At 65.5% G+C, this 83,877-nt stretch carries 77 protein-coding genes and 1 tRNA gene; 36 read left to right on the top strand and 42 right to left on the bottom strand.

The window, feature by feature from the left end:
* Positions 1 to 586: 586 nt before the first annotated feature.
* The 4 genes from ACGLHR_RS13715 to ACGLHR_RS13700 all read left to right on the top strand — a co-directional run bounded on the left by ACGLHR_RS13715 (position 587) and on the right by ACGLHR_RS13700 (position 4,202).
* A complete protein-coding gene (locus ACGLHR_RS13715; protein WP_400094457.1) occupies positions 587 to 1,888 on the top strand; it encodes an MFS transporter in 1,302 nt (433 codons plus the stop codon).
* A gap of 322 nt (positions 1,889 to 2,210) precedes the next feature.
* A complete protein-coding gene (locus tag ACGLHR_RS13710; RefSeq protein ID WP_267606313.1) occupies positions 2,211 to 2,759 on the top strand; it encodes a peroxiredoxin in 549 nt (182 codons plus the stop codon).
* A 107-nt stretch (positions 2,760 to 2,866) separates the two neighbouring features.
* Positions 2,867 to 3,388 (top strand): carboxymuconolactone decarboxylase family protein, encoded by a 522-nt coding sequence (locus tag ACGLHR_RS13705; protein ID WP_400094455.1) that lies wholly within the window; start codon positions 2,867 to 2,869, stop codon positions 3,386 to 3,388.
* A gap of 232 nt (positions 3,389 to 3,620) precedes the next feature.
* The gene (locus ACGLHR_RS13700) at positions 3,621 to 4,202 is read left to right on the top strand and encodes a GNAT family N-acetyltransferase (RefSeq protein WP_400094453.1); all 582 of its coding nucleotides are present in this window, start codon (positions 3,621 to 3,623) and stop codon (positions 4,200 to 4,202) included.
* Positions 4,203 to 4,259: 57 nt separating this feature from the next.
* Here ACGLHR_RS13700 and ispF read toward each other — a convergent pair whose 3' ends face one another.
* Positions 4,260 to 4,769 (bottom strand): 2-C-methyl-D-erythritol 2,4-cyclodiphosphate synthase, encoded by a 510-nt coding sequence (ispF, locus tag ACGLHR_RS13695; protein WP_267606311.1) that lies wholly within the window; start codon positions 4,767 to 4,769, stop codon positions 4,260 to 4,262.
* A gap of 62 nt (positions 4,770 to 4,831) precedes the next feature.
* Positions 4,832 to 5,635 (bottom strand): 2-C-methyl-D-erythritol 4-phosphate cytidylyltransferase, encoded by an 804-nt coding sequence (ispD, locus tag ACGLHR_RS13690; protein ID WP_400094451.1) that lies wholly within the window; start codon positions 5,633 to 5,635, stop codon positions 4,832 to 4,834.
* 264 nt (positions 5,636 to 5,899) lie between these two features.
* Between ispD and mfd the strand changes: the two genes are divergently transcribed.
* From mfd to ACGLHR_RS13670, 4 genes are all read left to right on the top strand, one after another.
* Entirely contained in the window at positions 5,900 to 9,361 is a 3,462-nt protein-coding gene (mfd, locus tag ACGLHR_RS13685; protein WP_400094449.1) for a transcription-repair coupling factor, read from the top strand.
* Between the two features lie 137 nt (positions 9,362 to 9,498).
* Complete coding sequence (gene argE, locus ACGLHR_RS13680; RefSeq protein WP_400094448.1) at positions 9,499 to 10,704, top strand: acetylornithine deacetylase; 1,206 nt, start codon at positions 9,499 to 9,501, stop codon at positions 10,702 to 10,704.
* A 78-nt stretch (positions 10,705 to 10,782) separates the two neighbouring features.
* On the top strand, positions 10,783 to 12,087 hold the full coding sequence (locus ACGLHR_RS13675; RefSeq protein ID WP_400094446.1) for an MFS transporter: 1,305 nt from the start codon (positions 10,783 to 10,785) through the stop codon (positions 12,085 to 12,087).
* 54 nt (positions 12,088 to 12,141) lie between these two features.
* Complete coding sequence (locus ACGLHR_RS13670) at positions 12,142 to 13,533, top strand: amidohydrolase (RefSeq protein WP_400094445.1); 1,392 nt, start codon at positions 12,142 to 12,144, stop codon at positions 13,531 to 13,533.
* Positions 13,534 to 13,711: 178 nt separating this feature from the next.
* On the opposite strand, the gene ACGLHR_RS13665 is transcribed toward ACGLHR_RS13670, so the two are convergent.
* Complete coding sequence (locus tag ACGLHR_RS13665) at positions 13,712 to 14,305, bottom strand: TetR/AcrR family transcriptional regulator (RefSeq protein WP_400094444.1); 594 nt, start codon at positions 14,303 to 14,305, stop codon at positions 13,712 to 13,714.
* A 103-nt stretch (positions 14,306 to 14,408) separates the two neighbouring features.
* Between ACGLHR_RS13665 and ACGLHR_RS13660 the strand changes: the two genes are divergently transcribed.
* From ACGLHR_RS13660 to ACGLHR_RS13645, 4 genes are all read left to right on the top strand, one after another.
* Complete coding sequence (locus tag ACGLHR_RS13660) at positions 14,409 to 15,380, top strand: zinc-binding alcohol dehydrogenase family protein (protein WP_400094442.1); 972 nt, start codon at positions 14,409 to 14,411, stop codon at positions 15,378 to 15,380.
* A gap of 29 nt (positions 15,381 to 15,409) precedes the next feature.
* On the top strand, positions 15,410 to 16,405 hold the full coding sequence (locus tag ACGLHR_RS13655; protein WP_400094463.1) for a D-2-hydroxyacid dehydrogenase family protein: 996 nt from the start codon (positions 15,410 to 15,412) through the stop codon (positions 16,403 to 16,405).
* Positions 16,406 to 16,656: 251 nt separating this feature from the next.
* Complete coding sequence (locus tag ACGLHR_RS13650; RefSeq protein ID WP_400094441.1) at positions 16,657 to 17,514, top strand: MBL fold metallo-hydrolase; 858 nt, start codon at positions 16,657 to 16,659, stop codon at positions 17,512 to 17,514.
* 165 nt (positions 17,515 to 17,679) lie between these two features.
* Positions 17,680 to 18,411, top strand: coding sequence for an SDR family NAD(P)-dependent oxidoreductase (locus ACGLHR_RS13645; RefSeq protein WP_400094440.1), 732 nt, complete (start codon positions 17,680 to 17,682; stop codon positions 18,409 to 18,411).
* 35 nt (positions 18,412 to 18,446) lie between these two features.
* Here the strand turns inward: ACGLHR_RS13645 and ACGLHR_RS13640 are convergent, their stop codons facing one another.
* On the bottom strand, positions 18,447 to 19,208 hold the full coding sequence (locus ACGLHR_RS13640) for an SDR family oxidoreductase (protein ID WP_400094438.1): 762 nt from the start codon (positions 19,206 to 19,208) through the stop codon (positions 18,447 to 18,449).
* On the opposite strand from ACGLHR_RS13640, the gene ACGLHR_RS13635 reads away from it, so the two are divergent.
* Entirely contained in the window at positions 19,201 to 19,485 is a 285-nt protein-coding gene (locus tag ACGLHR_RS13635) for a hypothetical protein (RefSeq protein ID WP_400094436.1), read from the top strand. The two genes, ACGLHR_RS13640 and ACGLHR_RS13635, sit on opposite strands and share 8 nt — an antisense overlap.
* Before the next feature lie 168 nt (positions 19,486 to 19,653).
* Here the strand turns inward: ACGLHR_RS13635 and ACGLHR_RS13630 are convergent, their stop codons facing one another.
* Together ACGLHR_RS13630 and ACGLHR_RS13625 are read right to left on the bottom strand one after the other, a co-directional pair.
* Positions 19,654 to 20,040 (bottom strand): type II toxin-antitoxin system VapC family toxin, encoded by a 387-nt coding sequence (locus ACGLHR_RS13630; protein WP_400094435.1) that lies wholly within the window; start codon positions 20,038 to 20,040, stop codon positions 19,654 to 19,656.
* On the bottom strand, positions 20,037 to 20,282 hold the full coding sequence (locus ACGLHR_RS13625; RefSeq protein WP_318238374.1) for a type II toxin-antitoxin system prevent-host-death family antitoxin: 246 nt from the start codon (positions 20,280 to 20,282) through the stop codon (positions 20,037 to 20,039). Before ACGLHR_RS13625 ends, ACGLHR_RS13630 begins: the two co-directional genes overlap by 4 nt.
* A 285-nt stretch (positions 20,283 to 20,567) precedes the next feature.
* Between ACGLHR_RS13625 and serB the strand changes: the two genes are divergently transcribed.
* The gene (gene serB / locus ACGLHR_RS13620) at positions 20,568 to 21,422 is read left to right on the top strand and encodes a phosphoserine phosphatase SerB (RefSeq protein WP_400094434.1); all 855 of its coding nucleotides are present in this window, start codon (positions 20,568 to 20,570) and stop codon (positions 21,420 to 21,422) included.
* 90 nt (positions 21,423 to 21,512) lie between these two features.
* Here serB and ACGLHR_RS13615 read toward each other — a convergent pair whose 3' ends face one another.
* The 11 genes from ACGLHR_RS13615 to phaC all read right to left on the bottom strand — a co-directional run bounded on the left by ACGLHR_RS13615 (position 21,513) and on the right by phaC (position 33,352).
* Complete coding sequence (locus ACGLHR_RS13615; RefSeq protein ID WP_400094432.1) at positions 21,513 to 22,739, bottom strand: cystathionine beta-lyase; 1,227 nt, start codon at positions 22,737 to 22,739, stop codon at positions 21,513 to 21,515.
* 97 nt (positions 22,740 to 22,836) lie between these two features.
* A complete protein-coding gene (locus ACGLHR_RS13610) occupies positions 22,837 to 23,478 on the bottom strand; it encodes a hypothetical protein (RefSeq protein ID WP_400094431.1) in 642 nt (213 codons plus the stop codon).
* 49 nt (positions 23,479 to 23,527) lie between these two features.
* Entirely contained in the window at positions 23,528 to 24,712 is a 1,185-nt protein-coding gene (gene bktB, locus ACGLHR_RS13605; protein WP_400094430.1) for a beta-ketothiolase BktB, read from the bottom strand.
* A 103-nt stretch (positions 24,713 to 24,815) separates the two neighbouring features.
* Entirely contained in the window at positions 24,816 to 26,195 is a 1,380-nt protein-coding gene (gene rimO, locus ACGLHR_RS13600) for a 30S ribosomal protein S12 methylthiotransferase RimO (protein WP_400094428.1), read from the bottom strand.
* 124 nt (positions 26,196 to 26,319) lie between these two features.
* Positions 26,320 to 27,300, bottom strand: coding sequence for a tRNA dihydrouridine synthase (locus tag ACGLHR_RS13595; RefSeq protein WP_400094426.1), 981 nt, complete (start codon positions 27,298 to 27,300; stop codon positions 26,320 to 26,322).
* Between the two features lie 249 nt (positions 27,301 to 27,549).
* Positions 27,550 to 27,906: a type II toxin-antitoxin system HigA family antitoxin gene (locus tag ACGLHR_RS13590; RefSeq protein ID WP_267606285.1), complete on the bottom strand. Its 357-nt coding sequence runs from the start codon at positions 27,904 to 27,906 to the stop codon at positions 27,550 to 27,552.
* A gap of 3 nt (positions 27,907 to 27,909) precedes the next feature.
* Entirely contained in the window at positions 27,910 to 28,212 is a 303-nt protein-coding gene (locus ACGLHR_RS13585) for a type II toxin-antitoxin system HigB family toxin (RefSeq protein ID WP_400094461.1), read from the bottom strand.
* Positions 28,213 to 28,479: 267 nt separating this feature from the next.
* Complete coding sequence (phaR, locus tag ACGLHR_RS13580) at positions 28,480 to 29,031, bottom strand: polyhydroxyalkanoate synthesis repressor PhaR (RefSeq protein WP_006155938.1); 552 nt, start codon at positions 29,029 to 29,031, stop codon at positions 28,480 to 28,482.
* Positions 29,032 to 29,429: 398 nt separating this feature from the next.
* Complete coding sequence (locus ACGLHR_RS13575) at positions 29,430 to 30,170, bottom strand: 3-ketoacyl-ACP reductase (protein ID WP_043345337.1); 741 nt, start codon at positions 30,168 to 30,170, stop codon at positions 29,430 to 29,432.
* Positions 30,171 to 30,287: 117 nt separating this feature from the next.
* Positions 30,288 to 31,469: an acetyl-CoA C-acetyltransferase gene (locus tag ACGLHR_RS13570; RefSeq protein WP_400094423.1), complete on the bottom strand. Its 1,182-nt coding sequence runs from the start codon at positions 31,467 to 31,469 to the stop codon at positions 30,288 to 30,290.
* A gap of 89 nt (positions 31,470 to 31,558) precedes the next feature.
* Positions 31,559 to 33,352, bottom strand: a complete 1,794-nt coding sequence (gene phaC / locus ACGLHR_RS13565; protein WP_318232617.1) for a class I poly(R)-hydroxyalkanoic acid synthase — start codon at positions 33,350 to 33,352, stop codon at positions 31,559 to 31,561.
* Between the two features lie 383 nt (positions 33,353 to 33,735).
* On the opposite strand from phaC, the gene ACGLHR_RS13560 reads away from it, so the two are divergent.
* Positions 33,736 to 34,005, top strand: a complete 270-nt coding sequence (locus tag ACGLHR_RS13560; protein ID WP_400094421.1) for a hypothetical protein — start codon at positions 33,736 to 33,738, stop codon at positions 34,003 to 34,005.
* A gap of 14 nt (positions 34,006 to 34,019) precedes the next feature.
* Here the strand turns inward: ACGLHR_RS13560 and pgeF are convergent, their stop codons facing one another.
* Together pgeF and ACGLHR_RS13550 are read right to left on the bottom strand one after the other, a co-directional pair.
* Positions 34,020 to 34,811: a peptidoglycan editing factor PgeF gene (gene pgeF, locus ACGLHR_RS13555; RefSeq protein ID WP_400094420.1), complete on the bottom strand. Its 792-nt coding sequence runs from the start codon at positions 34,809 to 34,811 to the stop codon at positions 34,020 to 34,022.
* Positions 34,801 to 36,018 carry an RluA family pseudouridine synthase gene (locus ACGLHR_RS13550; protein WP_400094419.1) on the bottom strand — a complete coding sequence of 406 codons (1,218 nt, stop codon included), beginning with the start codon at positions 36,016 to 36,018 and terminating at the stop codon, positions 34,801 to 34,803. The genes pgeF and ACGLHR_RS13550 overlap by 11 nt, the downstream gene beginning before the upstream one ends.
* A gap of 16 nt (positions 36,019 to 36,034) precedes the next feature.
* Here ACGLHR_RS13550 and ACGLHR_RS13545 point away from each other — a divergent pair, with 16 nt between their 5' ends.
* The gene (locus tag ACGLHR_RS13545; RefSeq protein ID WP_318232621.1) at positions 36,035 to 36,865 is read left to right on the top strand and encodes an outer membrane protein assembly factor BamD; all 831 of its coding nucleotides are present in this window, start codon (positions 36,035 to 36,037) and stop codon (positions 36,863 to 36,865) included.
* Positions 36,866 to 36,981: 116 nt separating this feature from the next.
* On the opposite strand, the gene ACGLHR_RS13540 is transcribed toward ACGLHR_RS13545, so the two are convergent.
* The 3 genes from ACGLHR_RS13540 to ACGLHR_RS13530 form a co-directional block, all read right to left on the bottom strand.
* Complete coding sequence (locus ACGLHR_RS13540) at positions 36,982 to 39,177, bottom strand: ATP-dependent DNA helicase (RefSeq protein WP_400094417.1); 2,196 nt, start codon at positions 39,175 to 39,177, stop codon at positions 36,982 to 36,984.
* 50 nt (positions 39,178 to 39,227) lie between these two features.
* A complete protein-coding gene (locus tag ACGLHR_RS13535; RefSeq protein ID WP_267606279.1) occupies positions 39,228 to 39,431 on the bottom strand; it encodes a DUF465 domain-containing protein in 204 nt (67 codons plus the stop codon).
* A 145-nt stretch (positions 39,432 to 39,576) separates the two neighbouring features.
* A complete protein-coding gene (locus tag ACGLHR_RS13530) occupies positions 39,577 to 40,398 on the bottom strand; it encodes a hypothetical protein (RefSeq protein ID WP_400094415.1) in 822 nt (273 codons plus the stop codon).
* 201 nt (positions 40,399 to 40,599) lie between these two features.
* On the opposite strand from ACGLHR_RS13530, the gene ACGLHR_RS13525 reads away from it, so the two are divergent.
* Positions 40,600 to 42,969 carry a Tex family protein gene (locus ACGLHR_RS13525; protein ID WP_318232624.1) on the top strand — a complete coding sequence of 790 codons (2,370 nt, stop codon included), beginning with the start codon at positions 40,600 to 40,602 and terminating at the stop codon, positions 42,967 to 42,969.
* 173 nt (positions 42,970 to 43,142) lie between these two features.
* Here ACGLHR_RS13525 and ACGLHR_RS13520 read toward each other — a convergent pair whose 3' ends face one another.
* The 8 genes from ACGLHR_RS13520 to ACGLHR_RS13485 form a co-directional block, all read right to left on the bottom strand.
* A complete protein-coding gene (locus ACGLHR_RS13520) occupies positions 43,143 to 45,041 on the bottom strand; it encodes a potassium transporter Kup (RefSeq protein WP_400094414.1) in 1,899 nt (632 codons plus the stop codon).
* Between the two features lie 329 nt (positions 45,042 to 45,370).
* The gene (locus ACGLHR_RS13515) at positions 45,371 to 46,090 is read right to left on the bottom strand and encodes an ABC transporter ATP-binding protein (protein ID WP_400094412.1); all 720 of its coding nucleotides are present in this window, start codon (positions 46,088 to 46,090) and stop codon (positions 45,371 to 45,373) included.
* Positions 46,087 to 46,908 (bottom strand): ABC transporter ATP-binding protein, encoded by an 822-nt coding sequence (locus tag ACGLHR_RS13510; protein ID WP_400094411.1) that lies wholly within the window; start codon positions 46,906 to 46,908, stop codon positions 46,087 to 46,089. The genes ACGLHR_RS13515 and ACGLHR_RS13510 overlap by 4 nt, the downstream gene beginning before the upstream one ends.
* A complete protein-coding gene (locus ACGLHR_RS13505; protein WP_318232677.1) occupies positions 46,905 to 47,876 on the bottom strand; it encodes a branched-chain amino acid ABC transporter permease in 972 nt (323 codons plus the stop codon). Before ACGLHR_RS13505 ends, ACGLHR_RS13510 begins: the two co-directional genes overlap by 4 nt.
* 58 nt (positions 47,877 to 47,934) lie before the next feature.
* Positions 47,935 to 48,801: a branched-chain amino acid ABC transporter permease gene (locus ACGLHR_RS13500; RefSeq protein ID WP_400094409.1), complete on the bottom strand. Its 867-nt coding sequence runs from the start codon at positions 48,799 to 48,801 to the stop codon at positions 47,935 to 47,937.
* A gap of 113 nt (positions 48,802 to 48,914) precedes the next feature.
* A complete protein-coding gene (locus ACGLHR_RS13495) occupies positions 48,915 to 50,096 on the bottom strand; it encodes an ABC transporter substrate-binding protein (RefSeq protein WP_318232628.1) in 1,182 nt (393 codons plus the stop codon).
* Between the two features lie 144 nt (positions 50,097 to 50,240).
* The gene (locus ACGLHR_RS13490) at positions 50,241 to 51,056 is read right to left on the bottom strand and encodes an alpha/beta fold hydrolase (protein WP_400094459.1); all 816 of its coding nucleotides are present in this window, start codon (positions 51,054 to 51,056) and stop codon (positions 50,241 to 50,243) included.
* A gap of 17 nt (positions 51,057 to 51,073) precedes the next feature.
* A complete protein-coding gene (locus tag ACGLHR_RS13485) occupies positions 51,074 to 52,747 on the bottom strand; it encodes a benzoate-CoA ligase family protein (RefSeq protein ID WP_400094407.1) in 1,674 nt (557 codons plus the stop codon).
* 233 nt (positions 52,748 to 52,980) lie between these two features.
* On the opposite strand from ACGLHR_RS13485, the gene ACGLHR_RS13480 reads away from it, so the two are divergent.
* From ACGLHR_RS13480 to ACGLHR_RS13410, 15 genes are all read left to right on the top strand, one after another.
* On the top strand, positions 52,981 to 53,919 hold the full coding sequence (locus tag ACGLHR_RS13480) for a helix-turn-helix transcriptional regulator (protein ID WP_267606270.1): 939 nt from the start codon (positions 52,981 to 52,983) through the stop codon (positions 53,917 to 53,919).
* Positions 53,920 to 54,041: 122 nt separating this feature from the next.
* Positions 54,042 to 55,733, top strand: a complete 1,692-nt coding sequence (boxC, locus tag ACGLHR_RS13475) for a 2,3-epoxybenzoyl-CoA dihydrolase (RefSeq protein ID WP_400094406.1) — start codon at positions 54,042 to 54,044, stop codon at positions 55,731 to 55,733.
* A 62-nt stretch (positions 55,734 to 55,795) separates the two neighbouring features.
* Positions 55,796 to 57,220, top strand: a complete 1,425-nt coding sequence (boxB, locus tag ACGLHR_RS13470) for a benzoyl-CoA 2,3-epoxidase subunit BoxB (RefSeq protein WP_400094405.1) — start codon at positions 55,796 to 55,798, stop codon at positions 57,218 to 57,220.
* A gap of 98 nt (positions 57,221 to 57,318) precedes the next feature.
* Positions 57,319 to 58,554: a benzoyl-CoA 2,3-epoxidase subunit BoxA gene (boxA, locus tag ACGLHR_RS13465; RefSeq protein ID WP_400094403.1), complete on the top strand. Its 1,236-nt coding sequence runs from the start codon at positions 57,319 to 57,321 to the stop codon at positions 58,552 to 58,554.
* Positions 58,555 to 58,746: 192 nt separating this feature from the next.
* Positions 58,747 to 59,136: an MbcA/ParS/Xre antitoxin family protein gene (locus ACGLHR_RS13460; RefSeq protein ID WP_035860093.1), complete on the top strand. Its 390-nt coding sequence runs from the start codon at positions 58,747 to 58,749 to the stop codon at positions 59,134 to 59,136.
* Positions 59,096 to 59,848, top strand: coding sequence for an RES family NAD+ phosphorylase (locus ACGLHR_RS13455; RefSeq protein ID WP_400094401.1), 753 nt, complete (start codon positions 59,096 to 59,098; stop codon positions 59,846 to 59,848). Before ACGLHR_RS13460 ends, ACGLHR_RS13455 begins: the two co-directional genes overlap by 41 nt.
* A gap of 123 nt (positions 59,849 to 59,971) precedes the next feature.
* A tRNA-Met gene (locus tag ACGLHR_RS13450) sits at positions 59,972 to 60,047 on the top strand.
* A 203-nt stretch (positions 60,048 to 60,250) separates the two neighbouring features.
* Positions 60,251 to 60,835 carry an NUDIX hydrolase gene (locus ACGLHR_RS13445; RefSeq protein WP_174422706.1) on the top strand — a complete coding sequence of 195 codons (585 nt, stop codon included), beginning with the start codon at positions 60,251 to 60,253 and terminating at the stop codon, positions 60,833 to 60,835.
* Positions 60,836 to 60,863: 28 nt separating this feature from the next.
* Positions 60,864 to 61,604 (top strand): leucyl/phenylalanyl-tRNA--protein transferase, encoded by a 741-nt coding sequence (gene aat, locus ACGLHR_RS13440; protein ID WP_318232636.1) that lies wholly within the window; start codon positions 60,864 to 60,866, stop codon positions 61,602 to 61,604.
* A 91-nt stretch (positions 61,605 to 61,695) separates the two neighbouring features.
* Positions 61,696 to 62,541 carry an arginyltransferase gene (locus ACGLHR_RS13435; RefSeq protein WP_318232637.1) on the top strand — a complete coding sequence of 282 codons (846 nt, stop codon included), beginning with the start codon at positions 61,696 to 61,698 and terminating at the stop codon, positions 62,539 to 62,541.
* 109 nt (positions 62,542 to 62,650) lie between these two features.
* Entirely contained in the window at positions 62,651 to 63,685 is a 1,035-nt protein-coding gene (locus ACGLHR_RS13430) for a quinone-dependent dihydroorotate dehydrogenase (protein ID WP_318232638.1), read from the top strand.
* Between the two features lie 57 nt (positions 63,686 to 63,742).
* Positions 63,743 to 64,801 (top strand): aldo/keto reductase, encoded by a 1,059-nt coding sequence (locus ACGLHR_RS13425; protein ID WP_318232639.1) that lies wholly within the window; start codon positions 63,743 to 63,745, stop codon positions 64,799 to 64,801.
* A gap of 322 nt (positions 64,802 to 65,123) precedes the next feature.
* Positions 65,124 to 66,095: an ABC transporter substrate-binding protein gene (locus ACGLHR_RS13420; RefSeq protein WP_400094400.1), complete on the top strand. Its 972-nt coding sequence runs from the start codon at positions 65,124 to 65,126 to the stop codon at positions 66,093 to 66,095.
* Positions 66,096 to 66,254: 159 nt separating this feature from the next.
* A complete protein-coding gene (locus ACGLHR_RS13415) occupies positions 66,255 to 67,151 on the top strand; it encodes an ABC transporter permease (RefSeq protein ID WP_267606259.1) in 897 nt (298 codons plus the stop codon).
* A 1-nt stretch (position 67,152) separates the two neighbouring features.
* Positions 67,153 to 67,947, top strand: coding sequence for an ABC transporter ATP-binding protein (locus tag ACGLHR_RS13410; protein WP_400094399.1), 795 nt, complete (start codon positions 67,153 to 67,155; stop codon positions 67,945 to 67,947).
* 88 nt (positions 67,948 to 68,035) lie between these two features.
* Here the strand turns inward: ACGLHR_RS13410 and ACGLHR_RS13405 are convergent, their stop codons facing one another.
* From ACGLHR_RS13405 to ACGLHR_RS13395, 3 genes are read right to left on the bottom strand one after another with little or no spacing between them, the layout of a single operon-like run.
* The gene (locus tag ACGLHR_RS13405; protein WP_400094397.1) at positions 68,036 to 68,311 is read right to left on the bottom strand and encodes a hypothetical protein; all 276 of its coding nucleotides are present in this window, start codon (positions 68,309 to 68,311) and stop codon (positions 68,036 to 68,038) included.
* Positions 68,311 to 69,720, bottom strand: coding sequence for a LutB/LldF family L-lactate oxidation iron-sulfur protein (locus ACGLHR_RS13400; protein WP_400094396.1), 1,410 nt, complete (start codon positions 69,718 to 69,720; stop codon positions 68,311 to 68,313). The genes ACGLHR_RS13405 and ACGLHR_RS13400 overlap by 1 nt, the downstream gene beginning before the upstream one ends.
* A gap of 41 nt (positions 69,721 to 69,761) precedes the next feature.
* Positions 69,762 to 70,487 (bottom strand): (Fe-S)-binding protein, encoded by a 726-nt coding sequence (locus tag ACGLHR_RS13395; protein WP_400094394.1) that lies wholly within the window; start codon positions 70,485 to 70,487, stop codon positions 69,762 to 69,764.
* 237 nt (positions 70,488 to 70,724) lie between these two features.
* Here ACGLHR_RS13395 and ACGLHR_RS13390 point away from each other — a divergent pair, with 237 nt between their 5' ends.
* The 3 genes from ACGLHR_RS13390 to ACGLHR_RS13380 all read left to right on the top strand — a co-directional run bounded on the left by ACGLHR_RS13390 (position 70,725) and on the right by ACGLHR_RS13380 (position 73,858).
* Complete coding sequence (locus ACGLHR_RS13390) at positions 70,725 to 71,510, top strand: IclR family transcriptional regulator (protein ID WP_267606254.1); 786 nt, start codon at positions 70,725 to 70,727, stop codon at positions 71,508 to 71,510.
* 159 nt (positions 71,511 to 71,669) lie between these two features.
* Entirely contained in the window at positions 71,670 to 72,416 is a 747-nt protein-coding gene (locus tag ACGLHR_RS13385) for a FadR/GntR family transcriptional regulator (protein ID WP_400094392.1), read from the top strand.
* A gap of 29 nt (positions 72,417 to 72,445) precedes the next feature.
* The gene (locus ACGLHR_RS13380) at positions 72,446 to 73,858 is read left to right on the top strand and encodes an FAD-binding oxidoreductase (protein ID WP_400094391.1); all 1,413 of its coding nucleotides are present in this window, start codon (positions 72,446 to 72,448) and stop codon (positions 73,856 to 73,858) included.
* Between the two features lie 91 nt (positions 73,859 to 73,949).
* Here ACGLHR_RS13380 and pbpG read toward each other — a convergent pair whose 3' ends face one another.
* From pbpG to ACGLHR_RS13355, 5 genes are all read right to left on the bottom strand, one after another.
* Complete coding sequence (pbpG, locus tag ACGLHR_RS13375) at positions 73,950 to 75,092, bottom strand: D-alanyl-D-alanine endopeptidase (RefSeq protein WP_400094389.1); 1,143 nt, start codon at positions 75,090 to 75,092, stop codon at positions 73,950 to 73,952.
* Positions 75,093 to 75,460: 368 nt separating this feature from the next.
* Positions 75,461 to 76,162 (bottom strand): nitroreductase, encoded by a 702-nt coding sequence (locus tag ACGLHR_RS13370; protein WP_318232646.1) that lies wholly within the window; start codon positions 76,160 to 76,162, stop codon positions 75,461 to 75,463.
* Between the two features lie 28 nt (positions 76,163 to 76,190).
* Positions 76,191 to 76,643, bottom strand: a complete 453-nt coding sequence (locus ACGLHR_RS13365) for an acyl-CoA thioesterase (protein ID WP_400094388.1) — start codon at positions 76,641 to 76,643, stop codon at positions 76,191 to 76,193.
* Positions 76,644 to 76,664: 21 nt separating this feature from the next.
* On the bottom strand, positions 76,665 to 77,570 hold the full coding sequence (locus tag ACGLHR_RS13360; protein WP_400094387.1) for a DMT family transporter: 906 nt from the start codon (positions 77,568 to 77,570) through the stop codon (positions 76,665 to 76,667).
* Positions 77,567 to 78,541, bottom strand: a complete 975-nt coding sequence (locus ACGLHR_RS13355; protein WP_400094385.1) for a histone deacetylase — start codon at positions 78,539 to 78,541, stop codon at positions 77,567 to 77,569. Before ACGLHR_RS13355 ends, ACGLHR_RS13360 begins: the two co-directional genes overlap by 4 nt.
* A 470-nt stretch (positions 78,542 to 79,011) precedes the next feature.
* Between ACGLHR_RS13355 and phaP1 the strand changes: the two genes are divergently transcribed.
* Complete coding sequence (gene phaP1, locus ACGLHR_RS13350; RefSeq protein ID WP_400094383.1) at positions 79,012 to 79,590, top strand: TIGR01841 family phasin PhaP1; 579 nt, start codon at positions 79,012 to 79,014, stop codon at positions 79,588 to 79,590.
* Here the strand turns inward: phaP1 and ACGLHR_RS13345 are convergent.
* The 4 genes from ACGLHR_RS13345 to aceF all read right to left on the bottom strand — a co-directional run.
* Positions 79,587 to 79,868: a hypothetical protein gene (locus ACGLHR_RS13345; protein WP_318232651.1), complete on the bottom strand. Its 282-nt coding sequence runs from the start codon at positions 79,866 to 79,868 to the stop codon at positions 79,587 to 79,589. The two genes, phaP1 and ACGLHR_RS13345, sit on opposite strands and share 4 nt — an antisense overlap.
* An 83-nt stretch (positions 79,869 to 79,951) precedes the next feature.
* Complete coding sequence (gene lpdA, locus ACGLHR_RS13340; protein ID WP_400094381.1) at positions 79,952 to 81,757, bottom strand: dihydrolipoyl dehydrogenase; 1,806 nt, start codon at positions 81,755 to 81,757, stop codon at positions 79,952 to 79,954.
* A 14-nt stretch (positions 81,758 to 81,771) separates the two neighbouring features.
* Positions 81,772 to 82,389, bottom strand: coding sequence for an MFS transporter (locus tag ACGLHR_RS13335; protein ID WP_400094380.1), 618 nt, complete (start codon positions 82,387 to 82,389; stop codon positions 81,772 to 81,774).
* A gap of 106 nt (positions 82,390 to 82,495) precedes the next feature.
* A partial coding sequence (gene aceF, locus ACGLHR_RS13330) for a dihydrolipoyllysine-residue acetyltransferase (protein WP_400094379.1) occupies positions 82,496 to 83,877 on the bottom strand: 1,382 nt, incomplete at its 5' end.

Genomic DNA, 83,877 nt, shown 5'->3' with positions numbered 1-83,877 from the left:
TGCGCATCGCGGGCAGGTGATTGCCGCCTGGGGGCGGAAATCACGGCTACACCGAATGGTGATTTGAGGACATCGCTGTCCCACTGGTTCGGCCGTGTTTCCCGCCAGTCAGGCGGGAAACACCCACGCGCGACGCGTAGCGAGCCGTCAAGGTTTACCTAGGCCGTATGGGGCGCCTTTTTTGCCTACTTTTTTGGCAAGCAAGACAAAAAAGTAGGTCGCCTCCCCGCAGGGGAGGTGAAACTGCCTTTGACTTTGACGTTAAGCAGTTGCAGTTGCAGTTGCCCCAAGTTACCGCAGCTGCCCCAAGTTACCGCAAAATCACACCCCTCCGTAGTAACCCTAGCCCCATCTCCTCCCTTCCTCCCACTGACAGGCTTTCGACAGCGTTTGATATCAAACTGAAAGCCATTTGACAGCGTAATGACAGCCCCTCCGGCGCAAACTTGCCGCCGTCATCAGCACACCCCCAAGCGCAAGCCCAGCCAAGGCCATCCCCCTCAAAAAAGGGGAAAACCGCCCCTCTGGCGCCCGATCAAAATCAAGCCACCGGAACCAACCGGCGGCGTCTGCGAGAGACAGCAACATGTCAAACTCCCCCTCCCAGCAACACGGGTTCCGCACCGTGTTCCGCGTTGTCAGCGGCAACTTCCTGGAAATGTACGACTTCATGGTGTACGGCTTCTACGCCGCCGCCATCGCCAAGACGTTTTTCCCCAGCGGCAACGAGTTCGCCTCGCTGATGCTCTCGCTCGCGACCTTCGGCGCAGGCTTCCTGATGCGTCCGCTCGGCGCCATCATCCTGGGCGCGTATATCGATCACCACGGGCGCCGCAAGGGCCTGATCATGACCCTGGTCCTCATGGCGCTCGGCACCCTGCTGATCGCCTGCGTGCCGGGCTATGCGTCGATCGGCGTGGCCGCGCCGTTGCTGGTGCTGGTAGGCCGGCTGCTGCAGGGCTTCTCCGCAGGCGTTGAGCTGGGCGGCGTGTCGGTCTACCTGGCGGAAATCGCCAAGCCTGGCAAGAAAGGCTTCTACGTGGCCTGGCAATCGGCCAGCCAGCAGGTAGCGGTGATCTTTGCCGGCCTGCTCGGCGTGGTGCTGCACTCCATGCTGTCGCCCGAGGAAATGGGCGAATGGGGCTGGCGCATTCCGTTCCTGATCGGCTGCCTGATCGTGCCATTCCTCTTCCTGATCCGCCGCTCGCTGGAAGAAACCGAAGAGTTCAAGACCCGCAAGCATCGCCCCAGCATCAACGAGATCTATCGCTCGATGCTGGAGAACTGGCGCATCATCGTGGCCGGTTGCATGATGGTTGTGATGACCACGGTTTCGTTCTACATGATCACCGCGTACACCCCGACCTTCGGCAAGACCGTGCTCAAGCTCGATGACGTGGACAACCTGATCGTCACCATGTGCGTGGGGCTGTCCAACTTCATCTGGCTGCCGCTGATGGGCGCCTTGTCCGACCGCGTGGGCCGCAAGCCGCTGCTGGTGATCTTCACCATCCTCACCCTGCTCACGGCCTATCCGGCGGTGTCCTGGCTGGTGGCGGAGCCGTCGTTCGGCCGCCTGCTGATGGTCGAGCTGTGGCTGTCCTTCCTGTACGGCAGCTACAACGGAGCGATGGTGGTGACCCTGACCGAAGTGATGCCCCCCGCGGTGCGCACGGCCGGCTTTTCGCTGGCCTATAGCCTGGCCACGGCCTTGTTCGGCGGCTTCACGCCGGCCATCTCGACCTACCTGATCCACAGCACCGGCAACAAGGCCGCGCCTGGCCTGTGGTTGATGTTTGCCGCTGCGTGCGGACTGATCGCCACGCTGGTGATTTTCCGTGGCGGACGGCAGCATGCCTACGTCGAGCCCGCGCCCAAGGCGGCCTGAGGATCACAACGCGGTGCACAAGGCCGGTTCACGAGGGCGGCCCTGCTGGGGTAGACTCGCTGTTCCGGCAGGCGGCTGCGAACACCGCGGCTGACATCGCGCCGCAATATGCCGGCGCCACCATCTGTGGCTGGCGCCCGCGCCTGCCGGATGCGCGGCTCCCCGCGCTTGGCTATCGGGCTCTTTGAGAATATCAATTAGCCGCGCCACACGGGGATGACGCATAATCCATGTTCGTTGCGCGGCAGCCTGGCCTTACCCGTTGGTGATAGCCCGGCTTGCAGCGCGAGCGTCTCTCTTCAACCGTATCCAGGAGCAGTTTATGAAGACCGTTGGTGACAAGATCGAAGCCTTCCACGTCGTCGGTGTCAAGCCGGGTTTCAACAACCATGAAGAGAACGGCCAGTCGGCCTTTGAAGACATCACCGAAAAGTCGTTCGAGGGCAAGTGGAAGATCATTTACTTCTACCCGAAGGACTTCACCTTCGTGTGCCCGACTGAAATCGTTGCCTTCGCCAAGCTCAACGGCGACTTCGCCGACCGCGACGCGATCGTGCTGGGCGGCTCGACCGATAACGAATTCGTGAAGCTGGCATGGCGCCGTGAGCACAAGGACCTGAACAAGCTGGACCAATGGCAATTCGCCGACGTGACCGGCTCGCTGATCGACCAGCTCGGCGTGCGTGACCACGCTGCCGGCGTCGCTCTGCGCGCTACCTTCGTCGTCGATCCGGACAATACCATCCAGCACGTGTCGGTCAATAACCTGAACGTCGGCCGTAACCCGGACGAAGTGCTGCGTATCCTCGACGGCCTGCAAACCGACGAGCTGTGCCCGTGCAACCGCGCTGTTGGCGGTGCCACGCTGTAAGCTGTCAAGCAGCCGGCAGTTTGTGACGATCTGCGCGCCGGGCTTCGGCCCGCGCCTCAAAACCCGCCATGGCGGGTTTTTTGAGACCCCACCGATAGGAGATTTGTATGGAATTCCTCAGCACGATTAAAGGCCTTATTCCTGACTACGCCAAGGATATCCGCCTGAACCTTGACGGCACCATCGCCCGCTCCTCGCTCGAGGGCAACGATGCGGTGGCCGTGGCACTGGCCGCGGCGTTTGCCGCCAAGAGCCGCGTGATCGTCGACGCGATCCGCAACGCGGGCGTGCTGTCGCCCGAGGAAACCAATGCGGTACTCACCGCGTCCGCGCTGATGGGCATGAACAACGTCTGGTACCCGTTCGTGGAAATGGCCGATGACCCGGATCTCGCGACGCAACCGGCGGGCCTGCGCATGAATGCGTACGCCACGCACGGCGGCGTGGACAAGCGCCGCTTCGAGATGTACGCGCTGGCCGCGTCCATCGTCGGCAAATGCCATTTCTGCATCAAGTCGCACTACGCGCTGCTCAAAAACGAGCAAGGCATGACGGCGCAGCAACTGCGCGACGTAGGCCGCATTGCCGCCGTGGTCGTGGCAGCCGCCAACGTCATTGCGGCGGAATAAGGTGAAATAAGGTCGCATCGGGCTTGCGGCCGGCACACGCCGGCCCGGCCCTGCATGGTGCAACCGGTACTTCCCCGAAAGCCCCGCGGCGCAACACCGGCGGGGCGTGCCCAGCATGTTGCGCACGTCGGCGCAAGTCTGTAGCTGAGGTGCCAAGTCGGTAATTCACTGACTGCATTTGTGCACCGAAGGGCCTACAATCCAGCAAGGTCACAGCCTTCGCCCCTCTGCCATGAGCACCCTTCCTTCGCATACCTCCCCCCGCTTTCACTACCGCCTCGCCACCGTGCAGGACTGGGGCGACATTGCCGCCGTGACCCAGCAGGCCTACGGGCAATATGAGCTGGAGATCATGGAGGACTGCCGGGAGTCCTTCCAGCAGGGCATGAAAGCCGTGCTGGCCGCGTCGACTTCGGAAATGGAATGGTGGGTGGCGGAAACCGATCACGGCATCAACGGCGCGGTGCTGTTCTGCCATCCGGGCACCACATTGCAGGCGCTGGACGGCAGCACCATCACGCTCGCCTTGCCGGAAGCCCGGCTGCTGGCGGTCAGCCCCCAGGCACGCGGCCTGGGGCTTGGCCGCACGCTGATGCAGGTCTGCGTCCAGCGCGCGCGCGATATCGGCGCCGGCGCGCTGCTGGTGCGCACCATGCCGGAAATGAAATCCGCCAACCAGCTCTGCCAGCAGATGGGTTTTGTCAAACGCACCGAAGCCGGTGCGCGCTCGGGCCCGATGGCCCGGTTGATCGACTATATCTACGCGCTCCCGACCGAGAACGCGGCCGGAACCGGAGCGGCCGCCACAAGCTGAGCGCCCGCTGCGCTCAACCCGGCCTCAATCCGGCCTCAACTCGGCCTCACCCCCGCATCAATCCTGCGGGGAGACGATCGTGCCACGCCAGATCAGCACCACGGCTTGCGCAACGATGCCTTCCTGACGTCCCTCGAAGCCCAGCTTCTCATTGGTCTTGGCCTTGACGTTGCAACTGGCGGCGGGCAAGCCCAGGTCTTCCGCCAGGTTCGCCACCATGGCGCCGATATGCGGCGCCAGCTTCGGCGCCTGCGCGATCACCGTTGCATCCACGTTGCTGATCTCATAGCCTGCCTCGCGCACGCGGCGTGCGGCCTCGCGCAACAGCACACGGCTGTCCGCCCCGGCAAAGCGCGGATCCGTATCGGGGAAGTGGCGGCCGATATCGCCCAGGCCGGCCGCGCCGAACAGTGCATCGGTGATGGCGTGGAGTAGCGCGTCCGCATCGGAGTGGCCCAGCAGGCCGCGGTCATGGGGAATGTCCACGCCGCCCAGGATGAGCTTGCGGCCCGGCACCAGCGCGTGCACGTCGTAGCCTTGGCCGACGCGGATATCGAATGGGGTCATGGGAGCAATACTCCTTCAGGATCGGTAATGGGGAATGGATGGGGATAGATGCACGTTGGCATTCAGGGCTTGGCGGCAGGGCCCTCGCCCAGCAGCAGTTCGGCCAGCGCGAAGTCCTCGGGATAGGTCACCTTGAAATTGCGCAGCGAGCCGTTGACCAGGCGCGGATGCAGGCCCAGCCGCTCGATCGCGCTGGCCTCGTCGGTCACCACCGCGCCCGCCGCCAGCGCTTCCTGCAGCGCCTGGCGCAATACGCCCAAGCGGAACATCTGCGGCGTCTGCGCCTGCCACAAGCCCTCGCGCGAGACCGTGGCGCCGATACGCACCACGGCCGCCGGCTGCCCGCCGGGGGCCGCATCGGCGCGCTTGAGCGTATCGGGCACCGGCACCGCCAGGATGCCGCCGATGGCCGCGTTGGGGCCGTCTTCGTCTGCGCCGTCGCCCTCCACCGCGCGCACCAGCGCGTGGATCATGGCGGGCGTCAGGCCTGGGCGGGCCGCATCATGCACCAGCACCCAGTCGCGGTCCGTGGCGCCGAGTTGCGCCAGGTGATGCAGGCCAGCCAGCACCGAGGCATGGCGCGTATCGCCGCCCACGAAGGCGGTGTCGAAACGCAGGCCGGCAAACGCCGCCGCGCCGAAACGGGACTCCAGCGGCATATCGTCGGGCGCCAGCACCAGCGCGGTGGCGCTGATGGCATCGCAGGCGGCAAAAGCGGCGAGCGCGTACCAGATCATCGGCCGGCCGGCCACGGTCTGGTATTGCTTGGGCAGGCTGCCGCCCGCACGGCTGCCGGTACCGGCACAGGGAATCAAGGCAAATCGGCGAGCAGACACGGATAGCGTGAGGAGCAAGGTGAGCGCCATGCCAAGAGCACGGCGCAAGGCTTCAAGGCCCCCGCCATGGGCAGGGGAACGGGAAGCGCGGTATTGAAAACGCGGATTCGGAGCGCATTCTATAATACGGCCTTCGCTCGCGGACATGCGGGCGTCGATCAGCGCGAGCGCCCGCCGGGCGTCGCATGCTTCGCCCACACCCCGCCCGCAATGCCGGCGGGGTGTCGCTGTTGCATGGCCGCGCTCTTTTGCCCCGCAACGCCTCAAAGCCGTCAACAAGCCAGCCCGTACCCGATGCCTGAAGCCAACCGTCCCGCCCCCTTCGCCAACCTCCCCTTGGTCAAGGCCGGCCAGCGCTATACCGTGTCCGGCCTGCCGGGCTCCGCCGACGCTTTGGCGCTGGCCGCCTACGCCAGCCAGCACAGGGAGCGTGTGCCGATGCTGGCGGTGGTGTGCGCCAATGCGGTCGACGCGCAGCGGCTGGCCGAGGAAATCCCCTGGTTCGCGCCAAACCTGCGGGTGCGCCTGCTACCCGACTGGGAAACCCTGCCCTACGACAGCTTCTCGCCGCACCAGGACCTGGTCTCGGAGCGGCTCGCCACGCTGCACGACATCCAGGGCGGCCAGTGCGACATCATGCTGGTGCCGGCGCAGACCGCGCTCTACCGGCTGGCGCCGCCCGCCTTCCTGGCGGCCTACACCTTCTTCTTCAAGCAGGGCGAGAAGCTGGACGAAGCCGCGCTCAAGGCGCAGTTCACGCTGGCCGGCTACGAGCATGTCAGCGCCGTGATGCGGCCAGGCGAGTACAGCGTGCGTGGCGGCCTGATCGACCTGTTCCCGATGGGCTCGCCGCTGCCGTACCGGATCGACCTGTTCGGCGAAGAGATCGAAACCATCCGTGCGTTCGATCCCGATACGCAGCGCAGCCTGTACCCCGTGAAGGAAGTGCGCTTGCTGCCGGGCCGCGAGTTCCCGCTCGACGAAGGCGCGCGCACCGCGTTTCGCGGCCGCTGGCGCGAACTGTTCGAAGGCGATCCGAGCAAATCGACGATCTACAAGGACATTGGCAATGGCGTGCCGTCGGCCGGCATCGAGTACTACCTGCCGCTGTTCTTTGAAAGCTCGGCAACCGTCTTCGATTACCTGCCCGCCAACAGCCAGCTTGCCTTTGACGGCGATGTGCCAGAGGCCATCCGCCGCTTCTGGGCCGACACCACGCAGCGCTACAACTTCATGCGCCATGACCGCGAGCGGCCGCTGCTGCCGCCGGCCGCGCTGTTCCTGTCGGAAGAGCAGTTCTTTGCCGGCGCCAAGCCGCTCGCGCGGCTGGTGCTGCAGGCCACCGCTACCGGCGACACCGTGCCGCTGGCCGAGTCGCTGCCCGATGTCTCGGTCAACCGGCGCGCGGAAGATCCGCTGGTCAACCTGGAAGCCTTGCTGCTGAAAAAAGACCGGCGCGTGCTGATGTGCGCGGACTCCGCCGGCCGGCGCGAGACCCTGCTGCAACTGTTCGGCGAGAGCGGGCTGCGCCCGCAGCCGATCGATGATTTCGCCGCCTTCCTGGCGGGCGAGTCGCATTTCTCCATCGCGGTGGCGCCGCTGCAAAGCGGCTTCGCGCTGCCCGCGGTGGACGGCGGCCAGCCGCTGGACTTTGTCACCGAGGCCGAGCTGTATGCCGGCACCGCGCGCCGCACCGGCCGGCGCAAGCAGGAACAGGCCAGCGCCGTCGACTCGATGGTGCGCGACCTGGCCGAGCTCAAGATCGGTGATCCGGTGGTGCACAGCGAGCACGGCATCGGCCGCTACCAAGGCCTGGTCTCGCTGGACCTGGGCCAGGGCGAGGAGGAGTTCCTGCACCTGGACTATGAGAAAGGCAGCAAGCTCTACGTGCCGGTGCACCAGTTGCACGTGATCTCGCGCTACTCCGGCGCCGACCCGGACACCGCGCCGCTGCACCAGCTCGGCTCCGGCCAGTGGGACCGCGCCAAGCGCAAAGCCGCACAGCAGATCCGCGACACCGCCGCCGAACTGCTCAACCTGTACGCGCGCCGTGCCTTGCGCCAGGGCCATGCCTTCGAGCTCACGCCCAAGGACTACGAGAAGTTTGCCGAGAGCTTCGGCTTCGAGGAAACGCCGGACCAGGCCGCGGCCATTGCCGCGGTGATCGCCGACATGACCTCGGGCAAGCCGATGGACCGCCTGGTGTGCGGCGACGTAGGCTTCGGCAAGACCGAGGTCGCGCTGCGCGCTGCCTTCGTGGCCGTGATGGGCGGCAAGCAGGTGGCCATCCTGGCGCCCACCACGTTGCTGGCCGAGCAGCATTTCCAGAATCTATCCGACCGCTTCGCCGAATGGCCGGTGCGCATCGTGGAGCTGTCGCGCTTCAAGACCAAGAAGGAGATCGACGGCGCCATCAAGCAGATCAACGACGGCACCGCCGACATCGTGATCGGCACCCACAAGATGCTGTCGGACGACGTCAAGTTCCAGCGCCTCGGGCTGGTCGTCATCGATGAAGAACACCGCTTTGGCGTGCGCCAGAAGGAAATGCTGAAGACCTTGCGCGCCGAGGTCGACGTGCTCACGCTGACCGCCACGCCGATTCCCCGCACGCTGGGCATGGCGCTCGAAGGCCTGCGCGACTTCTCGGTGATCGCTACCGCGCCGCAAAAGCGCTTGGCCATCAAGACCTTCGTGCGGCGCGAGGAAGACGGCGTGGTGCGCGAGGCCATCCTGCGCGAGCTCAAGCGCGGCGGGCAGGTCTACTTCCTGCACAACGAGGTCGACACCATCGAGAACAAGCGCGCCAAGCTCGCCGAGCTGGTGCCGGAGGCGCGCATCGCGGTGGCGCACGGGCAGATGCACGAGCGCGAGCTGGAGCGCGTGATGCGCGACTTCGTGGCGCGGCGCGACAACATCCTGCTGTGCACCACCATCATCGAGACCGGCATCGACGTGCCGACCGCCAACACCATCCTGATCCACCGCTCCGACAAGTTCGGGCTGGCGCAGCTGCACCAGCTGCGCGGGCGCGTCGGGCGCTCGCACCACCAGGCCTATGCCTACATGCTGGTGCACGACGTGGAAGGCCTGAGCAAGCTCGCGCAGCGCCGGCTCGAGGCCATCCAGCAGATGGAGGAACTGGGCTCGGGCTTCTACCTGGCCATGCACGACCTGGAAATCCGCGGCGCGGGCGAAGTGCTGGGCGACAAGCAATCGGGCGAGATCCACGAGATCGGCTTCCAGCTCTACTCCGACATGCTCAACGCCGCCGTCAAGTCGCTCAAGGCCGGCAAGGAGCCCGACCTGATGGCGCCGCTGGCCGTGACCACGGAAATCAACCTGGGCACTCCGGCCCTGCTGCCCAGCGACTATTGCACCGACGTGCACGAGCGGCTCTCACTGTACAAACGCCTGGCCAATTGTGAAACCGCAGACCGCGTGGACGATATCCAGGAGGAGCTGATCGACCGCTTCGGCCGCCTGCCGCCGCAGGCGCAAGCGTTGATCGAAACGCACCGCCTGCGCATTGCCGCGGTGCCGCTGGGCGTGCGCAAGATCGACGCCAACGACGCGGCCATCAGCATGCAGTTCCTGCCCAACCCGCCGATCGACGCGATGAAGATCATCGAGCTGGTGCAAAAGAATCGCCATATCAAGCTGGCCGGCCAGGACAAGCTGCGCATCGAGGCCAAGATGCCGGATGTGGCGGTGCGCGCGCAGACCATCAAGCACACCCTGCGCCAACTGGCCTGATCCTTGCGCAACGGATCCCGTTCGCGGCGCGCCGCCGCCGCGGCGGGCCACGATGGTGCACCGTGCATGGACCCGCGGGCCGGCACGGTGTAGCATCATTTACTTAACACGTTACCCAAAGCCAAAGGCCCCAAGCCATGCAAGCCGATACCCTCAGCAAGCCAGCCGGTGCCGCAACCCGCGGCAGCGCGCTCGACTGGACCCAGCGCCTGGTCAGCTACGACACCACCAGCCGCCACTCCAACCTCGGCCTGATCGAAGCGGTGCGCGATCATTTCCTGGCCAAGGGCCTGCGCCCCCACCTGAGCTACAACCCGCAGGGCGACAAGGCCAACCTGTTCGTCACCGTGCCCGCCGCCGACGGCAGCACCGATGGCGGCATCGTGCTGTCGGGCCACACCGATGTGGTGCCGGTGGACGGCCAGAACTGGACCACCGACCCGTTCAAGCCGGTGATCCGCGATGGCCGCCTGTACGGGCGCGGCACCTGCGACATGAAGGGCTTTATCGGCACCAGCCTGGCGCTGCTGCCCACGCTGCTTGAGGCCAAGCTGCGCGAGCCGGTGCACTATGCGCTGTCCTTCGATGAAGAGATCGGCTGCATGGGCGCCCCCTACCTGCTGGCGGAGCTGCGCGAGCGCGGCGTGACCCCGGCCGGCTGCATCGTCGGCGAGCCCACCAGCATGCGCGTGATCGTGGCGCACAAGGGCATCAACGCCTACCGCTGCTGCGTCAAGGGCCAGGCCGCGCATTCCTCGCTCACGCCCAAGGGCGTCAACGCCATCGAATACGCCGCCCGCCTGATCTGCCATATCCGCGACATCGCCGACGAGTTCAAGGCCAACGGGCCCTACGACCGCGACTTCGACGTGCCCTTCACCACGGCCCAGACCGGCACCATCCACGGCGGCATCGCGCTCAACACCATTCCGGCGCTGTGCGAGTTCGTGTTCGAATTCCGCAACCTGCCGGGTGTCGATCCGGATGCCATCTTCGCCCGCATCCAGGGCTACGCCAACGACGTGCTGCTGCCGAAGATGCGCGCCGAGCATGCCGACGCGGGCCTGACCATCAACAAGATCGCCGCCGCGCCCTCGCTCGACGTGGCCGAGCAGGCCGCCATCACGCAACTGGTGCGCGCGCTGACCGCCGACCGCGACGTCAACAAGGTCGCCTACGGCACCGAGGCCGGCCTGTTCCAGCGCGCCGGCATCCCGGCCGTGGTGTGCGGCCCCGGCGATATCGAGCAGGCCCACAAGCCCGACGAGTACGTCGCGCTCGACCAGCTCGCCGCCTGCGAGGCCTTCCTGCACAAGGTGGTCGACAGCCTGCGCGCGAACTAAGCCGTTTTCCGTTGTAGCCGGGCCGCCGCCAAGGCGGGCCGGCCGTTGCGTCATGTCCAAAAATAACAGGGAGACACCATGACAGCAGTATCGGCAAGCGGGACCAGCAACAGCGGCGCGGCGGAATCGGCAGCGCCCGCCTCGCGCCACCCCTGGCGCGCGGTGATCTCGGCCTCGATCGGCAATGCCTTGGAGTGGTTCGACCTGGTCGTCTACGGCTTTTTCGCCGTCACCATCTCCGCGCTGTTCTTTCCCAACCACGATGCGAACACCTCGTTGCTGCTGACGCTCGGCACCTTCGGCGTGTCGTTCTTCATGCGCCCGCTGGGCGCCATCGTGATCGGCGTCTATGCCGACCGCAAGGGACGGCGCGCCGCGCTGACGCTCTCCATCCTGCTGATGATGGTGGGCACGCTGATCATCGCGCTGCTGCCCACCTATGCCGCGATCGGCGTCATGGCGCCCATCGGCATCGTGCTGGCGCGCATGATCCAGGGCTTCTCGGCAGGCGGCGAATTCGGCAGCGCCACCGCCTTTCTCGCCGAGCATGCGCCCAACCGCCGCGGCTTTTACTCCAGCTTCCAGGTTGCCAGCCAGGGCCTGACCACCTTGCTTGCCGCGGGCTTTGGCGCGGTGCTCACCACCACGCTCACGCCCGAGCAGATGCAATCCTGGGGCTGGCGCGTGCCCTTCCTGTTCGGCCTGCTGATCGGCCCGGTGGCCTACTACATCCGCCGCCACGTCGACGAAACGCCCGAGTTCCTCCAGGCCGAGACCACCGAGACGCCGCTGCGCGACACGCTCAGCCATCAGAAGGTGCGCCTGCTGCTGGCCATGGGCGTGGTGATCGTGGCCACGGTGTCGACGTACCTGGTGCTGTACATGCCCACCTATGCGGTCAAGCAGCTTGGCCTGCCGCCTTCGGCGGCGTTCGCCGCCACGCTGGCCACGGGCGTGGTGCAGATGCTGTTCGCCCCGCTGGTCGGGCACTGGTCCGATCGCTATGGCCGCATCCCGCCCATGCGCCTTGCCGCGCTGCTGTTGCTGGTGTCGATCTGGCCGCTGTTCTGGCTGCTCAGCCACTACCCCGGCTTCGGCGTGATGCTGGCGGCGCAGGTGGTGCTGGGGCTGATGATGACGCTGTACTTCGGCGCGCTGCCCGCGCTGGCGTCGGAAATCTTCCCGGTCAAGACGCGCACCACGGGCCTCTCGCTCTCGTACAACATCGCGGTGACGCTGTTTGGCGGCTTCGCGCCGTTCATCCTGACCTGGCTGATCGGCGCCACCGGCAGCAAGCTGGCGCCGAGCTTCTACCTGATGGCGTGCGCGGTGATCAGCCTGGTGGCGCTGGGCCAGACACGAGCCCGGCTCGGCATCCGCTGAGGGCCAGGCGCAACCCAGCTTCCAACACGAAGAAAAACCAAGAGGAGAGTCTTTATGGCAGCACCCAAAGCCCATCGTTTCCATGCTTGCCCCCCGTCCACCTTGCGTGCCGGCGTGTCCGCGCTCGCGCTGGCCGCCGGCCTGCTGTGCCTGGCACCCGCCGCCGCGCAGGCACAGGCCGCCGGCAGCGAAAGCCTGCAGGCGCAGATCGATACCCGCGCCAAGGCCGTGGAGGCGCAGCTGATCGCCTGGCGCCGCGACATCCACCAGCATCCCGAACTAGGCAACTACGAGGTCCGCACGTCCAAGCTGGTGGCGGACCACCTGCGCAAGCTCGGCATGGAAGTAAAGACGGGGGTCGCCAAGACCGGCGTGGTGGGCGTGCTCAAGGGCGGCAAGCCGGGCCCGGTGGTGGCGCTGCGCGCCGATATGGATGCCTTGCCGGTCAAGGAGCGCGTGGACGTGCCCTTCGCCTCCAAGGCCCGCGGCCAGTACCTGGGCAAGGAAGTGGACGTGATGCACGCCTGCGGGCATGACACCCATGTCGCCATCCTGATGGCCACGGCCGAGGTGCTGGCCGGCATGAAGGACCAGCTGCCCGGCACGGTCAAGTTCATCTTCCAGCCGGCCGAGGAAAGCCCGGCGGACTTCGAGCCCAACGGCAGCAATATGTGGGGCGCCAAGCAGATGGTGGCCGAGGGCGTGCTGGACAATCCCAAGGTGGATGCCATCTTCGGCCTGCACGTGAGCAGCGGCATCGAGTCGGGCAAGCTGGCCTGGCGCAGCGGCCCGTCGATGGCCGCCGCCGACCAGTTCTGGATCGACGTCAAGGGCCGCCAGACCCATGGCGCGCGCCCCTGGGGCGGCATCGACCCGATCGTGGTGGCCTCGCAGATCGTCATGGGCCTGCAGACCATCCAGAGCCGCCAGGTCAACGCCATGCTGGAGCCTTCGGTGATCACGGTCGGCACCATCCACGGCGGCAACCGCATGAACATCGTGCCGGAGAAGGTCGAGATGATGGGCACGGTGCGCACCTACGACGAAGGCATGAAGAAGGACATCCACGCCCGCATGAAGCGCACCACCGAGGCCATCGCCAGCAGCGCCGGCGCCGAGGCCACCTTCAAGGTGGTGGAACTCTACAACGCCACCGTCAACCAGCCCGCGCTGACCGACAAGATGGCCCCCACCCTCAAGCGCGTGGCCGGCGACGGCAACTGGATGATCGCGCCCAAGGCCACCGCCTCGGAGGACTTCTCCTTCTACCAGGAGAAGGTGCCGGGCCTGTTCTTCAATCTTGGCGTCACGCCCAAGGGCACGGACGTGAACAAGGCGCCGTCCAATCACTCCCCGGAGTTCTACGTGGATGAGCCGGCGCTGGTGAATGGGGTTAGGGCGTTGGCTGGTTTGACGGTCGACTATATGACCATGGCACAGCGATAAGCGTGATTGCCGGGCAGATGATGGTCGGGTTGATCTCGTCTGCCCGAGAGGCTGTTATGGGGCACGACCGCTTCCGGCTTCCAGGTCCGGCCGCAGCCGTCACGTAACGGCGATGGCAAAAGATCGATCGACAAGTTGATATTGGCCTGGATCAGATGCGCGCAAAGTCGGCAAACCACTAGTCCAACAACTTCATGGCGGCATCGACGAGGTCGCCCCTCAGATCAGCCGGTTCTGCCATCAGGCCGCTGACGTACGCGCCGTTGATGAGCAGCGTTATCTGAAAGGCAGTTCGGTCGGGATCACTGGCGCCAAGCCTGGCCACTATGGTCGCGAGCCTCGCCCGCAGTTCCTCCTTGTTGCCCCGGGCGACGACCCGGCCAGGATGGTTGTCGTCGGGAAACTCCGTCGCCAGGTTGAGGAACGGACAGCCCCGAAAGGCGGGGAGTCCGATCCGCTCTGCGATCCCGGATAGCAGCGCCTCCAGCAAAGCGCGCGGGTCATCAGCGTGCTGCTCTTCAATGCGATCCCACCGCGCCCAGAACAACCGATCCTGTTCGGCAGCGAAGGCGGCGATCAAAGCGTCCTTGGATTCAAACAGGCGATAGAGGCTCGTCTTCGACACCCCGGATCGCTCGACGACCGTGTCGACCCCAATGGCGCGAATGCCCTCGCGGTAAAACAATTCGCTTGCCGTCGCGAGGATGCGCTCGCGCGCGCTCACTTCGCCCTTTGGCGGGGCTCCCCGCCGGGGCCGGGTTCCTACCGTCATATCCGCATGCTCCACTCGTTCCGATTTCCCGCTTGACAAAGTAACAGACCTGTTCCTAATATCAAAGTAACGTACAGGTCCGTAACTTTACAGGAAGATGGCGATGCGTGCGATCGAGGCGGAGACTTTCTTGGGCTATGGCGGCTTGCGGCAGATCGAATTGCCCAGGCCGCAACCGGCAAAAGACAGGGTACTGGTTCGCGTCACGGCCGCCGGCGTCACGCCGCTCGATCATACGATCCTGTCGGGTGGGCACCCTCGGGCCAAGGCGCCGCTGGTGCTCGGCAATGAGAGCGCTGGTGTCATCGAGGATGCCGGCAACTCCGGTCTCGCGGTGGGAAGCCGCGTGATGTTCACCGGGCCTTACGGCGTTCGTGAACATGGCGCGTGGCAAGAATGGCTGCTGGTGCGCCCCGAAGATCTGGCGCTCGTGCCCGACGTGATCGACGACGTAGTCGCGGCCAGCCTTCCAGTGGCCTATCTGACGGCGCAGATCACGTTGACGCTGGCCGAATTCAAACCCGGCATGACGGTGCTGGCTCCGGCAATCGGCGGGTCGGTCGGCAACGCAACCTATCAGCTCGCGCGGGCGCAGGGCGCCGGCAAGGTGATTTCGACGGCCGGCAGCGCGGCGAAAGCCGCTCGCGCACGCGAGCTTGGCTTCGAAGACGTGATTGACCTCAGCACGGAAGCTCTCACCGACGGTGTTCGCCGGATAACGGCCGGCAGCGGTGTCGATATCGTGATCGAGAGCATCGGCGGCACCGTGACCAGTGAGGCGTTGAGCAGCCTTGGTCCCGGCGGTGTCCTGATCACCCTGGGCTATTCCGCCGGACGCAAGACCACGATCGATGTGACGGACCTGATCTGGAAACGCGCGCGGATGGCCGGCTTCTCTTTGTTTGCCCAATCACCGACCGCGATTGCCACCGCGTGGCGGGACATCATCCCGCTGATCGTCAGCGGATCAGTCAAGCCCATCGTCGAGCGGGTTTATCCGCTTGGCGATGCGGGCGAAGCCTTGCGCCATCTGATTGAGGATCGGCCCTTTGGCAAAGTCGTCCTGGCGGAATGATCGACATGGCAACCCCATCGTGCACTGACATGATCAACGCTGATGAATTGCCCGGCCGGGAGAAAACGCACATCGATGGCGGCCCGATCAGGATCGCCGTCCTGGACGATTACCAGCACGCCGCTCTCTCGCTTGCCGACTGGTCATCGCTGAAGCCGTGGGCGAGCATCACTATCTTCCATGACCATCTGGCGGAAGCAGATGCGGTCGTCGCAAGACTGAAGCCATTTGCCGTCGTGTGCGTGATGCGGGAGAGAACGCCCCTCACGCGCGACATTTTGGAACGCCTGCCGGGCCTCAAGCTGATCGCGTCGACGGCCCCTCGCAATGCCTCGATTGATACCGATACCGCCGATCGGCAAGGGATCAAGGTCGTTCATACGGGTTATACATCCGCCCCCACCGTCGAACTGACATGGGCCCTCATTCTTGGTAGCGCCCGCCACATCGCAAGCGAAGGCGAGTCCTTGAGACGAGGAGGTTGGCAGCAGTCCGTTGGCGACGATCTGTCGGGAAGGACACTCGCCGTCCTGGGGCTTGGCAATGTCGGTCGACACGTCGCAAGGATCGGCGTGGCATTCGGAATGAATGTAATCGCCTGGAGCGAGAACCTCACCCCGGAGCGCGCTATTGCGGCCGGCGCAGAGTTCGTGTCGAAGGAAACATTGTTCAAGCAGGCCGATTTCTTGAGCGTCCACCTTGTCCTGAGCCAAAGAACAAGGGGCTTGGTCGGAGCCGAGGAACTGTCCCTGATGAAACCGACGGCCCGTTTGATCAATACCTCCCGCGGTCCGATTGTCACTGAGACCGACTTGGTTGAAGCACTTCATGCCCGGAAAATCGCGGGCGCGGCGATCGACGTGTTCGATCAGGAGCCGCTCCCGCCGAACCATCCTTTCCGGACGATGACCAACGTCCTTGCGACGCCGCACATCGGCTACGTATCGCGGGGGCTTTACGAAACCTTCTACCGGGACACAGTCGCCAATATCCGGCGCTGGCTCGAAGAGTCTCCAACGGGATAAACGCTTCGACGGTTTCGCCGTCCGGGCTTGTTCCGATGGAATTAACGTTGAATCACCCAAATTAGCAACATGACGTAAGGGCCAGTGATGATCATTCGCAAAGACATTGGGTTTCCAGTCGAGGGCGGCATCTACCTTCGCGGTTGTCTTTCCATGCCAGAAGGAAACCATGAAAAGTCGCCGTCCATTTTTATGGCCCCGCGCCGATGCGGCGCACTGCGCTCGTCCAAGGCAAGCAGGAGGAAGACGCTATGTTGAGCTGGCAGGTGGGCGCGGTGAAGATCACCTGCGTGGTCGAGATGCTGATGCCCCTCCCCTACGATCCGGAGGGCTTTTTCCTGCGGGACGCGACGCCGGAGGCGCTGAAGGCCAGCCCCTGGCTCTATCCGCACTTCGCCAACGAGGATGGTTCGCTCAACGTGTCCATCCACGCCCTACTAGTGGAGGCGCCGGGGCTGAGGCTGATGGTCGACACCTGCATCGGCAACGACAAGCCGCGCCATCTGGTGGGCGGAAACCCGCTGGCGACGGCGTTCCTGCAACACCTGGCGGATGCGGGCTGGAGCCGCGACAGTGTCGACGCTGTGGTCTGCACCCACCTGCACGTGGACCATGTGGGCTGGAACACCATGTTGGTGGACGGCAAGTGGGTCCCGACCTTCCCCAAGGCCCGCTACCTGATCGGCAAGCGCGAATTCGAGCATTGGAGCAACGAGGGCGACGAGGAGCAGCAGGCGATCATGGGAGACAGCGTGCGGCCAATCTTCGACGCCGGCTTGGCCGAACTGGTGGAGATGGACCACCGCGTCTCTCCTGAGGTCTGCCTGAGGCCAACCCCCGGCCATACGCCCGGCCATGTCAGCGTGGTGATCGAATCGGAAGGGCAGCGCGCGGTGATCACCGGCGACATAACCCACCATCCCTGCCAAATGGCGCATCCCGAGTGGACAACGAGCCTCGACAGCGACACCCAGGCTGCGACGGCCACCCGCGCGAAGATGTTCGCCGAATGGGCCGACCAGCCAATCCTGGTCATCGGCACCCACTATGCCGCGCCGACAGCTGGACATGTGAAGCGCGACGGGGCGGCGTTCCGGTTCGAGGTCTAGCCGCCGGACGGCCAAGGAGATGATCGACTGGCTGGCCGGCGTTGGTCGGTACGCGCAAACCATCCTCGAATGCAGCGGAGCATGGGCGCTCGGTTATTTTTGGGCAGCTGAGCGCCAGCCCAGAGGCGCTGCCAATCGGAATTAGCAATCAACGGAGTAATCGCCATGGGTAAGTTGCAGGGAAAGGTGGCCGTCATCACCGGCGGCTCGTCGGGGATAGGCTTCGCCGCCGCTAAGCTCTTCGTCGCCGAGGGCGCCTACGTCTTCATCACCGGCCGTCGCCAGGAGGAGCTCGACGAAGCCGTGAGGGCCATCGGGGACAATGTGACCGGCATCCAGGGAGACGTCGCCAAGTTGGCTGATCTTGATCGTCTCTATGAAAACGTCAACGCGACAGGGCGAAGAATCGACATCGTCTTCGCCAACGCCGGCATCGCTGAGTTCGCCGCCTTGGGCAATATCACCGAAGCGCATTTCGACAAGCTGTTCAGTACCAACGTGAAGGGAGTGCTCTTCACCGTCCAAAAGGCCCTGCCGCTGTTGAATGACGGCGGGTCGATCATTCTCACGGGCTCCATCGCGAGCGCCAAAGGGACGCCTGCCTTCTGGGTATATGGCGCGACCAAGGCGGCCATCCGCAATTTCGTGCGAGGGTGGACCGTGGAGCTGAAGGACCGTCACATCCGTTCAAACGTCCTTAGCCCGGGTCCGATTGATACCCCGATCATTGGTCAGCAACCTCAGGACGCTATTGCGAAGATTTTATCTACCATCCCGATGGGACGGATGGGGGAAGCGGACGAGGTTGCCAAAGCTGCCCTGTTTCTCGCATCGGATGACTCCAGTTTCGTCACGGGCATCGAACTCTTCGTGGATGGCGGCAGAGCGCAGATCTGATCGTCGATCAAGGCAATAAGATTGGCCGCAACGTTTTACGTCGGACGAACCTCACAGCCCGGCCAGGCCCCATTGAAGTCGATGATCGCGCCGGTGAGGAAGTGGGCCTGTGTAGTCGCGAGGAACCGTATTACCTCGCCGATTTCGTCAGGGCGACCTAATCGCCGGGCTGGCACGGTTCTCTCGACGTACGCGCGGCCGACCGGGTCATCGATGAACGTGGCGCGGGGATAGTATGCTTCGCTGTAGAGAAAATTCGGGGCGATCGCGTTGACGGCAATCTGGTGGCGAGCAAGTTCGACCGCGAGGGATCGCACCATGGCGTTTGCCGCCGCTCTCGCCGAGTCGGGAATTGCGCCACCAGGAATTGGGGAGTGCGTGCGGCATGACGTGATCACGATGACATTGCCCCGTCCTTGCGCCTTCAGATGGGGAATCGCGGCCTGCAACATGGCGAATGGCTCAACGACGAGTACCTCGAGCGTATTACGCAGGTCCTCGAGCGAGGCTTTCTCCGACGCCGTCTGAACGGCGGGATAGTGGTCGTTGCTGACGATTGCGTCGAGCCTGCCGGTAACATTCATGGCGGCGCCCGGCAATCCGGCTGGACTTTCGGCGCGAACATATTCCGCGTGTGGATGCAACCGCAGGAACTCTTCGAGAACGGCCTGATCGCTGAATTGCCGGTCGTGAACGAGGACTCGAAATCCCGCTTCGCCAAGCGCATCCACTGCCGGCGGCCCCGCGTAGCCGGTAGAGTTTGTGACGAGTGCTGTAGGCATAGAACTCGTGGACATCGGCGTCTCCCAAGGGGTGGCAAGCCAACTCAAGGCGCGACGGGCAGATCGCGCCCGACCTTCCTCAATGAACGGCGATCAGGCCGAAAGGTCAGGCCTGGATCGCTTCCGTTTTTTTCAGCGCAGCGATGTCGCGCACGGCGCGGACAGAGAATCCAAGTTTTTCGTACAAAAAGGACATTGGAAACAGAGCTGCATGCGCTGCGTCGAACATTGCGCAATACGCGCGATTGCACGCTCCAGCGATATCGCCGTCACTCAACAACAGCACGGCTGACGCGGCCGCCCTGCGCCCTTTTGCGAGCAGGTCTTTAGGTGTCAACACAAGCGAATCCCATCGCTCTCGATGTTGTGCCGCAACGCCGGATTCGGATAATCCTCTGGTTGCGCCAACTCCTCTTCCCATACGGGCAGGGGTTGCAGGAGAGCGCGCGGCAGCCTCTTCTCAGACCAGACGCACCGGCCCAGGGTACTGGCCCACCAGCGCATCCGCGGTCAGCAGCGTGATGCCTTCGATTGTCGCCTGGGCAACCAGAATGCGGTCAAACGGGTCTTTGTGGATCGGCGGCAAGCCATCGATCGCCACAGCGTGCTCGCTGGCGACGGGAAGTTCGCTGTAGCCGTTGTCCAACAGCCCGCGCCGCAATAGCCGCGCGTCCGCCTGAAAATCCGCGCGGCCCAGCCCGCGCTTGATGGCGATCTCCCATAGGCTGGCGGCACTGAAGAACAGCTCATTGTCGGCAGCTTCAAGCAGGGCGCGCGCGGTACCGGATAAGCGCTCCGGCGCGCCGGACGCCCACAGCAATAGGTGCGTGTCCAGTAGCAACTTCATGCGTCGCCGCCAAAAAGCTGTTCGATCTCGGTAGCGCCCATCCGGTCAAAATCGTCCGGCACAGCGATTTGGCCGGCCATGAAACCCAGCCGTTTCACCTGGCCGGCCTCTGGCATGTTCAGCGGTACCACCTTCACAAGTGGCTTGCCGGCCTTGGCGATCACGAACGGTTCCCCCTTGGCCGCCTGCTCGACGAGCCGCGAAAGATGTGTCTTCGCCTCATGGATGTTGACGGTTTGCATAGCATTCCAGTTAAACTAAGTTTTGTTAGTCTAGTCCGCTTGAAGCAAACGCACAATGTGTGCCGCGCAGTACTGCGTGCGGCCAATGGGCCAGCCGACCTTGAATTTGCCGGCAGTCACCCATGCCGCGCGGCGTCATGTGTCTCGCGTCGACAAGCGCTGCCCGTTATGAGGCCCGGCGCAGGGACTGGGACAGTTACAATACTGTCCTTCGCCGCCTGGCGCGGCACCGTCTTCGCATTCAACGCACCCGCCGCCGCGCCCTCGCCTCGCAACGCACCCGCCATGCCCCTGATCCTTCAAAGCCTCACCCCGCTCGCCTCCGCCGATATCGACGCTATCCGCACACTTGCCCACGCGCCCTCCCTCGCGCTGCGTGCCGAAACCGTGGCAACAGCCAGCGACAGCACACCACTGACGCCCGCCCTGCGCGAATCGCTGGATGCCTTCTGCGGCCCGCGCGCCATCGACTGGGCCATCGTGCCAGCGGGCCGCAAGCTGTCGGACTTCAAGCTGGTGGCGATGGATATGGATTCGACGCTGATCACCATTGAGTGCATCGACGAGATCGCCGACTTCTGCGGCCTCAAGGCGGAAGTCTCGGCCATCACCGAGGCCGCCATGCGCGGCGAGATCACCGATTTCAATGAAAGCCTGCGCCGCCGCGTGGCCCTGCTCAAGGGGCTGGACGCCAGCGTGCTGGACCGCGTCTACGAAGAGCGCCTGCGCCTGTCGCCCGGCGCGGAGAAGATGCTGCAGACCGTGCAGGCCCTGGGCATGCGCACACTGCTGGTTTCGGGCGGTTTCGTGCATTTCACCGAGAAGCTCAAGCCTCGGCTGAAGCTCGATGTCACCCGCGCGAACACGCTGGAGATCATCGACGGCAAGCTCACCGGCCAGGTGCTGGGCGAGATCGTCAATGCCGATGTCAAGGCCCGCACGGTGCAGGAAGTGTGCGCGCAGATCGGCGCGGACCCGTCCCAGGCCATCGTCATGGGCGATGGCTCCAACGACCTCAAGATGATGGCCGTGGCCGGCCTGTCGGTGGCGTTCCGGGCCAAGCCGGTGGTGCGCGCGCAAGCCAGCGTGGCGTTCAACCACGTTGGGCTGGACGGTTTGCTGCAACTGTTCCCGCATTAAGCGCCTGGCGGCTGGAAACAGCGCGAGCAAATAGCCGCAAAGCGCCCCAACGGGCCGCGCCGGACTCTATCCGGCGCGGCCCTTTTCCTTTCAAGCCGTCAGTTGCGCTTCCATCGCGCCGCGCAGGTCGGCGATCAGGTCACGGGTGTCTTCCAGCCCGATATAAAGGCGCACCAGCTCGCCGGCATTCTCCCAGCCTACGGGCGGCCAGCTGCCCTGGGGCCGCATGGTCTGGACGTGGTACGGCACCGCCAGGCTATGCGCGCCGCCCCAGGACCAGCCGATCGCGAACAGGCGCAAGGCCTCGACAAAGGCATCGACCTGGGCACGCGTGTAGCGCGCATGCAGCACAATCGAGAACAAGCCAGTGGCGCCGCTGAAATCGCGCCGCCAGAAGTCATGGCCGGGGCAGTCCGGCAACGCCGGATGCAAGACCTTGACCACTTCCGGGCGCTGGGTCAGCCACTCGGCGACTTCGCGCGCGGCGCGGTCGTGCGCCGCCAGCCTCACGGGCATGCTCGGCAGCGAGCGCAGCACCAGGTAGCAATCGTCGGCCGACACGCCCCAGCCCATCAGCATGCGGGCGCGCTTGATGCGGTCGTGGAGTTTGTCGTCGGTGGTCAGCACGGCGCCCATCAGCACATCGCTGCCGCCCGACTGGTATTTGGTAAGCGCCTGCACCGAGATGTCGATGCCCTTGTCGAACGGCCGGAAATAGACGCCGGCGGACCAGGTGTTATCAATGGCGGTGAGCACGCCACGCGCCTTTGCCGCGGCCACGATGGCCTGCGTGTCGGGGATTTCCATCGTCACCGAGCCCGGCGACTCCATCCAGATCAGGCGGGTGTTGGGGCGGATCAGCCCGGCAATGCCGGCGCCGATCATGGGATCGTAATAACGGACCGAGACGCCGAAGTCCCGTGCCAGCCATTCGCCGTGCTCGCGGTTGGGGCCGTAGACGTTATCTGGGACCAGCACGTCGTCGCCCGACTTGACCAGGGCGAAGTACACCTGGGAGATCGCAGCCAGGCCCGACGGCAGCAGCAGCGTATGGCGCGCGCCTTCGATCAGCGTGAGATGCTGGCACAGCGCCTCGCTGGTGGGCGTGGCATGCAGGCCATAGCGCCAGTAGGTGGTGGCGCCGTCGCCATGCGCGCGCAACTCCGCCAGGTTGCGGAACACCACGGTGGAGCCACGATGTGTTGCTTGGGAAAACGAGGCGAAGCCCGGCGCGATGTCCAGCTCTGGCTGGACGGCCACGGTCGCCAGGTAGGCGGGTTGGGAAGCGGGCTGCTCGGGCGGCTGGTGGTCGGACACGGCGATTCCTCGTCTGGCGATAACTCGATGAACGTTCGAGCTTACCAGCATTCGGGTGCGCGTTGGCCTACCTGGCCCGGCCGGCCACGACTTGACGCTAGCGCCCGGAAATCGAGGACTTCGGCGCAAGCGGCGCGTAGGTGATGCCGCTGCTGGGGGTCATGTCGAACGGAGGGATCACCAGCACGCCCAGCGGCCGGATCATGAAGGGGAGCACGATTGCCGGGTTGACCGGGTCGGTCCAGTTGCCGTGCACGATGCCGGTGCCGTCGATGGTGCCTTCCCAGTTGCCCGTGACGTGCGTGCCGTCATTGGACTCCTCCATCAGGAAGGCGCCGTTGTCGAACTCGCCGGCCAGCAGGCGCACGCCGCCGGCGCGGCCAACGCTGTACTCGCCATGCACGCTGTCGCGCTCGTCGGGCTTGGGGCCCAGGCGCAGGCGCACCGGCTGGTCACCGAGCGTGCCCACGTAGACCGGCAACGACTGGTACTCGGGCCGCGGCGCGAGCGCCTTGGGCGCGGGCCCGGTGGAAAGCTGCGCGCCGCGCCGCGACTCGCCCTCGCGGATGGCCTGGTTGATCCCGAAACCCTGCACCTGGCTGGCATCGCCGGCGGCATTGGCGGCGCCGGGCGTGCCTGTGGACAGCTCGGTACCGCCGGCGGCCAGCGCGGCGCCGGCCAGCGTTGCCGCAGCCAGCCCGGCTGCCAGTGACAGGGAAACGGGAAGTGACAAGGACATGGGCAAAGACAAGAACAGAGTCGCTACGCGCCGCAAGACAGCCTCAGGTTCAGAGTCGTTCGAAAATCGCCGCGATGCCCTGGCCACCGCCGATACACATGGTCACCAGCGCATAGCGGCCTTGCACGCGTTGCAGCTCGTACAGGGCCTTGACGGTGATCAGCGCGCCGGTGGCGCCGATCGGGTGGCCCAGGGAGATGCCCGAGCCGTTCGGATTGACCTTGGCCGGATCCAGCCCGAGCGCCTTGGTGACCGCGCAGGCTTGCGCGGCAAAGGCTTCATTGGCTTCGATCACGTCGAGGTCGGCCACGGTCAGGCCAGCGCGCTCCAGCGCCTTCCTGGTGGCCGGCACGGGGCCGATGCCCATGGTCTTGGGATCGACGCCGGCATGCGCGTAGGAGACCAGGCGCGCCAGCGGCTTGAGGCCGCGCTTCTCGGCCTCGGCACGCTCCATCAGCACCACCGCGGCGGCGGCATCGTTCAGGCCCGAGGCATTGCCCGCGGTCACCGTGCCGTTCTCCTTGACGAAGACCGGCTTGAGCTTGGTCATGTCTTCCAGGACCGCGTCGTGGCGCACGTGCTCATCGGTGTCGAAGGTAACGTCGCCCTTGCGGCCCTTGAGCGTGACCGGCAGGATCTGGTCCTTGAAGTGGCCGGCGCGGATGGCCGCCGAGGCGCGGCGGTGCGACTCCAGCGCGGCTTCGTCCTGCTGGCCGCGGGAGATGTCGTATTCCTTGGCCACATTCTCGGCGGTGACGCCCATGTGGATGCCATGGAACGGGTCGTGGAGCGCGCCCAGCATCATGTCGAGCATCTTGGCGTCGCCCATGCGCGCGCCCCAGCGGGCCGACTGCGCCAGGTACGGTGCGCGGCTCATGCTCTCCGCGCCGCCGCCGATGGCCACATCGGCATCGCCCAGCAGGATGGTCTGCGCGGCGCTGACGATGGCCTGCAGGCCCGAGCCGCACAAGCGGTTGACGGTCAGCGCCGGCGCGTCGATCGTGACGCCGCCCTCCACTGCCGCCACCCGGCCCAGGTACATGTCCCGGGGCTCGGTCTGGATGACGTTGCCAAACACCACATGGCCGACGTCGTCGCCACTGACCTGCGCGCGGGCCAGTGCCTCGCGCACGACCATGGCGCCCATCTGGGTCGGGGAAAGATCCTTCAGGCTGCCGCCAAAGGTACCGATCGCGGTCCGCACGCCGCTCACCACCACCACTTCACGTGTCATTTTGTGTCTCCTGGGCTGATGTTGCAGCGCACAGTATAGCGGCGCGCACGCCAAAACGAACGATCGTACTTTTACCTATCCGGACCCGCGGTTGCCAGCCGCCTCAGACTTCGCCCCACAGGTCGTGGCCATCGGCGCCGGTGATTTTCACCGAGACGAATTCCCCGACCTTGTAGCGCGGCGCGCCCTGGGCCGGCGGGTCGATATAGACCAGGCCGTCGATTTCCGGCGCATCGGCCGACGAGCGGCCGATGCCGCCGTCCTGGTTGATCTCGTCGACCAGCACGCGCAGGGTCTGGCCGACCTTGCGCTGCAGGCGCCGGGCGGAGACTTCCTCGGCCACTTCCATGAAGCGCGCGCGGCGCTCTTCACGGACCTCGTCGGGCAAGGCGCCCGGCAGGTCGTTGGCCGTGGCGCCGTCCACCGGCGAATAGGCGAAGCAGCCCACGCGGTCCAGTTCTGCCTCGGCGATGAAATCCAGCAGCGTCTGGAATTCTTCCTCGGTCTCGCCGGGGAAGCCCGCGATAAAGGTGCTGCGGATGGTCAGCTCGGGGCAGATCTTGCGCCAGGCCCGGATGCGGTCCATGGTCTTCTCGGCGTTGGCCGGGCGCTTCATGCGCTTGAGCACGTCCGGGTGGGCGTGCTGCAGCGGCACGTCCAGGTAAGGCAGCACGTGGCCTTGCGACATCAGCGGAATGATCTCGTCGACGTGCGGATACGGGTACACGTAGTGCAGGCGCACCCACGCGCCGTACTTGGAAGCGAGCTCGCCCAGCGCGCCGACCAGCTCGGTCATGCGCGTCTTGAGCGGACGGCCGTCCCAGAAGCCGGTGCGGTACTTCACGTCCACGCCGTAGGCGCTGGTGTCCTGCGAGATCACCAGCAGTTCCTTGACGCCCGACTTGAACAGGTTCTCGGCTTCCTGCATGACTTCCGCCACCGGGCGCGAGACCAGGTCGCCGCGCATCGACGGGATGATGCAGAACGAGCAGCGATGGTTGCAGCCCTCGGAGATCTTCAGGTAAGCGTAATGCTTTGGCGTGAGCTTGATGCCGGCGGCCGGCACCAGGTCCATGAACGGATCATGCGGCTTGGGCAGGTGCGTGTGCACGGCCTGCATCACCTCGCCCAGCGCGTGCGGGCCGGTCACGGCCAGCACCTTCGGGTGCACCGACGTGATGATGTCCTCGCCAGCCGCGTTCTTCTTCGCACCCAGGCAGCCGGTGACGATCACCTTGCCGTTCTCGGCCAGCGCCTCGCCAATGGCATCCAGGCTTTCCTGCACCGCTTCGTCGATAAAGCCGCAGGTATTGACGACCACCAGGTCGGCGCCGTCATAGGTGCCGCTGATGGCATAGCCCTCGGCGCGCAACTGGGTAATGATCTGCTCGGAATCCACAAGTGCCTTTGGGCATCCAAGGCTCACGAATCCCACATTTGGAATATGGTCTTTCTTAGTCGTTGATTCTGAAGGGTTTTTCACGGTTACTTCCAAATGTGGGGCGGGCGAGGCGGGGCATGGCCGCCTGGCGGTACAAGGCCAATCGCGCATTTTAACCGCTTGCCGGAGTTTCTCGGCGCCTGATCCCCGACATGCCGTTGTAAACCTATCGCAACGAGGATGATGTCCCCGGCATACCCTCCAGGGCGCTCTCGATCACCGCCTGAACCTCCAGCGCCCCTTGCAGGCGCCGGATGGCTGCATGCAGCTCGGCGGCCTGCGGCCAGGTCCGCTTCAGATAGCTGAGCCACAGTTTGACGCGTCCGTGCTCATGAAGGCATTCGACCTGGGCCTGCAATTTCTTCAGGTAGTCGGCGATATGACGGAGCACCGACGGCCATTCCTCGCTGGACGGCGATCTGTCCATCAGTCCGCGTATCCGCAAGGCCAGGAACGGATCCGACACGGCGCCCCGCCCGATCATCACGTCGGCGCAGCCGCTGACAGCCCGGCAGCGCTCCCAGTCGGCCACCGTCCAGACTTCGCCGTTGGCAATGACGGGCACGTCCACGGCAGCGTCGATGCGCGCGATCCACTCCCAGTGGGCCGGCGGCCGGTAGCCATGATCCCTGGTCCTGGCATGCACGACCAGGGACGCCGCGCCCCCTTCGGTCAGGGCCGTGGCGCAGTCAATCGCCAACGCCGTATCTGACACGCCAAGCCGCATCTTTGCGGTCACGGCGATGCTGGCAGGCACCGCGGCGCGAACGGAGGCAACGATCCGGTTCAGCAGTTCGGGATCCGCCAGCAGCATGGCCCCGCCGCCGTGCCGGTTGACGACTTTGGCCGGGCAGCCGAAATTCAGGTCCACGCCATGCGGCGATAGCCGGGATGCCTGGGCGGCATTCACCGCCAGCCATTCAGGATCGCTCCCCAGCAACTGGATCACCATCGGCGTGCCGCTGGGGGTATGGCCTCCATCGAGGATCTCGGGCGTGTCTCTCTCGTAGACGCGCTCGGGCAGCAGGGAGCCCGTCACCCTGACGAACTCGGACACGCACCCGTCGTACGCGCCCGTGGCGGTCAGCACGTCGCGCAACACGTAGTCGGCAAGCCCCTCCATGGGAGCAAGGAACAGCCGGCTCATGCGGGAGCGGGCGCTACTGGCGAGCGCTTTTCCTGGCGACGGGCGGGAAAGAACCCGAAACCGACCGCTTGGACGGGCTTAGCCTCGGCGGGAAGCGCGTGGCCTGTATCTTGGATTGCGGAGGGCATTGGGATTCGCGCTGTACTAGGCGAGTCCGCTGTATGAATCGCCACATTTGAGAGGGGTAGACAGCGTGATGATGCTACCCTCGGATGCGGGGATTTTAACCGATCGACCGGGCGAGGCAGGTCAGCCGATCAAGACGTCTGCCGGGATCTTCAATTCCTGATTGAGGCGCCGGATCATCGCAAGGCTGAGGCCTCGCTTGCGGTTGAGCACCTCATACACCCGATTCAGGTTTCCGAAATATGGCTGCATATCGCGCGCAGTCAGGCCACCTTGTTCCATCCTGAAGCGAATTGCCTCGATTGCGTCCGGGTGCTCAAGCGGAAAATGATCCGCCTCATAGCGCTCGATCAGGGTTGCCATGATCTCCAGGCGATCCCCTTCCGGGGTGCCGGGAGCCGGATCGATATCCACGAGCGCCGACACGTCGGCCAGCGCCGCCTGATAGTCATCTTCAGTGTGCAGAGGTCGAATGTCCATGCGTTACTCCAGTTCCACGGTTGCCGCATCGGCCCGGTCATACTCGGCGTGTGTCCCGACGAACTTCACATACACAACGCCCACGCGGTATGCAACTGCGTCGATCAAGCGGTACTTATTGCCGCCGATGTTAAACACCACACGATTGCTACCGACGAAACTGGCCGACGCGTAGCGGTCCTTGATGTCCTGCGGGGTCGACCATCGCGCCTGGATGGCTTCCTCATGCCACGCCAGCAGCGGCTGCTTTGCTCCCGGGTGCTTCTCGCAGAACATCAGCAGATTTCGTTTCGCAATGATTCGCATGGGCCGATTATAGTCCCAAAATGGGACCATACCAAAACCGAGTCGAACCAGCCAATCAAGTGGCACGAAGCCCGCTTTGAGCAAAGCGGGACCCATGGAATTCTAATGGTGGAATACGCGGTGTCGGGGGGCTAGTGGCTGTACGCCAGAGGAGGGGGGACGCCCGACTCCTGGGCTCATCCTGGGCAGGCCCGGGCAACCGAACAGCAGCGCTGTCGCCCTGCCATGCGATACCGCGCCGCCATGCCATGGCGGCGTGCGCCGGCCTTACTTCTTGTCCGGCTGATTGAACGGGAACGTGCCAAACATGTTCTTGGCCTGGCTTTGCATCTGTTCCTGCATCTGCACGAACAGGTTCTTGCTCTGCTCGATGTAGTTGCTCATCATCCCCTGCATCATCGGGCCCTGCATGTTCATGAACTGGGACCACATGTCGGGGCTGAAGGGCTCGCCGGAGTACAGGCCCTTGGAGTTCTCGGCCAGCTTGCTCTGGATGTCGATGAAGGCCTGGATGTTCTTCTCCAGGTAGGTGCCCATCATGCCCTGCATCGCATGGCCGTAGTAGCGGATGATCTGCGACAGCATGGAGCTGGAGAACATCGGCACGCCGCCCGTCTCTTCTTCGAGAATGATCTGCAGGAGGATGCTGCGCGTGAGCTCGTCGCCGGACTTGGCGTCGATCACCTTGAAGTCTTCGGTATCCATCACGAGCTGCTTGACGTCGGCTAGCGTGATGTAGGTGCTGGTCTGCGTGTCGTAGAGCCGGCGGTTTGGATACTTCTTGATCAGTCGCTCTGCGCCTTTCTTGGTGGTAGCCATCGTGCTCTATCCTTTTATCGTCGCTGTTGCATGCTGCTGCACCGCATGCTGTGCGGTGCGCAAATACGAAGACCGCCAGCGGGGGATACAACGTGTTGACCTGCAACGCATGATCTATTTTGGTGCGGGCTAGCCGCTGCCCTGATTCTATGCCCAACTAGGCACTATTGAAAGCCGGACCCGTTAAGGAAAACCCGCACGGGGCAATGGATTGCGGGAGTTTGGGGACAGGATTGCGGCCCGAGGCCGGCGCGTTGGTGCGGTGCGGGGTGTGCGATGCAATATTGTTGCGGGGTAGCAGGCTTCCCGAGCGGCCGCAATAATAAAAAAGGCCCTCCGCAGAGGACCTTCCCAAGACAAAAAGCCACCCTGGGAAACCGGGGATGGCTCGTCGTCCATCACCCCATGTGCAAGCCGCCGTTCAGCGAGAAATCCGCCCCCGTCGAGAAGCCCGACTCTTCGGATGCCAGCCACGCACAGATCGAGGCGATTTCTTCCGGCGCGCCCAGGCGCTTGACCGGAATCGTGCCGACGATCTTGTCCAGCACGTCCTGGCGGATCGACTTGACCATATCGGTGGCGATATAGCCCGGCGATACCGTGTTCACGGTCACGCCCTTGGTCGCCACTTCCTGTGCCAGGGCCATGGTGAAGCCGTGCAGGCCAGCCTTGGCGGTGGAGTAGTTGGTCTGGCCGAACTGGCCTTTCTGCCCGTTGACCGACGAAATGTTGACGATGCGGCCGAAGCCACGATCCGCCATGCCGTCGATGACCTGCTTGGTCACGTTGAACAGCGAGGTCAGGTTGGTGTCGATCACGGCATCCCAGTCGGCGCGCGTCATCTTGCGGAACACCACGTCGCGCGTGATGCCGGCGTTGTTGATCAGGATGTCGACCTCGCCCACTTCGGCCTTGACCTTGTCGAACGCAGCCTTGGTCGAATCCCAGTCGGCAACATTGCCTTCCGAGGCGACGAAATCGAAGCCCAGGGCCTTCTGCTGCTCGAGCCATTTTTCACGGCGCGGCGAGTTGGGGCCGCAACCGGCCACGACCTTGTAGCCATCCTTGGCCAGACGCTGGCAGATGGCCGTTCCAATGCCACCCATGCCACCGGTTACGTATGCAATGCGCTGAGTCATATCTACTCCTTGATGGCTAGTTTTTATTGACGCCGGCGGCGGGAAGCCCTCCCCACCGCCGGCACACCCCTCAGACCAGCTTGCCCGCTTGTTCGTTGCGGCAAGCCCGGCAAAATGTCACTTGCGTTCCACGGCCAGCGCCACGCCCATGCCGCCGCCGATGCACAGCGAGGCCAGGCCCTTGCGGGCGTCGCGGCGCTTCATTTCGTGCAGCAGCGTGACCAGCACGCGGCAGCCCGACGCACCGATCGGGTGGCCAATGGCAATGGCGCCGCCGTTGACGTTGACCTTGGACGTATCCCAGCCCATCTGCTTGTGCACGGCCAGGGCCTGGGCGGCGAAGGCTTCGTTGATTTCCATCAGGTCGAGCTCTTCCACGCTCCAGCCGGCGCGCGACAGGCAGCGCTTGGACGCGGGCACCGGGCCCATGCCCATCACCTTGGGGTCGACACCGGCGGTGCCATAGGCGCGGATCGTGGCCAGCGGGGTCAGGCCGAGTTCCTTGGCCTTGGCTGCCGACATGACCACCACCGCGGCGGCGCCGTCGTTCAGGCCCGAGGCATTGGCGGCGGTCACGGTACCGGCCTTGTCGAAAGCGGGCTTGAGGCCAGCCAGCGCGTCTTGCGTGACGCCGTGACGCACGAACTCGTCGGTGGCGAACATCACCGGGTCGCCCTTGCGCTGGGGAATCGGCACCGGCACGATTTCCTCGTCGAACTTGCCGGCCTTCTGCGCGGCTTCCGCCTTGTTCTGCGAACCGGCTGCGAACTCGTCCTGGGCTTCGCGCGTGATGCCGTATTCCTTGGCGACGTTCTCGGCGGTGACGCCCATGTGGTACTGGTTGTAGACGTCCCACAGCCCGTCCACGATCATGCTGTCGACCAGCTTGGCGTCGCCCATGCGGAAGCCGTCGCGCGAACCCGGCAGCACGTGCGGAGCGGCGCTCATGTTTTCCTGGCCGCCCGCCACCACGATCTCGGCGTCGCCCGCGGCAATCGCGTTGGCGGCCAGCATCACGGCCTTCAGGCCCGAGCCGCAGACCTTGTTGATGGTCATGGCCGGCACCATCGCGGGCAGGCCAGCCTTCAGCGCTGCCTGGCGCGCCGGGTTCTGGCCGGAGCCGGCCGTCAGCACCTGGCCCATGATCACTTCGCTGACCTGCTCGGGCTTGACGCCGGCACGCTCAAGGGCAGCCTTGATGACGATGGCGCCCAGCTCGGGCGCGGGAATCTTGGCGAGCGAGCCGCCGAACTTGCCCACCGCGGTACGGGCAGCGGATACGATGACGATGTCAGTCATTGGGAGGTCCTCTCCAGTTGGATGCAAATCAGGGGTGAAAGAGGCCGGCTGCCCCGCAAGGCGCCGGCCCGGACAATTCCGGACAATTTCTATGCCTTCGCCTTGACGTAGCGGCCCGGTGCCGGCTCGATGGCGCTGTAGTCCTTGTTGCCGTACTCGGCGGGGGCCGCCTTGCGCGCGCCTGCGTGCTTGGCCAGCCAGTCCGCCCAGTCCGGCCACCAGCTGCCGGCATGCTCGGTGGCGCCGTCGAACCACTCCTGCGCCGAAGCCGGCAGCTTGTCGTTGGTCCAGTGGCTACGCTTTTTCTTGGCCGGCGGGTTGATCACGCCGGCGATATGGCCCGACGCGCCCAGCACGAAACGCAGCTTGTTCTTGAGCAGCCCGGTCGAAGCGTAGGCCGACATCCAGGGCACGATGTGGTCTTCACGCGAGCCGTAGACATAGGTCGGCACATCGATGCTGCCCAGGTCCACCGGCGCGTTGCACACGGTCAGCTTGCCCGGCTCCTTGAGCTCGTTCTGCAGGTAGGTATGGCGCAGGTACCAGCAGTACCAGGGCCCCGGCAGGTTGGTGGCGTCGCCGTTCCAGAACAGCAGGTCGAACGGCACCGGCGTATTGCCCTTCAGGTAGTTGTCGACGACATAGTTCCAGACCAGGTCGTTGGGGCGCAGAAAGGAGAACGTGTTGGCCAGTTCCACGCCGCGCAGCAGTGCGCAAGGCGTGCCTGCCGCGCCACCCAGGGTGGCTTCGCGGAGCTTGACGTGGGCTTCGTCGACGAACAGATCCAGCACGCCGGTATCGGCAAAATCGAGTAGCGTGGTCAGCAGCGTCAGGCTGGCCACGGGGCGCTCGCCGCGCTTGGCCAGCACCGCCAGCGCGGTGGAAACGATGGTGCCGCCCACGCAGAAGCCCAGCACATTGATCTGGTCCTGGCCACTGATCTCGCGCGTGACTTCGATGGCGCGGATGGCCGCATGCTCGATGTAGTCATCCCAGCTGAGTTCGGCCATCGAGGCATCGGGATTGCGCCAGGAGAGCATGTAGACAGTATGGCCCTGCTCCACCATGTAGCTCACCAGCGAGGTCTGCGGCTGCAGGTCGAGGATGTAGTACTTGTTGATGCAGGGCGGCACCAGCAGCAGCGGGCGCGCAAACACCTTGTCGGTGACCGGCTTGTACTGCAGCAACTGGAAGTAGGCGTTCTCGTAGACCACCGCGCCTTCTGTCACGGCCACGTTGCGGCCGACTTCGAAGGCGGATTCGTCGGTCTGCGAGATCTTGCCGCGGCCGAGGTCTTCCAGCATATTACGCACGCCAATCCGCAGCGATTCGCCGCCCGACTCGATCAGCTTTTTCTGCGCCTCCGGATTGGTGACGAGGAAATTGGCCGGCGACATGGCGTCGACCCACTGCGAGATCGCAAAGCGGATGCGCTGGCGGGTCTTGGCATCGGCCTCGACCGCGTCGGCCAGCTCATTCATGGCGCGCGCATTGATCAGGTAGAAAGCGGCCGCGTAGTGGAACGCCGCGCTGCTGCGCCAGGCATCGCCGGAAAAGCGGCGATCGGCCAGGGCCGTGGCGGGATTGGCGCCGCCCTCCGCCATGCTTCGCCAGAGCGCGGTGAAGTCCTTCATGTAGCGTTGCTGGATGTCGGCCAGTTGATCGGGCGCGATCTTCACGCCCGCCATGGCGGAACCCTTCAACGCCTCGAAACCGGGGATAACGGGCATGCCAGGCATGCCCTGCTGGGTCGTCGCACCGTTAGCCTGTGCCTGACGGGACCATTCCAGCCATGTCGCTGGATCAAATGGCCCCGAAGCAAATGAAAACGGTTGGGACTTGTCTTCCTTGGTGGAAGCTGCCGCACCTTTGCCGGTTGCCATGATGTTTCGTCTCTCTGCCGTCACTTATTTGAAAGCTGGCTGGGCGGCGTACCACCACCGCGGGGCTCTCCCCCGCCGCCAGCCTCGGAACCGGCCCGCGCTGACATCCTCGGCTGGTGACGTCATGCGGTATGCTTGCCGGGCACGCCGCGCCGCGGAACCGGATCAGATCGGATCATCGCGACGAAGCCTGCGAATGCCTGCCAGCACACTGCCTTGCAGTGCATTCGAGGCCATTGTTGCCTTGCAATGTTATGCCTGTCAATGCGGAAAGATGCGCGGACCGGCGCTAACCGCAAAATGCGCTCAGCGCGAACCTGCGAGCCTCCCTTTGGCGCCACTCTGGCGTGGGAGCAAGCATGCACGAGAAGGATGAAATTCTGATGTACATCGTTGCAATCGGTTGGCTGTATGTGGTCCTGATGATGGCCATTACCGAGCATACCGTGGTCGCGGGCCTGGCCACGTTCGTCTTTTACGGCCTGTTCCCGGTGGCGATCCTGGTGTACATCATGGGCACACCCGGGCGCATGCGCCGGCGCAAGGCCGAAGAAGCGAGGCAGGCGGAGGGCGCGCAAGCGCACTCCGGCCCCGTAGCGCCTTCAGAATCCGTGGGATCGGTGGAACCAGAAAAGCCGCCTGCCCGGGACTGATGCCGGGACAGGGCTCAGGCGGCCAGCCAGACCAGGCTGGCCATGCGCCCCGTGACGCCGTCGCGTCGATAGGAGTAGAAACGCTGCGCGTCGCTGACGGTGCACGCGTCACCGCCGTAGACCGCGGTACAGCCGGCGCGGGCCAGGCGGATGCGGGCCAGCGCGTAGATATCGGCGAAGTACTTGCCCGCTGCGCCGGCGCGGAATGCGAGATCCACCTGCGCCGTTTCTTCGGCCCGCGCCTGGGCCAGGAAGGCCTGCCTGACCTCGGCGCCAACCTCGAAGGCATCCGGGCCGATGGCCGGGCCGAGCCAGGCCAGCCACTGGGCCTGCCCGCCTGCCTGCTCGCCCATGCGCGCCAGGGTTGCCTCGATCACGCCGCCACACAGCCCGCGCCAGCCGGCGTGCGCGGCGCCAACCACCGTGCCGGCACGGTCGCACAGCAGCACGGGCAGGCAGTCGGCGGTCATCACCGCGCAAACCCGGCCAGCGGTCGTGGCAATGCTGGCGTCCGCCTGCGGGACCACGCCACCGGCGGCAAACTGGTCCTCGGTGGCAATCGCGCAGCCGTGCACCTGCTCCAGCCAGCCCGGCACGGCCGGCAGCCGCGCGGCCAGCCGTGACCGGTTGGCCGCGACGGCGGCGGCATCGTCGCCCACATGGGTGCCCAGGTTCAGCCCGCCCGGGCTGCCGTCAGCGAGGCCATAGGGACCCTCGCTGACGCCGCCCTGGCGGGTGGTGGACACCGCGCGCACCCGCGCCGGAGCCGGCCAGTCGGGGACCAGCCAAGGCGCCTCAGTCGTCATCGCCGTATTCCCATGCACCGTCCTCGCCTTCCGTCCAGCCGTCGTCCTCGTCTTCGTCACCGGCACGGTCGAAATCGAGCGCTTCGATCGGCGCCTGCAAGTCATCGGGCGGCTGCGCCTCCCACGATACGGTCTTGCCCGTGGCCGGGTGCACCAGCCCAAGCCGGAAGGCGTGGAGCGCCTGGCGCGCCAGCGGCACCGGCAGCGGTGCCTTGATCGCCGGACGCTGGCCGCGCTGGGTGGCGGCGCGATGATAGACCGGGTCGCCCACCATCGGATGGCCGATCGATTCGAAGTGGACGCGAATCTGGTGGGTGCGGCCGGTTTCGAGCTGGCACATCACCATCGAGACATGGCCGCGCCCGAGCGGCACCGTGCCCAGCGTGCGGAAGTGGGTGCGCGAGGGCTTGCCACTGTTGGTGAGCACGATCGCCATGCGGATCCGTTCGCGCGGATCGCGGCCGATCGGCGCATCGATGGTGCCGGACTCGGGCGTCTCGCCCCACACCAGCGCCAGGTAGCTGCGCTTGACGGTACGCGCCTGCAGCTGGCGCACCAGGTCGGTCTGCGCGGTCAGCGTGCGGGCCACCACCATCAGCCCGGACGTTTCCTTGTCAAGCCGGTGGACGATGCCCGCGCGCGGCAGGCTTGCGGCCTCCGGGTAGCGGTGCAGCAGGCCGTTGAGCACCGTGCCGCCCCAGTTGCCGGCGGCAGGATGCACCACCAGGCCGGCGGGCTTGTCGATGACCAGCAGCGTGGCGTCCTCGTACACGACATTGAGCGGCACGTCTTCGGCCACGAAGGCGCGCGATTCGGCCGCCGCCTGCGGACGGACCACGACGCGCTCGCCCATCTGCACGGAGGACTTGGAGCGGCGCACCTCGCCGTCGACCAGCACCGCCCCGTTCTCGATCCATTGCTGCAGGCGGCTGCGCGAGAAGCCGCTGAGGTGGCGTGCCAACAACTTATCGAGGCGCTCGCCATGTGATGCGCCATCGACTTCAATCTCAACCGGCTGCATCTCCAATTCGATTGGGGATGCCTCCGCTCCCGCCTCCAGGCCGCCTAGCGCGGCCACATCGGTCAGGTCTTCCAGGTCCTCCACCTCGCTCAGGATGTCGGTTGAATCGGCAGCTTGCTGCTCGATGCCCTTGGCGGCGGTTTCCGGCAAGGGGCTTGGGCTATAATGCTTGATGCTATTTTTCATCCGGGATACGTTGCCCATGCAATTGATGAGCATGAAGCGCGCCAGCTGGCGCGCAAGAATTGGAGCGATTCTGCTCGCAGGCGGCTGCGTCATGCTATCGGCGTGCGGCCTGCTGTCGGATCAACCAGACGAAACTGCCGGCTGGTCGGCTAACAAATTATATTCGGAAGCCAAGGACGCACTAGATTCCGGCGACTTTACCCGGGCTGTGAAGCTGTACGAGAAGCTGGAGGGACGTTATCCCTTCGGCCGTTTCGCCCAGCAGGCACAGATCGATACCGCCTACGCCAACTACAAGGACGGCGAAAACGCCGCCGCGCTTGCGTCGGTCGACCGCTTCATCCAGTTGCATCCGAATCACCCGAACGTGGATTATGCCTATTACCTGAAGGGCCTGATCAACTTCAATGACAATTTGGGCTGGCTTGGCCGTTTTTCCGGCCAGGACCTGAGCGAGCGTGACCCCAAGGCCGCGCGCGCCGCTTATGACGCCTTCAACACGCTGGTCACGCGCTTCCCGGACAGCAAGTACACGACGGATGCCGCCGCGCGCATGCAATACATCGTGAACTCGCTGGCCCAGCACGAGGTCCATGCGGCGCGCTACTACTACCGGCGTGGCGCCTACCTGGCCGCCGCCAACCGGGCCCAGCAGGCGCTCAAGGACTATGACGGCGCTCCGGCCAACGAGGAAGCGCTGTACATCATGATCCGCTCGTACGATTCGCTGGGCATGAAGGACTTGCGCGACGATACCGCCCGCGTGATGGAAAAGAACTTCCCCAACAGCGATTACATCAAGTACGGGGAACGCCGCAAGGACAAGTCCTGGTGGGAAGTGTTCTGAAGTTCTGAACGCCAGCACATGCACTTGAGTACGCCGGTCGCGCCAGCGTCCCGGCAACAAAAAACCCGATCGCAAGATCGGGTTTTTTGTTTGTTGCTTGCCGCCGCGCAAGGCGGTCAATCAAGCGTGGCCTCGCCTCCGGCGTCGTCAGCGGCCGGCGCGCCTTCGCCATCGCGCAGCGACTCCAGGAAGCGGACCACCGTCTCGGCCTCGCGCGTGCGCTTGAAGGGCGGCAGGCTTTGCCAGATCTGGCGGCCGTAGGGCTTCTCCACCAGCCTGGTATCGCAGATCACCAGCACGCCACGGTCGGATTCCGAGCGGATCAGCCGCCCCGCACCCTGCTTGAGCGTGATCACGGCGTGCGGCAACTGATGCACGGCGAACGGGCTCAGGCCCTTCTTCTGCAGGACTTCCATGCGCGCCGCCAGCACGGGGTCGTCTGGCGGGGCAAACGGCAGTTTGTCGATGATGACCAGCGAGAGCGCCTCGCCGCGCACGTCGACGCCTTCCCAGAAGCTCTGGCTGCCCACCAGCACCGCATTGCCGAGTTCGCGGAAACGATCCAGCAATTCGGTACGGCTGGCCTGGCCCTGGACCAGCAAGGGCAACTCCAGGCCGCGTTCCGCGAAGGCCTCGTAAAGCAGGTCGGAGGCGCGCTGCACTGCCCGCAGCGTGGTGCACAGCAGGAAAGCGCGGCCGCCGGCGGCCTCGATCAGCGGCAGCGCGGTCTGCACCACGGCGTCGGTGAACTGCGGCGACTGCGGCGCCGGCAGGTCGCGCGGCACGTAGAGCAAGCCCTGGGTGGCGTAGTCGAACGGGCTGGGCAACGTTAGCGACTTATCCTTGTCCAGGCCGAGCTGGGCCGCATAGTGCGTGAAATTGCCCTTCACGGATAGCGTGGCCGAGGTGAAGATCCAGGCGCGCGGGTGCCCTTCGCGCTGGCGCGTGAAGATCGGCGCGATCGACAAGGGCGTGCGGTGCAACTGCACGGTCTGGGAGAACACCTCGACCCAGCGCACGGTTTCCGGTCCGAATGCCGCGCTGGCCGGGGCTTTTTCATCGCCCTCTACGGCGGCAGGCGGCGGCGCCCCCTTGGAATCGTTGCGCCAGGCGGCCAGCCGCTGGTCGAGCTCCACCGCGCGGCGATGGCACTGCTCCAGCGACTCGGCGCGTTCGGCCTGGCTTTCCAGCAGGGTCACGAACTCCGACAGGGCGGTTTCGAGCGCATCCAGCGTCTCGAAGAACGGCTTGCCGATGCGGGGATCCGCCTCGATCTGGCTCACCGCCAGGCGGGAATTGTCCCGGGTGAAGGCCAGGCGCAGGTCCCGCGCGGCGCGCTCAAGGGGTGCCGCGATCCGCACCCAGTCGGCGGCGTCCCGCGCATGCGAGAGGCCTTCGGCCACGGTGTCCCGCGCGAGCTCCAGCAACTGGCTGGTGGACAGGCTCTCGCCGAAAAACAGCGTGGCCGTATCGGGGAGCTGGTGCGCTTCGTCGAAGATCACCGTATTGGCAGCCGGCAGCAGCTCGGCCATGCCGGTGTCGCGCAGCACCACGTCGGCAAAGAACAGATGGTGGTTGACCACCACGATGTCCGCCTGCTGTGCTTCCTTGCGGGCGCGCATCACAAAGCACTCTTTGTAGCTCGGGCACTCCGTGCCGAGGCAGTTGTCGCGGGTCGAGGTGACCAGCTGCCAGACCGGCGCGTTTTCCGGCACCGAGGCCAGCTCGCCCTTGTCGCCTGACGACGTGACCTTGGCAAAGCGGGCGATCTCGCGCAGCCAGGCGGCATCCTGGCGCGAAGCCAGGCGGCCCTGGATCTCGGCCCGCTCCAGGTGGTAGTGGCAGAGATAGTTGGCCCGCCCCTTGAGCAACGCCACCGATACCGGCACATTGAGCGCTTTGCGCACCGTGGGGATATCACGCAGGAAGAGCTGGTCCTGCAGGTTCTTGGTGCCGGTAGAGAGGATCACCTTGCCGCCCCACAGCATGGCCGGAACCAGGTAGGCGAAGGTCTTGCCCGTGCCCGTGCCGGCTTCGACGATGACCGTATCCGCGCGCTCGATCGCCCCGGCCACGGCTGCGGCCATTTGCTCCTGCGCCGCGCGTGGGCGATAGCCCTCGATGCCGGTGGCCAGGGTCCCGGTCTCGGCAAAGATGGTGGCCAGTTGGGCGGCGTGCGAAGCCGCCGTGCCGGACGGCCCGGCGGCGCTGGCCGCCGGCGTCTCGGGCGCGTCAGGCGTATCAGGCGTAGCGGACTGATCAGACGGATCTGACGTTACGGTGGCGGCGGGCAGGTCTTCGGAGTCAGGCAAGGCGAGGCTTTTTGGCGAGCCGCTTCAAGAGCGGCCCGGGACAAGGGGAATCAGGCGGGCACGTCCGGCTCGAGCTGAAGCTGGAGCAAGGTAATCGCATCCTTGAGCTTGAGACGGCGCTTTTTCAGTCGGCGCAGTTGCAGCTCGTCATGCGAGGCATCAGCCGCCATGCGGTCGATCAGGTAATCGAGATCGCGATGCTCGATCTGCAGCTCCATGATCTGCCGCGATAAGGTATTCAGGTTGCGGTCCATCAGCTCTCCCGCTCAAGGCCGGCGCTGGGCGCCGGCGGGCCGGTACGGCAAGTGACGTGGGCGCGGCCAGGTGCATCGCGCCGACGTCTGGCACCGGCTATTGTCGCCGGTATTGCCCCCGGCTGTGGGCGCGGCGTCTCGCCGCTCAGAAACCGAAGGGACGCGGCGCGGACGCCGGCCCCTGCTGCTCCTTGGCCTTGGCACGACGCTCATCGACGTCTTTCTGCCGTTGCGCGGCATCGCGCTGCTTTTGCTCGTAGGCCTTTACATTTTCCTGCCGCTGCTTGGCCTGCTGCGCGCCCTGCTCCTGCGCGGCCTTGATGCGGGCGTCGAAGTCGGCTTGCTTCTTGTCATGGGCCTGCGCATTGGCGGCGCGCTGCGGCGCATCGGCCTCGTGCTGCGCATCGCGCAGTTTCTGCTCCTGCTGCTTGCGCTCGTAGCTTTCGCGGCTGGTGCGCTCGTTGGCGTCGCGGCTGGGCTGCTCCGCTTCGTACTGGGCTCGCTGGATCGCCTGTTGCCGGTCACGCTCGGCCGCCTTGAATGCGCGCTCCGCGTCACCGACCTCAAGCTCCCGCTTGCGCAGCACCTGCAACTCGGCACGCTGCGCGTCCTTGGCCTTGTCGATGCAATGCGTGACAAAGAACTTGTTGTAGCAATCGTGCTCCGCCGTGCCATAGCGATAAGTGGTCCAGGCACGCGAGTCGCTGATGGCCTTGCGTTCCGCGGCGAAATCCCGGGGCGGCGTTTGCGCCGCGGGCGCCGCGGGTGCCACTGTAGGGGCTTGCGCGGCACCAGGGGCCGCCTGCGCCTGGCCAAGCGTTGGCAGGAACAACGCCGCCAGGCCAGTGGCAAGCACGGCGAGCCGCACCTGCGCCGGCAGGAAGCGGGCCGCGCGGAGCACGGCCGGGGTGGCGAGGCGGTCGGGGAACGCGACCGCTTGGGCGGTCGGATGTGGCTTGACGATCATGCTCGGATTCTAACATCCGCCCCGCCGGTTGCCGCGCATGTTGCCACGCTTGTTGACATACAAGCCGGCCGGCATCCTCACGCCGCGCCATCGCCCCTGCGGGCACCCCGGGTCACGCAGGCAGCCCCCCGCCCCAAGCACCCCGCCGCGGGGCGCCAAGCTTGTGGCAAAATGCCCCGCTTTCGACCGACTGTTTTCCTGATGTCCACTCTGCCAGCTTCCGTCATGCAAAAGATCGTGTCGCTCATCGCGGCCGAACTGTCCGTCCAACCCCGCCAGGTGGCGGCGGCCGTAGAACTGCTCGACGAAGGCGCGACCGTGCCGTTCATTGCGCGCTATCGTAAGGAAGTGACCGGCAACCTGGACGACACGCATCTGCGTAACCTGGAAGAACGCCTGCTCTATCTGCGCGAGATGGAAGAGCGCCGCGCCACCATCCTCGCCTCGATCGAGGAACAGGGCAAGCTGACGCCCGAACTGCGCGCAGCCGTCGAAGGCGCAGAGACCAAGCAGGTCCTGGAAGATCTCTACCTGCCCTACAAGCCCAAGCGTCGCACCCGCGCCCAGATCGCCCGCGAATGCGGGCTGGAGCCGCTGGCGCTCGCGCTGCTGGCCGACCCCACGCTGGACCCGCAGGCCGAGGCCGCCAAGTACGTCAACGGCAACCCCACCGCCGACGGCGGCGTGCCGGACATCAAGGCCGCGCTGGATGGCGCGCGCGACATCCTGTCGGAACAGTTTGGCGAAACCGCCGAACTGCTCGGCAAGGTACGCGAGCACCTGTGGAGCAATGGCCTGGTCACCTCGTCGGTGATGGAAGGCAAGGAAGGCGCGGAAGAGGAAAAATTCCGCGACTACTACGAATACAGCGAAACCATCCGCACCATCCCGTCCCACCGCGCGCTGGCGCTGTTCCGCGGCCGCAATGCCGGCGTGCTGATGGTCAAGCTCGGCCTGGGCGAGGAACAGGACGCCATGGTGCCGCACCCGTGCGAAGGCATGATCGCGCGCCATGTCGGCATCCAGAACCAGAACCGCCCGGCCGACAAGTGGCTGGCCGATGTCTGCCGCTGGTGCTGGCGCGTCAAGGTGCAGCCGCACCTCGAAACCGAGCTGCTGACCCAGCTGCGCGAAACCGCCGAGGGCGAAGCCATCAAGGTGTTCGGCCGCAACCTGCACGAGCTGCTGCTGGCCGCGCCGGCTGGCCCGAAGTCCGTGATGGGCATCGACCCGGGCATCCGCACCGGCTGCAAGGTGGCCGTGGTCGACGCCACCGGCAAGCTGATCGACACCGCCACCATCTACCCGCACGAGCCGCGCCGCGACTGGAACGGCTCGCTCGCCACGCTGGCGCGCATGGCCAAGCAGCACAATGTCATGCTGGTCTCGATCGGCAATGGCACCGCCAGCCGCGAAACCGACAAGCTGGTGCTGGACCTGATGAAGGCGTTGCCCGAGGCCAAGCTGACCAAGATCGTGGTCAGCGAAGCCGGCGCCTCGGTCTACTCCGCATCCGAGCTGGCCGCCAAGGAATTCCCGGACCTCGACGTGTCGATCCGTGGCGCGGTCTCGATCGCTCGCCGCCTGCAGGATCCGCTGGCGGAACTCGTCAAGATCGATCCGAAATCGATCGGCGTGGGCCAGTACCAGCATGACGTGAACCAGCGCGAGCTGGCCCGCGCGCTGGACGCCGTGGTGGAGGACTGCGTGAACGCCGTGGGCGTGGACGTGAATACCGCCTCGGCCCCGCTGCTGGCCCGCGTGTCCGGCCTGAACACGGTGCTGGCGCGCAATATCGTCGAGTACCGCGATGCCAACGGCGCCTTCCCCAATCGCGCCGCGCTCAAGAAGGTGCCGCGCCTGGGCGACAAGACGTTCGAGCAAGCCGCCGGCTTCCTGCGCGTCAACGACGGCGACAATCCGCTGGACCGCTCCTCGGTCCACCCGGAAGCCTATCCTGTGGTCAAGCGCATCCTGGACCATATCAAGAAGGGCCTGCCGGATGTCATGGGCAATCGCGATGCGCTGCGCGGCCTGTCGCCGACCACCTTCACCGACGAGACCTTCGGCCTGCCGACGGTGCGCGACATCCTTTCCGAACTGGAAAAGCCCGGCCGCGATCCGCGCCCCGAGTTCAAGACCGCCACCTTCCAGGACGGCGTGGAAGACATCAAGCACCTGCAGCCGGGCATGGTCCTCGAAGGCGTGGTCACCAACGTTGCCGCCTTTGGCGCGTTCGTCGATATCGGCGTGCACCAGGACGGACTGGTCCACATCTCCGCCCTGTCCACCAAGTTCATCAAGGACGCGCACGAAGCGGTCAAGGCTGGCCAGATCGTCAAGGTCAAGGTGATGGAGGTGGACGTCAAGCGCAACCGCATTGGCCTGACCATGCGCCTGGATGACGAACCCGGCCAGGGCCCGGCGCGCGCGGGCCAGACGGACCGCGGCAATGCACCGCGCCAGGGTCAGGGCCAGCGCCCCGGCCAAGGCAAGGGCTTCGGTGGCGGCCAGCGCCGCGAGGAGCCGTCCGGCGCCATGGCGGCGGCCTTCGCCAAGCTCAAGCGCTGAGCATCGCGCGGCTGACGTAAAAAGCCCCTGTGCCATGCACAGGGGCTTTTTTTCTTGCCGCGGGCGATGCCCGAGGGCTACAAAATCCCGACGTCAAAGAATTTTGCAGCCCTCGGGCATCAAGTGAGGCTATCCAAGCCGAAACTACGCCATGCGAACCGAGGGCGCAGCCGTCAGATCTCCACCTTGGTCCCCAGCTCGACCACCCGGTTAGCCGGAATCTGGAAGAAGTCCGAGGGCTTGGCGCCGTTCTGATGCATCCAGGCAAACAGGCTTTCGCGCCACATCGACATGCCCGGCAGCTTCGACGGAATCACCGATTCGCGGGCGATGAAGAACGAGGTCTCCATCAGCTCGAACTGCATGTTGAGCTTGCGCTGGGCCAGGTCCAGCACCCGCTGCACATCCGGCGTTTCCTTGAAGCCGTACTCGGACTTGAGGATGAACACGCCGCCGCCAAGATCCTTGCAGGTCAGGCGATGGTCATCGTCCACATAGGGCACGTCGCGCGTGACAAAGCTCAGGAACACCACGCGCTCATGCAGCACGCGGTTGTGCTTGAGGTTGTGCAGCAGCGAGACCGGTACCGACTCGGTGTTGCCGGTCAGGAATACGGCCGTGCCTTCGACCCGATGCGGCGGGTGCGCCAGCAGGCCGCCGATAAACGGCTCAAGCGGAATGCCATCTTCCAGGCTGCGTGCGCGCAGCAGCTTGCGCCCGCTGTGCCAGGTCATCAGCAGGAAGAAGGCGGTGGCGCCCATCAGCAGCGGGAACCAGCCGCCCTCGGCGATCTTGAGCAGGTTGGCCGAGAAAAATGCCAGGTCGACCAGTAGGAACGTCAGGCCGATCAAGGTCACCAGGACCGGGTTCCACTTCCACACATTGCGCATGACCACGGCAGCCAGGAATGTGGTGATCACCATGGTGGTCGTCACCGCGATACCGTAGGCGGCCGCCAGGTTGTCGGACTTCTTGAAGGCCACCACCACGATCACCACCAGCACCAGCAGGATCCAGTTGATGACCGGCAGGTAGATCTGGCCGATTTCAGCAGCCGAGGTGTAGCGGATGCGCATGCGCGGCACGAAGCCCAGCTGGATGGCCTGGCTGGTCAGCGAGAAGGCGCCCGAGATGACGGCCTGCGAGGCGATCACCGTGGCGCCCGTGGCCAGCAGCACCATGGGCATCAGCAGGGGCTGCGGCACCATCAGGTAGAACGGGTTGCTGATGGCTTCGGGGTTCTGCAGCAGCATCGCGCCCTGGCCAAAATAGTTCAGCATCAGGCACGGCATGACCACCGCGAACCAGCCCGTGCGGATCGGCCGGATGCCAAAGTGGCCCATGTCCGCGTACAGCGCTTCGGCGCCGGTCAGCACCAGGAACACCGAGCCGAGCACCACGAACGCCTGCAGCGAATGCTCCATCAGGAAGGTCACCGCATAGTACGGGTTGACTGCCATCAGGATCGTGGGCACATGCATCATGTGGTACACGCCCAGGGCGCCGAGCGCCAGGAACCACACCATCATGATGGGCCCGAACAGCTTGCCCACGGCGGCGGTGCCGCTGCGCTGGATCATGAACAGGGCCACGAGGATCACCAGCGTGATCGGTATGACGAAGTGCGACAGCCCGGGCGCGGCGATCTCCAGGCCCTCCACCGCGGACAGGACCGAGATCGCCGGGGTAATCACCGCGTCGCCATAGAACATGCAGGCGCCGAAGATGCCGAACATCATCAGCAGCTTTGCCATGCGCGAGCGCGGCGCCGCGGTACGCAGCGCCAGCGCCATCAGGGCCAGGATGCCGCCCTCGCCGTCGTTGTCGGCGCGCATGACGAACATCACGTACTTGAGCGACACCACGATGATCATCGCCCAGAACAACATGGAGATGATGCCCATGACAGCGGCTTCGCTAAAGGGGATGCCGTGCTCGGTGCTGAAGCACTCCTTCAGGGCGTACAAAGGGCTGGTACCGATATCGCCGAAGACGACGCCGATCGCCCCGATCACCAGCGCTCGCTTGCTGGGACTTTCGACGAAATAATGACTGGATGCGGGCTGGGTCATGGATAAAGGTAAGGTTGAAAGGCTCGTGCAACGGCATCGGCGCACGGTATGTGCGCCTGAGATGGCGCAACGGCACCGCGCCGCTATTGCATTGCACAAACGCGCGCCATTCTAGATGAAGTGCCGGGTGACGACCACTAGGGAGCATCCTGCCTTGAGGAACCTGCCTGGTGCTGGTGACGTGGCAAGCATGCGAGGGAAGTCCCGCCTGGTCAAGCGCTTGCGCGGGGTGGACCACCAAATTGCATACGAATAGGGGGATTCGCACGTTGCTGCACGGCCACAGATTATGCGCATTTAGTCACAAACAAGCGCCGATCAGGCGCCGATCAGACGCCAAGATAGCGGTCCAGCAAGCCGGGGTCCACCGCCAGTTCGGCCGCAGGCCCGTTCATGACGACCATGCCCTTTTCCAGGACCACCACGCGATCGGCATTGGCCAGCACCGTACGGTAGTTGCGATCCACCACCACGGACGCAATGCCGGTGGCGCGCACGGTGGCAATGACCTGCCAGATCTCGGCGACAATGCGCGGCGCCAGCCCTTCGGTCGCCTCATCCAGGATCAGGCAGTCGGGGTTGGTCATCAGGGCCCGGCCGATCGACAGCATCTGCTGCTCGCCGCCGGACAGTTGCTGCCCGCCGTGGCCAAGGCGCTCCTTGAGGCGCGGGAACAGGTCCAGCACCCTTGCCTCGTCCCAGTCCATCCGGCCAGACGGCCCTTTGCGCGCCGCCATCAAGAGGTTCTCGCGCACCGATAGATTGGGGAAGATGCCCCGTCCTTCGGGCACATAGGCCACGCCCAGGCGCGCCACTTCATACGGCTGCGCGCGGGAGACGTCGCGCCCGGCGGCGAGGATGGTGCCCTTGCGCTGCCGCACATGGCCAAGCAGGGTGCGCAGCAGCGTGCTCTTGCCCATGCCGTTGCGCCCCAGCAAGCCCACGGTCTCGCCTGCGCCGACGCTGAAATCGATCCCGCGCAGGACATGGCTGCTGCCATACCAGGCATGCACGCCGCGTGCCGCAATCATCTCGCTTTGCGCGCTCATGCCGCCTGCTCCCCATGCAGGGCCGGTTGACGGGAGACTGCCCCGTCCTCGCCGTCCTCACCGTCCTCGCCCAGGTAAGCCTGCTGGACTTCGCGATTGACACGGATCGCGTCGGGATCGCCCGAAGCGATCACGGTGCCGTTGACCATTACCGTGATCCGGTCCGCGATCGAGAACACTGCCTCCATGTCGTGCTCGACCAGCAGCACCGCATGGCCATCGCGCAGCGAACGCAACAGCGCAAGCATGCGCGCCGACTCCTCCGCACCCATGCCGGCCAAAGGCTCATCCAGCAGCAGGACGGTGGGCTGGGTGGCCAGGCACATCGCCACCTCGAGCTGGCGCTTCTGGCCATGCGACAGCGCCGCGGCAACGGTACCCGCACAGCCAGCCAGGCCGGCGCACTCCAGGGCTTCGTCGCCCAGCGCGCGGCTGGTGCGGCAGCGCTGCGCGCCCTCCCACAGCCGCCAGGCCCGCTGCGTGCGCGACTGCGCCGCCAGGCGGCAGTTCTCGCGCACCGTCAGCGGCAGGAAGATATTGTTGCGCTGGTAGCTGCGGCCCACGCCCTCGCGCGCCAGGCGCGGCTGCGACCAGCCGGTCACGTCGCGCCCCTGCAATTGCAGCGCGCCCGACGAAGGCGGCAGTTCGCCCGACAGCATATTGATCAGCGTGGACTTGCCCGCGCCATTGGTGCCGATCACCGCATGGATCTCGTGCAAGGCCAGGTCCAGGTCCACGTCGCCCACCGCGGTGAGGCCACCAAAGCGGCGCGTCAGCTTGCGGGCCGACAAGACCGGTGCAGGTACGGGTGCGTTCATCGGGATCCTCCTTCGCGCCGGCGCGCGACACCACGGGCCAGGCTGATCAGTCCATGCGGCAGCAAGGCCACCGCCACGATGACAAAGCCGCCCATCAGCAACTGCCAGTGCTTGGTCAGCGTGCTGAACCACTCGGCGAGCAAGACGAAGGAGAAGGCCCCGAGCACCGCGCCCGCCAGGCTGCCGGCGCCACCCAGGATCACCATCAGCATGGCGTTGCCGGACTGGTGCCAGGACGCGATCTCCGGATTGACGAAGCCGTACTGGATGGCATACAGGTAGCCCGCCAGGCCGGCAAAGGTGCCGGCCACCACGAATGCGCCAAGCTGGTAGCGATAGGTGGCATAGCCGGCGGCACGCATGCGCTGCTCGTTATGCTTGATGCCCACCAGCGCATGGCCGAAGCGCGAGCGCAGCACCACCGCCAGCCCCGCCACCGTGAGCACCAGCGCGCCGAGCACCAGCCAGTAGAAATGCGTGACGTCGTTCACGTCGAACGGGTGCGCCCCCAGCAGGCCGAACTCCGGCCGGAAGTAGATATAGGTACCGTCGCTGCCGCCCGCGATCTTGGTGTCGTGAAAGACGAAATACACCATCTGCGCGAACGCCAGCGTGACCATGATGAAATAGATGCCGCGCGTGCGCAGCACCAGCGCCCCCACCACCAGCGCCAGCAGCGCCGCCGCGCCAAGCGCGCCCAGCAGCAATAGCCAGCCGTTGCCCGGACCGGCCTGCGGCGCCATCATCGCGGTGGCGTAGGCGGCCATGGCGAAGTAGGCCGCGTGGCCCAGGCTGACCAGCCCGGTGTAGCCGATCAGCAGCTGCAGCGACAGCGCGAAGATGGCCATGATCATGACCTTGCTGAGCAGCTCGATATAAAAACGCTGCCCATCCGAATTCAGCAGCAGCGGCAGCACCGCCAGCACCGCAAACGCCACCAGCCAGCCCAGTCCGCCCAGCCAGGGCATGGGCCCGGTGCGCGCGCGCACCGGGCCGTCCAATGCATTGGTATCGCTCGGCATATCCCTACCCCGCCTTGAACAAGCCCTGGGGTTTCCAGAGCAGGATGAGTGCCATCAGCAGATAGACCAGCACGCCGGAGGCCTCCTGCCAGAACACCTTGCCGAAGGTATCGACGAAACCTAGCAGCAGCGAGGCCACCATGGCCCCCTTGACCGAGCCGATGCCACCGATCACCACCACCACGAAGCACACGATCAGCACCTGGCTGCCCATGCCGGGATAGACCGAGGACACCGGCGCGGCGATCATGCCGGCCAGCACCGCCAGGGCCACGCCCAGCGCAAACACGAAGCGGTACAGCACCGTGACGTTGATGCCCAGCGACTGCACCATCTCGCGATTGGTAGCGCCAGCGCGAATCATCATGCCAAGCCGTGTACGGCGGATCACCAGGTACATGGCCGCGGCCACCAGCAGGCAGATCGCGGAGATAAACAGGCGATAGACCGGATAGGTCATGTCATTGCCGATCGGCAGCGACCAGTCGAGCATGGCCGGCACAGTCACGCCATGTACGTCGTCATCCACCAGGATGCTGCGCAGTTCCTCGAACACGAGGATGAGCCCGTAGGTCATCAGCACCTGCTGGAGATGCTCGCGCTCGTAGAGATAGCTGAAGAACACCCATTCCAGCACATAGCCGAACGCCACCGCCAGCACGATGCCCAGCGGAATGGCGATCAGCAGGCTGCCGGTCAGCCCGGCCAGCGTGAAGGCCAGGTAGGCGCCCAGCATGTAGAAGCTGCCGTGGGCGAGGTTGATCACGCCCATGATGCCGAAGATCAACGTCAGGCCGCTCGCGACAAGAAAGAGCAGCAAGCCGTACTGGATGCTGTTAAGGCACTGAATGAAGAAGGAAACGATATCCATGGATATCCATGCGGCAAAGCGGCAACTCGGTTGCGGTATGCGGCCCGCCAAGAGGCGCCGGGCCGGACTTCGGCCCGGCGCCTTGGCGGCGGCGGGCCACTGCGTTCAACCGCTCAAAGCCGGCAGCCGCGCGCGGGGTCGGCCAGCGCCTTCACCGCGACGCCGCCCAGCTTGTTCTCGCGGCCATCGACCTTGCGCAGGTAGAAATCCTGCACCGGATTGTGCGCCTTCGACAGCGTGAAAGCACCGCGCGGGCTATCCACCTTGGTCTGCTCCATCGCCTTGATGACCTCGGCCTTCTTGCTCATGTCACCCTTGACCGCGCTGGCGCCGGCAGCCAGCAACTGGGCGGCGTCGTAGCCCTGCACGGCGTACACATCAGGCTGCAGCTTGTAGGCCTTGGCGTATTCCAGGCGGAAACTCTTGTCGCGCGGGTTGGACAGGCCGTCGGCATAGTGCAGCGTGGTTTCGATGCCTTGCGCTGCGGCGCCCTGCGCCTCCAGCGTGCCGTCAGTGAGGAAGCCCGACGCGTAGAGCGGGATCTTGTCCTTGAGGCCCGCCGCGGCCCAGTCCTTGACGAATTTCACGGCGCCGCCGCCGGCGAAGAACACGAAGACCGCATCGGGCTTGATCGATGCAACCTCGGTGATCAACGCCTGGAATTCCACGTTGGGGAACGGCAGGCTCAACTCCTTCACCACCTTGCCGCCCTTGGCCTCGAAGGCTTCCTTGAAGCCCTTGACCGACTGCTCCCCGGCTGCGTATTTCCACGTCAGCGTGACCACTTTCTTCATGCCGCGCTCGGCCAGCACGTGGCCCATGGCGTAGCCCGGCTGCCAGTTCGAGAACGAGGAACGGAAGATATTGGGGCCGCACAGCGGGCCGGTGGCTTCATCCACGCCCGCGTTGGGAATGATCAGCAGCGTGTTGTTTTCCTTGGCCACCTTGACGATGCCCATCTGCACGCCCGAGTGCACCGTGCCCACCACCACATCGACCTGGTCGCGCTTGATCAGCTTGGTGGCGTTCTCCGGCGACTTGGCCGGATCGGACTCGTCGTCCACCTTGAAGTACTCGATCTCCCGCCCGCCCAGCTTGCCGCCCTGCTCCTGCACGTACATCTTGAAGCCATTCTCGATGGCGTTGCCCAGCGATGCATAGGTGCCCGTGTAAGGCAGCATGAAGCCAACCTTGATCTTGCCGGTGCCCTGGGCATTGGCGCCCGCGGCGAAGGCAAGGGATGCAGCGATGGCTAGGCATGCGGGGGCCAGCCCGCGCGATGTGAAGCGATGCATGGATGTCTCCTGGTGGTCAAGCCGACTTCCGTCGCCCGGGCCGGCATCGCCAGCCTGCGGGGCTCCCATCCGTTCGCGGCATTCGCAGACCTCGCTAGCTGCCAGACGGGGGAACTGCAGGCCGACGCGCATGGGGGCGCGGAATTATTTTAGGTATGAAGTATGTGCCGTTATAAACCTGACCGCCGCGTCCGTCAACGGCCCCGGCTGGTCGCGGTGTGGCGAGTGGCCGCATCGTGGGAGTTTAAGCAGGACGGTTTGTGGCGCATATCGATGGATACCCTCAATCTGCGCCATGGTGCCGTACTCGTCGTCCTCGCCCTGCACCGCCAGCACGGGACAATGGATCTCCGACAGCAACGGACGCAGGTCGAAGGCGCGGAACGCCGGATCGAGCCAAATATCGTTCCAGCCCCAGAAGGCGGAATCCACATCGTCGTGGTGGCGCGCCAGCTTGCTGCGCAGATCCGTCTGCAGGTAAGCCTCGCGCGTGGCCTGGATGCTGCTCACAGAGACATCCTCGACCAGGGTATGCGGCGCCAGCACGGTGATGCCGTCTACCGCCTGCGGAAAGCTCGCGGCATGGATCAGTGCGATCGAGCCGCCGTCGCTGTGGCCGAACAGCCAAGGCTTGCCACGTTTGCGGCCGGGCCCGATCTCGAGTGCGTCGAACAGCGCCGGCAGGGCCTCGCGCGCCTGGCGGTGCATATAGTCGACGCCCCACTTTTCCACGGCGGGACGCGGGGTCGAGCGCCCATAGCCATAGCGCGACAGCACCAGCCCGCGAAAGTCGCCGGCCTCGCACAGCATGGCGGGATAATCGCGCCACATGCTGATCGAGCCCAGCCCTTCGTGCAGGAAGACCACCAGCGGGCGCTCGTGGCGCTCTGGCCGCAGCCACTGGATCTCCACCTGGATACGGCGTCCGTCGAACGGGATTTCCACCAACTCGCTTTGCATGCCCTTGCCTTTCATCATCATTCGGTCGTTGCCGGCACGATCGCCGGCCCCGGTGTGGCGCCTGCGGTGGCCGCCTGCGCAGCCTCCTCGCGCTGGCGCAGTCGAAAGCGCTGGATCTTGCCGGTGGCCGTCTTTGGCAACTCGGCCACGCACTCGATCTGGCGCGGATACTTGTACGGGGCCAGCCGCGACTTGACGAACGCCTGCAGCTCCGCCGCCATGCCGTCGTGCCAGGACTGGCCGGGGCGCAGCACCACGAAGGCTTTCGGCTTGACCAGTTCGTCCGCGTCAGCCACGCCGATCACCGCGGCCTCCAGCACGGCAGGGTGCAAGGCCAGCACGGCCTCGACCTCGAATGGCGAGACGTAGATGCCGCCCACCTTGAGCATGTCGTCGCTGCGCCCGGCGTAGATGAAATAGCCATCCGCATCCTGCAGGTACTTGTCGCCGCTGCGGGTCCATTCGCCCACGAAGGTGTCGCGGGTCTTGTCACGGTTGCCCCAGTACATCAGCGCGGCGCTCGGGCCCTTGATAAAGAGGTCGCCGATCTCGCCCTGCGCGCAGGGCTGGCCCGCTTCATCGAGCAGCCTCAGCGCATAGCCGGGAACCGGCTTGCCGGTGGTGCCGTAGCGCACATCGCAGGGACGGTTCGACAGGAAGATATGCAGCATCTCCGTGGAGCCGATGCCATCGAGGATGTCGCAGCCAAAATGTGCGTGGAAACGGTCGCCGATATCCTTGGGCAGCGCCTCGCCCGCCGAGGTGCATACGCGCAGCGAAACGTCCGGCCGTGCCGGCAGGTCGCTCGCGGCCAGCATGCCGGCGTAGAGCGTGGGCACGCCGCAGAACACGGTCGGGCGTTGCTCGCGCAGCCGGCGAAATACCGCCTGCGGCGTCGGGCGTTCGGCCATCAGCACGGTGGTGGCGCCAACCGCCAGCGGAAAGGTCAGCGCATTGCCCAGGCCATAGGCGAAGAACAGCTTCGCCGCGGAAAAAACCACGTCATCCTCGCGCAGGCCAAGCACCTGGCGCGCATAGAGATCGGCGGTATGGAACAGGTTGCCATGCGTGTGCACGGTGCCCTTGGGACGCCCCGTGGAGCCGGACGAATACAGCCAGAATGCGATGTCGTCCGGCCGGGTGGCGGCAGCGCCTTCCAGCGGCACGCCCTGCCCGGCCATCTCGGCCACGCTCGGTCCCGGGCCGGCGCTGCCTGCATCCGGTGCGGCGAGGATCAGCGCGGGCGCGGTGCCAGCCTTGCCGATGGCATCGCGCATGACGCAGGCCAGCGGCGCCGAGACCACAGTTGAGCGCGCGCCGCTGTGCTCCAGCATGTACGCGTAGTCGTCGACGGTCAGCAGGGTGTTGACAGCCACGGGCACCACGCCGGCCAGCAGGCAGCCGAGGAACACCGTGGGGAAATCGATGGTGTCGAGCGAACACAGCAGCAGGCGCTCCTCGGGGCGGATCCCGGCATGCAGCAGGGCCGCGGCAAAGCGCCGGCTGCGCTGGTCGAGCGCGGCGAAACTGAGCGAGCCGGCATCGTCCACGTAGGCGGTCTTGTCGGCACGGCCCGCCGTCAGATTGCGCGACAGCAGGTCGGCGGCGGCGTTGTAGCGGGCCGGCAGCACTGAAATGGCCACAGCGGTCGCATCAGCCGCCGGGGACGGGGATGCAATTGGGGGCGTCATGTCTCCACTCCTCGATGCCGTCCCCCGGTCGCACTTCGCCTTGGGACGGAGTCAGGTTTGTCGTGATTCTTTGTGTTTTTTCTTCTTGACCTGCATTTGTCGATGCATTTTATTGCATATCAACTATTATGCAAGCAGAGAAATGCACTATATGACACGAAGGCTGCGTCCCTTATAATCGCAACCCCGATCCTGGCCCCAACCGATCTCATTCCCATCCGAATCCGCCCGCCATGCGCCGCGATCCAGACTCAATGCTGGCCCCCGACTCCACCGACGCCCGCCCTGCCGGCGAGCGCGATCCCTACCTGACGCAACTCGGCGAGCGCATCCGCTCGCTGCGCGCAGCGCGGGGCATGTCACGCAAGGACCTCGCGCGCGGCGCGGAGGTGTCCGAGCGCTACCTCGCCAACCTGGAAACCGGCACCGGCAATGCGTCCGTGCTGCTACTGCGCCAGGTGGCGCGCGCGCTGGATGTGCCGTTGCCGGTAGTGCTGGCGGAGATGGAAACGCAGCACGCTGCCGGTGGCCAGCCGGCCTCGGAGTTCTCCCAACTGGTGCAATGGCTGGCGCAACTGCCCGCGGCCGACCTGTCGCGTGTGCGCGAGGCTTGCCACCAAGCCCTGGCGCCCAGCGCGTCCCATGATGCGCGCCATCGCCGCATTACGCTGATCGGACTGCGTGGCGCCGGCAAGTCCACCCTCGGGCGGGCGCTGGCCGCGGCCATGGAAGTGCCCTTCGTCGAACTCAACGGTGTCATCGAGCAGGAAGCCGGCGCCAGCCTGGCCGAGATCCACTCACTCTACGGGCAGGCCGCCTACCGCCGCTACGAGATGCGCGCGCTCGAACGCGTGCTGCGCGAGAACGACCGCATGGTGCTGGCCACGCCCGGCAGCCTGGTCTCGGAGCCCTCCACCTTCAACCTGCTGCTGGCACGCTGCTACACGGTCTGGGTGAAGACCTCGCCCGAGGAACACATGGCACGGGTGGTGGCGCAGGGCGATATGCGCCCGATGGAAGGCAACCGCGAAGCCATGGACGATTTGCGCCGCATCCTGCTGGCGCGCACTCCGCTGTACTCCCGCGCGGACGTGACGATCGACACCAGCGGCCAGGATCCCACTACCTCCCTGCAAGCCTTGCGTGCCCATCTGCGAGTCATTGGCGCGTGATTGGCGCGTAATTGGCACGTGATTGGCGCCTGGACATCGCGCAAGGATTGCGCCGGCGGCCGTTGTGCACTATATTTCATCACGAAGGATGATCGACAATATAGTGCATAAAGGAGACCACGATGTCCGCCCCGGCCGCTCCCAACGATCCCACTGCCACCGAACAAGCCCCCGTCACCTTTGAGCGCGACCCCGCGCAATACCGCCACTGGAAACTGGCGTTCGACGGCCCGGTGGCCACGCTGTCCATGGATGTCGACGAGGACGGCGGCCTGCGCCCCGGCTATGCGCTCAAGCTGAACTCTTACGACCTTGGCGTGGACATCGAATTGCACGATGCCGTGCAGCGCATCCGTTTCGAGCACCCGGAAGTGCGCACCGTGGTCCTCACCAGCGCCAAGGACCGCATTTTCTGTTCGGGCGCCAACATCTTCATGCTCGGCAAGTCATCGCACGCCTGGAAGGTGAACTTCTGCAAGTTCACCAACGAAACCCGCAACGGCATCGAGGACGCCAGCCGCCACTCCGGGCTGAAGTTCATCGCGGCCTGCAACGGCACCACCGCCGGTGGCGGCTATGAGCTGGCACTGGCCTGCGACGAGATCGTGCTGGTCGACGACCGCTCCTCGGCCGTCAGCCTGCCCGAAGTGCCGCTGCTAGGCGTGCTGCCGGGCACCGGCGGGCTCACGCGCATCACCGACAAGCGCCGCGTGCGGCGCGACCACGCCGACATCTTCTGCACCACCACCGAGGGCGTGCGCGGGCAGCGGGCGCACGACTGGAAGCTGGTCGATGCCGTGGTCAAGCCGGCGCGCTTCGCGGAGCACGTGCAACAGCGCGCGCTTGCGCTCGCCGCGCAGAGCGACCGGCCTGCCGGCCAGGATGGCGTGAAGCTCACGCCGCTGTCGCGCAGCCAGGATGCGCACGGCTACCGCTACGACACGATCCAGGTACACATCGACCAGCATGCCCGCAAGGCCACGCTGACGGTATTCGGGCCGGGTAAGCACCAGCCGCAGACGCTGGCCGCGATCCTTGCCGCCGGCCCCGGCTGGTGGCCACTGAAGATGGCGCGCGAACTTGACGACGCCATCCTCACGCTGCGCGCCAACCATCTCGACATCGGCATGTGGATCCTCAAGACCGAGGGCGATCCCCATCAGGTACTGGCCACCGACGCCCTGCTGGACACGTATGCCGGCCACTGGTTCGTGCGCGAAACCATCGGCATGCTGCGCCGCACGCTGGCGCGCCTGGAGGTGTCGTCGCGCACCCTGTTCGCGCTGATCGAGCCGGATTCCTGCTTTGCCGGCACCTTGCTGGAGCTGGCCCTGGCGGCCGACCGCAGCTATATGCTGCATCTGCCCGACGCGCCGGACGACGCGCCGCGCGTGTTCGCCAGCAGCGCCAATTTCGGCCGCTATCCGAGCGTCAACGGGCTGACGCGGCTGGCCGCGCGCTTCTATCAGGATGAGGTGGCGATCCAGGCCGTGCAGGATCATATCGGCGCGCCGCTCGACGCCATCAACGCCGCCTCGCTCGGCCTCGTCACCGCCACGCCCGACGACATCGACTGGGAAGACGAAATCCGCATCGCCATCGAGGAGCGGGCCAGCCTGTCGCCGGACGCCTTGACGGGGCTCGAAGCCAACCTGCGCTTCGGGCCGGTGGAAACCATGGAGACCCGCATCTTCGGCCGGCTCACCGCCTGGCAGAACTGGATCTTCAACCGGCCCAACGCCGTGGGCGAGCAAGGCGCGCTCAAGGTGTTTGGCTCGGGCAACAAGGCCCGCTTCGACTGGGACCGCGTCTGAGCCCATCCACCCAGCCATCCAGCCGTCCACGCAACAAAAAAAACAAGACAAGGAGACACCCAGTGAGCATCGACTACAGCCAGAAGATCCCGAACAACGTCAACCTGTCCGACGACCGCGCGCTGCAGCGCGCGCTCGAACACTGGCAGCCCGCCTTTCTCGACTGGTGGCGCGACATGGGGCCCGAAGGCTCGCACCAGCACGATGTCTACCTGCGCACGGCAGTATCTGTCGATCCTTCCGGCTGGGCGCACTTCGACCACGTCAAGATGCCGGACTATCGCTGGGGCATCTTCCTCCAGCCCGCCGACCCGGCGCGCCGCATCCATTTCGGCGAGCACAAGGGCGAGGCGGCCTGGCAGGAAGTACCGGGCGAGCATCGCGCCAACCTGCGCCGCATCATCGTCACCCAGGGCGATACCGAGCCGGCCTCGGTCGAGCAGCAACGCCACCTGGGCATGACCTGCCCCTCGCTCTACGACTTGCGCAACCTGTTCCAGGTCAACGTGGAAGAAGGCCGCCACCTGTGGGCCATGGTGTACCTGTTGCATCGCCATTTCGGGCGCGACGGGCGGGAAGAGGCCGAGGCGCTGCTGGGACGGCGCTCCGGCGACGAGGACAACCCGCGCATCCTGGGCGCCTTCAACGAGCGCACGCCCGACTGGCTGGCCTTCTTCATGTTCACCCACTTCACCGATCGCGACGGCAAGTTCCAGCTCTGCGCGCTGGCCGAATCCAGCTTCGACCCGCTGGCGCGCACCACGCGCTTCATGCTGACCGAAGAAGCCCATCATATGTTCGTGGGAGAATCCGGCATCTCCCGCGTGATCCAGCGCACCTGCGAAGTGATGCGCGAACGCGATATCCAGGATCCCGCGGACGTGCGCGCCGCCGGCGTGATCGACCTCGAGACCATCCAGCGCTACCTCAACTTCCACTACAGCGTGACCATCGACCTGTTCGGTGCCGACCAGTCGTCCAATGCCGCTACCTTCTACAGCGCCGGGCTCAAGGGCCGCTTCGAGGAAGGCAAGCGCGACGACGATCACGTGCTCAAGGGCGACGTGTACCGCATCCTCGACGTCACCGACGGCCGCCTGGGCGAGCGCGAGGTGCCCATGCTCAACGCGCTCAACGAGGTGCTGCGCGACGACTACGTCAAGGACACGCTCGGCGGCGTGGCGCGCTGGAACAAGGTGATCGAAAAGCACGGCATCGCATTCCGCATGACGGTGCCGCACAAGGCGTTCAACCGCAAGATCGGCAGCCTGGCCAACGTCCATGTCTCGCCGACGGGCGAGCTTCTCACCGAAGCGCAATGGCAGGCGGGCGAGCGCAACTGGCTGGCGACGGACGAAGACCGCGCCTTCGTGGCGTCGCTGATGGGCCGGGTCACCGAGCCCGGCAAGTACGCCAACTGGATCGCGCCGCCGATGGTCGGCGTCAACCGCCAGCCGATGGATTTCGAGTACGTGCGCTTCAACTGACCCTGCAACTCACTCTGCAACTCACCCTGACTGACCCACAGGCAACATGCGGCGCAGCGCCGGCGCCAGACCGGCCGCGCGCCAAGGAGACCAAAGAGATGGGCGCCCCCGACATCATCAAGCAGCACCTGATCGACCCCGAGATCTGCATCCGCTGCAATACCTGCGAAGACACCTGCCCGATCGACGCGATCACCCATGACGATCGCAACTACGTGGTCAGGGCCGACGTGTGCAACGGCTGCGGCGCCTGCCTGGGGCCGTGCCCCACCGGCGCGATCGACAACTGGCGCACGATGCTGAAAAGCGAGGCGTATCCGATCGAGGCGCAGTTGCTGTGGGACGAACTCCCCGCCAGCCTGCCCTTGGCCGCGGACACCGGGTTCGAGAGCGCGCCGGATCCGGCTTCCCCGGAAACCGGGCAGGAGCCGCAAACCCAGCAAGTGGAAACCAGCCGGCATACCTCGCCCAAGGCGCCGTGGTCGGCGGCGCATCCGTCCGTCAACCTGCACGGCGTGCGCGCCCCCGTCACCGCCACCGTGGCCGGCAACTACCGCCTGACCGCAAACGACGCATCGAGCGATGTGCATCACATCGTGCTGGATTTCGGTCAGCACTTTTTCCCGGTGCTGGAAGGTCAGGCCATCGGCATCGTGCCGCCCGGCACCGACGCCACCGGCAAGCCGCACTACATCCGCATGTATTCGATCGCCAGCCCGCGCGACGGCGAACGGCCGGGCTACAACAACCTGGCGCTGACGGTGAAGCGCGTCGAGCAGGATCATGAAGGGCAGCCGGTGCGCGGCGTGGCATCCAACTTCCTGTGCGACCTCGCGCGCGGCGACGAAGTGCGCGTGGTCGGCCCGTTCGGCACCACCTTCCTGATGCCGAACCACCGCGAAGCCAGCGTGATGATGATCTGCACCGGTACCGGCTCGGCCCCGATGCGCGCCATGACGGAGCACATGCGGCGCAACCTCGAGCAGTTCGACGGGCAGCGCATGCTGTTCTTCGGCGCGCGCAATGCGCGGGAACTGCCCTACTTCGGGCCGTTGATGAAACTGCCGCCGAGCTTCCTCGATATCCATCTCGCCTTCTCGCGCGATCCCGGCCAGCCCCGGCGTTATGTGCAGGACGCCATCCGCGAAGCCGGCGCCCGCGTGGCGGGGCTGCTGAACGACCCGCACGGCCATGTCTATATCTGCGGCCTCAAGGGGATGGAAGACGGCGTGCTGGCTGCGTTCGGGGAAGTCTGCGCCAGCGCCGGCCTGGCCTGGAGTGAACTGGAAGCCACCATGAAGACGGAGGGACGGCTGCATATCGAGACGTACTGATCCGGCCGCGGGCCTGCTCCAGCGCTCCCGGCACCCTCGCAACTCAGTGCGCCGCAGAAAAGTCATATACAGGACAGGCGAGCATTCTGCAGTGGGCGAGGCCACCAAACCATGCAGATAGTGGTGGCGTTTTACTGCTTCCCTTACGAAACGAACCGCCTATAATGTTTCTGAAGAAACAGGAGCGAGGCGATGCAACCCAGGCAAGTCCCCGAGCATCTTCCTGCCGGCAGTCCGGACCCCGGCACCACCCTCACCAAGGCGGTCATGCGTGCGGCCGGCTTCCTTGGCATCAGCCAGGCAGGCGTGGCCAACGTGCTGGGCATCAGCACCGCCTCCGTGTCCCGAATGGCTTCCGGGGGCTATGTGCTCGATGCGCATCGCAAGGAATGGGAGTTCGGCGTGCTGTTCGTGCGCCTGTTCCGCTCGCTCGACGCCATCCTCGGCCACAGCGACCAGGCCCGCCTCTGGCTGGCCAACGAAAACCTGGCGTTGGGCGGCAAGCCGCTCGACCTGATCCGCACAACCGAGGGCCTGGTACGTGTCGTTCACTATCTGGATGCCACCCGCGGTCGCGTCTGAGCGCAAGCCGTTTGCGCTCACGCTCTGGCGCGCGGTAGAGGCCCAGCATGTGGTATCTACCATGCCGCTGGTCGACAGCCTGGAGGAGCAAGCCGTGCTGGAAGCCGTGCTGGACGCCGGCAAGCCCGCGGTGCCCGCCGACGCACGCCACCTCCACTATCTTCTGTTCACACCCTTTCGCTACCCGCCCTCGCCCTGGGGCTCGCGCTTTCGCGCCGAGCAGGATTCTGGCGTGTTCTACGGCGCGGACGACATCCGCACCGCCTGCGCGGAGCTTGGCTACTGGCGCTGGCGCTTCCTGCTCGACAGCCCGGCGCTGCCGCGCATCGACGCCCGGCCCCACACCCTGTTCCAGGTCAGCGTGCGCACTGACGGCATCGCGCTCGACGCCCCGCCCTTTGCCGAAGACGCAGCGAAGTGGACCGATCCCGATCACTATGACGCCTGCCAGGCCCTGGCCCGCACGGCCCGGGAAGCCGGCCTCGGCATGATCCGCTACACCTCGGTACGCGACCCGGAGCACGGTGCTTGCGCCGCACTGCTGAGCCCGCGCGCCTTCGCTGAACCGCAACCACGCATCACCACCACCTGGATGCTGACCGTACGGCCGGACCGCGTCATCTGGCAACGCGACGACCTGCTGCAGCGGGACAGTTACCAGTTTGCCGCCAGCACCTGGCAGCGCAGCAAGGTCAGCCCCGGCCAGGCCTGACTGCCGGCGCGCCATTGCGGCCGCGCTCCTTATCGGGGCGAGTTCTTGCGCCCTTTACCTTTCTGGCGCAATTGGCTGTTGCACTGCGACAGGATTTACCTTATAATCTTTTTCTTCGACGGACGCGGGGTGGAGCAGTTGGCAGCTCGTCGGGCTCATAACCCGAAGGTCGCAGGTTCAAGTCCTGCCCCCGCAACCAAAGCCATGCATGACAATGCCATCGGCTGTCGAGCGCAAAACCACAACGCACAACAACGCCCTGCACGGGCGTTTTTTGTTTTGTGCGCCCAGCTCTCTACATAGGCGCGACTGCGCACGCAGACCTTCCCCAAACTAGCATCGCACCCCCGGCAGCCCCCATCGGCGGTGATACACTTTCGCCATTCCTCCCGGACGCCCCTCATGAAATTCTGCTCGAACTGCGGCCATGCGGTCGTGCTGCGCATCCCTGAAGGCGACTCGCGCCTGCGCTCAGTGTGCGACAACTGCAGCACCATCCACTACGTCAACCCGCGCAATGTGGTCGGCACCATTCCCGTGTGGGAGGACAAGGTCCTGCTGTGCAAGCGCGCCATCGAGCCGCGCTACGGCTTCTGGACGCTGCCGGCTGGCTTCATGGAAATCGGTGAGACCACCGCGCAGGGCGCCGCTCGCGAGACGCTGGAGGAAGCCGGGGCACGGGTGCAGGTTGGCGAGTTGTTCTCCATCCTGAATGTGCCGCATGTGCATCAGGTGCATATGTTCTACCTGGCGACACTGGAGGACCTGGACATCTCCGCGGGCGAGGAAAGCCTGGAGGTGAAGCTGGTCGAGGAAGCCGATGTGCCCTGGGATGAACTGGCCTTCCCCACCGTGATCCATTCGCTGCGCTGTTTCTTCGCGGATCGCGCGGCGGGACGGCTGGCCGACGGCACCTTCCGCCTGCACAGCCTGGATATCGACAAGCCGATGCGCCCGCTGACCACCCGGGCCACGGTCGAACCCTGAACACGGGCGCGTTGCCCGCACTCCCTGCATGATCACCTGGCTGGATCCGCATGATCCGTTCCCGCCGGTCGAGCGTGCGCTCGGCCCGGGCTCCGACGCGCCCGGCCTGCTTGCGGCCAGCCGCGAGTTGTCGGCCCAGCGCCTGTTGCTGGCTTACCGGCAGGGCATCTTTCCCTGGTATGCCGAAGGCCAGCCGGTGCTGTGGTGGAGCACCGACCCCCGCATGGTGCTGCCGCCGCAGGCGCTGCGCGTTTCCAGCACCTTTCGCAAGACCCTCAAGCGCGTACTGCGCGACCCGGACTGGGAAATCCGCGTCGACGACGACTTTATCGCCGTGATGCAGGCCTGCGCCGAAACCCCGCGCGATGGCCAGCATGGTACCTGGATCACAGAGGACATCATCGCCGCCTATGGTGCGTTGCACCGTAACGGCCTGGCCCATTGCGTGGAGGCCTGGTACCAGGGCGAGCGCGCGGGCGGCCTGTATGGCGTGGCGCTCGGGCGGATGTTCTACGGCGAATCGATGTTCGCGCGGCGCACCGATGCCTCCAAGATCGCCCTGGCCGCGCTGTGCGCGTTCCTCGGCAACCACGGCGTGGCGATGATAGACTGCCAGCAGGAAACCGATCACCTGGCTTCGCTCGGCGCGAGTCCCATCCCGCGTGCGGAGTTCGCGGCCCATATCCGCATTGCCACCCGCCAGCCGGATATCGTGCCGTGGGGTTTTGACAAGACGGTGCTGGAGAGATGGACGCAGGCGCAGCCATAAGGCACACGACGTCGTCCACTCGCCGCAAGGTCAGGTCGCCGCGCCATCGGCTTTCCCGCGTTGCTGTTTCATCCCTGGCCGTTGCAGACACATGAGCAAGCTAAAGGAACTACCCCTTTCCGCGCTGCAGTTCTACGCTACGGCACCCTATGCTTGCAGCTACCTCGATGGCCGCATGGCGCGCTCGCAGGTGGCCACGCCCGCCCACCTGATCAACGCCGATGTCTATTCGCGGCTGGTGCGCGCGGGCTTCCGGCGCAGCGGCATCTTTACCTACCGTCCCTATTGCGATGAATGCCACGCCTGCACGCCATGCCGCGTGGTGGTGGACCAGTTCCGCCCGGACCGCAGCCAGCGCCGGGCCTGGCGCCAGCACGGCAAACTGCAGGCCCTGGTGGCGCCGCTGACCTACGTCGAAGAGCACTATGCGCTCTACCTGCTGTACCAGTCAATGCGCCACGCCGGCGGCGGCATGGACCAGGACAGCCGCGACCAGTACGAGCAATTCCTGCTGCAAAGCCGGGTCAACTCGCGGCTGGTCGAATTCCGCGAGCCGCCGGGCTCGCCCGAGGCCGGCCGGCTGCGCATGGTCAGCATGATCGACGTGCTCGACGATGGCTTGTCCTCGGTCTACACCTTCTACGATCCGCTGGAGGTGCACGCCAGCTACGGCACCTACAACATCCTGTGGCAGATCCAGCAGGCCCGCGAGCTCGCCTTGCCGCACCTGTACCTGGGCTACTGGATCGCCGATAGCCGCAAGATGGCCTACAAGGCACGCTACCGGCCGCTGCAAGTGCTGACGGCGAATCAGTGGCGCGCGTTCGACGCGGCGCCGGCGTCGCTCCGGGATGCGGCGCCCACCGTGGCATCGCCCACCGCCGTGCCCGTCATTCCGCCGCAGCCCGGCGAGCAAGCCCCGGAAAACAGCCTGTAGCGGAGTAGCGGACAGCCTGCGCAAGTCATGCCCGCGCCAGCGGCGCCATACCCGATCCGGCCCAACCGTTACAATGCCGCCTTGGTCCCGACTTCCAAGCTGATTCCCTGTGCTGAACGCGCTCTACCCCCTGTTTCGCCCCGCCCTGTTCTCGATGGATGCGGAGGACGCTCACCATTTCACCCTCAACAACCTGCTCCGCGCCAAGCGCATGGGGCTGGCGGGCTGCATCGGCAATACCATCGCCGACGACCCGCGCACGGTGATGGGCGTGCGCTTCCCCAACCCGGTTGGCCTGGCCGCCGGGCTCGACAAGGATGGCGCGTACATCGACGGGCTGGCCGCCTTCGGCTTCGGTTTTATCGAGGTGGGCACCGTGACGCCGCGCCCGCAGGCGGGCAACCCGCGTCCGCGCATGTTCCGCCTGCCGCAGGCGGATGCGCTGATCAACCGCATGGGCTTCAACAACGGCGGCGTGGATGCCTTTGTCGCCAATGTGAACGCGTCGCGCTGGAAAGCCGAAGGCGGCGTGCTGGGCCTGAATATCGGCAAGAACGCCGATACGCCGATCGAGCGCGCGGTGGATGATTACCTGCACTGCCTGGAACGGGTCTACCCGCACGCCAGCTACGTCACCGTGAATATCTCGTCGCCGAACACCAAGAACCTGCGCCAGCTGCAGGGCGCCAGCGAGCTCGACCACCTGCTCTCCACGCTCAAGGATGCGCAGCAGCGCCTGGCCGACAAGTACAAGCGCTACGTGCCGCTCGCGCTCAAGATCGCGCCGGATCTCGATGCCGACCAGATCGGCAATATCGGTGACGCGCTGGTCCGCCACCGCATCGACGGCGTGATCGCCACCAACACCACCATTGCCCGCGACGCGGTCAAGGGCCTGCCGCATGGCGAGGAAGCCGGCGGCCTGTCGGGCCGGCCGGTGTTCGAGTCGTCCACGCGCGTGGTCAAGAGCCTGCGCGCGGTGGTTGGGGACGCGGTGCCCATCGTGGGCGTCGGCGGCATCTTCAGCGGCGCCGATGCGCAAGCCAAGATCGCGGCCGGCGCGCAGCTGGTTCAGGTGTACAGCGGGCTGATCTACCGCGGCCCGGTGCTGGTCAAGGAATGCGCTGCTGCGCTGCGCGCCTGACGGTTCCGAACCGAACCCGTTTTCGCGCCTTATCACACCAGCCTCACAAGGATAGCCATGGAAACCACCCGTCTTGGCCGCAGCGACCTGCAGGTCTCGCGCATCTGCCTCGGCACCATGACCTTCGGCGAGCAGAACACCGAAGCCGAAGGCCATAGCCAGCTCGACTACGCGGTGTCGCGCGGCATCAACTTCATCGACACCGCCGAGATGTATCCGGTCAAGCCGCGTGCCGAAACCTATGGCAGCACCGAGCGCATTGTCGGCACCTGGCTCAAGCGCCAGCAGCGTGAGCGCATCGTGCTGGCCACCAAGGTGGCCGGCCCGGCGCGCATGCCGTGGATCCGCAATGGCGGCGACCTGACCCCGGACAGCATCCGCACGGCGGTGGACGCTTCGCTGTCCCGCTTGCAGACCGATTACATCGACCTGTACCAGATCCACTGGCCCGCTCGCAACGCGCCCATCTTCGGGCAGAAGCAGTTCGATCCGGCCAATGAGCGCGAGTGCGCCTCCATCCAGGCGCAGCTCGAAGCCATGGGCGAACTGGTGCGCGCAGGCAAGATCCGCTATGTCGGCGTATCCAACGAAACGCCGTGGGGCGTGACCGAGTTCGTCAAGCAGGCGGAGCTGCACGGCCTGCCGCGCATCGCCACCATCCAGAACCCGTACAACCTGCTCAACCGCAGCTTCGAGCAGGGCCTGGACGAGGCCTGCTTCCGCACCGACACAAGCCTGCTGGTCTACAGCCCGCTGGCCTTTGGCCAGCTCACCGGCAAGTACCTCGGTGGCGACCTCGCCCACCCGGTGTTCAACGCGCAAGCCAAGGGCCGCCTGACGCGCTTCCCGCCCGACTGGAGCCCGCGCTACCTGCGCCCGGAGAGCCTGGCCGCGGCCGCCCGCTATGTGACGCTGGCGCGCGAGCATGGCCTCTCCCCGGCTACGCTGGCGCTGGCCTGGAGCTACTCGCGCTGGTTCGCCGCGAGCACCATCATCGGCGCCACCTCGCTGGAACAATTGCGCGAGAACATCGATGCATGGCAAACGCCGCTGCCCGAGGCGGCGACCGCAGCCGTTGCCCGCATCCACGCCGAAATCCACAACCCCGCGCAGTAACGTTTCCGCGTTCCAGGCACCTGCCAGGTGCACCGTCCGGAGCCGCCCACAGCGTGCTCCGGGCTTGCCGTTTGCCCCCACTGAGGCACTAGAACAGGGCAAGACAGGGCAAATTTCGCCTCGAAAATGGTATCCTCGCAGGCTTATCGCCGTCGTATCCGCTGTACAAGAGCGTCCTCCAGCCTGCCGCCTGGTGTATCGCCCACGCAACGGACCGACCGGCCGGCGCGGCGCGCCGCCGGGCAGGACGGCGGACCAGTTCTTATCGAGAACGAAACGTGGCCCATCACCCAGAACCCATATCCGGGGGAGATTAAATACTATGAAGTGTCTCAAGACATCGACCAAGACCATCCTCGGCAGCGCCATCGCCCTCGCGCTGCTGTACGGCGGCGCCGTGCAGGCCCAGACCGTCAAGGTGCTCTCGATCGTCGACCACCCCGCGCTGGACGCCATCCGCGATGGCGTGCGCGACGAGCTGAAGACCGCCGGCTTTGACGCCGACAAGAACCTGAAGTGGGAATACCAGAGCGCGCAGGGCAATACCGGCACGGCCGCGCAGATCGCCCGCAAGTTCGTCGGCGACCAGCCCAATGTAATCGTGGCCATCGCCACGCCGTCGGCCCAGGCCGTGGTGGCCGCCACCAAGTCGGTGCCGGTGGTGTATTCCGGCGTGACCGACCCGGTCGCCGCCCAGCTGGTCAAGAGCTGGAGCGCAACCGGCACCAACGTGACCGGCGTCTCCGACAAGCTGCCGCTGGACCGCCAGGTTGCCCTGATCAAGCGCGTCGTGCCCAAGGCCAAGACCGTCGGCATGGTCTACAACCCGGGTGAAGCCAACTCGGTGGTGGTGGTCAAGGAACTGAAGACGCTGCTGGCCAAGGAAGGCATGACGCTGAAGGAAGCCGCCGCACCGCGCACGGTCGACATCGGCGCCGCCGCCAAGAGCCTGATCGGCAAGGTCGACGTGATCTACACCAACACCGACAACAACGTGGTGTCGGCGTATGAAGCGCTGGTCAAGGTGGCCAACGAGTCGAAGATCCCGCTGGTGGCTTCCGATACCGATAGCGTGAAGCGCGGCGCCATTGCAGCGCTGGGCATCAACTACGGCGACCTCGGCCACCAGACCGGCAAGGTGGTAGTGCGTATCCTGAAGGGCGAGAAGCCCGGCGCGATCGCGTCCGAGACCAGCGACAAGCTGGAGCTGTTCGTGAACACCAGCGCGGCCGAGAAGCAAGGCGTGACGCTCTCGCCCGAGCTGGTCAAGGAAGCGAAGACCGTCATCAAGTAATGGCGGCACGCTGACCCTGCGCGTTCGCGCGCAGGCGGCTCTATGGCTCTATCCGGGCCCGCCCCCGGAACGCCTGCGCCGCGCCGCCCGACCCGGGCAGCGCGCCAGGCGTTTCTGATTCGGCCTCCCGTGCCGGACACAAGCAACTGGATTTCCCCCATGTCCCTCTTTTCCCTTATGGGCGCCCTGGAGATCGGCCTGATCTTCAGCCTCGTCGCCCTGGGGGTGCTGATCTCCTTCCGCATCCTCAACTTTCCCGATCTCACCGTCGACGGCAGCTTCCCGCTGGGCGGCGCTGTGGCGGCCACGCTGATCGCTTCCGGCCAGGACCCCTTCGTCGCCACCGCGCTGGCGATCGTGGCGGGCGCCTTTGCCGGTTTCATCACCGGCTGGCTCAATGTGCGCCTCAAGATCATGGATCTGCTGGCCAGTATCCTGATGATGATCGCGCTGTACTCGGTCAACCTGCGCATCATGGGCAAGCCCAATGTGCCGCTGATCACCGAGTCCACCATCTTCACCATCCTGCAGCCCGACTGGCTGCCCGACTACCTGCTGCGCCCCGCGCTGCTGCTGATCGTGGTGGTCGTGGCCAAGCTCGGCCTGGACTGGTTCTTCTCCTCGCAGCTCGGCCTGGCCATGCGCGCCACTGGCGCCAACCCACGCATGGCGCGCTCCCAGGGCATCGCCACCGGCCGCGCCACGCTGGCCGGCATGGCACTGTCCAACGGCCTGGTAGCGCTTGCGGGCGCATTGTTCGCGCAGACCCAGGGCGGCTCCGATATCTCCATGGGCATCGGCACCATCGTGATCGGCCTGGCCGCGGTGATCATCGGCGAGAGCATCCTGCCGGCCCGCCGGCTGGTGTACACCACGCTGGCCGTGGTGCTGGGCGCCATCCTCTACCGCTTCTTCATTGCACTGGCGCTCAACAGCGAGTTCATCGGCCTCAAGGCGCAAGACCTGAACCTGGTCACCGCCGTGCTGGTGACCGGCGCCCTGGTGCTGCCGGGAACCCGCAAGAAGCTGTTCGGCCGCAAGAACGGAGGTGCCTGAGATGCTGCGCGCACAAGACCTGAAACTCACCTTCAATCCCGGCACCCCGATCGAGACGCGCGCGCTGCGCGGCCTCAGCCTGGATATCCCGACGGGCCAGTTCGTTGCCGTGATCGGCTCCAACGGCGCCGGTAAATCCACCTTCCTCAATGCCATCAGCGGCGACCAGATGGTGGACACCGGCCGCATCACGATCGACGACGTCGACGTCACGCGCAAGCCGGCCTGGGACCGCGCCCCGCTGGTGGCGCGCGTCTTCCAGGACCCGATGGCGGGCACCTGCGAGGCGCTGACGATTGAGGAAAACATGGCGCTGGCCATGGCGCGCGGCAGCCGCCGGGGCTTTCGCGCGGCGCTGAACAAGCCCTCGCGCGAGCTGTTCCGCGACAAGCTGCGGCTGCTCAACCTCGGCCTGGAAAACCGCCTGACCGATCGTATCGGCCTGCTCTCTGGCGGGCAGCGCCAGGCCGTGAGCCTGCTGATGGCCTCGCTGCAGCCCTCGCGCATCCTGCTGCTGGACGAGCACACCGCCGCGCTCGACCCGAAGACGGCTGCCTTCGTGCTGGAACTGACCGCCAAGATCGTGGCAGACGCCAAGCTCACCACGATGATGGTCACGCACAGCATGCGCCAGGCGCTGGACTACGGGCAGCGCACGGTGATGCTGCACCAGGGCCAGGTTGTGCTGGACGTATCGGGAGAGCAGCGCGCGGGGCTGGACGTGCCGGACCTGCTGCGCATGTTCGAGCAAACGCGCCATGAGCAACTGGATGATGACGCCCTGCTGCTGGGCTGAGCCACTCGCATAGCCACGTCCGTGCAAAAAGGCCCCCGCTCATCAGCGGGGGCCTTTTACATTGGGGTGGGCGTTTGCGTGGCAGCGCTCAGGCAGTGGCCGCCTTGTCCAGCCAGCGCTTGAGCTGGTCGGTAACGGCCGTGCTCGAGAACGAGCAGCTGTCCTGCGCGAATACCGCCGCCATCTCCAGCCGGCGCAGCAGCTCTTCCATCGCCTGCCCGAACATCGGCGGCAGCACCAGGCCGGGGGCGGCCTCGCGCCAGCTGCGCACCAGGCCATCGGCTGCGAGCTGGCCGCCGATATGTTGTTCGAGCGCGGCGCGCATGGTTGCCAGCGCCGGCGCATTGCTTGTCGTCGTAGCCATCAACGGGCCCTCCTTTCTTTGTAAAGCTCACGGAACGTGCGTCCGCTCGGTGCCGGCAGGTCGCGGGTTTCGGTCCAGCCGCGGCCGGCCATCGGCAGGCTGGCAATCAGCTTGCTGCTGCCGCCCATGCGCGAGAGCAAGCGCGCGCCGATGCGGGTCGCGAAGGCGTACAGCCCCGGCCGGCGCGCCACGTAGCCCCACACTTGCAGCCCAAGCCGCTCCTGCCAGGGACGCAGGCCGCGTTCCATCTGCTTCTCGCGCAGCTTGCGCAGCAGGTCCGACAGCGGGATCGACGCCGGGCACACGCGGTTGCATTCTCCGCACAGCGTGGCGGCCTGCGGCAAGTCCAGCGCATTGGCCAGGCCCACGTAGCTCGGCGTCAGCACGCTGCCCATCGGGCCCGGGTAGACCCAGCCGTAGGCGTGGCCGCCGATCTTCTGGTACACGGGGCAATGGTTCATGCAGGCACCACAGCGGATGCAGCGCAGCATGTCCTGGAAGTCTCCGCCGATCAGGCCGCTGCGCCCGCCATCGACCAGCACGAAATACATATGCTCGGGGCCATCGCGCTCGCCCTCGGCGCGCGGGCCGGTCAGCAGCGAGAAGTAATTCGAGATGGCCTGGCCGGTGGCCGAGCGCGGCAGCAGCCGCATCACGGTTGCCAGGTCTTCCAGTGTGGGCAACACCTTTTCGATGCCGGTCACCGCCACATGCACGCGTGGCATCACGGTGCACATGCCCTCGTTGCCCTCATTGGTCACCACCGCCACCGAGCCAGTCTCGGCAATGATGAAGTTGCCGCCGGTCACGCCCATGTCGGCGGACAGGAATTCCGGGCGCAGCACTTCGCGCGCCTCGCGCGTCATCGCGGGGATATCGGTCAGGCGCGGTTTGTGGTGCACGCGGGCGAACAGGTCGGCGATCTCCTCCTTGTCCTTGTGCACCACCGGGGCAATGATGTGCGACGGCGGCTCGGCATCGTTGATCTGCAGGATGTATTCACCCAGATCCGTCTCGATGCTCTGCACGCCCATCTCGCCCAGCACCTGGTTCAGGCGCATTTCCTCGGTCACCATCGACTTGCTCTTGATGACCTTCTTGACGCCATGCTTGCGCGCGATCTCCGCCACCAGCCGCGCGGCATCGGCCGTGGTCTCGGCGAACAGCACGGTGGCGCCGCGGCGCGTGGCGTTTTCCTCGAAGGTGGCGAGCCAGACGTCGAGGTTTTGCAGCGCGCGGTCGCGGCGCTCCTTGAGCGCCTCGCGGGTGGCATCGAAATCGATGTCGCGGATGGCGTCGGCGCGCGCCGTGACGAACTTGGTGGAGAGCTTCTTGAGGTTCTGCTGCAGGCGCTGGTCGGCCAGCTTCTGGCCCGCGCGCGCCTTGAACTCCATGCTGCGAACTTGCATAGCGGGGATCTCGCTAAGGGTTGTTTTTCGGCTGGCCGGGATCAGGCATCGCCGGCAAGCACTTGCGCGATATGCAGCACCTGCGTGCGCGTGTCGCCGGTCCTGCGCAAGCGCCCTTCGATATTGAGCATGCAGCCGAGATCGCCCAGCACCACGGCATCAGCACTACTGGCCTTGATGTTGGCGCACTTCTCATCGACGATGGCCGTGGAGATATTGCCGTATTTGACCGAGAAGGTGCCACCGAATCCGCAGCAAGCCTCGCAGTCCTTCATCTCGCTCAATTGCACGCCAGGCAATTGCGCCAGGAGGGCGCGCGGCTGGCTCTTGACGCCCAGTTCACGCAAGCCGGAGCAAGAGTCATGGTAGGTAATGCGGCCCGCGAACCTTGAGTCGAACTCGTCCAGCTTGGCCACGTTGACCAGGAAATCGGTCAGCTCGAACACACGCGAGCGCAGGCCTTCATAGCGGCCATTCAACTCGGGATCGTCGCCGAGCAGATCCGCATAGTGATGCAGCACCATGCCACCGCAGGATCCGGACGGAATCACCACGTAGTCGAACATCTCGAACTCGCGTAGGAATTTCTCCGCCAGGTCGCGCGATGCCGTGCGCTCGCCCGAGTTGTAGGCCGGTTGCCCGCAACAGGTCTGGGCCTCGGGCACCATCACCTCAAAGCCAGCCTTCTCCAGCAACTTGAGCACCGAGAAGCCGATTTCCGGACGCATGAGGTCCACCAGGCAGGTGGCGAACAGACCAACTCGCATTGTTTCCCTTTTCCAGACCCCGAAACCCCGCAATTATGCGCCCTTGCGCACCGGCCAGCATACAAAAGCGTTCACGGCTGGGGTGAATTCGCCGCATTTTTACATGCATTTTTCGCCACATTCGCCATCGGCATCATCCGAAGATTCTTTCGGTAATGGCATTTCACCTATTGAAATTTTCACAATGCGAGATAGAATCAGGCAACCGCTTAATTTGCCGCACGGCAACATTTCCCCATGGCAGAAGCAGACAAAGCCCCCGGCAAGACATCCATCCAGGTCATCGAACGCATGATGACCTTGCTGGATGCGCTCGCCCAGCATGCTGATCCGGTCAGCCTCAAGGAACTGTCGCTGACCACCGGCCTGCACCCTTCCACCGCGCACCGCATCCTCAACGACATGGTGGCCTGCCGCTTCGTCGACCGCTCCGATCCTGGCAGCTACCGGCTTGGCATGCGGCTGCTGGAGCTCGGCAACCTGGTCAAGGCCCGGCTGTCGGTACGCGACGCGGCGCTGGCGCCGATGCGGGCGCTGCACCGCGTGACGGGCCAGACCGTGAACCTGTCGGTACGCCAGGGGGATGAGATCGTCTACATCGAGCGCGCTTATAGCGAGCGCTCCGGCATGCAGGTGGTGCGCGCCATTGGCGGCCGCGCGCCGCTGCACCTGACCTCGGTGGGCAAGCTGTTCCTGGCGGCCGATGAAGTGGCGCGGGTGCGCAACTACGCCACCCGCACCGGGCTGGCGGGACACACCCGCACCTCGATCACCGACCTGATCAAGCTGGAGCGCGAGCTCAACTGGGTACGCACCAACGGCTATGCGCGCGACAACGAAGAGCTGGAACTCGGCGTGCGTTGCATCGCCGCCGGCATCTACGACGACTCGCGCCGCCTGGTGGCCGGATTGTCGCTCTCGGCCCCGGCCGATCGCCTGCAGGACAGCTGGCTGCAGAACCTGAAGGAAACCGCGCTGCAGATCTCGCGCGGCATGGGCTACGCGGCCGACGTCGCAGCCTGAGCACGGCGGGGTGAGCGGCGCGGGGGGCCCACGCGCCCTTCCCGCCGAATCTTTGTTTCGCCCGCTCCCTCTTTCCTTTCCCCCGCGCAGTGCCTCAATCGCAGACCGAGCGTATACCCTTAGTTTTCAGATAACCTGAATAGTTATATCCTGCTGGGCATGCGGACCAAAGCCATTACCCTCACCGAACAGGTGACCCAGCAGTTGCGCGCCGAGATCGCCGGCGGCACCTATCCCGTCGGCGCCCGGCTGCCGACGGGCAAACAGCTTGCCGAGCAGTATGGCGTCAGCCCGGCCGTCATCCGCGAGGTGACCGAGCACCTGCGCTCCCAGGGCCTGGTCGAAAGCCGCCAAGGCGTGGGCAGCACGGTGCGCTCGCGCGTGGGCAACGCCGGCTTCCAGCTGCCGCAGGAGATCGGCATCGATCGCGACGAGCTGGCCAGCATCTACGAGCTGCGGCTCGATCTCGAAAGCGCCGCCGCCGCGCTCGCGGCACTGCGGCGCACCGCGCAGGATGTCGCCGGCATGCAGGCGCTGCTGGACCGGCTCGCGGCGCAATTGCACGACCCGCACCGCAGCGTCGAGGCGGACACCGCCTTCCATGTGGCAATTGCCACCGCCACCCACAACAAGTACTACCTGCAACTGCTGCAGTACCTGAACCTGCAACTGCACCAGGCCGTGCACGTGGCGCGGCTCAATACCCGCCAGCAGGATGGCCTGTCCGAACAGGTCCATCAGGAACACCTGGCCATCTTCCACGCGATCCGCGCCGGCGACCCCGAACAAGCGCGCGCTGCGGCGGTGGCGCACCTGCGCGGCGCCGCGGGGCGGCTGGGCCTGCAGCTGGCAGCGCGCGGCGAGTCCGTCGCCAGCGGCCAAGACCCCTCTCATTCCGCGGCCTGAGCCGCATTGCTTCTCCGGATAGACCCACCATGCAAAACTCAGATTTCCTGCCCCGCCTGATCGAAGCGCTCGGCCCCGACGTGGTTGCCACCGAGCCCGACCAGGTTGCGCCGTGGCTCGCCGACTGGCGCGGCCTTTACCGTGGCAATGCACAGGCCGTGGTGCGCCCGCGCTCGGTGGACGAGGTGGCGCGCTGCCTGGCCCTGTGCCAGCAGGCCGCGGTCCCGGTGGTGCCGCGTGGTGGCAACACCGGGTTGTGCGGCGGCGCCGCGCCGGACAGCAGCCCCGCCAACGTGGTGCTGAGCATGGACCGCATGAATGCGATCCGCTCCATCGACACCATCGCCAACACGCTGGTCGCCGAAGCGGGCTGCATCCTGGGCAACCTGCGGCGCGCCGCGCAGGAGGCGCATCGCCTGCTGCCGCTCAGCCTGGCGGCCGAGGACTCCTGCCAGATCGGTGGCAATCTCGCGACCAACGCGGGCGGCGTCAATGTGGTGCGCTACGGCATGACCCGCGAGCTTGTTCTGGGCGTGGAAGCCGTGCTGCCCAACGGGGAGATCTTTCACGGGCTGCGCGCCTTGCGCAAGGACAATACCGGCTATGACCTCAAGCAGTTGCTGATCGGCTCCGAAGGTACGCTGGGCGTCATCACGGCCGCAGCGCTGCGCCTGTTCCCGCGCACCGACGCGCGCTCGGTGGTACTGGCGGCAGTGGCTTCCCCGCTGCAAGCGCTGGAGCTATTCGAGCTGCTGTTCGCACAGTGCGGCGCGCGCCTGCAAGCCTTCGAGTTCTTCACCGGCGATTGCGTCGACCTCGTGCTCAAGCACGCGCAAGGCGTGCAGGAGCCCTTCGGCCAACGCTATCCCGCCTATGTGCTGGTGGAACTGGCCGACACCACCGACGAAGCCGCCCTCAACGTGCTGCTGGAGCGCGTGATCGGCGAGGCGCTGGAGCGCGAGCTGTGCCTGGACGCCGCCGTCTCGGCTTCGCTGTCACAGCTGCAGGGCCTGTGGAAGCTGCGCGAGGAGATCTCCGAGGCGCAGCGCGCCGACGGGCCGCACCTGAAGCACGATGTGTCACTGCCGATCGAGCAGATCCCGGCCTTCATGGCCTCGATGGAGACGCGCCTCAAGGCCATCAGCCCCAGCATCCGTCCGTTTATCTTCGGGCATTTCGGCGACGGCAACCTGCACTACAACCTGTCGCGACCCGCGGGCGTGCAGCACGACTGGACGGCGCAGCATGGCAAGGCGCTGACGGCCGCAGTGCTGGAGGAGGTGGCGCGCTACGGTGGCAGCATCAGCGCCGAGCATGGCATCGGCCAGCTCAAGCGCGATGATTTCCTGCGCCTCAAGGACCCGCTGGAGCTGCGCATGATGCAAGGCATCAAGAAGTTGCTGGATCCGGCCGGCATCATGAATCCGGGCAAGCTGCTCTAAGCGCACCGCCCTCGCCGCAAAGAAAAACGCGCCGGCGACGGCGCGTTTTTCATGACTTCAAGCAGGAGACCGGATCACTCCGGCACCCCCATCAGATGCCGCGAGGCTGCTGAGCGGTCAGGATCGCCTGAGGGGTTGGGCTGCCAAGCCCCTGCGTCAGGTTTGGGGACGTGGGAAAAGGGCGGCCCGGCCCCGTCTGCACGTGTTCCAGCCAGTCCTTGACGCGGTTGGCATCGGCGAAGCGGGACAGCTTGCCAACGGAATCCAGGAACACCATCACCACATTGCGGCCATTCACGCGTGCCTGCATCACCAGGCACTGGCCAGCCTCGGAGATAAAGCCCGTCTTTTGCAGGCCGATCTCCCAGTTGCCGCCACGAACCAGGCGATTGGTGCTGACGTAATGCTGGGTGCGGCCAAGCACATTGACCTCATGCTCGGTCTGCGTCGAAAACTCGCGGATGGTGGGGTTGCGGTACGCCGCATTGACCATGCGCACAAGGTCCATCGCACTCGAGACATTGCTGCTCGACAAGCCGTTCGAATCGACGAAATGGCTGTCGTTCATGCCGAGCTCGCGCGCCTTGCGGTTCATGGCCTGCACAAAGGCCGGCAGGCCGCCCGGGTAGCTGCGGCCCAGCACCGATGCCGCACGATTCTCCGAGGACATCAGTGCCAGCAGCAGCGCCTCCTGGCGCGTGAGCTGCGCGCCAAAGCGCAGGCGCGAACTGCTGTGCTTCTCGGTGTCGCGGTCTTCCTCGGTGATGGTGAGCACCTCATCCATCGGCTGGCGCGCGTCCATCACCACCAGGGCGGTCATCAGCTTGGTGATCGAGGCGATCGGCAGCACCGCGGCGGCGTTCTTCTGGAACAGCACTTCGTTGGAATTCTGGTCCATCACCAGTGCCACGCTGGAGCGCAGCGCGAGCGCGTCCTCCGTGTCACGCAGGCCGAGCGCCTCGCCCAGCGAGGGCTTGGCGGGAATGAACGCCGCGCGAACCGGTGCCGCCTGGCGCTGCGCCACCACGGTGCGCTTGCCGTTTTTCAGTACCACGACCTTGCGCGTCGTGGCGCGCTCAGCCTTGCCGCTCGTCGCGGCCTGCTTGGATTTTGCGGATTTAGAGGAAGAACTTGCCGATTTTTTCTCGGACTTGGTGACTTTTGCCGATTTTTTGCTGGTTTTTGCGGTGTCCGACGTTTTCGTCGCGGCATCGGCCACAGGGGCGGCCAGCATGGAAACGGTCAACAGCACGGAGGCCGCAACCGAAGTAAGAGGGGTAGAGCCGAAGAATCGCAAAAATAGGGGGGAATCAGACCGGAACATGATTCATTCAGCGCGCAACTTGGATTGCGCCAGTTTAGGAAAAAAAGAAATTGTTAGCAAGATTAAAGACTTACGGAGCCTCTTTAAAGTTCGATTTGCAAACAATTCCACATTACGGAAAATGCGGGGCACGCATCACATCGCACGTGCAGTAAGACCGACGTCGACTGTGGTAATTCCACAGCGTTTCATCTTTCTCGCCCGCCCGTCGGGATGACCCGGGCCAACAGACAACAGGCGGCGACAGCACAAAGCGCGCCCCCGCCGCCGACAACTTCTTAAGATAAGAAACGCGCGAACCCGCTTACCGGTTCACGTTCCGTACTAAGGGTATTCTCTATGGCGGCGGGGTCGGCATGGCCCAGCGCCATGCCGCAGACCACCATTTCATCCTCCGGCAGGCGCAAGTGATTGGCGATGACCGCGTGGAACTGGGTGAACGCCGCCTGCGGGCAGGTATCCAGCCCGCGAGCCCGCGCCGCCACCATGATGCTCTGCAGGAACATGCCGTAGTCGAGCCAGCTGCCCTGCTCCAGGATGCGGTCGATGGTGAAGATCATGCCCACCGGCGCGCCAAAGAAGGTGAAGTTGCGCGAGTGCTGCGCATGCATGCGCGCCTTGTCCTCGCGGCTGATCTGCAGCAGGCTGTAGAGGTCCCAGCCCACCTTGCGGCGGCGGTCGATGTACGGCGTCACCCACTCGCGCGGATAGTAGGGATACTCCTCGCGATATTTGCTGTCGCGCTGCGGATCGTCGTACGCGGCCAGCACCTCGGCCGACAGCTTCACCTTGGCGTCGCCCGTCAGCACATAGACCCGCCACGGCTGGGCGTTGGTGCCCGACGGGGCCCGGCTGGCCACCGCCAGGATCTCATTGACCACGTCGCGCGGCACCGGCGTATCGAGAAACGCGCGCACCGAGCGGCGCGTGATGATGGCTTGGTCGACCAGGGTGGTGTCCCGTTTCTGCTGCGAATCCATGGCTCTCAACTCCTTTGCGCGGGCCGGCTCATGCGTGGGCGCCCGCCGGCTCGCACACCAGGGCCTGCAGCGCGTCGCGCAGCGCGGGCGGCAACGGCACCGGGCGGCGCGTGGCCCGATCCACGTAGACATGGACAAAATGGCCCTGCGCCGCGGCCACGTCTTCGTCGTTGCGGAACAAGCCCACTTCGTAGCGCACGCTCGAATTGCCCAGCCGCGCCACGCGCAGCCCGGCCACCACGGTATCGGGAAAGCTCAGCGCGGCAAAATAATTGCATTGTGTCTCGATCACCAGCCCGATGGTGTCGCCGGACGCGATATCCAGCACACCCTCCCGAATCAGGTAGGTGTTCACCACGGTATCGAAATAACTGTAGTAGATGACGTTGTTGACATGGCCATAGACGTCGTTATCCATCCAGCGCGTGGTGATGGGCTGGAAATGACAGTAAGCGCTGCGGGTATCGGCGGTCGGGTTCATCGAAAGTGGAATCAGGGAAAATTAGCGGCGGATCACCAGTGCAACACCGCTTGCGGCCAGGGCCATGCCAAGCGCGGCCAGCGGCGGGAATCGCTCGCCGAACAGCAGCCACGCCATGGCGGCGGTGGTCGGCGGAGTGAGATACATCAGGCTGGATACCTTGGTGGCCGCGCCTTGGCGGATCAGCAGGAACAGCAGCGAGATGGCGCCGATGGACAGCGCGACCACGGACCAGGCGAGCGCGCCGACCATCTCGGCATTCCATTCGACGTGACGGGTTTCGGTCAGGAACATGAACGGCAGGCAGGCCAGCGCCGCCGCGGCAAACTGGATCACCGAGCCCATGCGCAGGTCGAATATCGGGCAATAGCGCTTCTGATACAGCGTGCCGAAGGTGATCGAGAACAAGGCGCCCAGCGCCAGCAGCAGGCTTGGCGCGGACAACCCGCTGGCCGACAGCTTGTTGGCCACCACCAGGCCCACGCCGACGATGCCAAGCAGCAACCCCAGCCACTGGCGCCTGCCGATGGTCTCGCCCATGCGCGAAGCCGCCAGCGCGGTCAGGATCGGCTGCATGCCGACAATCAGGGCGGAGACGCCCGCCGGCATGCCGAGCTTGACCGCTGCCCACACGCCGCCAAGGTAGCCCGCCTGCAGGAACAGCCCTGCCAGCGCGATGTGCCCGACCATGCGCCAGTCGGTCGCCCCGGCGCGCTGCGGCAGCGGGACGCGCGCCATGAGCACGAAGGGCACCATCAACACCAGCACGCCGACAAAGCGCAGGAACAGGAAGGTCATCGGCTCGGCGTGCGGCATGCCGTACTTGGCCACGATAAACCCGGTGCTCCAGATCACCACGAACAGCCACGGCATGCCGGCCATCCACAAGGTGCCGCGTGCCGCGTGAGCCTGGCTGGTTGCACTCATCGCGGTGCCATCTCCTTGTTGCCGGTGGACAGGATCGTGCCTGCCACGGCGGCGTCCGGCTTTTCGCGCCGGGCGTAGCGATCGTGATATTGGGCCGCGAGTGCGATGGTCTGCGCATGCACCGCGACGGTGTCCTCGATCTGGTTGCCATAGCCGCCGGCCATCGCCACGGCAACGGGCAGTCCGCGCGCCAGGGCCGCGTCGAACACCAGCCGGTCGCGCCGGGCCAGCCCGGCCAGTGTGAGTTTCAGGCGCCCAAGCCGGTCGCCCTCATGCGGATCGGCCCCTGCCAGGTAAATGATGAGGTCGGGAGCGAAACGCGCGAACAGCGTATCGAGTGCGCCCTGCAGCGCTTGGGCGTAAGCCGCATCGTCGCAGCCATCGGGCAGGCCCACATCGAGATCGCTGGCCTCCTTGCGAAAGGGATAGTTCTTCTCGCCATGCAGGGACAGCGTAAAGACGAAGGGGTCGTCACGCAGGATGGAGGCGGTACCGTTGCCCTGGTGCACGTCGAGGTCGACTACGGCCACGCGCTCCACCTGGCCGTCGCGGCGCAGTTGGCGCGCGGCGATGGCCGCGTCGTTGAAGACACAGAAGCCGCCGCCCTTGTCGGCATAGGCATGATGCGTGCCGCCCGCCAGGTTGACCGAGATGCCCTCGCGCAGGGCGACGCGGCAGGCCTCGATGGTGGCACCGGCGGAGCGCCGCGACCGCTCGACCATGGCGTCCGACCACGGAAAGCCGATCTCGCGCTGGCGCGCCGGGTCCAGTTCGCCCCGAGAGACGCTGGCGACATATTCAGGCGTGTGCGCCAGCAGCAAGGCATCGTCCCCGGCCCGCGGCGCCTCGACCAGCGCCAGCCCTGGCACGTCGCGCTCGACCGTCTCCCTCAACATGCTGTACTTGCGCATCGGGAAACGGTGGCCCTCGGGCAGGGGCAGAACAAAATGATCGGCGTAAAAAGCGAGCATGAGGGCAAACGTAGGCGGGCTGGCTGACCGGCGGCGGCCGGTCGCGGCAACCGGGCCGCGGTGCATCGGCCGGTAGGTTGCGCCCTTGGGCAGCAGCGATTCGGGCAGACCGCGATGGTAGCACTGTGCCGGCGCCAGGGTGCGCCGTCCCGGCCTTCCCTCCTCCCCTCCAGGTGCGTGCCGTGGCGCACCTGCCGACGCTACGCAGCCAAAATGTGACACCGTACCGACTTCAACAACAGTTATTTGTGCAATGCACAAGAAGCCCTTGACACCGATTTTCTTTTCCCTACAATTGGAATTGTTGCGGCGCACCATCGATTTTGCAGAGCAAGTGAGGCGCGCCGATAACCCCCCAAACGCCTGGGGCTGGCTGACGAAAAAACGGCTTTAATCGTTACTTCGTCATGGCTTTGACATCTGGGCGGCCTAATTTTGCATGACCTTGAACTTCATCATTGGAGACCAGCATGAGCTTCACCCCGGAACAAGTCGCCGCAGCGCAAAAAGCCAACCTCGAAACCCTGGTCGGCCTGACCACCAAAGCCTTCGAAGGCATTGAGAAGCTGGTCGAGCTGAACCTGCAAGTGGTCAAGGCCACGTTCGCTGAAAACGTGGACAACGCCAAGAAGGCCCTCTCGGCCAAGGATGCCCAGGAATTCCTGGCCCTCCAGAGCTCGCTGGTCCAGCCCGTTGCCGAAAAGGCCCTGGCCTATAGCCGCCACGTGTACGAAATCGCCTCGGAAACCCAGGCTGAATTCACCAAGGTCGCCGAAGCCCAACTGGCCGAGAACTCGAAGAAGGTGCAAACCCTGGTCGAGAACCTCGCCAAGAACGCCCCGGCCGGCTCCGAGTCGACCGTTGCCATCGTGAAGTCCGCGATCAGCGCCGCCAACAACGCTTACGAGTCGGTCCAGAAGGCCACCAAGCAAGCTGTTGAAATCGCTGAAACCAACTTCCAGGCAGCCGCCAGCGCCGCCACCAAGGCCGCCCAGCAAGCCAGCGCCACGGCTCGCACCGCGACCAAGAAGACCACCACCGCCGCCTAATCCGCGACGGCAGGAAACGGACCGGCTTCGGCCGGTTCGTTGGCAAAGCGCGCGTGGCTTGGCCAGCGCATTTTGCCAACGAAGGCAGCATGGAAGGCAATCGAGCCGCCCTGCCCTCCTACTGTGTCTCCTCGGTATCTGGTTTCCATGTATTCCAATATCGATTCATTCCCGGCCATGCGCCGGGATTTTTTTGCCCGCCACACAAGGAAACCACGACGCGCGCTCGCCTTCTGCAAGCCGGCCTTGATCGGCGCAGCCGCAAGCGTACGCTGCAAAAAGCTTGGCGGTTAATTGCAAATCCAACCGTAAAAAGGCCCGCCGTGCGGCGGGCCCCAATGATATCGCTAACGTCTGGTGCTTAACGCTTGCGCGGCGGCGGTACGTCGGTGCACACGCCTTCGTAGATCTCGGCAGCCATGCCGATGGATTCGCCCAGCGTCGGGTGCGGATGGATCGTCTTGCCGATATCCACCGCATCGGCGCCCATCTCGACCGCCAGGCAGACTTCGCTGATCAGGTCGCCGGCATGGGTGCCAACGATGCCACCGCCGATGATGCGATGCGTTTCCTCGTCGAAGATCAGCTTGGTGAAACCCTCGTCGCGGCCATTGGCAATGGCGCGGCCGGAAGCAGCCCACGGGAACACGCTCTTGCTGTACTTGATGCCCTGCTCCTTGCACTGGTCCTCGGTCAGGCCCGCCCAGGCCACTTCCGGGTCGGTGAAGGCCACCGACGGAATCTGCTTGGCATCGAAGTAGGCCTTCTCGCCGTGCGCGGCCTCGGCCGCCACGTGCGCCTCATGCACAGCCTTGTGCGCCAGCATGGGCTGGCCAATGATGTCGCCGATGGCAAAGATATGCGGCACGTTGGTGCGCATCTGCTTGTCGACCTCGATGAAGCCGCGATCCGTTACCGCCACGCCCGCCTTCTCCGCGCCGATGCGCTTGCCGTTGGGTGCACGGCCCACCGACACCAGCACCAGGTCATAGCGTTCCGGCTCGGCCGGCGCCTGCTCGCCTTCGAACCTGACGTAGATGCCGTCCGGCTTCGCTTCCACGCCGACGGTCTTGGTCTTGAGCATGACCTTGCCGAAGCGCAGCTTGTTCATCTTGTCCCAGACCTTGACCAGGTCGCGGTCGGCGCCCTGCATCAGGCCATCGAGCATTTCCACCACGTCGATGTTGGCGCCCAGCGTGCTGTACACCGTGGCCATTTCCAGCCCGATGATGCCACCGCCGATGACCAGCATCTTGTTGGGCACTTCCGGCAGTTCCAGCGCGCCGGTGGAGTCGACGATGCGCGGGTCCTCGGGGATGAACGGCAGCTTGACCGCCTGGCTGCCAGCGGCGATCACTGCCTTCTCGAAGCGGATCACCGTCTTCTTGCCGGTGGTCTGCTTGGCATCGCCTTCGGTCTCCTGCACCTCCAGGTGGTGCGGGTCGAGGAAGGTGCCGACGCCGCGCACGACCTGCACCTTGCGCGCCTTGGCCATGCCGGCCAGGCCGCCGGTCAGCTTGCCGACCACGGTGTCCTTGTAGTGGCGCAGGCCGTCGAGGTCGATCTTGGCTTCGCCGAACAGGATGCCGTGGGCCGCCAGGGCCTTGGCCTCGTCGATCACGGCGGCGTTGTGCAGCAGCGCCTTGGACGGGATGCAGCCGACGTTCAGGCAGACCCCGCCGAGCGTGCCGTAGCGCTCGACCAGCACGGTGTTCATGCCCAGATCAGCGCTGCGGAACGCGGCCGAGTAGCCGCCGGGACCGGCGCCGAGCACCAGCATGTCGCAGGTAATGTCCGCGCTGCCCGAATGCGTGGCGGCCGCGGGCGCCGATGCCGGAGCGGCCGCAGGCGCGGGAGCGGATGCCTGCGCAGGGGCGGGCGCAGGGGCCGGGGCAGCGGCCGGCTTGGCCGCGGCTTCGGTCTCCAGCGTGCAGATCACGGCGCCCTTGGCGACCTTGTCGCCCACCTTGATGCGCACCTCCACCACCTTGCCGGCGGCGGACGACGGCACATCCATGCTGGCCTTGTCCGACTCGAGCACGATCAGCGACTGCTCCTGCTCGACCGTATCGCCAGCCTTGACCAGCACCTCGATGACTTCCACCGCGTCGAAATCGCCGATATCCGGCACCTGGACTTCGATCACACTCATGTTTTTGCTCCTCAAGAACGCGCCCCGCTTCAGATGCGGGCCGCGCCATCGTTATTGGTTGCTCCGTCGCCAGCCATGGCGCCCAGCTGCACCACCTGCACCTCGACCGGGCCTGCCGAACTCTTGTCGAACTCCACCCCTGCATCCACCCCGATCCGCGCAATCTCGCCGGCAGCGAGGCCCGGCTGGTCGTAGACCGCGTGCATGGCGCCCAGCGCGTAGTTGCGCCCCGAGCCAATGCCCCAGAAACGATCGAACGAGAAGACTTCGCGGTACGAATACACGCCGAAGATGCCCGCCGGATTGGCGATCAGGCATACGATCTGCGAGGACTCGTAAGGATCGTCCTCGTCTTCCTTGGTGTTGATGAAATACTCGTTCTTGAGTTTTTCATGCACCTTGAGGAAGGTCCGGAAGACGTCATCGCGCGAGCCCAGCCGGCAATCCTCGCCCAGTCCGGCCAGCAGGCTGCGCATGACCGGGAAGTGCGCGGTGGTACCGGCGAGCGCCACGAAGCTGTCACCCACCGGGAACACCTTCTGGTTGCGCTCGTAAGCACGCGTGAGCCGGGTGTCGCCGAACGTCACCAGCGCGTCGGCGGCAATCGCCACCTCGCCGGCCTTCTTGACGACAACGCAGGTAGTCATGGGCTCGCTTCCTGTTTTCCAGTGTTCCTGGTTTGCCGACGGCAGGTTGCAGACATTGCTGGCAAAGGCGCGCACGGCCGCGAGGCCATGCGCGCCCTCACCCGCCTTACAGCAGGATGCGGCGGAAATCGGCCAGCAGCTGACCGAAATAGGTATTGAAGCGAGCCGCTTCCGCACCGTCGATGACGCGGTGATCCCACGACAGCGACAGCGGCAGCGTCAGGCGCGGCACGAACTGCTTACCATCCCACACCGGCTTCTGGTACGACTTGCACACGCCCATGATGGCCACTTCCGGCGCGTTGATGATCGGTGTGAAATACGTGCCACCGATGCCGCCCAGCGAGGAGATCGAGAAGCAGCCGCCTTGCATCTGGTCCGGCTTGAGCTTGCCGTCGCGCGCCAGCTTGGCCAGCTCGTTCATTTCCTGGCCGATCTCGATCACGCCCTTCTTGTCGGCGTTCTTGATCACCGGCACAACCAGGCCGTTCGGCGTGTCAGCGGCAAAACCGATGTTGAAATACTGCTTCAGCACCAGGTTCTCGCCATCGAGCGAGGCGTTGAAATTCGGGAATTTCTTGAGCGCGGCGACGGCAGCCTTGATCATGAAGGCCAGCATGGTGACCTTGACGCCTTGCTTCTCGTATTCCTTGTTGAGCTGCACGCGGAAGGCTTCCAGCTCGGTGATGTCGGCCTCGTCGTGATTGGTGACGTGGGGAATCATCACCCAGTTGCGATGCAGGTTCGCACCCGAGAGCTTCTTGATGCGCGACAGCGGCTTGCTTTCGACCTCGCCAAAGCGGGTGAAATCCACCTTCGGCCACGGCAGCAGGTTCAGCTCGCCACCACCGGCCGGGGCAGCGGCTGCCTTTGCCGGGGCTGCGGTATAACCGCTCATCACGCCCTTGACGTAGGCTTGCACGTCGTCCTGGGTGATCCGCCCCTTGGGGCCGGTGCCCGGCACGCGCGAGACGTCCACGCCCAGTTCGCGCGCGAACTTGCGCACGGAGGGGCTGGCGTGGGCAGCGGTGCCGGTCACGCCGGCAGCCGGAGCAGCAGCAGCGGGCGCGGCCGCGGGGGCCGGTGCCGGTGCGCTGGCTGCGGGAGCAGGAGCGGGAGCTGCCGCGGCCGGGGCTGCAGCAGCAGGCGCGCTGGCCGGCGCACCGGCTGCGCCTTCGAGAATCAGGATCAGCGTGCCTTCGGAGACGTTGTCGCCGACCTTGATCCGGACTTCCTTGACCACGCCGGCGGCCGGCGACGGCACGTCCATGGTGGCCTTGTCGGATTCCAGCGTCACCAGCGCATCTTCGGCGTTGATGGTGTCGCCCGGCTTGACGTGGACTTCGATCACGGGGACCGAGTCGTAGTCGCCGATGTCCGGCACCTTGACCTCGACCGGGCCGGCGGCAGCGGCCGGCGCGGGAGCGCTGGCGGCAGCCGGAGCCGGCGTCGGAGCCGGCGCGGGTGCCGGCGCGGCGGCGGCGGCAT

It is taken from the genome of Cupriavidus sp. CuC1, from assembly GCF_044627735.1.
Classification (GTDB): Bacteria; Pseudomonadota; Gammaproteobacteria; order Burkholderiales; family Burkholderiaceae; genus Cupriavidus; species Cupriavidus ulmosensis.
This window is presented reverse-complemented; position numbering and strand designations above follow the sequence as displayed.

Bases quoted from the DNA above. Each gene is read 5' to 3' on its own strand.
- ACGLHR_RS13715 (WP_400094457.1), top strand. From the start codon at position 587: ATGTCAAACTCCCCCTCCCAGCAACACGGGTTCCGCACCGTGTTCCGC.
- ACGLHR_RS13710 (WP_267606313.1), top strand. From the start codon at position 2,211: ATGAAGACCGTTGGTGACAAGATCGAAGCCTTCCACGTCGTCGGTGTC.
- ACGLHR_RS13705 (WP_400094455.1), top strand. From the start codon at position 2,867: ATGGAATTCCTCAGCACGATTAAAGGCCTTATTCCTGACTACGCCAAG.
- ACGLHR_RS13700 (WP_400094453.1), top strand. From the start codon at position 3,621: ATGAGCACCCTTCCTTCGCATACCTCCCCCCGCTTTCACTACCGCCTC.
- ispF (WP_267606311.1), bottom strand. From the start codon at position 4,769: ATGACCCCATTCGATATCCGCGTCGGCCAAGGCTACGACGTGCACGCG.
- ispD (WP_400094451.1), bottom strand. From the start codon at position 5,635: ATGGCGCTCACCTTGCTCCTCACGCTATCCGTGTCTGCTCGCCGATTT.
- mfd (WP_400094449.1), top strand. From the start codon at position 5,900: ATGCCTGAAGCCAACCGTCCCGCCCCCTTCGCCAACCTCCCCTTGGTC.
- argE (WP_400094448.1), top strand. From the start codon at position 9,499: ATGCAAGCCGATACCCTCAGCAAGCCAGCCGGTGCCGCAACCCGCGGC.
- ACGLHR_RS13675 (WP_400094446.1), top strand. From the start codon at position 10,783: ATGACAGCAGTATCGGCAAGCGGGACCAGCAACAGCGGCGCGGCGGAA.
- ACGLHR_RS13670 (WP_400094445.1), top strand. From the start codon at position 12,142: ATGGCAGCACCCAAAGCCCATCGTTTCCATGCTTGCCCCCCGTCCACC.
- ACGLHR_RS13665 (WP_400094444.1), bottom strand. From the start codon at position 14,305: ATGACGGTAGGAACCCGGCCCCGGCGGGGAGCCCCGCCAAAGGGCGAA.
- ACGLHR_RS13660 (WP_400094442.1), top strand. From the start codon at position 14,409: ATGCGTGCGATCGAGGCGGAGACTTTCTTGGGCTATGGCGGCTTGCGG.
- ACGLHR_RS13655 (WP_400094463.1), top strand. From the start codon at position 15,410: ATGATCAACGCTGATGAATTGCCCGGCCGGGAGAAAACGCACATCGAT.
- ACGLHR_RS13650 (WP_400094441.1), top strand. From the start codon at position 16,657: ATGTTGAGCTGGCAGGTGGGCGCGGTGAAGATCACCTGCGTGGTCGAG.
- ACGLHR_RS13645 (WP_400094440.1), top strand. From the start codon at position 17,680: ATGGGTAAGTTGCAGGGAAAGGTGGCCGTCATCACCGGCGGCTCGTCG.
- ACGLHR_RS13640 (WP_400094438.1), bottom strand. From the start codon at position 19,208: ATGTCCACGAGTTCTATGCCTACAGCACTCGTCACAAACTCTACCGGC.
- ACGLHR_RS13630 (WP_400094435.1), bottom strand. From the start codon at position 20,040: ATGAAGTTGCTACTGGACACGCACCTATTGCTGTGGGCGTCCGGCGCG.
- ACGLHR_RS13625 (WP_318238374.1), bottom strand. From the start codon at position 20,282: ATGCAAACCGTCAACATCCATGAGGCGAAGACACATCTTTCGCGGCTC.
- serB (WP_400094434.1), top strand. From the start codon at position 20,568: ATGCCCCTGATCCTTCAAAGCCTCACCCCGCTCGCCTCCGCCGATATC.
- ACGLHR_RS13610 (WP_400094431.1), bottom strand. From the start codon at position 23,478: ATGTCCTTGTCACTTCCCGTTTCCCTGTCACTGGCAGCCGGGCTGGCT.
- bktB (WP_400094430.1), bottom strand. From the start codon at position 24,712: ATGACACGTGAAGTGGTGGTGGTGAGCGGCGTGCGGACCGCGATCGGT.
- ACGLHR_RS13595 (WP_400094426.1), bottom strand. From the start codon at position 27,300: ATGAGCCGGCTGTTCCTTGCTCCCATGGAGGGGCTTGCCGACTACGTG.
- ACGLHR_RS13590 (WP_267606285.1), bottom strand. From the start codon at position 27,906: ATGGACATTCGACCTCTGCACACTGAAGATGACTATCAGGCGGCGCTG.
- ACGLHR_RS13585 (WP_400094461.1), bottom strand. From the start codon at position 28,212: ATGCGAATCATTGCGAAACGAAATCTGCTGATGTTCTGCGAGAAGCAC.
- phaR (WP_006155938.1), bottom strand. From the start codon at position 29,031: ATGGCTACCACCAAGAAAGGCGCAGAGCGACTGATCAAGAAGTATCCA.
- ACGLHR_RS13575 (WP_043345337.1), bottom strand. From the start codon at position 30,170: ATGACTCAGCGCATTGCATACGTAACCGGTGGCATGGGTGGCATTGGA.
- ACGLHR_RS13570 (WP_400094423.1), bottom strand. From the start codon at position 31,469: ATGACTGACATCGTCATCGTATCCGCTGCCCGTACCGCGGTGGGCAAG.
- phaC (WP_318232617.1), bottom strand. From the start codon at position 33,352: ATGGCAACCGGCAAAGGTGCGGCAGCTTCCACCAAGGAAGACAAGTCC.
- ACGLHR_RS13560 (WP_400094421.1), top strand. From the start codon at position 33,736: ATGTACATCGTTGCAATCGGTTGGCTGTATGTGGTCCTGATGATGGCC.
- pgeF (WP_400094420.1), bottom strand. From the start codon at position 34,811: ATGACGACTGAGGCGCCTTGGCTGGTCCCCGACTGGCCGGCTCCGGCG.
- ACGLHR_RS13550 (WP_400094419.1), bottom strand. From the start codon at position 36,018: ATGAAAAATAGCATCAAGCATTATAGCCCAAGCCCCTTGCCGGAAACC.
- ACGLHR_RS13545 (WP_318232621.1), top strand. From the start codon at position 36,035: ATGCAATTGATGAGCATGAAGCGCGCCAGCTGGCGCGCAAGAATTGGA.
- ACGLHR_RS13535 (WP_267606279.1), bottom strand. From the start codon at position 39,431: ATGGACCGCAACCTGAATACCTTATCGCGGCAGATCATGGAGCTGCAG.
- ACGLHR_RS13530 (WP_400094415.1), bottom strand. From the start codon at position 40,398: ATGATCGTCAAGCCACATCCGACCGCCCAAGCGGTCGCGTTCCCCGAC.
- ACGLHR_RS13525 (WP_318232624.1), top strand. From the start codon at position 40,600: ATGTCCACTCTGCCAGCTTCCGTCATGCAAAAGATCGTGTCGCTCATC.
- ACGLHR_RS13520 (WP_400094414.1), bottom strand. From the start codon at position 45,041: ATGACCCAGCCCGCATCCAGTCATTATTTCGTCGAAAGTCCCAGCAAG.
- ACGLHR_RS13515 (WP_400094412.1), bottom strand. From the start codon at position 46,090: ATGAGCGCGCAAAGCGAGATGATTGCGGCACGCGGCGTGCATGCCTGG.
- ACGLHR_RS13510 (WP_400094411.1), bottom strand. From the start codon at position 46,908: ATGAACGCACCCGTACCTGCACCGGTCTTGTCGGCCCGCAAGCTGACG.
- ACGLHR_RS13505 (WP_318232677.1), bottom strand. From the start codon at position 47,876: ATGCCCTGGCTGGGCGGACTGGGCTGGCTGGTGGCGTTTGCGGTGCTG.
- ACGLHR_RS13500 (WP_400094409.1), bottom strand. From the start codon at position 48,801: ATGGATATCGTTTCCTTCTTCATTCAGTGCCTTAACAGCATCCAGTAC.
- ACGLHR_RS13495 (WP_318232628.1), bottom strand. From the start codon at position 50,096: ATGCATCGCTTCACATCGCGCGGGCTGGCCCCCGCATGCCTAGCCATC.
- ACGLHR_RS13490 (WP_400094459.1), bottom strand. From the start codon at position 51,056: ATGCAAAGCGAGTTGGTGGAAATCCCGTTCGACGGACGCCGTATCCAG.
- ACGLHR_RS13485 (WP_400094407.1), bottom strand. From the start codon at position 52,747: ATGACGCCCCCAATTGCATCCCCGTCCCCGGCGGCTGATGCGACCGCT.
- ACGLHR_RS13480 (WP_267606270.1), top strand. From the start codon at position 52,981: ATGCGCCGCGATCCAGACTCAATGCTGGCCCCCGACTCCACCGACGCC.
- boxC (WP_400094406.1), top strand. From the start codon at position 54,042: ATGTCCGCCCCGGCCGCTCCCAACGATCCCACTGCCACCGAACAAGCC.
- boxA (WP_400094403.1), top strand. From the start codon at position 57,319: ATGGGCGCCCCCGACATCATCAAGCAGCACCTGATCGACCCCGAGATC.
- ACGLHR_RS13460 (WP_035860093.1), top strand. From the start codon at position 58,747: ATGCAACCCAGGCAAGTCCCCGAGCATCTTCCTGCCGGCAGTCCGGAC.
- ACGLHR_RS13445 (WP_174422706.1), top strand. From the start codon at position 60,251: ATGAAATTCTGCTCGAACTGCGGCCATGCGGTCGTGCTGCGCATCCCT.
- aat (WP_318232636.1), top strand. From the start codon at position 60,864: ATGATCACCTGGCTGGATCCGCATGATCCGTTCCCGCCGGTCGAGCGT.
- ACGLHR_RS13435 (WP_318232637.1), top strand. From the start codon at position 61,696: ATGAGCAAGCTAAAGGAACTACCCCTTTCCGCGCTGCAGTTCTACGCT.
- ACGLHR_RS13425 (WP_318232639.1), top strand. From the start codon at position 63,743: ATGGAAACCACCCGTCTTGGCCGCAGCGACCTGCAGGTCTCGCGCATC.
- ACGLHR_RS13420 (WP_400094400.1), top strand. From the start codon at position 65,124: ATGAAGTGTCTCAAGACATCGACCAAGACCATCCTCGGCAGCGCCATC.
- ACGLHR_RS13415 (WP_267606259.1), top strand. From the start codon at position 66,255: ATGTCCCTCTTTTCCCTTATGGGCGCCCTGGAGATCGGCCTGATCTTC.
- ACGLHR_RS13410 (WP_400094399.1), top strand. From the start codon at position 67,153: ATGCTGCGCGCACAAGACCTGAAACTCACCTTCAATCCCGGCACCCCG.
- ACGLHR_RS13405 (WP_400094397.1), bottom strand. From the start codon at position 68,311: ATGGCTACGACGACAAGCAATGCGCCGGCGCTGGCAACCATGCGCGCC.
- ACGLHR_RS13400 (WP_400094396.1), bottom strand. From the start codon at position 69,720: ATGCAAGTTCGCAGCATGGAGTTCAAGGCGCGCGCGGGCCAGAAGCTG.
- ACGLHR_RS13395 (WP_400094394.1), bottom strand. From the start codon at position 70,487: ATGCGAGTTGGTCTGTTCGCCACCTGCCTGGTGGACCTCATGCGTCCG.
- ACGLHR_RS13390 (WP_267606254.1), top strand. From the start codon at position 70,725: ATGGCAGAAGCAGACAAAGCCCCCGGCAAGACATCCATCCAGGTCATC.
- ACGLHR_RS13385 (WP_400094392.1), top strand. From the start codon at position 71,670: ATGCGGACCAAAGCCATTACCCTCACCGAACAGGTGACCCAGCAGTTG.
- ACGLHR_RS13380 (WP_400094391.1), top strand. From the start codon at position 72,446: ATGCAAAACTCAGATTTCCTGCCCCGCCTGATCGAAGCGCTCGGCCCC.
- pbpG (WP_400094389.1), bottom strand. From the start codon at position 75,092: ATGCTGGCCGCCCCTGTGGCCGATGCCGCGACGAAAACGTCGGACACC.
- ACGLHR_RS13370 (WP_318232646.1), bottom strand. From the start codon at position 76,162: ATGGATTCGCAGCAGAAACGGGACACCACCCTGGTCGACCAAGCCATC.
- ACGLHR_RS13365 (WP_400094388.1), bottom strand. From the start codon at position 76,643: ATGAACCCGACCGCCGATACCCGCAGCGCTTACTGTCATTTCCAGCCC.
- ACGLHR_RS13360 (WP_400094387.1), bottom strand. From the start codon at position 77,570: ATGAGTGCAACCAGCCAGGCTCACGCGGCACGCGGCACCTTGTGGATG.
- ACGLHR_RS13355 (WP_400094385.1), bottom strand. From the start codon at position 78,541: ATGCTCGCTTTTTACGCCGATCATTTTGTTCTGCCCCTGCCCGAGGGC.
- phaP1 (WP_400094383.1), top strand. From the start codon at position 79,012: ATGAGCTTCACCCCGGAACAAGTCGCCGCAGCGCAAAAAGCCAACCTC.
- ACGLHR_RS13335 (WP_400094380.1), bottom strand. From the start codon at position 82,389: ATGACTACCTGCGTTGTCGTCAAGAAGGCCGGCGAGGTGGCGATTGCC.